Source organism: Pseudomonas sp. TH41 (assembly GCF_016650695.1).
GTDB lineage: Bacteria > Pseudomonadota > Gammaproteobacteria > Pseudomonadales > Pseudomonadaceae > Aquipseudomonas.
The window spans coordinates 1,191,297-1,306,639 of the sequence record NZ_JAEKFH010000003.1; the positions used below are offsets into that span (position 1 = coordinate 1,191,297).

Consider the following 115,343-nt stretch of genomic DNA (forward strand, 5'->3'; position numbering starts at 1 on the left):
GGCTCCAGCTCCAGCACGCCCAGCTCGGTGGCGATGCGCAGCCGTCCCAGCTCAGGAACCAGCAGCAGTTCACCGTCAGCGTTGAAGAACACACGCTCCATGGAGCGGTTGGCGCGGTAGCTATAGATGCTGATCCCCGCCGGTTTTTCCGCACCTGAATTGGCGGCCATGCTCACCAGCCCATCGATGAAATCGGTCGGCTCGCTCGGGATGTCCAACGGATTCCAACGCAGCCGATTGGGGGTGACTTCACCCAATGGACCACCGGCCAATTGCCGATCCAGTTTAACGAACGCCGGGTGATTGGCCGACGGCTGAATCCGATACAGCCAGGTGCGCCGCGCTTCGTTGCGAGGCATGGTGAACGCGGTGCCGGAGAACAATTCGGTGTAGAGGCCGTAGGGGGCTTTTTGCGGGGAGTTCTGGCCGACGGGCAGTGCACCAGGCAACGCTTCGCTGCTGAATTCGTTACCGAAGCCTGACTGATAAAGCAGCGCGGGCGCCGTTGAGTCGAGGGTCATGGAGCCTCCTGAACAGGGAGTAGGCAATGGCCTGTCGCTCGATTGCAGAGGACGTTGCACGCCTGGGTTATTTTTATCGTAATTCAATTACGCATAACGTAATTTGATTGGTATTGACCGTCAAGCTATAAAGACGCCCATTCATACCGGGATCACACCGCCTCCATGGAAAAACCTACCAGCGACAGCAACGGCAAACAGAAGGTGCGCTCGGCCGAAGTGGGCACCGACATCCTCAAGGCGTTGGCCGAGTTGTCGCCATCGACTTCGTTGTCGCGTCTGGCCGAGCACGTACAGATGCCGGCGAGCAAGGTTCACCGCTATTTGCAGGCGTTGATTGCCAGCGGTTTTGCCGAACAGAACACCGCTACCAACCATTACGGTCTGGGCCGCGAAGCCCTGCGCGTGGGGCTGGCCGCACTCAACAGTATGGACGTGTTGAAAGTCGCCGCCCTGCCCCTGGCCGAACTGCGCGACGAGTTGAACGAGACCTGCTTCCTCGCGGTGTGGGGCAACCAGGGGGCAACCGTGGTGCATATCGAACCGGCGGTGCGCGCCGTGACGGTGGTGACGCAATTGGGGTCGGTATTGCCGTTGCTCAGTTCATCCACAGGCCTGGTGTTCGGCGCGTTCTTGCCCAAGCGCGAAACCGTCGACCTGCGCGAACAGGAACTGCAAACCGGCGGCGTCCATGCCCTGGCAAGCGATCAAAGCTATGCGGCGTTGTGCGAACAGATCCGCGATCGCGGCCTGCATCATGTGCATGGCTTGCTGATGCCGGGGGTCGATGCCTTGTCGGCGCCGGTGTTCAACGCCGTCGGGCGCGTCGCAGCAGTCATGACGATTGTCGGTCCGACCTCGTTGTTTCATGCCGACGAAAACGGCCCGGCGGCGCAGCGGTTGCTGGCGGCGACACGGGCCGTGAGTTGGCGGATGGGCTATGAGCCGGCTGCCGTATCCGGTTAGTCAGGTTTATTCCAGCAGCGTCTGCTCGCTGGAGTCAGGCTCGGCCAACGCCTCCTTCATGAGTTCGGTGATCACCGCCAAATCTACGGTTTTCCCACCGCATGCCGAGACAACGCTCATGCAGGTATTTACATCGCCCAACCGCTTGGCAATCAACTTCTGCGCCTGGGAGAACCCCAGTTTTCCGATGCGCAGGGTGCCCAGTTCCAGCATGCAATCCAGAAAGCTGGAAAACGCTTTTTCGTTGTCACCTTCGTGGTAAGCCAGCCCCCCCTCAAAGACCGATTTCGCCATCACTACGGCGCTCAACCCGAGACCGATGGGTGGGAAGACGCATCCTATGACGGCGACTGCCGCCACCGCAGCGTCATAGGACAACTTGGCAACAATTTCGATAAGACTGCTGGTCTGGGCATCCACCCCGTTAATGATCTGACCGATCATTTCCCGATAACACAGTGAGAAGTCGAAAACCCGGCTATTGACCTGCAGCACTGGCGGTTCGACATCGCCGCTGCTGCGCATGACGTCTTCAACGTAAGTATTGATCACTCGCTGGTCAGTGAACCGGGCACGCTTGCAGTAATAATCGCCCAAGCCGCATCGTCTAATCGACTTCGAAAAATCAGCCAAGGGTCGGAACCATCGGCCATCCGGCGCATGCGGGGTATACAACAGATCCTGAGCGTCGCCGTTGTCCATTGTGCGGAAAACATAAACACCCTGAATCCTGCGGTGCTCAACATGAAACTGGTAAACACCGTCGCGCTTGGGTGAGTCGGGATAGTCTACTGTGATGGGATCAGTGGGCTCCGGCTCGCGCAACCGGTCGATGGCTTGTTCGATTCGATCGTACTGGTCGCGCTGGAGTGCACCGCTGAACCACTCGGCCAACGCGGCCCGGCGCATTTCATGCAGTTGAACGTTTACATAAACATCGCGTTTCAGTTCATAACCAGGCGCGTCTTTATCCAGATAGTCCGAGCGCAGCATAGCGATGTATTTTTCACCCGGACGAAGCGCTTTCGACCAGTTGGCGATGTAGTCATCCAGCAGGTTCGACATGGGCGGATGACCCGGTAACAGACGAATTCGCGGATAGATTCCGGGGTTATGCACCGGACCGCTTTCTTCGGTGATGTGATGCTCTTTAATGATGAGCTGAGTCAGCGTCATCGATTGCGAGTCGTCCAATTCCACCATGATCAGATCAGGATTGACCGACACCGCCTCCCCGTTGTCCGCCATCAGATCGTCCGCCATCTTTTTCACCAGATTGAAGGCAAACTTTTCGTAACTGATCAGTCCCGCTTCGTGGCCGGCCAGCCGGGTCAGCGCTTTGAGTTCGGTGTTCAACCGGGCGAAATATTTTCGGTGATAGGACGATGCGGAGCGATAACCGGCGGGCGTGACCGTTTCCAGCTCACCCCGCAGCCAGTCGATATCAAGCGACACCCCTTGTTGGAGCACACTGCCTCCCGATGCAGACCAGACACGGCGCTTGATATCGCGCCACTGGCTTGGCAACTCCAATACAAGCCGCATGTACGATTCGATGAATTCTCGCTCAGTGGCGTGACACTGTCGGCTCAGGTAGCTGCGCCCTGCAGGCGATCCCACCCATTCGGCCACACGCAGGTTCAATTGCCTGAAGGACGGAAATTCGTGCCATGACCTGCCTTCAGGCCCTTGCGGTACATACAGCACACAACGGCCGGCTTCGCCGTCCGGTCCGCAGTAAACAATCAGGTCATGGAAAGGTTTTTCCCAGCCGTCGAACGAGACTGCTGCCACTGAATAGCCTTCGGCTTGCTGCGAGGCCAGATCAACTATTTTCAGACTTTTATCATCAATGTGTTCCTGCAGTTTCGCGCTGAACGAACTCAAGTCTGTGCGACTGTCCAAACGATCCTGCAAGGCGCGAAGAACCTCTTCGCTGCTGTACTTCTCTTCAAATTTTACTGAGTACAACGAACGCAAGCTGGTGTCGCCCAGTAAGTCCAGAAGGTCTTTCCCGGTCACGCCGGATGGCAGCGTTTCACCTTCAAGGGTAATCTCCAGCGGAACACTCGCCGGGTCATACAGACCGTTCAACATGAACTCGGGAAGCGTCAGGCGATTGCATTGGACGACCTTCTGCTTGCCGACATAAAACGTATGTCGCGCACTGACGAAGACTTGCTGTGGATCGATGACTTCGCCGCTGAGAATCTTGACAAACTCCCTGGCATAAACACGGGCAAACTCTCTGAGCGACCTGACGTCCTGAAGCAATTCATCCACCGCTTGCTCATTTTTTGCCAATGCCTGTTCCGTGTCGAAGTAATACTGGCGATCTTCTTCACTGGCCCGCTGGAGCCAATCGGGTATCTGTTGTGGTTGTACAGCCATGAGTCGTTTCGATGGCCGTAGATGTTCTTCCCGGACCGTGTCGCCCATCGTATGGTTTAAAACTTTAATACTCATGCACTAATCCTTATGCACACTTTTCCACAAAAAAAGCCTGGCAACGCTGCCAACCATGGCGGTATTGCCGGACCGATAAATGTATCGGCGGTTACAGGCTCCGGTAAGACTCGACCACCGCACGGCCAAACAAATTAACTTGCTCCACGTCCAAACCGACAACTCGATAAACGGGGTCAAATGTCCACTGCTCGGAAAACACACCGGCATAATTTTCGTCGAAGGCAGGCCATTCATCAGCCTGCACTTTCTCCATGATTGCCCAGCTCAAACTTTCCGAGTAATCAACGACTTGCTCACCCTGATCATTGATCACCATCGAATTGAGGTAGGTATCATCCGCATTAATCATGTAGCCCGTACTTTGAAAAATCTTGTTGAGTTTCGCACTCACTTCTTCGAGCAAACCAGTTTTCATAAATAGCATCCTTTCAATAAATTATGAGTCGACCAACATACACTCAAAAGACAAATACCCTTTAACCGGGCCGACGCACAACTTATAAACACCTCAACACATGAAGTACACCCCACTACTTGTATGCATTCGTAAACAGGCCATCACCACTTCAAATAACTATCCCTAATATTTTCGCCTGAGCCACGGCCTGAGTTCTACGCGCCACCCCTAACTTCCCATTGATCCGTCGCGCATGGGTTTTTACTGTATGTAACGATATAAACAACTGATCGGCTATTTGTTGATTCGAGTTTCCCTCAGCCACTAATTTAAGGACTTCTATTTCCCTCTGGCTTAGCCGGTTTTGGACCGAGGCCATCGACTCTGGAAAGCTGGCCGATTCGCTACCTCCAATGGCCTCCGGCAACCGTGGCTGGCGCAACTGAAGATCGCGCAAGGTTTGTTGAAGGTTGCAGCGCTCGACCAAAACCAATCCTTCCTGCAACGACTGCCGGGCCATGGCAGCGTCGCCCGTCAGCCAGGCGACTTCTGCTGATACCAAGTGCAATTGCGCTTGCAGCCTTAACATCCCTCGCTGTCGTGCCCACTGCAACTGGCTTTCGAGCCGGGCCAAAGGCGTTTGCGCCTGCCCCAGATTCACCTCGGCCAGCACCTGCAGATATTCCAGGCCGGGAATCAGCTCCAGCGTCGCCGGTGGCGCTTGTCGTGCCTGAGGGCCGTGATAGTGGCGCAAGACGCGGGTCAGGGCTTCGTGTGCCAACTCCGGCCGCCCCTGTTGCAACCAGAAATGGCAACTCAGGTGCAACAGGACACTGCGATACACCGTGTCCGGAATTTGCCGTTGCTGCATGACCCGTTCGGCATCACGCAGAAGGACGAACGCTTGCGCATAGTCCAGGCGATTGGCAGCGAGTTGCGCCAGACCGAGAAACCCATACAGCGCTCGTTTGTCATGGTTGCGCAGGCAGGCCTGCAATCCGCTTTCGAAATACGCGGCAGACTCCGTATCCTGGCCCTGACACAGGTTCAAACGCCCCCGATGCAAGGCAATACGTCCCATCAGCGGTTCGGCCAGAGGTTGTTGCTGCGCGAGCAAGTCGTGCATGTTGGCCAGCAAACTCTCGGCCCGGCCGCAGGCACCTCGTTGCTCGAGCAATTGCGCGTGATCGAGCTCCAGCAGACACTCAAACACCAATGAGCCTTTTGCACGGGCCAGGCACAACGCTTCACGGTTAATCGCCTGTGCAACGTCGAGTTCGCCTCTGAGCAACGCTTGCTGGGTCAGACCGGACAGGCACATCAGCCGGGCCGTCCAGAGCTCGGGGCCGAGCTCGCTGAGCGCCTCCAGCAAGTGCGCCCGTGAGCCGTCCATACGCCCCTGCAAATGTAGCAACCACCCCTGATGTGCCTGCCAGCGCGCGATCAATTGCCGTTGAAGGAGCGCCGACGGCTGAGGGGTGAAACGCGACAAATGTTCGATGCATTCGCCTGCCTGCTCGAATCGCCCGGCAAACAACAGGGTTGCGGTGATCAACCCGACCAGTTGCGGCGAGCCGAGCATCAGGTCGGCGCCTTGCTGTTCGTGTAAACGCAACAGGAGCACCACGGTCTGCTCCTCGAACAGCTGCTCGAAACTGAAATGCTGCAGCAGACTGACCGCAACCTCGAACTCTTCGGCCAGCAAGGCCTGTTCAAACGCGGCTTTCCAGTCCAGTTCGGCTGCGAACCACTGGCAGGCGCGGCGGTGCCAGGAGCGTCCGGCGGGCCACTGCTCTTCGCGCATTAACTGTGAGAGTGGGGCGAAAACCTGCTGCCAGTCTGTCGAGTCTTGCCAGGGGTCAATGAAACAACCCAACGCCTGCAAGGCACTCAGACACTGAGCGCCCTCACCCGCGCCGAACAAGTGGTCGCACAGCCGGGCATTGAAGCGTGGCAAGTGCGCCAGTACCCGCCAGGCTTCCGCAAGTTCCGGGGTCAGGCTGGCGAACAGCTCATGCTCAAGGTAATCGTGCAGCGTGTCCGCTCGACCGCTGGGTTTGTCATTGCGTGACCAGTCGCACTTTTGCAGCAGCGCCATCCGCACGCCGGCGCACCAGCCACCACTGCGCTCGAAAATTCTGTTGGCTACTTTGCGCGCCTGCGCCGGTTCCAGGTGATGCAACAGGCGTTCAATCTCGTCTTGATTGAACGCCAGCGTGGAGCGCTCGCAGTCATACAGTTCGTCATCGAGTAACAATCGTGGCCAATTACATTGCGGCCGACGGCGACCACTCAGCCACCAGGTGACCATCGGACTGTTGACGGACAACAGTCGGTCAAGCAACAGATCCAGTTCCGGGTTGGGAAGACGGCAGTAGTCATCAAGCGCCAACCAGATCGGCGTCTGCAACCGAGCGAGGGACTCAAGCAAAGCCGCTTCGTCCGACGCGCCAAGGCCCAGTGCTTGCGCGAGCAGCTGTCGAAAATCGGCCGCACTCAGCGGCTCCCCGTTCAACGGCAGCCAACAGACCCGACACTGTTCGGGCGCCTGCAACAGGCATTCGATGAGTAGTGCACTCTTGCCGCTACCGGGCGGTGCGCAGAGCAATTTCACTCGCGCGGTCGATGCCAGCAACGGCTCGATCAACCGGTCGCGAGTCAGGTGATGGCAAGACAAACGGGGCAGGAGTCCAGGACGGTCCAGACATGGCGTCATGGCAAACATAGTGGTGCGCCTTTTTATAATTGTGGCGCCACCCTAGCCCTCTCTACACAGCTTGTTGAAGAAGTATTCAACAGACTGATCGACACCTATAAAAAAGGTGACCGTAAAGTCACCTTTTTCTGTAGGGCCTGTAGGAATGGTTACCTCACCCCTGTACTCCGTAGGGCTGCCGGCGTGTAGTCCCCTGCTTTGGCATCGATACCAAACTCGAAGCTGCGCTTCTCCTCGTTCTTCATCCCCAGTGCAATGTAGCGACCGGCGATCAGGTCATACAACGCTTCAACGGTATAGGCCGGAACCTGGTGATCGTAGTAGAACTGCGCGTGCCCTTCGGCGACACGCCAGAGTTGACCACGACCGTCGTAGTGATCGGCCAGCGCCACTTGCCAACTGTCTTCGTCGATATACATGTGCCGCTTGGCATACACGTGCCGCTCGTTGGGCTTGACCGTGGCGACGACCTCCCAGACCCGATGCAACTCGTAGCGGGTCAGGTCCTGATTGATGTGCCCGGCCTTGATCACATCGGTGTACTTGAGGTCAGGCGAGTCGAGTTTGTAGCTGTTATACGGGATGTACATCTCTTTCTTGCCGATCAGCTTCCAGTCGTAGCGATCCGGAGCGCCGGAAAACATGTCGAAGTTGTCGGTAGTGCGCAGCCCGTCGGACGAAGTGCCCACACCGTCATAGGCCACTTGTGGCGCTCGCCGCACGCGGCGCTGGCCGGCGTTGTAAATCCAGGCCTTGCGCGGTTCCTTGACCTGATCGAGGGTCTCATGCACCAGCAACACGTTGCCCGCGAGCCGCGCCGGCGCGGTCACTTCCTGCTTGAAATAGCTGAGGACGTTTTCATCACTGCCCGGTTTCAAATCACCGAGCAACGAGGGCACAGCGACCTCGTCCTTGAACCGGATCACGGTGAAATCGCCGTTGGACTGTGGCGTGGCCTGGGTGATGGTGCGACGCAAATTTCCACCGTGATAACGGGTAACGTGGTTCCAGATTACTTCGACGCCGTTCTTCGGAATCGGGAAGGCGTAGTAGCGATTGCCGGTGAAATTGGCCAAGCCATTGCCGTCGTTGATTGGCGTCACGTTCAGCGCGCTGCGCTTGGCCGATTCGTTGATCTCCGGCGGCACGGCCACGGTACGATGAGTCGGATAGACCGGAATCTTGTAGGTCTCGGGGTAGCGTTTGAACATCGCTATCTGGCCGTCGGAGAGCTTGTCCTTGTACTTGTCCACCGTCGCCGCCGTGATGGTAAACAGCGGTTTTTCATTGGCGAACGGATCAGCCAGGAAACCTTTGCTGTCCACCGCGCCGGCATTTTTCGGGAGGCCGCCGGTCCAGGCCGGGATCGAGCCGTCGGCGTTTCCAGCCTTTTCACCGCCCAACGGCGTGAGGCTGGTGCCGAGGGTGTTTGCTTCTTCCGGCGACACCGCCGCCATCACGTTGGCGGCCAACAGGCTCAGGGCCAGAACGCCGCATTGCAGAATCATCTTGCGCATTGAAATCATCCTTCTCAGCCAGATCAGAAGTTCACGCCAAAGCTCAGCGCCAGGAAGTCGCGATCTACCAGGGTGTTGTAGTCACCGCCGAAGAAATCGGTGTAACTCAAGCTCGCGGTGTAGGTGTTGCGGTAGTCGGCATCTACGCCGACGCTGATCGCCTTGGCGCCTTCGTTGAACAACCCGTTGGGGCCATAACCGGACACGTCGTGCGACCAGGACAGGTTGGGTTTGAAGTTGATCCCGGCGACGACGTTGTTGTAGTCGAGGATGGCGCGGGCGCGGTAACCCCAGGAGGTCGAGGTGACGAAACCGTCGGTGTCACCGCCAAAACCGTATTGGCCGTACACCGAGTCCCGGCCGTAGCGCAGCTTGCTGCGGGACTCCAGCCCACCGACCCGGACAACCGCTGCTTCGCCCACGAGTGTCAGGCGGTCGGCGCCCGCGACCTGATCAATGAAGTGCGTCAGGGTGCTCTGGACCTGCGTGATTTCCTTGCGACGGTAGCCTTTGTTGTCAGCGCCAGGCGTCGTCGCGATAGGCGACGCCGCACCGCCCGCGATCGGGTTGAGCATTGCCAGGGTCAGGTCGGTGCTGTTGATCTGTACCGGCGCGTTGGGCCGATAGCTGATCTCGCCGGTCCACGCGGTGCCGGTGGGCAAGGTGGTGGAGAAGCTCGCGCCATAGAGGCGAATGTCTTCCGGGTATTCGAGGTAATACTGGCCGCGACCGAGCATCACACTCTGCGCGAGGCCCGATCCGCTGCCGGGTGCGACACGGTTGGCGGCGGAGACGATCCCCGGAATACTCGCCAGCGTGCTTAGGCCGGCAGTGGTGGTGCCGACGTTTGGCGTGCGACTGTGGTAATTCATGAAGTACAGGCCGTACTCGGTGTCGTCACCGAGCCAGCGCAGCGCCGTCCCCCATTGCCCGGAATCGCGGGCATCGCGGTCCCCGCCACGGGGAACAATCACCCCTTCCTTGCCGACCTCAAAGCCCTGGCCAAACGCAGCGGCGATCGGTTGCAGCGGCGCAATGGCCGGGCTCGCCACGGTGTAACCCTTATCGCAACCGTCCGCCGCCACGTCGCTGCCGAAGAACGTGCCGCAGTTGTCGAGAACCGTCTGGTCCCACTCCAATTGATAGAACGCTTCCACTGTGAGCTTGTCGGTCAGCCCCTGTGAAGCGAACAGCATGTTCACTGGAATCAGGCCTTCCTTGATTTCCGCGCCAGGACGGCGGAACGCCGACACGTCGACCGGGTTGATGCTGTTGATCGAGTTGCCGATGAAGGTACTTTCGCCCCAGCTGACCACCTGTTTACCGGCGCGGACCGTGCCCGGCAGATCGGCGATGGAATAGTTGTGATAGACGAAGGCGTCGAGGATCTGCGCACCGGAGGACTTGGCACCTTCCTTGCGGCCATGGTCACTGATCTGTTTGAAAGGACGGTCTTCGTCCTGCAACTCGAAGTCATACCAGTACTTGCCACGGACGAACACGCCGGTGTCGCCGTACTTCAATTCAAGATCGTGAATGCCCTTGAAGATCTTCGAGAAGGTTTCGCCCTTTCCGAAGTTCTGTCGCCCGTCGTCACCGGTCGACGCCTGGCCGGTGCCGCCATTGACGATGCCGACCAGGGATTGATCGGCATCGCGCATGCCCCAGCTCGCGCCAACGGACAGCGAAGAATCAAACGTCCCCTCGATTTCCCCAATGTTGAATGAAACAGCCTGCGCCTGGGCACAGCAACCCAAGGCAACCGCAGCGGCCAGCGCTTGCGGTGTGAAGATGGCGCGCATTGTTGTTTTTGTCATGCGTCTTCCCCAGTGAGTGACAGAAGGCCCCACCCTACTGCCGCCCGTTGGGGGCGATAAGCGCACCAAGGAGGTATTCGTGGTGTCGCTCGAAAGGATGAATAGCCGTCAGCAATGGAGGATTGCGCGGGGTATGGATGGGTTGGATGGAGGAACATCAGCGCAGCGCATGAACTGAATTCAACTCGCACTTGTAGCAGCTGCCGCAGGCTGCGTTCGATGTAGGAGCGAGCTTGCTCGCGATGGACTTGAGAGCAACGCGTTTATTCAGGAAGAACGCGTTATCGTTAACGTCCTTCGCGAGCAAGCTCGCTCCTACATCGAACGCAGCCTGCGGCAGCTGCTACAGTGAATGTGCTTGATCTGAAAAATCAGGACTGTTGCCCAAACTGCAACACTGCATGTCAGGAATCGCTATTTTTCCTTGGGGTTCAAATGCTTATTCTTATCAGGCTTTCACGGCAAATAGCCTGAAGCACGAAGCAATGGCGCGTGATCCGCCCGTTCCGTTAGCGAGAGATTTCAGATGAATTGAAGATTTCGATTCATCACCCGGTGTACACAGACGTTGATTTGTAGCTCCTTGATTTAACGTCTTACTTTGGCCGCTGCGTTTGCAGCGGCCTTTTTTATGGGCGATGGTTTTGCAGGAAACGAGCCCCCCGCTGCTACCTACACACACTACAGAGAGTGCCTACAGGGTTCTGTAAGCACGCGAAGCGCTACATCGAATAAGGTTAATTACAAGCCAGCTATTTGTATTAGCACGCTGACTCAAACCTAATTCATTGTGAGCAATTCCTCATGAAACCTATTAATTACAACGACCATCGCGCCACTAAAAGTTTCAACAGTCGAGTGCGCTTTCTAATTTTTCACTACACAGCAGGTAACTTCTCCAGCTCGGTCAACGCACTGACCGGACCGAATGTCAGTGCCCACTATCTGGTTCCGGACATCACTGATCCGAGCTATGTCAAAGCAGGTTATACCGGGCAGGAAGTTTTCAATCTCGTCGACGAGACCCATCGCGCGTGGCATGCAGGCGTCAGCCAGTGGGGCAATCGCAGCAATCTGAACGACACGTCTATCGGCGTCGAAATCGTCAACCTTGCAACGTTCAGCCAAGGGGTTTTCAACTTTCCGCCGTATCAGCCAGAGCAAATTTGCGCGATTGAAGAATTGGCGCTGAACATCCTTGAACGCTACCCGGATATCAGCCCGACCCGTGTTCTGGGGCACTCCGATATTGCGGCAGGCCGCAAAAGTGACCCTGGTCCGAAATTCCCCTGGCATGCACTTCACCTGAAAGGTGTCGGCGCCTGGTTCGACGATGCCACCCGGGATACCTTTCTGCAGCAATACAACGAAACCGGTATTCCCACCCGAACCAAATTACTGACGTTGTTCAAGACTTACGGTTACGACGTTTCCGACGCATCAACCGAACAAGGCTTCACACAACTTGTTCGAGCATTTCAATTGCACTTTCGCCCGGACACTTACGACGGGATCATGGATGAGCAAACGGCTGCGCGTCTGGCGGCATTGGTTCACAAGTATTTTCCTTGATGACCGTTGCAAACCAGACTCAGGTCCTGATTTCAAAGAGCAGCAAGGTCGAGAACGCTGACCTTGCTGGTTTTTTTTAAAGCGAATACCGCTGCAAATTCCCCATCATTTCCTTCAGCGCCTCAATGTTGTCCTTCGGATGCGCCGCCCCCTCGAAATCACAAATCTGCTGCCAATGCGTCGCGACATCTTCCGGCGAGAATCCGACCCTTGGATCAAACCCGGCGCCCAGGCTGCGTTCCCAGCGTACTTTGCCCATCCAGCCGCCACCGACTTCGAACAGTCCTGACGTTTCCTGGCAGTTCTCGCTGGCGAGGTACACCACCAACGGGCTGACGAGCTCCGGTTTGAGTTGTTCGAAGACTTGCGGCGGGATCAGGCCTTCGGTCATGCGGGTGCCGCCGGTGGGGGCGATGGCGTTGACCAGGATGTTGTTCTTTCGGCCTTCGATGGCGAGGGTGCGGGTCAGGCCGTAGAGGCCAAGTTTGGCCATGCCATAGTTGGACTGGCCGAAGTTGCCGTAGATGCCCGAGGTCGAGGCGGTGAAGATCACGCGGCCATAGTTTTGCTCACGCATGTGCGGCCAGGCGGCGCGTGTCACTTTGTAGGCGCCTTCGACATGGACGCGGTAAACCAGGTCCCAGTCGTCGTCTTCCATTTTGTGGAAGGTCCTGTCCCGCAGGATCCCGGCATTGTTGACCACGACGTCGACACGGCCGAAGACGTCGAGGGCGTGCTGGACGATTTTGTCGCCGTCGGTGACGGAGTCGTGGTTGGCTTCGGCGATACCGCCCGCCTCGCGAATGTCAGCCACCACGCGATTTGCCGCCGAAGCGTTGGCGCCTTCGCCCTGCGCCGAACCGCCGAGATCGTTGACGATTACTTTCGCGCCCTGCCTGGCGAACAACAGCGCATGGGCCCGTCCCAGGCCTCCACCGGCACCCGTGATGATCACGACTTTATCTTCGAAGCGCACAGACTCATTCATTGGGGGGACTCCAGCAGGCCAAGGGGACAATGAGTCCGAGTGTCAGGCACGGCGCTGCGGGTCACAACGAACACGGGGGAGGCTGAATGGTGCTTGATAAGGCTAGGGGATGATGCTGTTTGAGATTGAGATTGAGGGTGGGGTTGGGATTGGGGTGATGGGGGAAAGATCGCAGCCTCGTTTCACTCGACAGCTCCTACAGAGTAAAACGAGGCTGCGATCTTTCAGGCCCGCCTCAGGAGCAGGCCATCTTAAGCGGCGCTGAAATCAACCGGTCGCGAAACTCCAGGTAATGCTCGAGCACCTGCCCCGGCGCCTCACTCTGCGGGTAATGGCCAATGCCGGGCAGCAGCACTGTGTCGGGGTTCGGGATCAGTTCCCGATAGCGCTCGACCATGTGTGCGCCGGAAATCGGATCAACCTCGCCATCGATCACCCGCAGCGCCACTTCACCGCGCTGCATGGCGGCGACCCAGCGATCACGTTGGGCACGTCGTTCAGGGATGTAGGCGATCAGTTTGTGCAAAATCCGGGGCCCGTGATTGCTGTCGACCAGGCTCCAGAAATCGTCCATCTCGCTTTCCGAGGGGCGACTGTCAGGACCAAAAACCTGCCGAAAACTCTTCACCAGAGCGTCACGTGAAAAGGCCCGGCCGATCATCCAGCCCAACGGGCTGAGTAAAAGCTTTTGCATCAGTATCGGGCGATGAGTTTCGGGAAACAGGCCGCCATTGAGGAACACGCAACTGGCGATATGAATACGCGCTTCGTAATGCCGGGCCAACAGCTCCTGCGCCACGCTGTCGCCATAATCGTGGGCCAGCACGTGCACCGGCTGTTCGACCTTCAAGTGTTCCAGCAGTGCCTGTTGCAGATCGGCTTGCTCCAGCAGCCTGTACTCGTGATTCACCGGTTTGGCGGAATCACCGAAGCCGAGCATGTCACACGCAATGACTCGATAGCGCTGCGTCAGCGGCTGCCAGAGGTAATGCCAGTCCCAACTGGCGGTCGGGAAGCCATGAATGAGCAACAGCGGCTCACCCTGCCCCGCCGTCCAGTAACGGATGGCCTGGCCACGGAATACGAACGTCTGGCCGCGTTTGCGCCAGACACACAGGGGGATCTCGGCGAGTGGCATTAGAGTTTATACCCTGGGTCTTGTTTATCGAGTTTGCGCAGTAGCGCTGGCCAGGCCAGTGCCCCTCCCATCCCTTGAGCACTTCGGGTGACGCCGGCAATCATCGCCTTGGCGCCCGCCAGAATCTGCGGTTCGATAGCGATCAGCTCGGCGCCACCGTTTTGCGCCAGCACCTGGATATCGCAGGCGCGCTGGAAGGTGAACATCATCAGGAACGTGTCCGCGATGGTGCCGCCACAGGTCAGCAGACCGTGGTTGTGCAGCATCAGGAAATTGTTTTCACCAAGGTCGGCTTGCAGTCGCGCCTTCTCTTCAGGGTTCAGCGCAACGCCTTCGTAGGCGTGATAAGCCAGGCTGGACAGAACAAACAACGACTGCTGGCTGATCGGCAAAACGCCTTGCTTCTGCGCCGACACCGCGACCCCGGCCGCCGTATGCGTGTGCAGCACACAGACGACATCGTGACGAACCTCGTGCACGGCGCTGTGAATCGTGTACCCCGCCGGATTGATCTCGTAGGGACTGTCCATCAGCTTGTTGCCGGCCTGATCGACCTTGACCAGACTGGACGCGGTAATCTCGTGAAACATCAACCCGAACGGGTTGATCAGAAAGTCTTCGGTGCCCGGCACCTTGGCCGAGATGTGCGTGAAAACCAGATCATCCCAGCCATGCAGGGCGACCAGCCGATAGCAGGCCGCCAGATCGACTCGGGTCTGCCACTCGGCGGCACTGACCTGGCCTTTGACACTGTCGGGGGATTGGACGGGGGTTACGCTCACGACAAGGACCTCCTGGTTCTTATTGTTTTACTGACGTAACAGCAGTCTAGTCAGACCCCGAGATTGTAGTAGTTGCATTGGCAGCCAGCTTGATGGCCGTGCGAGTCAGCAGGGCGCCGAGCGTGGATCCCTGTCAAAGTACCGCCGCCAGACATACCGCTACGAGCCATTTCAGGGGCGCCGTCCTACCCCTGACCCGCCCTGCCGGTCAGCCTCGCAGCGCGACCACCAGCTCTGCCAGCCAAGGTTCTGCGTCTGTTTCAGGCGTCACGCTTTCGCTGGCGTCCAGGCGCAGCATCGGCAGGACCTCGCGAATGCCCAGCTCGCCGAACAATTCACGCATCAACTCACCCCCGCCACAGAACGTGTCGCCATAACTGGCGTCGCCCAAGCCAATCACTGCGCCCGGCAAGCCACGCCAGGCAGCAGGCAACTGATCGCGAATCGTCGAATACAGCGGTTGCAAGTTGTCCGGCAACTCGCCCATGCCGGTGGTCGACGTCACCGCCAGCAAGGCTTCGGGGCCAAAAGCCAGAATATCGGCGAGACTCGCACGCGGGTTGTGCCAGGTTTCAAAGCCAGCGGTTTTCAAAATGTTCGCGGCGTGGCGGGCGACTTCTTCAGCCGTGCCGTACACCGAACCGGAAAGGATGGCGACTTTCATCAATCTGTTCCTGAAGCTGATTTAAAGGACGGGATATTAACAGCCGAAGCCAAAAAGCTGCGATCCGCTCTCATTTAGCGTTGATGGCCAGTACACACTGCCCAGTGTTCTTCTAGACTGCAGACCTTAATCAATCTGGAAAGGACTCTCCGATGATCAACGCCCAACTGCTGCAAATGGTAATCAACGACTCCAACGACGGCATCGTGATTGCCGAAAAGGAAGGCGAGCACGACAACATCCTGATTTACGTCAACCCGGCGTTCGAACGCCTGACCGGTTACACCCGCGATGAAATCCTCTACCAGGATTGCCGTTTTCTCCAGTCAGGAGACCGCGACCAGGAGGCACTCGCGCTAATTCGCGAGGCGTTGCGCAGCGGCGGCTCCTGCCGGGAAATCCTCAGAAATTACCGCAAGGACGGCACACCGTTCTGGAACGAGCTGTCCCTTTCGACTGTGAAAAACCCGGGCGATGGGCAGACGTACTGTGTCGGTGTGCAGAAAGACGTCACCGCTCAGGTCAAGGCACAGCAGCGAGTAGCGCAGCTGGAAGCGCAATTGGCAGAACTCCAGACTGAACTTGCCGCACTCAAAGCGACGAACGGTAAAAACAAAACCTCGAATTAATTGTCATTAACTACAATCACCGAAGACTTTGTAACTAAACCTTTCGAGCAAGCCATGCAACGTGACGCACTCCTGACCCAGGATGAGCTGGATTTTATCCAGAAGATGCAACACAACCCGCAGCTCAATGTGCGGGATGCAACGTCGAGCCTGCTGGTTAACGGTGGATCGCAGATCCGTGACTTGCTCACGCGCCTGGCGGCTCATGAGCAAGTGACCATCCAGGCCAACTTCGAAAATCAGCAAATGACGTTTCCCCTGCACCTGGTGGAAGACGAATTTCACGCCCTGCATTTACGCCTCGGCGTACCCAGCATCTATGAAGACGGTCCGTTGGTACGGCCTTGGCGGCTGGTACTCGAAGAGCCGGTAGCCCTGGAAAATGCCAGCGGCCAACCCGGCACGATGTGGGTGCATGAAGTGTCGTTCAAAGGGGTTTTGCTGGAAGTTCGCAACAAGACCAAACCGCCAAAACATTTCGCCTTGTGGTTCAGCCCGTCAGGCTATGAGCGGATCGCGTTGCGCGGCACGTTCGAGAAAGAAACCGAGAATGGCTTCTACGCCTACCAGTTGAGTCAGAGTGACACGGACGAAACCGAGCGCCTGCGCCAGTACATCCTGCAGCAACATCGGTTGACGCATCCCGCACTGCATCTCTGAGTCTCAAGTATCCAGATTACCGGCCAGGAACTGTTTCAGACGCTGGCGCATCATCACACCCTCGTTACCCAGACAACCAATCGACGACCCAGCCAGGCTCGCTTGCGCCAGATCAGCCGCATCGCCCGCCAGAAACAACTGGCAATCAAGGCCCAGCGCCAAGCGATTCAAACGCCGTGTCAGGTCAGGCGCCGGCGCATGGTTGGACAACAGCACCAGCGCCTGGGGCTTTATCCGCTCGCAGACGAGGGGCAACTCGTCGAATGGCTGACTGACAGCCAGCACCTGAATCGCTGAATCGACACCGCTCAGAAACAGCGCCGCCACCAGCACCTCGAATTCGTGGCACTGACCTGCCAACGCGCAGACAATCACTCGCCGAGGTTGCATGACACGCACGAGCAGCAGCCGTTGCAACACACGAGAACGCAGAAAACCATCCAGGAAAAGCCACTCGCTGGTCTGACCGAACGCTTCCTGGCGCCGCAGCAATTGCTTCCAGAGCGGAATCAGAATGTCCTGAAATACCACGGTCAGTGGGTAACTGGAAAAGATCTGTCCGTAGACTTGCTCCAGTTGAACCTCGTCAAACGCAATCACCGCCGCCTGAACCTGCTGTTGCCATTGGGCGTAGTCGGCGAGTACGAGTTCATTGGGAATGATCTGCGCCAGCGCCTTGAGCGGTTCGGTTTTGGCCAATATCTTGCCAATTTTGCTCACCGCGACACCGCGCTCTATCCAGCCAAGGATGCTGCGGACCTTTTCGATGTCGGCCATCGAATACAGACGATGCCCACTTTCGGTGCGCGTGGGCTGGATCAGGCCATAGCGACGCTCCCAAGCCCGGAGTGTGACGGGGTTGATTCCGGTCAGACGCGCCACCTCACGAATCGGAAACAGGTCTTCCTGCTCGAGGGGAAGACCGGGCAGCAAACCAGAGACAACGTCATTCAAGACAGGCATTAGGGTTGTCTACGTCCAGGGATCAATTGGATCCCATTCTACCTCTCATTCTCCCTGACCATTCAAGCCATTGATCAACGTTTGTTGACTGACACACCGTCATCGCGAGCAAGCTCGCTCCCACAGAGGATGTCTCACCCATAGGTAGTCGACTCCCGTCGCTGGTATAGTTTTGCTCTTACCGCGACGCGAGCCGTTCATGACCACATCTTCCGCTCCGATTCTCATCACCGGTGCCGGCCAGCGTGTCGGCCTGCACTGCGCGCAACGATTGCTGGAAGACGGCCATCCGGTGATTTTCAGTTACCGCAGCGAACGCCCTGGCGTACAAACCCTGCGCGATCTCGGGGCGACAGCGGTATTCGCGGACTTCGCGACCGAAGCCGGGATCTTCGCGTTCATCGGCGAACTGAAAACCCACACTGACAGCCTGCGGGCGATCGTTCACAACGCTTCCGAATGGCTGGCTGAAACGCCGGACACCGACGCTGCAGCCTTCACCCGCATGTTCAACGTGCATATGCTGGCGCCCTACCTGATCAACCTGCACTGCGCCGACTTGCTGCAACGCTCGAACCCGGCCGACATCGTGCACATCAGCGACGACGTGACCCGCAAGGGCAGCAGCCGGCACATCGGCTACTGCGCCAGCAAAGCCGGGCTCGACAGCCTGACCCTGTCCTTTGCCGCGAAATATGCGCCGACGATCAAGGTCAACGGTATCGCGCCAGCCCTGCTACTGTTCAAGCCTGACGACGACGACGCGTACCGCACCAAGGCGCTGGCGAAGTCCGCGCTGGGGATCGAACCCGGTAGCGAAGTGATCTACCAAAGCCTGCGTTATTTGCTCGACAACCCTTATGTCACCGGCACGACCCTGACGGTCAACGGCGGACGGCACGTCAAATAAGTTGCCCCCGCGAGGATGTTTCATGACGTTATCCCTGCCCCAGAACGCCCTGTCCCAGAGCTACCGCGAGATCCTCATCGGACTCGGTGAAAACCCGGACCGCGAAGGCCTGCAAGACACCCCCGTACGCGCGGCCAAGGCCATGCAGTATCTATGTCATGGTTACGAACAAAGTGTCGAAGAGATCGTCAACGGTGCGCTGTTCGCGTCCGACAACGATGAAATGGTCATCGTCGACAACATCGAGCTGTACTCGCTTTGCGAACATCACATGCTGCCCTTCATCGGCAAGGCGCATGTCGCTTATATTCCAACGGGCAAGGTGCTGGGCCTGTCGAAGATTGCACGACTGGTGGACATGTTCGCCCGCCGCCTGCAAATCCAGGAAAATCTCACCCGGCAAATCGCCGAAGCGGTGCAACAGGTGACCGGCGCGGCTGGCGTGGCGGTCGTTATCGAAGCCAAGCACATGTGCATGATGATGCGCGGTGTCGAGAAACAGAATTCAACCATGAACACCTCGGTGATGCTCGGCGCCTTCCGCGATTCGAGCAACACCCGCCAGGAGTTCCTGCAATTGATTGGACGGAGCAAGTAGCAATGCCACAACTTCAACCAGGAATGGCACGCATCCGGGTCAAGGACCTGTGCCTGCGCACCTTCATCGGGATCAACGAGGATGAAATTCTCAACAAGCAGGATGTGCGGATCAATCTGACCATTCTATACGCGGCCCAGGACGCGGTGCGTGACAACGACATCGATCACGCGCTGAATTACCGAACCATCACCAAGGCAATCATCGCCCACGTGGAGGGTAATCGCTTCGCGCTGCTCGAACGCCTGACCCAGGAGTTGCTGGACCTGGTCATGGCCAATGAGTCGGTGCTGTACGCCGAGGTCGAAGTCGACAAACCCCACGCCCTGCGCTTTGCCGAGTCGGTGTCGATCACCCTGGCCGCGAGCCGCTGACCGCGTCTGGCGCATTGTTCGCCAGGCTTTTATCATCACGCCAACGATTTAAAAGCACAGAGCCCGCCATGAACGATCAACAACGCCTGGAACTCGAAGCCGCCGCTTTTCGCCGGCTGGTCGCCCACCTGGACAGCCGCAAGGATGTACAGAATATCGACCTGATGAACCTCTCGGGTTTCTGCCGCAACTGCCTGTCCAAGTGGTACAAGGCCGCCGCCGACGAGCGCCAAATCGACGTCAGCCTCGATGACGCCCGTGAAGTCGTCTACGGCATGCCGTACGCCGAGTGGAAAGCCCAATATCAGCAAGAAGCCAGCGCCGAACAACATGCGGCGTTCGCCAAAGGAAAACCCAATGAGTGATTTGAACACCCTGCGCGCCAGCCTCAACAGTGGCGAACACGCTTTCGCCGACACCCTGGCCTTCATCGCCGCCGGTTACGACTACCAGCCTCAGGCGTTCAACAACGGCGGCGTGGAAAACGCCGCCGGGCAGAACGAAGGTTCGTGCAAGACATTGGGGTTGGCGCTGCTGGAAGGGCTGAGCGACGAAGAAGCGCTGTTGGCGTTCGGCGAGCATTATCGCTCGGTGGTGGCCACGCCAGAAGGCAGCGATCACGGCAACATCCGGGCGCTGATCACCCATGGATTGGCCGGCGTGAAGTTCACTCAACAGCCGCTGACTCGCCGCTGATTCAAGATCAACCTCTGTAGGAGCGAGCTTGCTCGCGAAAGACGTTAACGATAACGGGTTCTTTCTGAATAAACGCGTTGCTCTCAAGTCTTTCGCGAGCAAGCTCGCTCCTACAGTTGATTAGCGACACATCCCGACTTTTAAGATTGACCCGGCGACTTTATTTCGTTTGCCGGGCACCTCTGCTCACGGCTTAGATAAAAAGAAGCATCCCTTCTTCTGAGTCAGGCAATTATGAGCAGCGAAAACATCAGTCGGTCGATCAACATCGTGCACCCCGTCACGCTCAGCCACGGCAAAAATGCCGAGGTCTGGGACACCGATGGCAAACGCTACATCGACTTTGTCGGCGGCATCGGGGTGTTGAACCTCGGCCATTGCCACCCGCGCATCGTCGAAGCCATTCGCGAACAGGCCACCCGGCTGACCCACTACGCGTTCAATGCCGCCCCGCATGCCCCCTACCTCGAACTGATGGACCGTCTTACCGCGTTCATTCCGGTGGATTACCCGGTCAGCGGCATGCTCACCAACAGCGGCGCGGAAGCGGCTGAAAATGCGCTGAAAATCGTCCGTGGCGCAACCGGTCGCACCGCTGTCATCGCCTTTGACGGTGCCTTTCACGGCCGCACGCTCGCCACCCTCAATCTCAACGGCAAAGTCGCGCCCTACAAACAAAAAGTCGGGGTGCTGCCGGGGCAGGTGTACCACCTGCCCTTCCCCAGCAAAGACAACGGCGTGACCTGCGCCGAGGCGCTAAAGGCCATGGACCGACTGTTCAACGTCGAAATCGACGTCGATGACGTCGCCTGTTTTATTGTCGAACCGGTTCAGGGCGAAGCCGGCTTCCTGGCGATGGACGTGGCGTTCGCCCAGGCACTGCGAACGTTCTGCGATGAAAAAAACATTCTGTTGATCGCTGATGAAATCCAGTCCGGCTTCGGCCGCACCGGGCAGCGTTTTGCGTTTTCGCAACTGGGCATCGAGCCGGACCTGATCCTGCTGGGCAAAAGTATCGCCGGCGGCGTGCCGCTGGGCGCGGTTGTGGGGCGTAAATCCTTGCTCGACATCCTGCCCAAGGGCGGCCTGGGCGGTACTTATTCAGGCAATCCCATCGCGTGTGCCGCGGCGTTGGCGACCCTGGACGAAATGACTGACGCGAACCTGCACGCCTGGGGCGCGCAACAGGAAGAAGCGATTGTCAGTCGTTACGAAGCCTGGCGCGCCAGCAAGATTTCACCCTGTCTCGGGCGCCTGACCGGCGTCGGTGCAATGCGCGGCATTGAACTGACCAATGCCGACGGCACACCGGCCTCGGCGCAATTGACGCAACTGCTGGCGTTGGCCCGCGACGCCGGTTTGCTGCTGATGCCCAGCGGCAAGTCGCGCCACATCATTCGGCTCCTGGCACCGTTGACCACCGAAGCGGCAGTGTTGGAGGAAGGGCTGGATATTCTCGAGGCGTGCCTGGCAAAGCTTTCCTGAACAAGCAAACCGCGATCCGGGACTGACATAGCGAATTATGGTCGCTTGTCGTCCCAGAAATTGCTCCGCAATACTGGCCAAACACCGCAACGCATCATGTAGGAGCGAGCTTGCTCGCGATGGACGTTAACGATAGCGCGTATTTTCTGGATAAACGCGTCGCCCTACAGTCCATCGCGAGCAAGCTCGCTCCTACAGGTTCTACCAATTACCCACTTCATTTAGCGAGATCACTAACACCTACAAGCCTGAGGCAGTCATGTATCACGACAATATAATTTATAAAAAAAAGTCCAATGATCCTCAATTCCTGCTTGGCGTAGCCGTGGTGTTGTTCCTCGGCGCCTACCTGATGAACCTGGGTAACAGCGCCCTCAGTCATTTCCTGCAACCGCTGCTGGGCGATGCCCCGGACAGCCTGACCGCTCGCAACATTGCCATTGGCCTGTTAATCGCCGCACTGGGCACGCTGAACTTCCACATCCTCGGACGCTTGAAGTTCAAGGTGCAGACTACGGTGGTCTGGATCGAACTGCTGATCCTGTTTATGGCGTTCTTCGACACCTTCGACCTCTCCTACAGCTTCATCCTCGACAAAGTCGGTTTCCTGATCATCCAGGGTGCGGCAACCACCTTGTACATCTCCGCCGTGGCGATCGTGTTTGCCTTCGTGCTGGCGCTGATCGGTGCAGTGGCCAAGTTGTCGAATAACGGTCTGGCCAATGCCCTGGCCTCGTTCTACACCTCGTTCTTTCGCGGTGTGCCGCTGTTGATCCAGATCTACCTGATTTACCTGGGACTGCCGCAACTGGGCTATGTGGTCGACGCGGTGCCGGCCGGCATTCTCGCGCTGTCACTGTGCTACGGCGCCTACATGACCGAGATTTTCCGTGCCGGTATCCAGAGCATTCCGATCGGCCAGTGGGAAGCCTCGCGAGCCCTGAACATCAGCCCGTTCAAAACCCTGAGCCGGGTGATCATGCCGCAAGCCTTGCGGGTGATCATCCCGCCCACCGGCAATCAGTTCATTGCCATGCTCAAGGACAGTTCGCTGGTGTCGGTGATCGGCGTGTGGGAGCTGATGTACCTGGCCAAGACCCAGGGCCGCGCGGATTTTCGCCACCTGGAAATGCTGATCACTGCCGCGATGATTTACTGGGCCCTATCGTTCATCCTCGAACGGGTGCAGGCGCGAATCGAAAAACGGGTCAACCGATCCACTGCAAGGGGTTGATGCGTGATGACTCTAACCAATACGGCTGAACGATTCGACCTGGCTTCTGCTGCGCAGGTTAGCCCTTCGATGATTTCGATCACCGGCCTGAACAAGTGGTACGGCAATTTTCACGCCTTGCGCGATGTCGACCTGAACGTCGCCAGCGGCGAAATTCTGGTGGTGTGCGGACCGTCGGGTTCGGGAAAGTCGACGATGATTCGCTGCATCAACCACCTGGAAAATTTTCAGAAAGGCCACATCCAGGTCAACGGCATCACGCTGACCAGCGAAGCGGAAAGCGTCAGCGCCGTGCGCAGTGAAATCGGCATGGTGTTCCAGAGCTTCAACCTGTTTCCGCATTTGAGTGTGATGGACAACCTGACCCTGGCCCCACAACTGGTGCAAGGCGTGTCGGCCGCCGAGGCAAAAAAACGCGCGCAGGTTTATCTCGAACGCGTGCGAATCGCCGAGCATGCGCACAAGTACCCGTCGCAATTGTCCGGCGGCCAGCAGCAGCGTGTCGCGATTGCCCGAGCGCTGTGCATGAATCCCAAAGTGATGCTGTTCGACGAGCCGACCTCGGCGCTGGACCCGGAAATGGTCCATGAAGTGCTGGACGTCATGGGTGAGTTGGCCACCGACGGCATGACCATGATTTGCGTGACCCACGAGATGGGTTTTGCCAGCAAGGTTGCTGACCGCGTGCTGTTCATGGACCAGGGCCAGGTCATCGAACAAGCCACCCCAGCCGAGTTTTTCAACAACCCACAGACCGAACGTGCGCAGAAGTTCCTGTCGCAAATCATAGGTCACTGAAGACCGCTTTGCCCCCATAAAACAATAACGAGACATGGAGATGGACATGGTCAGAAGAAAAAGCGCAATCACCCTCGCCGCCGCAATGTCACTGTTGTTCGTCGGCGCCGCCAATGCCGGTGCAGTGCTGGACAAGATCCAGAGCAGCAAGACGATGACCGTCGCCACTTCGGCGACCTGGCCACCCCAGGGTTTCATCAATGACAAGAATGAAATCGACGGTTTCGATATCGACGTGTCCAAAGAGATCGCCAAGCGTCTTGGCGTCGAAGCCAAGTTCATTACACCCGACTGGGATGTGATTACCGCAGGCAAGTGGAACGGCCGCTGGGACGTATCCGTAGGTTCGATGACCGCGACCAAGAGTCGCGCGCGAATCCTCGATTTCCCCGGGACCTATTACTACGTTCCCTACGTCTTTGCCGTGCACAACAAATCTTCGGTCACTGACCATAAAGCGCTTAATGGCAAAACCATTGGCGTCGAAGGCGGCACCACGTCCGAGGACTATTTCAGCCAGGCGTTGGCGATTGAAACAACTGACGTTCCGCCGGTCGTTTATGACGTAAAGACCGAAAAAATGAAGACGTACTCCGGTTCCGTCGGACCGCTGGACGATCTGCGCCTGGGCGACGGTACGCGTCTGGATGCCATCCTCACTCAACGCAGCACGCTGGACGCCGCCGTCAAGAAGGGTTACCCGCTGCGGGCCGTCGATAACGCGGTGGTGTTCTACGAACCGCTGGCCGTTGCCACCGACAAGGGTGACCCGGAACTCAAGGCCAAGCTCGGTGAAATCATCGCGGCCATGCACAAGGACGGCACACTAACCAAACTGTCGGACAAATGGTACGGCGTCGACTACTCGACCATCAAGTAACCACAGAACCCTTGTAGGAGCGAGCTCGCTCGCGATGGACGTAAACGATGACGCGTTCTTTCTGAATGTACGCGTCGTCACGGAGTCCATCGCGAGCAAGCTCGCTCCTACAAAAAGGCGATTTTTCAAGGATCGACCATGTCCTTTCCCACCACCTGGTACTCCCAAACCTCGCTGCCCCGAGTAGCCAGGTCCGAATTGAACACCGATGAAACCTGCGATGTCTGCATCATCGGTGCTGGCATCGCTGGCCTCACTGCCGCTCTGGAACTGACCCGGCGCGGCAAACGCGCGATCATCCTTGAGGCCAATCAGGTGGCCTGGGGCGCGTCCGGCCGCAATGGCGGCGTGGTCTCGCCGGGCTGGGCCGAAGGGTCTGGGGCGATCCGCAAAAAACTGGGGCTGGAACAGGCCAAGGCGTTATTCCAGATGTCGGTGGAGGGTGTGGAGATTGTCCGCCGCAACATCACCGAACTGGCCCTGCCCGGTTGCGCACCTTGCGCCGGTACGATTCGTGTCAAACGCTACGACGATGGCGTCGGCGTGAAAAACCACATCGACACCCTGCGCCGCGATTTCGGCTATGAACTCAATTTTCTCGACACCGCCCAGGTCCGTGACCGGGCGCACACCTTGCGTTATTTCCAGGGTGTCGAAGACCCGAACGCCATGCATTTCCACCCACTCAATTATTGTCTGGGCCTGGCCCTGACCATTGAAGCGGTCGGGGGCAGGATTTTCGAGCATTCAAAAATGCTCGCCTGGCATCGCGAAGGCGCCGATAAAGTCGTCAAGACCGCTCACGGCAGTGTGCGTTGTCAGGACCTGGTGTTCTGCGCCGGTGGCTATGGCGGCCCGGAACTGAAAAAACTCAGCCGCGCCTACCTGCCCATCGCCACGTACGTGGTGTTGACCGAACACCTGGGCGACTCGATCAAAAGCGTCCTCGATTCCAGTGCCGCGTTCTCCGATGATCGCCGCGCTTCGGACTACTACCGCATCGTCGAGGGCGACCGCCTGCTCTGGGGCGGGCGCATCACCACCCGCAACGAGCAGAATGAAAAAGCCCTGGCAGCGATGCTCAAGGCCGACATGGTGTCGGTCTACCCACAACTGGCGTCGGTCAAAATCGAGCTGGCCTGGTCCGGCCTGATGGGCTACTCCACCAATAAAATGCCCAACCTGGGATTGCTCGAATCGGGTGTCTGGGCCTGCACTTCATTTGGCGGCCACGGCTTGAATACCGGTTCAATCGGCGGCCGGGTGATCGCCGAAGCCGTGTGCGGGGAAAGTACGCGGTATCAATTGTTCAAACCGTACTTGCTGGACTGGAACGGTGGACCGTTCGGACGGGTTGCCGCCAATGCCATTTATCAATCGTTGAAGGTGATGGACTTCGTCCAGGAGCGGTTGCGCGGTTGAACGTAACTGTAGAAGCGAGCTTGCTCCGGGCGGCGTTCCGACGAAAAACGCAAGGGCGACGCGTGCATTCAGAAAACCCGCGTCATCGTTGACGTCCATCGCGAGCAAGCTCGCTCCTACAGAGTTACAGAGTTGAACGCATTTGCTGTCGACACAAAAAAACCGGCCGAGGCCGGTTTTTTTATTTCAATGATCTCAGAACTTGGCGTTCTGCAGGTCGTCGAGGTAACGCTCGGCGTCCAGTGCGGCCATGCAGCCAGCGCCGGCCGAGGTGATCGCTTGACGGTAAACGTGGTCAGCCACGTCACCGGCCGCGAAGATGCCTTCGAGGTTGGTCGCGGTGGCATTGCCGTCACGGCCGCCCTGCACCACCAGATAGCCATCTTTCAACGTCAGCTGACCTTCGAACAACGACGTGTTCGGGGTGTGGCCGATGGCAATGAACACGCCGTCGACTGTCAGCTCGTCAAAGCTGCCGTCGTTGTTTTTCAGACGAGCGCCGGTCACGCCCATGTTGTCGCCCAGGACTTCGTCCAGCGTCGAGTTCAGCTTCAGGACGATCTTGCCTTCGGCAACCCGGGCATTGAGCTTGTCGATCAGGATTTTCTCGGCGCGGAAGGTTTCACGACGGTGAATCAGGGTCACTGTGCTGGCGATGTTGGCCAGATACAGCGCTTCTTCAACAGCGGTGTTACCGCCACCCACTACAGCCACTGGCTTGTTGCGATAGAAGAAACCGTCGCAGGTGGCACAGGCCGACACGCCTTTGCCCATGAACGCTTCTTCCGATGGCAGGCCCAGGTAACGAGCGCTGGCGCCGGTGGCGATGATCAAGGCGTCGCAGGTGTAAGTCGCGCTGTCGCCGATCAGGGTGTACGGCTTGGCAGCGAAGTCCACGGCATTGATGTGATCGAAAACGATCTCGGTTTCAAAGCGCTCGGCGTGCTCTTTCATACGCTCCATCAACGCCGGGCCAGTCAGGCCATGAACATCGCCCGGCCAGTTGTCGACTTCGGTGGTGGTGGTCAGTTGACCGCCGGCTTGCATGCCGGTGATCAGCAGCGGCTTGAGGTTGGCACGGGCGGCATAGACCGCAGCGCTGTAACCGGCAGGGCCGGAACCGAGAATAATCACTCGCGAATGACGAACTTCAGACATGACCTGCTCCTGTTGACCGGCCCTAAACACCGGGCGCGGAACGCCGGGTTGCCGGCGGGAATAAAAAAGGACCGTTGAAAGCACTTGGGGAAGGCTTGAACCCGACAGTCCTGTAAAAAGAATGGGTGCAGCGTATCGAGGGGGCGAAGATTAAGGAAATACGGATTAACAATCCAGCTCATAGGTGCTCTCTATCCCCTCGCCGTGAATATAAAGACGCCTTTGTTACAGTTAATGTCGATGCCGCTGCCGCGCTTTCACACCTCGGGTAAAGCCGGTAAGGTCGGCGCGTTTTCCCTTTGCTCGGAGCACGTTATGCCCGCCCCCGTTCTGTCCGGCCCGCAATACCTTCGCGAAGGCCTTAAACTGGTCCTGAGTCCTGGTCTGCGTTTGTTCGTGCTGTTACCGCTGGCAATCAACCTGGTGCTGTTCGTCGGATTGATCTATCTGGCCAGCCACCAATTCAGTTTGTGGGTCGATACGCTGATGCCCTCTCTGCCCGAATGGCTGAGCTTCCTCAGTTATGTCCTCTGGCCGCTGTTCGTGGTGCTGGTGGTGTTGATGGTGTTCTTCACCTTCACGATGCTCGCCAACGTCATTGCTGCACCGTTCAATGGTTTCCTTGCAGAGAAAGTCGAAGTGGTGGTGCGTGGCACCGACGACTTCCCGACCTTCAGTTGGGGCGAACTGATCGCCATGATTCCCCGCACCCTGGCCCGGGAGATGCGTAAACTCGGCTATTTCCTGCCACGCGCCATCGGCCTGTTCATCCTCTCGTTCATTCCGGTGGTGAACATCGTTGCCGCGCCGCTGTGGCTGCTGTTCGGGGTGTGGATGATGGCGATCCAGTACATCGACTACCCGGCGGATAACCACAAACTCGGCTGGAACGAGATGCTCGCGTGGCTGCGGCAGAAGCGCTGGCAGAGCATGAGTTTTGGCGGGATTGTTTACCTGGTACTGCTGATTCCCGTGGTCAACATTCTGATGATGCCGGCCGCCGTGGCCGGGGCGACGTTATTCTGGGTGCGCGAGCGCGGCGCAGAAGCCCTTGTGGTGGAGCGGCGCTGAAAGCGTGACGTGAGCCCCGGGAAAAGGAGAGCGTGGCGAAAAAAACATTGTCACAAATCCATCATCCCCCCGTCACAACGGCGACATGGCCTCAGCCGACACTGAGGTCATGACGACAACTCTGCATATCACCCTGATCACCGAAACCTTCCCACCGGAAATTAACGGCGTAGCCAATACCCTCGGCCGCTTGTGTGACGGTTTGCGCGCGCGCGGGCATCAGGTCGAGCTGGTGCGGCCACGTCAGGGTTGCGACCAGCAAACGGGTAGCGACGATGCGTTGTTGCTGTGCCGGGGCTGGCCGCTGCCGGGGTATCCGGGTTTGCAATGGGGTCAGTCGTCGATGCACAAGCTGCTGCGGCGCTGGAAGCGTCATCGCCCGGACGTGCTCTACATTGCCACCGAAGGACCGCTGGGACTGTCTGCGTTGCGTGCGGCACGGCGATTGGGGATTTCGGTGGTGAGCGGTTTCCACACCAACTTTCAGCAGTACTCCCGCCAGTATGGGCTGGGGCTGCTGACTCGCTTGCTGACCCACTACCTGCGTTGGTTTCACAATCGCTCGACGCTGACATTAGTGCCGAGCGTAAGCCAAAGAATGGAACTGGAGCGACGGCATTTCGAGCGTCTGGCGTTGCTGTCGCGCGGTGTCGACAGTCAATTGTTTCACCCGACCAAACGTCTTGCTTCCCTGCGTGAGAGTTGGGGCCTGGGTGATGACGACATTGCCGTGATCCACGTAGGACGTCTGGCCCCGGAGAAAAATCTTGGCTTGCTCCAGCGTTGCTTCAACACGCTGAAAGCCACTTATCCACAGCGAAAACTGAAATTGATAGTGGTCGGTGACGGTCCGCAACGACCGGCACTGGAGAAGGAACTGCCCGATGCGATTTTTTGCGGATCACAACGTGGCGAAACCTTGGCCAGCCACTATGCGTCAGGGGATGTGTTTCTGTTTCCGAGCATGACCGAAACCTTCGGCAATGTGGTGCTTGAGGCGCTGGCGTCGGGATTGGGCGTGGTGGCATACGATCAGGCAGCGGCGGCTCAGCATATTCGCCATGGCTACAATGGCGTGCTGGCAATGCCGGGGGATGAAGCGGCGTTCTGTGATGCCGCAACGTGGCTGCTGGAGCAGCGCGAAACCTTGCGTTGCGTCAGGCTCAATGCTCGACAGCATGCGAGCCGTCAGGGTTGGGCGGCGATTATCGAGCAGTTCGAGGGGCATTTGCGAGGGGCTTGTGTTGGGGAACAGGTGGTGCCGAATGCGTCGACCGTGCCCTGAAACTTTGGTGCTCTTGAGGCCGTCTTCGCGAGCAGGCTCGCTCCCACAGGTGACCGAGTTCTCTCAGAGAAATGCGTTCGAATGTGGGAGCGAGCTTGCTCGCGATAGGGTCAGCTCAGGCGCCGCTTAAACCAGCGTCATCAACGCCTCACGGCTGAACGGCAGGATGTCTTCCTCGCGACCGTCACGCACTTTTTGCGCCCAGTCAGGGTCCACCAGCAGCGCACGACCCACCGCCACCAGATCGAACTCATCGTTGTTCAAACGCTCCAGCAGTTTTTCCAGACTGGCCGGCTGCGCGACTTTGTCGGTGTTGACCATGAATTGCAGGAACTCGCCATCGAGACCCACGCTACCCACGGTGATGGTCGGCTTGCCAGTCAGTTTGCGCGTCCAGCCCGCCAGGTTCAGTTCGGAACCGTCGAACTCCGGCTCCCAGAAACGGCGTGTCGAGCAGTGGAAAATGTCCACGCCAGCGTCGGACAACGGCTTGAGGAACTCGCCCAACGCTTCCGGGGTTTGCACCAGGCGCGCGGTGTAGTCCTGCTGTTTCCACTGGGAGAAACGGAAGATGATCGGGAAGCCTTCACCGACCGCTGCACGCACGGCCTGAATCAATTCGATGGCGAAGCGCGACCGGTTGGCGAGGCTGCCGCCGTATTCGTCGGTGCGCTGGTTGCTACCTTCCCAGAAGAACTGATCGACCAGATAGCCGTGGGCACCGTGAATTTCCACACCGTCCATGCCAATGCTCTGGGCATCTTTCGCGGCCTGGGCGAACGCGGCGATAACGTCCTGAATATCTTGCCGGGTCATGCCGTGAACCACGACCTGACCGTCCTTCAGTTTTTCCGACGGGCCGTAACCCGGCACACTTGCATCCGGCTCGGTGCCGATACGACGTACGCTGCCGACATGCCACAGTTGCGGAACGATCTTGCCGCCTTCGGCGTGCACCGCATCGACGACTTTCTTCCAGCCGGCCAGTGCCGCTTCACCGTAGAAATGCGGCACGTTAGGGTAACCGTTAGAAGCCTTGTGCCCGACGGTGGTGCCTTCGGTAATGATCAAGCCAACGCCTGCGCCCGCGCGACGACGGTAGTACTCGATCACTTTGGAATTGGGTACGCCACCCGGCGAAAAGGAGCGGGTCATCGGCGCCATGACGACGCGGGTCGGCAATTCGAGGGTGCCGAGGTGGAACGGTTTGAACAGGGCTTTAACGGGCATGGGACGCTCCACGGGAGATGATTTTATGACGGCGATAATATGGAGAGCTGCCCGCCTTGAACAGCACTATTGATTGCGGTGATTAAGGTCTAAAAGATAAGGGGTACTGTAGGAGCGAGCTTGCTCGCGATGGTCGTCAACGATAACGCTGCCGGCCTGATACTCCGCGGCGTTCTCAAGTCCATCGCGAGCAAGCTCGCTCCTACAGGGGGGAGATATCAGCTCAGCGCTTTTTCGATCGCGTGGATCACTGTCGGATCATCCGGCGCCGTACGTGGCGAAAACCGCGCCAGCACACGCCCATCTTTACCCAGCAGGAATTTTTCGAAGTTCCAGGTAATGTCCCCCGGAAATTCCGCTCCCTCGCCCGCCAGCAGACGGTACAACTGATGACGATCATGACCGTTGACTTCCAGCTTGCTGGACAACGGGAAAGTCACGCCATAGTTGAGGCGGCAAAACTCCTGGATCTCTTGCTCGGTGCCCGGTTCCTGCCCGGCAAACTGGTTGCACGGCAGGCCGAGTACGCTGAAGCCCTGGCCCTTGAATTGCTGATAGAGGTTTTCCAGCGCTGCGTACTGTGGGGTCAAGCCACATTTGGAGGCGACGTTGACCACCAGCACGACTTGCCCCTTGAAGGGCGCCAGCGGTAGCTCCTGACCATCCAGGGCTGTCAATTTAAGGTCGTGAAAAGCACTCATGACGAACTCCAGATTCCCGTGTTCTTCTCGAAACAGCCTCTTGGCGGAGCCGCCAGGGACGGCCGCGGACTAAAAAAGGCGCCCTCGGGCGCCTCTCCAGTTCTCGAAAGCTTAGCGCAGAAAATCAGTGGTGATGGCCACCTTCGCCATGGACGTGACCATGAGCGATTTCTTCCTGGCTGGCATCACGGATGTCGATGATCTTGACCTGGAAATTCAGGCGCTGACCGGCCAACGGGTGGTTGCCGTCGACGGTGACATCGTCGCCGTCCAGATCGCGGATGGTGACGATCTGCATCTGGCCGTCCGGAGCGGAAGCGTGGAACTGCATGCCCACTTCCAGTTCGTCGACGCCTTCGAACATGCTGCGGCTCAGGGTGCTGACCAGTTCGGCAGCGTATTCGCCGTAAGCATCTTCAGGTTCAACGGCTACGGTCAGCTCATCGCCGACTGCTTTACCTTCCAGAGCCTTTTCCAGGCCCGGGATGATGTTACCTGCGCCTTGCAGGTAGACCAGCGGCGCGCCGCCGGCTGAGCTGTCGATGACCTCACCAGCGTCGTTGGTCAGGGTATAGTCGATGGAGACAGCCTTATTGGCGGCGATCAGCATGGGGCGAGACCTTTTGCATAAGAATTTAGAAAGACCAAGTTTAGCGAAGCCATCGCCCGAAAGCGAACACAACCCGGACAGACGGATCGCGGCGAAAGGGGCGACGGTCACAGGCTTTCATCAGGACGAGGACGGGCATTGGGTGGCCGAGCTATCCTGCGGCCATACCCAGCACCTGCGTCACCAACCACCCTGGCAATCGCGCGCCTGGGTCCTGGACTCCGCACAACGTATTGAAAAAATAGGCCAGCCCTTTGATTGCGGTTGGTGCGCACAAGGCTCGGTTAGCGATAACCTTGGCGACTGAATTTCGGTAGATCGTCAGATATAGATGATCACCATTGCCATGCACCTCCAGAGAATCCGCATGCAAACTTTTTTTATCGCCCCCACCGATTTTGGTGTGGGTCTGACCTCCATCAGCCTCGGGCTGGTGCGTACCCTTGAGCGGGCCGGGCTCAAAGTCGGTTTTTTCAAACCGATTGCCCAGCCGCATCCGGGCGATACCGGGCCGGAACGCTCCACCGAACTGGTGGCCCGCACCCACGGTTTGAAACCGCCTCAGCCGTTGGGCCTGGCGCATGTCGAGCGCATGCTCGGCGACGGCCAGCTCGACGAACTGCTCGAAGAAATCATCACGTTGTATCAGCAAGCCGCCATCGGCAAGGACGTACTGATCGTCGAAGGCATGGTCCCGACCCGCAGCGCCAGTTACGCCGCGCGGGTCAATCTGCATTTGGCCAAGAGCCTTGATGCCGACGTGATACTGGTCTCGGCGCCGGAAAATGAAGTGCTGACCGAACTCTCCGGCCGCGTGGAGTTGCAGGCGCAATTGTTCGGCGGTCCGAAAGACCCGAAAGTCCTGGGTGTGATCCTCAACAAGGTCAAGACCGACGAAAGCATGGACGCCTTCGCGTCACGCCTGAAGGAACACTCACCGTTGTTGCGCAGCGGCGATTTCCGTCTGTTGGGCTGCATCCCGTTCCAGCCGGAACTGAACGCGCCGCGCACCCGCGATGTGGCCGACCTGATGGGCGCGCAAATTCTCAATGCCGGTGATTATGAAACCCGGCGCATGAGCAAAATCATTATCTGCGCCCGCACCATGCGCAACACCGTGGAGCTGCTCAAGCCCGGCGTGCTGGTGGTAACGCCCGGTGATCGCGACGACATCATCCTTGCCGTCAGCCTCGCCGCCATGAACGGCGTGCCGTTGGCCGGCCTGTTGCTGACCAGCGACACCCTGCCCGACCCACGCATCATGGACCTCTGCCGTGGTGCGTTGCAGGCGGGGCTGCCGGTGTTGTCGGTGAGCACCGGCTCCTACGACACTGCCAACCAGTTGAACGGCCTGAACAAGGAAATCCCGATCGATGACCGCGAGCGCGCGGAGATCATCACCGACTTCGTCGCCAGCCATCTGGACGCCAACTGGCTGCACCAGCGCTGCGGCACGCCACGGGAAATGCGCCTGTCCCCCGCCGTGTTCCGCTACCAATTGATCCAGCGTGCCCAGGCCGCCAACAAGCGCATCGTGTTGCCCGAAGGCAGCGAGCCGTTGACCGTGCAAGCCGCAGCGATCTGTCAGGCACGCGGCATCGCCCGCTGCGTGTTGCTGGCGAAACCGGAAGACGTCGAAGCCGTGGCCCGTGCGCATGATATCGAGCTGCCGCCGGGGCTGGAAATCCTCGACCCGGACCTGATTCGCGAACGCTACGTCGAGCCGATGGTTGCACTGCGCAAGAGCAAAAGCCTCAACGCACCGATGGCCGAGCAGCAACTGGAAGACACCGTGGTGATCGGCACCATGATGCTCGCGCTGGATGAAGTCGACGGCCTCGTGTCCGGGGTCATTCACTCCACCGCCAACACCATCCGCCCGGCCCTGCAGCTTATTAAAACGGCGCCGGGCTGCACCTTGGTGTCGTCGGTGTTCTTCATGCTGTTTCCCGAAGAAGTGCTGGTCTACGGCGATTGCGTGATGAACCCGCACCCGAGCGCCAGCGAACTGGCCGAGATCGCTCTGCAAAGCGCTGATTCGGCAGCGGCCTTCGGCATCACGCCACGCGTGGCAATGATCAGCTATTCCAGCGGCGAATCGGCCAGCGGCGAGGAAGTCGAGAAAGTGCGCGAAGCGACCTTGCTCGCCCACGAACAGCAAAACTCGCTGCTGATCGACGGCCCCTTGCAGTACGACGCCGCCGCCAACGAAACCGTCGCACGGCAACTGGCGCCGAACAGTCAGGTTGCCGGTCGCGCCACGGTGTTCGTGTTCCCCGACCTGAACACCGGCAACACCACGCACAAAGCCGTGCAACGCAGCGCCGACTGCGTGAGTCTTGGCCCGATGCTGCAAGGCCTGCGCAAACCGGTGAATGACCTGCCGCGCGGCGCGCAAGTCGATGACATCGTGTACACCATCGCGTTGACCGCGATTCAAGCTGCCAACCGACCTTTGGATGTTTAAATGCTGGATTTTCTGCCTGCCGCCGTGCGTGGCGTGATTGCATCGTTGTTGTTGGCACTGAATACGATTTTGCTTTGCTCGTTTCTGTTCTGTGTGGCGATTTTCAAAGTGTTGCCCTTCGCCCTCACCCAGCGCTTCACGCGCTGGCTGATGGGCCATACCCATGAAGCCTGGATCAGCAACAACAAGGCCTGGATGAACCTGGTCTGCCGCACCCGCTGGCACCTCAGCGGCCTTGAGGGGCTGGATTATCAGCACTCGTACCTGATCACCAGCAACCACCAGAGCTGGGTCGACATCATGGTGCTGCAATACGTGCTGAACCGTCGCATCCAGCCGCTGAAGTTCTTTCTCAAGCAAGAGCTGATCTGGGTGCCGGTGATTGGCCTGGCCTGGTGGACGTTGGGCTTTCCATTCATGAAGCGCTATTCCAAGGCCTACCTGGAAAAACACCCGGAGAAGAAAGGCAAAGACCTGGAAACCACCCGCAAGACCTGCGACAAGTTCCGCAATAACCCGGTGGGTATTTTCAACTTCGTCGAAGGCACACGCTTTACAGAGAGTAAGCATGCGCAGCAGAAATCACCGTTCCGGTATCTGCTGAAACCCAAGGCCGGCGGCATTGCGTTTGTGCTGGATGCGATGGGGGAGCAGCTGGAGTCGATCGTTAACGTGACCATTCACTATCCGGGTGGGCGTCCTGGGTATTGGGATTTGTTGTGCGGGAATGTTGCGGATGTGGTGGTGCATTTTCAGGAGCTGAAGATTCCGCCGCAGTTCATCGGCAAGAATTACGACCAGGATGGGGAGTATCGGTTGCAGTTTCAGGGGTGGATCAATCAGCTTTGGGAAGACAAGGATGCGTTGCTGGGGCAGATGCATCGGGAGTATCCAGCGAAGTAATCAGGCGCCTGTTCCGGCCTCTTCGCGAGCAAGCCCGCTCCCACATTTGATCTTCGGTGAACACTGAACTTGTGGGAGCGGGCTTGCTCGCGAAGGCGTCCGACCAGACACAAAAAAACCCGCCGATGATCACTCATCGGCGGGTTTTTTATTGCCGGCTAACGCTTAGATCGCGCCACGCTGACGCAGCAGATCCAGCACTTGCTTCACGCTTTCTTCCAGCGACAGCGACTGGGTGTCGACCACGAGGTCGGCATTCAGCGGCACGTCGTATGCGAAGGATTCGCCCGGAATGTTATCGCCGCCAGCGGCGTACAAACCTTGCGGATCACGCTCGGCACAGACCATCGGCGAGGCCTGGACGTAGACCGTCAGCAGACGCTCCTTGCCGATCAGTTCCCTGGCCTGCTCACGACCTTCGGCACTCGGCGCAACGAAGGCAGCCAGGGTCAGCAAACCGGCTTCGTTGAACTGACGCGCAACGTGTGCCGCACGACGCCAGTTTTCAGTACGTCCGGCGCGATCCTGTGGCAGACCTTTGTTCAGGTCGTGACGCAGGTTCTGGCCATCGAGTACAAACACCGCACGGCCCAAGTCGAACAGCTTGCGTTCAACGGCATAGGCCAGCGTACTTTTGCCCGCGCCCGACAAGCCGCTGAACAACACGGTGGCCGGCTGCTGGCCGAAGCGCTGTGCGCGTTCTTCGGTGGCAACGTGCGCCAGTTTGCCGTGGTGCGTGCTGCTGCCATGCGCCAACGGCTGAGCGATGATCATGCCGGCGGCGACGGTGCCGTTGGTCAAGCGATCGATGACGATGAACGAACCGGTGGTGCGGTTGCTCGCGTAACCGTCCAGCGCGATAGCCGCGTCGAGGCTGACCTTGACCCGACCGATCTCGTTCAGTTGCAAGGAACTGGCCGGACCTTCTTCCAGGGTGTTCACGTCAACGCGGTTGACGATGCTGGTGATCGAACCCGGCACGTAAGTCGTGGCGCGTTTGATGTCGTATTTCTTGCCCGGCAGCATCGGTTCCTCGGCCATCCACACCAGCATGGCGTCGAAGGCGTCAGTCACTTGCGGCAGGTTGTCGGCGTGCACCAGCAAGTCGCCGCGCGAGATGTCGATCTCGTCTTCCATGGTCAGCGTCACCGCTTGACCTGGACCTGCGTGTTCCAGCTCACCTTCGAAGGTGACGATGGATTTCACGCGGCTGCTTTTACCCGACGGCAGCACAACGACTTCGTCGCCCTTGTGCACGATGCCGCTGGCCAGCGTACCGGCGAAGCCACGGAAGTTCAGGTTCGGACGGTTGACGTACTGCACCGGGAAACGCAGGTCGGTGTAGTTGCGGTCGTTGGCGATCTCGACGGTCTCGAGAATTTCCATCAGCGACTGGCCGGTGTACCACGGCGAGCGCTCGGACTTGTTCACCACGTTGTCGCCCTTCAGCGCCGACATTGGCACGAAGGCCATGGTGGTCGGCTTGAAGGCGATGCCTTCGGCGAACTTCAGGTAATCGGCCTTGATCGACTCGAACACTGTTTCGTCGAAGCCGTTGAGGTCCATCTTGTTGATGGCGACCACGATGTGCTTGATGCCCAGCAACGAGGCGATGAAGCTGTGGCGACGGGTCTGGGTCTGCACGCCGTAGCGGGCGTCGACGAGGATGATCGCCAGGTCACAGGTGGACGCACCGGTGGCCATGTTGCGGGTGTACTGCTCATGGCCGGGGGTGTCGGCGATGATGAATTTACGCTTGGCGGTAGAGAAATAGCGGTAAGCGACATCGATGGTGATGCCTTGCTCACGCTCGGCCTGCAGGCCGTCGACCAGCAACGCCAGGTCGATGTCTTCGCCGGTGGTGCCGACTTTTTTCGAGTCGCGGGTGATGGCTTCCAGGTGATCTTCGTAGATCATTTTGGAGTCGTGCAGCAGGCGCCCGATCAGGGTGCTCTTGCCGTCATCGACGTTGCCACAGGTCAGAAAGCGCAGCATTTCCTTGCGTTCGTGCTGGCCCAGGTAGGCGAGGATGTCCTCGCTGATCAAATCAGATACGTGCGACATGACAACCCCTTAGAAATAACCCTGACGTTTCTTTTCTTCCATCGAGCCTGCGCCATCGTGGTCGATGACCCGGCCCTGGCGTTCGGAAGTTCGCGTCAGGAGCATTTCCTGAATGATGTCGGTCAGGCTGGTGGCCTCGGACTCGACCGCACCGGTCAGCGGGTAGTCGCCGAGCGTACGGAAGCGGACCTTCTTCTTGACGATGCGTGCCTTGTCTTCATCGCTCAAGTGATTGAGCAGGCGTTCGTCGTCGATCATGATCCAGGTGCCATTCATCTCGATGACGTCGCGCTCGGCGGCGAAATACAGCGGCACAATCGGGATGCCTTCGAGGTAGATGTACTGCCAGATGTCCAGCTCAGTCCAGTTCGACAAAGGGAATACGCGGATCGATTCGCCCTTGTTGACGTTGCCGTTGTAGACGTTCCACAGCTCTGGACGCTGGTTCTTCGGGTCCCAGCGGTGCTTGGTGTCGCGGAAGGAATACACGCGCTCCTTGGCACGGGATTTCTCTTCGTCGCGACGGGCACCACCGAAAGCGGCATCGAAGCCGTACTTGTCGAGGGCCTGCTTGAGGCCTTCGGTTTTCATGATGTCAGTGTGCTTGGCGCTACCGTGGGTCAGCGGGTTGATGCCCTGCGCGACGCCATCCGGGTTGACGTGCACCAGCAGGTCCAGTCCAAGCTCTTCGACCATGCGGTCGCGGAACGTGTACATCTCCTTGAACTTCCACTGGGTGTCGACGTGCATCACCGGGAACGGCAGTTTGCCCGGGAAGAACGCCTTACGCGCAAGGTGCAGCATCACGGCGGAGTCTTTACCGACGGAGTACAGCATCACCGGGTTATCGAACTCGGCGGCGACCTCGCGGATGATGTGGATGCTTTCGGCCTCCAGCTGTTTCAGATGCGTCAGTTTGTCGACCATGGCTACTCACGAAAACGATCTTATGGACGGCCAGCGGGCCGTGTTCGAGCGAGGAATCCTAGCACAGCGACCTCTTCTAATCAGGCCACCAGCTAGATCGAAAGGGTATATGAATATACCCCCTCGTTTGGGCAACAGGCCCCTGTAGGAGCTGCCGCAGGCTGCGATCTTTTGACTTTGATTTTTTAAGATCAAGAGATCGCAGCCTGCGGCAGCTCCTACAGGGGTTGGAATCAGATCGGGTTCGGGCAATCGATGAAGATATGCTCGAGGGCGAAACGTCGCGCCAGGTAATCGCCCAAGGCCTGGATCCCGTAGCGCTCAGTGGCATGGTGACCGGCGGCGATGAAGCTGATGTCGTTTTCCCGGGCGCTGTGGAAGGTTTGCTCGGAGGCTTCACCGCTGAGGTACAGGTCAACGCCGGCCAGCACAGCCTGATCGATGTAACCCTGGCCCCCACCGGTGCACCAGCCGACCCGGCGAATCATCTTGCTGCCTTCGATCAGTAGGGGCTCGCGGCCCATGACTTCCTGCACGCGGCGGGCGAAATCCCGAGGCGTCATCGGTTCACTCAGCGAGCCGACCAGGCCAACGACCTTCAGATTGTCCGGATCAAGCGGGCCTTCGACGGTGATGTCCAACTGACGCGCCAACTGCACGTTATTGCCCACTTCCGGGTGCAGATCCAGCGGTAAGTGGTAAGACAGCAGGCTGATGTCATGCTTGAGCAGGGTTTTCAGTCGACGCTGCTTCATGCCGGTGATGCACGGGTTCTCGCCTTTCCAGAAATAGCCGTGATGCACCAGCACCAGATCGGCCTTGGCTTCCACCGCCGCGTCGAGCAAGGCCTGGCTGGCGGTCACGCCGCTGACGATGCGCATGACCTGGGGCCGGCCTTCGACCTGCAAACCATTGGGGCAATAATCGGCAATCTTTGCACTACTCAGGTAACGGTCGGCTTCTTCGACCAGGGTGCTCAGGGCGACGGCCATAAAAGACTCCTAAATATCCCGTTCAGAGGCGCACGCGGCCTCGTATAATGCGCGACATTATGGGCGGTCTCATACCGCCTGCAACCTTCCAGGACGTGCTTAATGCTCAAAGCGCTACGTTTTTCCGGCTGGCCGCTGTTGGCCGGCGTGCTTATCGCTCTGTTGATCATCCAGCGTTACCCGCAGTGGGTCGGGCTCCCGAGCCTCGACGTCAATCTGCAGCAAGCACCGCAAACCACCACAATGCAACAGGGCCCGGTGTCGTATGCCGATGCCGTGGTCATTGCCGCGCCGGCAGTGGTCAACCTGTACACCACCAAAGTCATCAACAAACCGAATCATCCGCTGTTTGAAGATCCGCAGTTCCGTCGCTTCTTCGGCGACAACTCGCCCAAGCAGAAACGCATGGAATCGAGTCTCGGTTCCGGCGTCATCATGAGCCCGGAAGGCTACATACTGACCAACAACCACGTGACCACCGGTGCCGACCAGATTGTCGTGGCGCTCAAGGATGGCCGCGAAACGCTGGCGCGGGTGATCGGCAGCGACCCGGAAACCGACCTCGCGGTGTTGAAGATAGACCTGAAAAGCCTGCCGTCGATCACGATCGGTCGTTCCGACAACATCCGCATCGGCGACGTGGCGCTGGCCATCGGCAACCCGTTCGGCGTCGGCCAGACCGTCACCATGGGCATCATCAGCGCCACCGGGCGCAATCAGCTGGGCCTGAACAACTACGAAGACTTTATCCAGACCGACGCCGCGATCAACCCCGGCAACTCCGGTGGTGCGCTGGTGGATGCCAACGGTAACCTGACGGGTATCAACACGGCGATTTTCTCCAAGTCGGGCGGTTCACAAGGCATCGGTTTCGCGATCCCGGTCAAACTGGCGATGGAAGTGATGAAGTCGATCATTGAGCACGGTCAGGTGATTCGTGGCTGGCTCGGTATCGAAGTGCAACCGCTGACTCAGGAACTGGCAGAGTCCTACGGCCTGTCCGGACGCCCGGGCATTGTGGTGGCGGGAATTTTCCGCGATGGTCCGGCGCAGAAGGCCGGCCTGCAACTGGGCGACGTGATACTCAGCATCGATGGCGAACCGGCCAATGATGGTCGGCGCTCGATGAACCAGGTCGCGCGGATCAAACCGACTGACAAGGTCGCGGTCCAGGTGATGCGCAACGGCAAGGAGCTCAAGCTCACCGCCGAAATCGGTTTGCGCCCGCCACCGGCACCGGCTAAAGAGAAAGAAGAAGAGTAAGCGCCCCAACACAAAACCACTGTGGGAGCGAGCTTGCTCGCGATGGTGTGTCAGTCGACATCAATGTAGCTGACACACCATCGCGAGCAGGCTCGCTCCCACAGGATTGGTGCTGGGTTTAGAGGTCGCCCAGGCCGTCGATCAGCGCCTGATTCTGCTCTGGCGTGCCCATCGAAATTCGCAGGAACTGGGCAATCCGCTCTTGCTTGAAGTGCCGAACGATCACACCCTGCTCGCGCAACTTCGCCGCCAGCCCTGCCGCATCGTGTTTCGGGTGACGGGCAAAAATGAAGTTCGCCGCGGACGGCAGCACCTCAAAACCCTTCGCCTCGAGCTGACCGACCACCTTGTCGCGACTCTCGATGACCAACCGGCAGGTCTTGTCGAAGTACTCGCGATCCTCGAACGCTGCCGCCGCGCCGACAATCGCCAGGCGATCCAGTGGATAGGAGTTGAAACTGTTCTTGATCCGCTCCAGCGCCTCGATCAGGTCCGGATGCCCCACCGCCAAACCAACCCGCAGGCCGGCCAGTGAACGGGACTTGGACAGGGTCTGGGTCACCAGCAGGTTCGGATAACGGTCCACCAGGCTAATCGCTGTCTCACCGCCGAAGTCGATGTAAGCCTCATCGACCACGACCACCGAATCCGGGCTGGCCTTGAGGATCTGCTCAACGGCGTCCAGCGCCAACAGGCAACCGGTCGGTGCGTTCGGGTTAGGAAAGATGATCCCGCCATTCGGCTTGGCGTAGTCCGCCGGGTTGATCTGGAACTGCTCGTCCAGCGGCACCGCGTCGAAGGTGATGCCGTACAACCCGCAGTAAACCGGGTAGAAGCTGTAGCTGATGTCCGGGAACAGCAGCGGTTTGTCGTGTTGCAGCAAACCGTGAAAGATGTGCGCCAGGACTTCATCGGAACCGTTGCCGAGAAACACTTGATTGCTCTGCACGCCGTAATACTTGGCGACCGCTTGCTTGAGCAAGTCGCTGTTCGGGTCCGGGTACAGACGCAGGTTGTCATTGAGTTCGGTCTGCATCGCCGCCAAGGCTTTAGGCGAGGGACCGTACGGATTTTCGTTGGTGTTGAGCTTCACCAGTTTGGTCAGCTTCGGCTGCTCACCCGGCACGTAAGGCACCAGATTCTTGACGAACGGGCTCCAGAATTTACTCATGCTCAGTTCCCCTTCTTGTCGTCAACGATGCGGTATTCGGCACTGCGCGCGTGAGCCGTCAGCGACTCGCCACGGGCCAGCACGGAAGCGGTCTTGCCCAGCTCGGATGCACCCTGCTCGGAGCAGAAGATGATCGACGAGCGTTTCTGGAAGTCGTACACACCCAGCGGCGAAGAAAACCGTGCGGTGCCAGACGTCGGCAACACGTGGTTCGGGCCGGCGCAGTAGTCGCCCAACGCTTCGGAGGTGTGACGGCCCATGAAGATCGCGCCAGCGTGGCGGATCTGCGGCAGCCAGGCTTGCGGATCGGCGACCGACAATTCCAGGTGCTCCGGCGCGATGCGGTTGGCGACCTCGATGGCTTGCTCCATGTCGCGGACTTTAATCAGCGCACCACGACCATTAATCGAGGTTTCGATGATTTCGGCGCGCTCCATGGTCGGCAGCAGTTTGGCGATGCTGGCGGCGACCTTGTCGAGGAATTCGGCGTCGGGACTCACCAGGATCGCCTGGGCATCTTCGTCGTGCTCGGCCTGAGAGAACAGGTCCATGGCGATCCAGTCCGGATCGGTCTGGCCGTCGCATACCACGAGGATTTCCGACGGGCCGGCAATCATGTCGATGCCGACCTGGCCAAATACATGACGCTTGGCGGTGGCGACATAGATGTTGCCCGGACCCACCACTTTGTCGACTTTCGGCACACTTTCGGTACCGTAAGCCAACGCAGCAACGGCTTGCGCACCACCGATGGTGAATACGCGATCGACGCCGGCGATGCAGGCTGCGGCCAGCACCAGTTCGTTGATTTCACCGCGCGGAGTCGGCACGACCATGACCACTTCCGTCACGCCAGCCACTTTGGCTGGAATCGCGTTCATCAATACCGAGGACGGGTACGACGCTTTGCCGCCCGGCACGTAAAGGCCGGCGCGATCCAGCGGCGTGACCTTCTGGCCCAGCACGGTGCCGTCGGCTTCGGTGTAGCTCCAGGAATCCTGCTTCTGTTTCTCGTGGTAGCTGCGGACTCGGGACGCGGCTTTTTCCAGCGCGTCACGCTGAGGCACGGTGATTCGGGTCAGGGCCAGTTCCAGGCGTTCGCGCGGCAGAATCAGCTCAGCCATCGAGGCGACCTGCAGGCCATCGAACTTCTGGGTGAATTCCACCAGCGCCGCATCGCCACGTTCGCGTACGGCTTTGATGATGTCCAGCACCCGCTGATTGACCGAGTCGTCAGACACACTTTCCCAGCTCAGCAGATGATCCAGATGATGCGCGAAATCCGGGTCAGCAGCGTTGAGTCGGCGAATTGCAGTCAGTGCGGTCATAGCGAGAGCCTCATAGGTTGGCAAAAACTCAGGTGCCCGAAGCTACCATTCGATCCGCTTGGGCACCTGAGAATTCTGGCTATGAGGCGGATAGACGGGCGCGACTTAACGTCGCGCAGGTGAATCAGCCGCGGTGTCGAGACTCCACTGCCTTGCGCAGGGTGTCGATCAACGCCTGGATACGGGCGTGCTGCATTTTCATCGAAGCTTTGTTCACGATCAGCCGGGAGCTGATGTCGGCAATGAAATCCTGGGGCTCCAGGCCATTGGCGCGCAAGGTATTGCCGGTGTCGACCACGTCGATGATCTTGTCGGCCAGACCGATCAACGGCGCCAGTTCCATCGAGCCGTAAAGCTTGATGATGTCGACCTGACGGCCCTGTTCGGCGTAGTAGCGCTTGGCAACGTTGACGAACTTGGTCGCCACCCGCAGGCGGCCCTTGGGCTCGACATCGCCGACACGACCCGCGGTCATCAGCTTGCAGAGTGCAATTCGCAGGTCCAGAGGCTCGTACAAGCCCTGACCACCGTATTCCATCAGCACATCTTTACCGGCGACGCCCAGGTCGGCGGCACCATGCTCGACGTAAGTCGGCACATCAGTGGCGCGCACGATCAGCAGGCGCACATCGGCCTGAGTCGTGGGGATGATCAGCTTGCGGCTCTTGTCCGGATTCTCGGTCGGCACAATACCCGCTTCAGCCAGAAGCGGCAGGGTGTCGTCAAGGATGCGGCCCTTGGACAGTGCGATGGTCAACATGGGAAACGTCAGTCCTTATCAAGGTACTCATGCCCGGTCGCAAACGGCGCCGGACACACATCGAGCCGGAAACCGGCTCGACTTCAACAATTCAACGGGCATGTCCTTATGCCCATGCAGCAGAAACTAGCCCGGTACGCGGCGGATCTTGGCGCCGAGCATCTGCAGTTTCTCTTCGATGCACTCGTAACCACGGTCGATGTGGTAGATGCGGTCGATCAGTGTGTCGCCTTCAGCAATCAGGGCCGAGATGACCAGGCTGGCCGAAGCACGCAGGTCGGTGGCCATGACTGGCGCGCCTTTGAGCTTTTCAGTACCGGTCACAATGGCGGTGTTGCCTTCGACCTGGATCTTGGCGCCCATGCGGTGCAGTTCGTAAACGTGCATGAAGCGGTTTTCGAAGATCGTCTCGATCACGGCACCGGTGCCTTCGGCAATGGCGTTGAGGGAGATGAACTGCGCCTGCATGTCGGTCGGGAACGCCGGGTACGGAGCCGTACGGATGTTCACGGCTTTTGGCCGCTTGCCGTGCATGTTCAGCTCGATCCAGTCCTCACCGCAGGTGATTTCGGCACCGGCTTCCTTGAGTTTTTCCAGAACGGCTTCAAGGATGGTCGGATCGGTGTCCTTGACCTTCACACGACCGCCGGTTACAGCTGCCGCCACCAGGTAGGTGCCGGTTTCGATGCGGTCAGGCATCACTTTGTAAGTGGTCGTGTGCAGGCGCTCGACGCCATCGATGGTGATGGTGTCGGTACCGGCACCGGTAATCTTGGCGCCCATGGCGATCAGGAAGTTCGCCAGGTCGATGACTTCAGGCTCGCGCGCGGCGTTAGCCAAAACGCTGCGGCCCTTGGCCAGAGCGGCGGCCATCATGATGTTTTCGGTACCGGTCACGCTGACGGTGTCGAAGAAGAAGTGCGCACCGCGCAAGCCGCCTTCCGGCGCCTTGGCCTTGATGTAGCCGCCTTCAACGTCGATGACCGCGCCCATGGCTTCGAGGCCACGGATGTGCAGGTCGACCGGACGCGAACCGATGGCGCAACCGCCAGGCAATGCGACTTCGGCTTCGCCGAAACGGGCAACCATCGGGCCCAATACCAGAATCGACGCACGCATGGTTTTAACCAGTTCGTACGGAGCGATCAGGGTCTTGATGGTGCGCGGATCGATTTCGACGCTGAGTTTCTCGTCGATCACCGGCTCGATGCCCATGCGACCGAACAGCTCGATCATGGTGGTGATGTCGTGCAGGTGCGGCAGGTTGGCAACGGTAACCGGGCCATCGCACAGCAAGGTGGCCGCCAGGATCGGCAGGGCAGAGTTCTTTGCCCCGGAGATGCGGATTTCGCCATCAAGACGAGCGCCACCGGTAATAATCAATTTATCCATAAGAATCTCGACGCCCTTGGGCTCAGGTGCGCTCGGCCCAGGCCGCGCTGCTGAAAAATTTCATAGTAACCGCATGGATGCTGCCATCGGTGATCCATGGGTTCAAATGGGCATAGACCTGCTGCTGACGCTTCACCGGGCTCAACGCCGCCAGTTCATCGCTAATCACGTTCAGCTGGAAGTTGCAGCCTTCGCCTTCAACTTCTACCTGCACTTGTGACAGAGAATTCGACAGCTTTCCTTCAAGGAAGCTCTTTACTTCGGTGGCCTGCATGCTCAACCTCAATCGGCGCCTTGTGCGCGCGGGTCGGACATCATACAAAAAAGCCCCGCGCCTGCGAACCCCGCGAAGCAGGACTCTGACGGGGGGCTTCTTTATAGATGCGGTTAGGGATGCGCCAACAGCTCGGTCAATTCGCTGACCTGAGCGATTTCACGCATGTCTTCTGGCATCCCACGGATGCTCCACGCCTTGCCGGCCTCTTGCGCATCTCGCATGAAGCACAGCAGCAGCGACAAGCCAACACTGCTGGACTTCAACACCGCCGAACAGTCGACGACCACTTCGCCAGCCTTGCTCGACTTGATCAGCGCCTGCCCTTGCTTGCGCAGGCCCGGGCCGGTGCGGTAATCCAGCATGCCGCTAAGACGCAGTTCGCCGGATTCGCTCATGCGAATGGCCGACACACTCATTGTGCTTGCTTCCCTGCGGCATCCGGGGCTTTTTCCTTGGCCTTGGCGACTTCCCCGGCCCAACCATTGATGGTCTTGTCCAGGTCGTTGCCATTGCGTTGCATCGCATCAGCGAACTGATCGCGGAACAGCTTGCCAATGTTGATGCCATTGATGATTACGTTGCGCAGCTTCCACTCGCCGTTGATCTTTTCGAGTGTGTAGGACACAGGATAGATCGCGCCGTTGGTGCCTTTGACCGTCATGCCAACGCTGGTACGGTCGCCGGACTCGTCCTTGGCAGGGTCAACAGTGATGCCCTGATTGTTGTACTCGAGCAAGGCATTGCCATAGAACTGGAACAGGCCCTTTTTGAAGTTTTCTTCAAAGGTCTTCATTTGCGCAGGCGTGGCTTTGTGCGAGTATTTGACCGTCATGATGCTTTTGGAAATGCCCTCGGCATCCACCACAGGTCCGACGATGGTGTTCAGCGCCGTATAAAAGTCTTGTGGATCCTGCTTGTACTTCTCTTTATTGGCCGACAGATCGGCGAGCATCCGAGTGGTGGTGTCCTGCACGATTTCGTGCGCGGAAGGTGCCGCCACGGCGTTAGCCATGACCGGCAGGACCGCGAGCAACACCAACAGGCCACGTCGCAAGGTAGAGATCATTCAAAAGCTCCTCATTTGGCGTCTTTGCTAACGGTATTGAGCAGGAATTTACCGATCAGGTCTTCGAGCACCAGCGACGACTGGGTGTCGTGGATGGTCCCACCATCCTTGAGCAAGGTTTCTTCCCCGCCCACGCTGAGACCGATGTACTTCTCGCCCAACAGGCCAGCAGTCAGGATAGATGCAGTGGAGTCCGTCGGCAGATTATCGACGCGTTTTTCCAGCTGCATGGTCACTCGACCGGTGAAACTGTCGCGGTCCAGATCGATCGCCGTCACCTTGCCGATGGTCACACCGGCCATGGTCACTTTAGCTCTGACCGTCAAACCGGCGATATTGTCGAAGTATGCATAAAGTTTATAGGTGTCGGTGGTAGGGCTCGGGGACAGGCCACTTACCCGCAACGCCAGCAACAGCAAAGCCAGGATGCCAGCCAGCAAGAAAAGGCCGACACCGATTTCCAGGGTGCGGTTTTGCATCAGAAATCTCCAAACATCAAGGCGGTCAAAATAAAGTCCAGGCCGAGTACAGCCAAAGAGGCATACACCACGGTCTTGGTAGTGGCACGACTGATCCCCTCGGAAGTGGGTTCGCAGTCATAGCCTTGGAATACGGCAATCCAGGTCACGACGAAGGCAAAAACGATGCTTTTGATGATGCCGTTGAGCACATCGTCAGTAAACGTCACGCTGTTTTGCATGTTCGACCAGTACGACCCTTCATAGACACCCAGCCAGTCGACGGCCACCCAGGAACCGCCCCAGATACCCACCACGCTGAAAATCATCGCCAACACCGGAAGGGAAATGAAGCCAGCCCACAGGCGCGGGGCAACGATGTACTTGAGCGGGTCTACACCAATCATTTCCAGACTGGACAACTGCTCGGTGGACTTCATGTTGCCAATTTCAGCGGTCAGCGCGGAACCCGCGCGTCCGGCAAACAGCAACGCGGTGACCACCGGGCCCAACTCTCGCAGCAGTGTCAGCGCGACCATCTGCCCCACCGCCTGCTCGGAACCGTAGCTGGACAGGATGTTGAACCCTTGCAGCGCCAGCACCATCCCGATGAACACCCCGGAGACCACGATGATCACCAGGGACATCACGCCGACCGAATGCAACTGTTTGACCAGCAGGCCAAAACCGCCGCCGATGCCACCCCGGCCGAACAAGGCATGAAACAGGAAAATCGCCGAGCGTCCGAACACCGCCATTACATCGATGCCGGCGTGGCCGAACCGGCGCACTCGTTCTATTAGTGAAATCTTGCGCATCAGCGCTTCCCCAGAAGATCTGCGCGGTAATCCGTCGCTGGAAAGTGATAAGCGACCGGACCGTCAGGGTCGCCTGTCATGAATTGACGGATACGCGGCTCCTCCGAGTTCATCAACTCGTCAGGCGTGCCCTGCCCCAACACCTGCCCGTCGCCCACCACATAAATGTAATCGGCAATGCTGGCGGTTTCGGCCAGGTCGTGGGAGACCACGATGCTGGTGATGCCCAACGCATCGTTGAGCAGGCGGATCAGGCGCACCAACACGCCCATGGCGATGGGATCCTGGCCCACAAAGGGCTCGTCATACATGAGAATTTGCGGATCGAGGGCAATCGCCCGCGCCAGCGCGACGCGACGCTTCATGCCACCGGACAGTTCGTCAGGCATCAGGTCGATGGCGCCACGCAGGCCCACGGCCTGTAATTTGAGCAGGACAATATCCCGGATCATTTCTTCCGGAAGCTCGGTATGAACGCGCAGCGGAAAGGCGACGTTCTCGAACACGTCGAGATCGGTAAACAGTGCGCCACTCTGAAACAACACACCCATGTGCTTACGCGCGTCGAACAGATCGCTGCGCGACAGTTTCGGCAGGTTTTGTCCGTTGACCCAGACTTCGCCCTTGGTCGGGCGCAACTGTGCGCCCATCAAACGCAACAGCGTGGTCTTGCCACACCCGGAAGGCCCCATGATGCCGGTGACCTTGCCGCGCGGAATACGGATATCGACGTTATTGAAAATGCTGCGCGCACCGCGCTTGAAGGTCAGTCCCTTCAGCTCGACCGCGTAGGCGTTATCGGCACTCATCTAAACTCCTTGCGATGCAGCCTCTCACTCGGACGCCTGACTTTCTGGCGAAAGCACATGCCTCCTGGGCGGGCCGAACTGGCGGCGAACTATATCACTGCACACGCCAAGCACCAAAGGCCCAAGCCGGGGCATATTCAGCAACATGAAAGTCAAAACGCTTCATTTAGAGGGATTCGGTAACCGGGAATGACATTGCGCGACGAACTTGCGTGAGGGATTCAATCATTACCGCTATAATCGCCGCCTTTTCATCAGGCTATACGATTTCTGACATGAGCCAATCCAGCGACCTGATTCAATCTGCCCAACGCACCATCCGCCTCGAACTGGAAGCCGTACAAGGCTTGCTACCCCATATCGACGCAGATTTCGTACGCGCTTGCGAGATGATTCTGGCCAGCAAAGGCCGAGTGGTGGTGGTCGGCATGGGCAAATCGGGGCACATCGGCAACAAGATCGCCGCGACCCTGGCCAGTACCGGCACCACGGCGTTCTTCGTGCATCCGGCCGAAGCCAGCCACGGCGACATGGGCATGATCACCCGCGACGACATCATCCTCGCACTGTCGAACTCCGGATCCACCAATGAAATCGTCACCCTGCTGCCGCTGATCAAGCGCCTGGGCATTCAATTGATCAGCATGACCGGCAATCCCGATTCGCCGCTGGCCAAGGCTGCCGAGGTCAACCTGAACGTTCACGTCGAGCACGAAGCTTGCCCGCTGAACCTCGCACCGACCTCGTCGACCACCGCTGCACTGGTCATGGGCGACGCTCTGGCCGTGGCGCTGCTGGAAGCCCGCGGCTTTACCGCGGAAGACTTCGCCTTCTCCCACCCTGGCGGTGCGCTTGGCCGACGCCTGTTGCTGAAAGTGGAAAACGTCATGCACGCCGGACAAGAGTTGCCGCAAGTTCAGCGTGGCACCCTGCTCAAGGACGCGCTGATGGAAATGACCCGCAAGGGCCTGGGCATGACCGTCGTCCTGGAAACCGACGGCAAACTCGCCGGGATCTTCACCGACGGCGATTTGCGTCGCACGCTGGACCGCAGCATCGACATCCACAGCGCAACGATTGACCAGGTCATGACCGCCCACGGCAAGACCGCCCGCGCCGAGATGCTCGCCGCAGAGGCCCTGAAAATCATGGAAGACCACAAAATCAACGCGCTGGTCGTGGTCGACAGCGAAGATCGGCCGGTCGGCGCCTTGAACATGCACGACTTGCTACGCGCAGGAGTAATGTAATGACCCCGGATCTTCTACAACGCGGCAAACACATTAAACTGGCGGTGTTCGACGTCGACGGCGTACTGACTGACGGGCGCCTGTACTTCCTTGAAGACGGCAGCGAATTCAAGACGTTCAACACCCTCGACGGCCAAGGCATCAAGATGTTGATGGCGGCGGGCGTGCAGACCGCTATCATTAGCGGTCGCAAGACCCCGGTGGTCGAACGACGAGCGAAGAACCTCGGCATCCCCCACGTGTATCAGGGTCGCGAAGACAAACTGGTGGTGCTCGACGAACTTCTGGCCCAACTCAACCTGAGCTATGAACAAGTCGCCTACCTCGGTGATGACCTGCCGGACCTGCCGGTCATTCGTCGCGTCGGCCTGGGCATGGCGGTGGCCAATGCCGCCACCTTTGTACGTGAACACGCCCATGGCATCACCCAGGCCCGTGGCGGCGAGGGTGCCGCTCGCGAATTCTGCGAATTGATCCTGCGCGCCCAGGGCCGCCTCGATGCGGCCAACGCTGCGTACCTGTGAGCCAACTATGCTGAGCAAGAAATTTCGCAACTTCCTGGTGTTCGGTTGCATCGCAGCGATCTTTGCAGCGGTCGGCTACTGGAACATCAGCCCGGAACGTTTCCTCGACAAGCCGGTGGCCAAGGTCGATGAAAGCGCGATCGACTATTACGCGACCAATGCCCACAGCGTGCAGTACATGCCGGACGGCCGGCTGCAATACGAAATGACGTCCGACAAGGTCGAACACCTGAAAGCGACCGAGGTCACGTTGCTGACCAACCCCGACGTGAACATGTTCCGTGGCACCGAGTTCCCGTGGCACGTCCAGAGCGAGCGCGGCGAAGTCAATCCCGACGGCACCCAGGTCGAACTGATTGATTCGGTGCGCATCACGCGTTTCGACGAGAAAAACCGCAAGACCCTGATTACCAGCACCCGCATGACAGTGTTCCCGCAACAGCAATATGCGCAGACCGAGCAACCCGTTAGAATCGACGGCGCTGGCGGTGTATCGACTGGCATCGGAATGAAAGCGTATTTGAAAGAAAGCAGGATACACCTGCTATCGAACGTAAGAGGACAGTATGAGGCTCGTTAAAACACTCCCTATTTTGCTCTGTCTGGGCGCAGCACTGGGAAGCGTGAGCGCCTGGGCTCTGCCGAACGATCAAGAGCAGCCTATCCGCATTCAGGCCGACGATGCCCAACTGGACGACAAGAATGGCGTTGCCACCTATAAAGGTGACGTGATCATTACTCAGGGCTCGATGAAAGTCACCGGCAACACCGTGACCATCACCCGCACGCCCACCGGCGACATCGACGTGGTGACTTCGGTGGGTAACCTCGCCTACTTCGAGCAACTGCAAACCCAGGGCGACACCAAGCCCGTTCAGGGTTGGGGAGTGACTATCCAGTACCACGCCTCGCAAAACCGCATCGTGCTGATCGATCGCGCCAAAGTCATCGATAAGGACAACAACGTCACCCAAGGCGAGAAAATCGTCTACGACACGGTCAAGAAACTTGCGAGCGCCGGTCGCGCCACAGGCAACAAGGTCACCGAATCGCGTCCGCGCATTGACATGGTGATCCAGCCCAAGCCGAAAACCGACCAGAAAAAGGCCAATTAATGGCAACTCTGAAAGCTCAGCATCTGGCCAAGAGCTACAAGAGCCGCCAGGTCGTGCGTGACGTCAGCCTGTCCATCGACAGCGGTCAGATCGTCGGCCTGCTGGGCCCCAACGGCGCCGGCAAGACCACCTGCTTCTACATGATCGTTGGCCTGGTACAGGCCGATCAGGGTCGCGTACTGATCGACGATCTGGACGTCAGCCACCAGCCTATGCACGGTCGCGCCAAGGCAGGTATCGGCTATCTTCCGCAAGAAGCGTCGATCTTCCGCAAACTCTCCGTTGCCGACAACATCACGGCCATCCTCGAGACCCGCAAGGAACTCGACAAAGCCGGTCGCCGCAAGGAGCTGGAAAGCCTGCTGCAGGAATTCCACATCAGCCACATCCGCGACAGCCTCGGCATGAGCCTGTCGGGTGGTGAACGCCGCCGCGTGGAAATTGCCCGCGCACTGGCCACCAACCCGAAATTTATCCTCCTCGACGAACCCTTCGCCGGCGTGGACCCGATTTCGGTGGGTGACATCAAGCAGATCATTTATCACCTCAAGGCCAAAGGCATTGGTGTGCTGATCACTGACCACAACGTCCGCGAAACCCTTGATATCTGCGAAACCGCCTACATCGTCAACGATGGCCAGCTGATCGCCGAAGGTGACTCCGCCACCATCCTGGCCAACGACCTGGTCAAGGAAGTGTATCTGGGCCATGAGTTCCGCCTGTAAGCACTGAGGTGTCTGGCTAGTCGGCAGAGCGCTTGTCGCGATAAAAAATCAATAGTTTTTTATTGTTACAGCGCTCTAGGCAAACGCTGCAGTTTCGGGCATATAATTTGCTTATGTTTGGCGCTCCGGCGCCCTGTAGTGGATGGCGCATGTGCGCCGGCGAATAAGGTGTTAAGCCCCTGCCATGAAACCATCGCTAGTCTTGAGAATGGGCCAGCAGCTGACGATGACACCGCAGCTGCAACAGGCCATCCGCCTGCTCCAATTGTCGACCCTGGACCTGCAACAGGAAATCCAGGAGGCCTTGGAGTCCAATCCGATGCTCGAACGCCAGGAAGAAGGCGACGACTTCGATAATGCCGACCCCTTGGCTGACAAAGCCGAACAGCAACCCAACGCCGATGTTTCGGAACCCTCCTACCAGGAAACCGCCCCGACGGTGGATAACCTCGAGGAAGGTGACTGGAACGAGCGCATCCCCAACGAACTTCCCGTCGACACCGCGTGGGAAGATGTCTACCAGACCAGCGCCAGCAGCCTGCCAAGCAACGATGACGACGAGTGGGATTTCACCACCCGCACATCGGCCGGCGAAAGCCTGCAAAGCCATTTGCTGTGGCAACTGAATCTGGCACCGATGTCCGACACCGATCGCCTGATTGGCGTCACCCTGATCGACTGCATCAACAATCAGGGCTACCTGGACGAAACGCTCGAGGAAATCCTCGAAGCCTTCGATCCGGAACTGGACATCGAACTGGACGAAATCGAAGCCGTCCTGCACCGCATCCAGCAATTCGAACCCGCCGGCATCGGCGCCCGCAACCTGGGTGAATGCCTGCTGCTGCAACTGCGCCAGTTGCCGGCCAAGACGCCTTGGCTGGCCGAGGCCAAGCGCCTGGTCACCGACTACATCGACTTGCTCGGCAGCCGCGACTACAGCCAGCTGATGCGCCGCATGAAGCTCAAGGAAGATGAACTGCGCCAGGTCATCGAGCTGGTTCAGAGCCTCAACCCGCGCCCAGGCTCTCAGATCGAGTCCAGTGAAGCCGAATACGTCGTTCCCGACGTGATCGTGCGCAAGGACAACGAGCGCTGGCTGGTGGAGCTGAACCAGGAGTCCGTGCCACGCTTGCGGGTCAATGCCCAATACGCCGGTTTCGTGCGCCGCGCCGACACCAGTGCCGACAACACCTTCATGCGCAATCAGTTGCAAGAGGCCCGCTGGTTTATCAAGAGCCTGCAGAGCCGCAACGAAACGCTGATGAAAGTTGCCACCCAGATCGTCGAGCATCAGCGCGGCTTCCTGGAGTACGGCGACGAAGCCATGAAACCGCTGGTCCTACATGACATCGCCGAAGCAGTGGGCATGCACGAATCGACGATTTCACGGGTAACCACGCAAAAGTTCATGCATACCCCACGGGGCATCTATGAACTGAAATACTTTTTTTCCAGCCACGTCAGCACTTCCGAAGGCGGTGAATGCTCGTCCACGGCGATCCGCGCGATCATCAAAAAACTGGTTGCCGCGGAAAATCAGAAAAAGCCGTTGAGTGACAGCAAGATCGCTGGTTTACTGGAGGCACAAGGCATTCAGGTGGCCCGCCGCACCGTCGCCAAGTACCGCGAATCCCTTGGGATCGCGCCTTCGAGCGAACGCAAGCGGTTGATGTAGGGCCACGCCACAGCGTTCCAGTGGCAGGCATTTCTGCCTGCCGCTTTATGCACTGGCAACGAAGGAGAAGCTGTATGCAAGTCAACATCAGTGGACACCAACTGGAAGTGACCGAACCTCTTCGCACCTACATCGGCGAAAAACTTGAACGACTGGAGCGACATTTCGACAAGATCACCAACGTGCAAGTCACGATGACGGTCGAAAAGCTGAAGCAGAAAATCGAAGCCACGCTGCATATTCCCGGCAATGAAGTGGTCGCAAACGCAGAACATACTGATATGTACGCGGCGATCGACGCATTGACCGACAAGCTGGACAAACAACTCAAAAAGCATAAGGAAAAGACCCAGAGCCTCCTCCAGGGCGCTACCGGTCGTTAACACTCCCAACCCATGATCCGACTTGAAAGCATCCTGACCCCCGGCCGTTCCCTCGTGAACGTGCCGGGCGGCAGTAAAAAGAAAGCCCTCGAGCAAATTGCCAACCTGATCGCCCGGGAAGTGCCGGATCTGGAGATGCAAGATGTCTTCGAGGCTCTCATTGCCCGTGAAAAACTCGGTTCCACCGGTTTTGGCAACGGCATTGCCATCCCCCACTGTCGCCTCAAGGGCTGCAACTCGCCCATCAGCGCCCTGATGCACCTTGATGCACCCATCGATTTCGACGCCATCGACGGCGCCCCGGTTGACCTGCTGTTCGTGCTGCTGGTCCCGCAAGCCGCCACCGATGCGCACCTGGAGCTACTGCGCCAGATCGCCAGCATGCTCGATCGCAAGGAAGTGCGCGAAAAACTGCGCAGCGCCCCGAGCAATGAAGCCTTGTATCAGGTTGTCCTGAACGAGCAAAACGGTCAGTAATCATGCGCTTGATCATTGTCAGCGGCCGTTCCGGCTCAGGTAAAAGCACCGCACTCGATGTCCTCGAGGACAGCGGTTACTACTGCATCGACAACCTGCCTGCCGGCCTGCTGCCGGAGTTGGCCGAGCGCGCGCTGATTCACACCGAACTGGCGCAACCGCTGGTTGCCGTATCCATCGATGCGCGTAACTTGCCAAGCCATCTCACGCGGTTTCCTGAGCTGCTGGAAGAAGTCCGCGCCCGGCATATCCAGTGTGATGTCTTGTACCTGGACGCCGACGAAGAAACCTTGCTCAAACGGTTCTCGGAAACCCGCCGTCGCCACCCACTGACCAGCGCCAATCGCTCGCTGGCCGAAGCGATCGACGACGAAGCCACCTTGCTCGGGCCGATCGCCGACCTTGCCGATCTCAAGGTAAACACCACCAACCTGAACCTGTATCAGCTGCGCGATACCATCAAGCTGCGCCTGCTGAACCAACCGGAACCCGGTACTGCGTTTTTGGTGGAGTCATTCGGGTTCAAGCGTGGCATGCCGGTAGACGCTGACCTGGTGTTCGACGTGCGTTGCCTGCCCAATCCCTACTGGAAGCCGGAGCTGCGCGCGCAGTCCGGGCTTGATCAAGCGGTTGCCGAGTACCTGGCAGCACAACCGGATGTCGAAGAGATGTTCCAGGACATTTCCACCTATCTGCTCAAGTGGTTGCCACGCTTTGCCGCCAGCAACCGCGCGTATGTCACCATTGCCATTGGCTGTACCGGCGGGCATCACCGGTCCGTCTACCTGACCGAGCGCCTGGGCCAGGTCCTGCAAAAAACCCTGAAGAACGTCCAGGTCCGCCACCGCGACCTCAGCTAAAGGATTCACACCGCGATGCCTGCTCTGGAAATTGAAATCATCAACAAGCTGGGCCTGCATGCCCGCGCTTCCGCAAAATTCGTGGGTGTGGCGGGCCAGTTCCCGTGCCAGATCAGAGCCGGACGTACGCCTGAATCCATGGTCGACGGGAAAAGCATCATGGCCATGATGATGCTGGCCGCGGGTAAAGGCACCAAAATCCATCTGAGCACAGAAGGCGAGCAGGAGAAGGAAGCGCTCGATGCGCTGGTGGTGTTGATCAACAACTTTTTCGACGAAGGCGAGTAATGATCAAAAGATCGCAGCTATGGGATCGTGTTCCTCTGTAGGAGCTGCCGCAGGCTGCGATCTTTTGATCTTTAAAAAAAGGCGCGCCACCCATTCGGATGGCACGCCTTTTTGTTTAACGGTCCGAATTCAACTACCCGCCACCGTCATCCGCTCGATCAACACCGAGCCAGTGCGAATGTTGCTGCGCAATTCCAGGTCATTACCCACCGCAACGATCTGCTTGAACATGTCGCGCATGTTGCCAGCAATGGTCACTTCCTGGACCGCGAACTGGATTTCGCCGTTCTCGACCCAGTAACCCGCCGCGCCACGGGAATAATCGCCGGTGACCATGTTCAGTCCCTGGCCCATCAGTTCGGTGACCAGCAAACCGCGCCCCATGCGACGCAGCAAGGCGGCCTGGTCTTCATCGCCATGGGTAACAAACAGGTTGTGTACGCCGCCAGCGTTTGCGGTGCTCGGCATGCCAAGTTTGCGACCGGAATAGGTGCCAAGGATGTAGGAGACCAACTCACCCTTTTCGACAAACGGCTTGGCGTAGGTCGCCAGACCATCGCCATCGAACGCCGAACTGCCCATGGCGCGCATCAAGTGTGGACGCTCATCGATGGTCAGCCATTCCGGAAACAGTTTCTGCCCCAGAGTACCCTCAAGGAACGACGATTTCCGATACAGACTGCCGCCAGAGATCGCCGAAAGGAAACTGCCAAACAAACCGCCGGCCAGTTCCGCCGAAAACAGCACCGGCACTTCACAGGTGGGCACCGGACGCGCGCCCAGACGGCTCGCCGCCCGTTGCGCGGCACGCTGGCCGATGCTCACCGGATCGGCCAACAAGTTGCCCTGACGGTTTACGTCATACCAGTAATCGCGCTGCATCTGCCCGTCGGCTTCAGCAATCATCACGCAGCTGAGGCTGTGACGGGTTGACGCGTAACCGCCGATAAAGCCGTGGCTATTGCCGTAAACGCGACAGCCCTGGTGGGTGCTGAGGGTGGTGCCATCGGCGTTCTTGATCCGGCTGTCAGTGGCAAACGCCGCCGCTTCACACGCCAGAGCCTGCTCGATGGCTTGTTCCGGGGTGATGTCCCATTGGTGGAACAGGTCGAAATCCTGTAGGTCCTTGGCCATCAATGCAGCATCTGCCAGGCCCGAAGCCTCATCTTCAGACGTGTGCTTGGCGATGGCCAGCGCGGCGGCGACGGTTTCGCGAATCGCCTCCGGGCCACTGGCCGACGTGCTGGCCGACCCTTTGCGCTGACCGACATACAAGGTGATGCCAAAGCCCTGATCACGGTTGAATTCGACGGTTTCGACTTCACGTTGACGCACCGAGGTCGACAGGCCCTGCTCCAGAGACACTGCTACTTCGCAGGCACTGGCACCCTGGCGTTTGGCTTCAGCGATGATTTGCTCGACTTGTTCTTGCAGTGCCGGCAACGCTTGTGGGCCGACGCTTTCAACTGCACTCATGCTGTTCTCCACTCAAATTCTGCTTTCGGTTAAGGTCATCGAGCGACCGGGCCGGACAAGCGGCCCCCGACTGGTTATCATGGCGGCGTTTCTTTGCGGACGGCCACCATGGTTGATTCTTACGACGACTCCCTCGATACGGGAGAAAAAAGCAAATCCCAGGTTAAACGCGAGCTACATGCTCTGGTTGACCTCGGCGAGCGCCTTACAACACTCAAGCCTGACTTGCTGGCAAAACTGCCGTTGACCGACGCTTTGCGCCGGGCCCTGGCCGATGCCTCCAAGCACACCGCGAATATCGCGCGTAAACGGCACCTCATGTTCATCGGCAAACTGATGCGCGATCAGGACACTGACGCCATTCTGACGTTGCTCGATCAACTCGATGCCTCCACCCGGCAGTACAACGAACGTTTCCACGGCCTGGAACGCTGGCGTGATCGCTTGATCGCAGGCGACGATGCCGTCCTGGAGAAGTTCGTTGTCGACTACCCGGAGGCCGATCGTCAGCAATTGCGCTCCCTGATCCGTCAGGCCCAGCACGAACTGGCGACCAACAAGCCACCGGCATCGAGCCGTAAAATCTTCAAGTACATCCGTGAGCTGGACGAGACTCAACGCGGTCTGCGTTAACGTCCCGCATCCCCTGTAGGAGCTGCCGCAGGCTGCGATCTTTTGATCCTGATTCTGATTTTGTAAAATCAAAAGTCAAAAGATCGCAGCCTGCGGCAGCTCCTACAGGGGATATCTTCACGATCCTGTGCCACCCACGGTGATCGCATCAATTTTCAGGGTTGGCTGGCCGACACCGACCGGCACCGATTGCCCATCCTTGCCACACGTCCCCACACCACTGTCCAGCGCCAGATCGTTACCGACCATCGACACCTTGCTCATGGCTTCCGGCCCGTTGCCGATCAACGTCGCGCCTTTGACCGGGGCTGTAATCTTGCCGTCTTCGATCAAATACGCCTCGCTGGTGGAGAACACAAACTTGCCGCTGGTAATGTCTACCTGACCGCCACCGAGGTTGGCGCAGTAGATGCCGCGTTTTACCGAGGCGATGATTTCCGCCGGATCACTTTCGCCCGCGAGCATGTAGGTGTTGGTCATGCGCGGCATCGGCAGGTGCGCATAGGATTCGCGACGACCGTTGCCGGTGCGGGCCACGCCCATCAGGCGCGCGTTGAGCTTGTCCTGCATGTAGCCTTTGAGCACGCCGTTTTCGATCAGCGTAGTGCACTCGGTCGGAGTGCCTTCGTCGTCGACGCTCAGCGAGCCACGGCGCCCGGCGAGGGTGCCGTCATCGACGATGGTGCAGAGCTTGGACGCAACCATCTCGCCCATCCGCCCGCTGTAGGCCGAACTGCCCTTGCGGTTGAAATCGCCTTCCAGACCGTGGCCAACCGCTTCGTGCAACAGTACGCCCGACCAGCCGGAACCTAACACCACCGGCAACGTACCGGCCGGCGCAGGAATGGCTTCAAGGTTGACCAGCGCCTGACGCAGCGCTTCACGGGCGTAGCCCATGGCGCGGTCGTCGCTGAGGAAATAGCGATAATCGGTACGACCGCCGCCGCCATGGCCACCGCGTTCACGGCGACCGTTCTGCTCGACGATCACGCTGACGTTGAAACGTACCAGCGGCCGTACATCGGCGGCCAGGCCACCATCGGTAGACGCCACAAGGATGCGCTCCCAGACGCCGGCCATGCTCACGGTGACTTGCTGGATACGCGGGTCAAGCGCTCGCGTCGCCACGTCGATACGCTTGAGCAGCTCGACTTTCTCGGCGCGCGTCATCACCTCCAGCGGGTTATCCGGCCCGTACAACTGCGCAACATCCTGAGTAGTGAACGCCTGCACGGTGCCGTTTTGCCCGGCCCGAGAGATCGAACGCGCCGCACGAGCCGCCGCACCGAGGGCTTCGAGAGTGATCGCATTGCTGTAGGCAAAACCGGTTTTCTCACCCGATTGCGCCCGCACGCCGACACCTTGGTCGAGGTTGAAACTGCCCTCCTTGACGATGCCGTCTTCCAGCGCCCAGGACTCGGAAATCTGCCCCTGGAAATACAGGTCGGCGGCATCAATGCCCGGGCCGGCCAGATCACCGAGCACACCTTGCAGGCTCTCGATCGTTACGCCGCCGGGCGCCAGGAGGTGTTCACTGACTGAGGACAACAACTCGCTCATATGCTTTACGCCTTAAATTCATCGTTCTGAGGCAGGTCGCTGTGCGCCCTGCGAGAAAAAGCGCCGGTGACTGGACACCGGCATCCGCGCCCTGATCGACGCCTGTTCGCTGCTATCGCGTTCGGCCAGCAGCACGGCCTCGCCTTGGTCCTGTTGCGCCAGCACGCGCCCCCACGGGTCAATGATCGCGGCATGACCATAGGTTTCTCGTGGCCCCGGATGCGTCCCACCCTGGGCGGCCGCGAGCACATAGCATTGGGTCTCGATGGCGCGCGCGCGAATCAGCACATCCCAATGCGCCGCGCCGGTCACCGCGGTAAAGGCCGACGGCGCGGTGATCAACTCCGCACCGGCAGCACGTAATTCGCTGTACAGCTCCGGGAAGCGCAGGTCGTAACACACCGTCAGGCCGACTCGGCCAACGGGAGTGTCCGCCACCACCACGCCACTGCCATAAGCATAGTCATCGGACTCGCGATAACGTCCACGATTGTCCGCCACGTCTACGTCGAACAAGTGCAGCTTATCGTAGCGCGCCACTGTCTCGCCCTGATCGTTCACCAACAACGAGCAGGCGTGCACTTTGGCCGTCGGTTGATCCACCGGCGGCAACGGCAATGTGCCGGCCACTATCCATAACTTGAGGTCGCGGGCGGTCTGTTTCAACCATGGCAGGATCGGACCTTCGCCCAACGCCTCGGCGCGGCCGATGTCGGCAATGTCGCGACGGCCCATGGCGGCGAAGTTTTCCGGCAGCACGGCAAGCACAGCGCCACCGGCCGCTGCCTGCTCGAGGAGCCGACGGGCCTGGGCCAGATTGGCCAGCACATCGCTCTGGCTGACCATTTGAATCACCGCTACAGACATGGCGCGTTCCTTAATGGATAGGGGTCCATGCTACTCCATAGCCCTTGGGAGTGCCTTTTCAAAAAAACCTGTGATTCTTTTGTAGGAGCGAGCTTGCTCGCGATGGTCGCGAACGATAACGCGTGCTTGCGGGACACACGCGGTGCTCTCCGGCCCATCGCGAGCAAGCTCGCTCCTACACGGCAATAGTCAAAAAGGCTTGTCGTAGGTGATTTTCGGCTCTTTCCACGGACCTTTGACGGTGTACTTCACGGTGGCGAAACGCGCCACACTGTCGCCGATCAGCTTATCGATCAAGAACAGTGCGCCGCCGATGGCCGGCGCACCGACGATCAGCGCGGCAAGCGGCAGGTTGTTGGTCACCGGCAAGGTCACCAGCAACTTGGCATCGATCTGATCGCCTACCAGGTTCAGGGTGCCGTTGAGCTCGACATTGCTCGAAGGGCCCGTCATCTGAATCGGCTCACGGGTCACGTAAACCCCGTTGGTCCCGACGAGCAGCCCTTTAACACGGTCATAACTCAGGCCTTTGCCAAACAGGTCAGAGAAATCCAGGCGCAGACGGCGACCGATGGAGTTGAAGTTGAGCAGGCCAAACACCCGCAACGCCTGAGCGCTGCCTTCGACTTCGACAAACTGGCCTTTATTCATCGATGCATCGAGCGTCCCGGAGAAACGCTTGCTGGCCAACCAGGCCGGCGATCCGGGCCAGCGACCGTCAACATCCATACGGAAACTTTCGCTGGTAACGCTCGGCGCAAACCCCCAGCCCTTCAGTACATCCGCGAGGTTCTTGCCGCTGATTCGACCCTTGTACCAACTGCTGGAGCTGCCAGGCACGCCTTCCCAGCCGCCACTGCCCTGCAAGAGAATGCCTTTGAGGCCCATGTCCAAATTATTGAGGGCAATACCCTTGGCGGTCGGACGAATCTTGAGCGACCAGGCGCCGACGAGGTCCTGCCCCTGAAACAGTTGATTGATGACGATATCCATCGCCGGGATCTTCGTCGGGTCCACTGTGGCCAATGGGTCCGGTGAGTTTTCATCGGCCAGGACCTTTGGGTCCGGTGCCGGCAAGCGCACGTATTGCAGATTGATCGTAATCGGCACGGCCTTCGCGTCGGGGAGGCCGACACTGCCCTTGGCCTGCTGGCTGTCGAGCTGCAACGTCCACGCGGCCGGTTTACGGGTCAACTGAACCGATGCCTGATCAAGCGTAGTGCCCAAAGCGGTGAGCTTGCCGACCTTGAGGTCCGCGCCACTGAGCAACTGCTTGGCGTTACCGCCCGGATCCTGACCGGCGTACTTGTCCACCAGGTCTTTCCACGGCCCGACATCCAGCTCCGACAGCACGCCGCGCACCCGCAAGCCTTTGCTGCCGGGCAGCACGGCACTTCCGCCGCCCAGGAACAACTCACCGCGACCGTCGGCGAAGTTGCCCGTCGGGGCGGCAAACGTGAAGTCTGCCAGTTCGCCGTAATTGACCCAGTAGCGCCGCTCCGGCCCTTGCAGGGTCATACGGAACGTCGTGTTGCGCCCTGCATTGGCCGACATGCCAAAGGGCGCTGGCAAATCGACCACCACCCCTTTGAGGTTGGAGCTGACCATCAACTGGCTGTCGGCGCCATCCAGGTTCAGCTGGAGCTGATACGGGATCAGCCCGGAGACTGGCAATGGTTGAGTGACGCTCAACCAGTCAGTGAGTTTCTTGACCTCAACCTGACCGGAGGCCGTGACACGGGTCTTGATGTTGCCCGCGCTGCCATCGGCGAAAATCTGTGCCGTGACGGGCTTATCGAAGGCGCGCGCGCTGATGTTCTGCCCGCTCAAGCCCTTGGCGCTGTCGAAACGGAAATCGCCCTTGAGCTGCGTCAGCTCCAGCGGTGGCTCGGCCAGCTTCAAACGCGCCTTGGCGGTCTTGAAGTCGACGAGAATCTTCGGCTGTTCGCCTTTGGCCAGTGGAATATCCAGTTTCAGCTTGCCTTGCAGATCGCCCTCGCCTTCCCACCCGGCAAATGTATCGGCAGTACCGATCGGCGCTTCCTGCAGAATTTTCAGGCCATCCCCCAAACCGCCAGCGAACGCGCCATCGAGGAACAGATGGCTACTCTGCCCGGCCGGAACATGGGGAATGTTGACGTAAATGTCGCGAACCTGGGTATCGAGCAACTGGCCTTTGCTGGCCAGAATCCGCACGCCACTGTCTTCAACAAACACGTCACCCGAGACTTTGCTGACATGCGGCCAGCCCGGTTGAAACGCCAGTTCGGCATCGTGAACCTTGAAGAACAGGCTGATGCTGCGGTCTGTATCTGCGGCGCCGTGGTTCAGCGAACCTTGGTACTGGAAGAACCCTTCGTCCACCGCACCTTTGAGAATCGCTGTACGCAACCATTCGTCCAATGCCGGGCTGAGAACGGCCGGAAGGTACTTGGCGGTGTAACGGCCGTCGCCGTCGACCATACCGACCCGCAGGTCCATGTAGTCTTCCTGGGTGTGATCGAAGTGCAGACGGATCAGGAAGTCGCCAGCAATCTTGCCCTCTTCGCCCAGCACCTTCAGGTACGGCGCGATCAGGGTGAAGCCTTCTTTATCGAGCTTCCAGGTCAACCGGGCATTGGCCTGAATGTATTGCCATGGCTTGGCGAAGATCGGGTCCAGATGGAGGACAAAGTCTTTGCTGTCCATGCGCAGCTCGCCCTTGCCAAGGTCACCACTGATGCTGCCGCTGACATTTCGGGCCGCCGGTGCACCGTGATAGGCATCGAAACCGACCCGATCCAGATTGGCGGCAAAGCTGAACTGGCTGTCATCGGAGGCATTGGGCCGGATGTCGATAAGGACATTGCGCAGTCCACCCGTCACTTTCAAGTGCTCGACTGCGGTGGCAACACCCGAGGGCAGCGGCCCCAAGGCATTCAATAGAGGCGTGAGCGGCGTGAGATCGAAGCGATCGGCTTGCAGATGCCAAAGCTCGTCTGTCTTGTCGGTGGCCAGGCTTTGTTTGAATTGCAGATGCGATTCCCAACGGGTATCGCCGAAGTTCATGGCCAACGAATCCAGCGTCACCAGCACCCCTTCGGAACTGCGCTGGAAATAACCGTTGAGCGCCAGGTTGTTGATCTGGATCGGCTTGCGCTCGTCGTAGGCACCCTTGAGCTGCGGCGCATTCAAGCGGATCGCGGCGCTTTGCACGGCACCCTTGCTCCAGTTCACCCAGAGCTCGCCACCGGCCTTGATCTCGGAAAAACGCCATTGCTGAGTGAGCCGCTCCGGCAACCATTTCGACCAGTCGCTTTGTGGCAGGCTCAGGTACGCATCGGCCTCGCCGTCCTTCCACTCGCTGGCGCGAATGCGGGTACGCAGACTCACCGCCACCGGTTGGCCGTCGGGCAGCGTCAACCGGGCATCGAGACGCTGACGGGTGGCGCCGGTTTTCAGGTTGAGCCCCACATACGTCAGGGTCAGTGGCGACTGATCCAACGGCTGCAAGGTAACCTGGCTATCGAGCACCGATAGCTGCTGAACCATCTGCAGGCCATTGAGCAGTTGTTCCGGGTTCAGCGGCTGATCCTGCTGCACCGGCAAACCTTCCAGCGCCCAATGACCCTCTTCGCCTTCCTTGAGGCTGATCTTCAGGCCGTTGAGCTCCAGGTGTGCAATGCGCACTTCGCGCGCCAGCAGGCTGGCCCAAAGATCCGGCACCGCGCGCACCTGATCCAGGCGCAGCGCATTGACGCCCTCACCGACCGTTACGTCGTGAGCCAGCAAAATCGGCGCGAAGCCACTCCAGTTACCTTCCAGCTTGCCGATTTGCAACGGCATGCCCAAGGCAGTGGCGGCCCCGGTCTCGACTTCTGCACGGTACTCGGCCACCAGCGGCGTCAGCTCTCGGCCGAGGCTGACGTACAACGCCATCAACACCAGTGCCAACGCGCAGAGGCCCAGACCCCAGCGGGTCAGTGCGGCCAGAATGCGTGTCAGACGTTCCATGTCAGGTGGCTCCCATGGCAAAAATGTTGCAAAAAGCTGAAGCCAGCCGTTTCAGTCGAGTTAAAACACAACGATTCAGAGCAGCACCACGTCGTACTGTTCCTGGGAATACATGGTTTCCACCTGGAACCGAATAGTGCGTCCGATAAAGCCTTCGAGCTCAGCGACGTTGCCGGATTCTTCATCGAGCAAACGGTCGACAACTTTCTGGTTCGCCAATACACGATAGCCTTCCGCCTGATAGGCGCGAGCCTCGCGGAGGATTTCTCGGAAAATCTCGTAGCAGACGGTTTCCGGCGTCTTCAGTTTGCCGCGGCCCTGGCAACAGCTGCAGGGTTCGCACAGCACTTGCTCAAGGCTTTCGCGGGTGCGCTTGCGGGTCATCTGCACCAGGCCCAACTCGGTAATGCCGATGATGTTGGTCTTGGCGTGATCGCGCTCCAGCTGCTTCTCGAGCGTACGCAGCACCTGGCGCTGATGTTCTTCATCTTCCATGTCGATGAAGTCGATGATGATGATCCCGCCCAGGTTACGCAGACGCAATTGTCGAGCGATGGCGGTCGCGGCTTCGAGGTTGGTCTTGAAGATAGTTTCTTCGAGGTTGCGATGACCGACGAACGCGCCCGTGTTGACATCAATGGTGCTCATGGCTTCTGCCGGATCGACCACCAGATACCCGCCGGACTTCAGTGGGACTTTACGCTCCAGGGCCTTCTGGATTTCGTCTTCGACGCCGTACAAATCAAAAATCGGGCGCTCGCCCGGATAGTGTTCAAGACGATCGGCAATTTCCGGCATCAATTCGGCGACGAACTGCGTGGTTTTCTGGAACGTTTCCCGGGAGTCGATCCGGATTTTCTCGATCTTCGGACTCACCAGGTCACGCAAGGTGCGCAGCGCCAGGCCGAGGTCCTCGTAGATCACGCTCGGCGCGCTGATGGTCAGGATCTGGGCGTTGATCTGGTCCCACAGACGGCGCAGGTAGCGGATGTCCATCAGGATCTCATCGGCTCCCGCACCCTCGGCGGCGGTACGCAGGATGAAACCGCCGGCTTCCTTGATGCCCTCTTGGGCCACGCAGTCGGTGACCACTCGCTTGAGGCGTTCACGCTCGGCCTCGTCTTCGATCTTCAGCGAAATGCCGACATGGGCGGTGCGCGGCATATACACCAGATACCGCGACGGAATCGACAGCTGAGTCGTCAGGCGCGCGCCTTTGGAGCCGATCGGGTCCTTGGTGACTTGCACCACCAGGCTTTGGCCTTCATGAACCAGTGCGCTGATGCTCTCTACCGCCGGGCCTTCGCGCAGGGAAATTTCCGAGGCATGAATAAAGGCGGCGCGGTCCAGGCCGATGTCGACGAACGCCGCCTGCATGCCGGGTAATACCCGCACGACCTTGCCTTTATAGATGTTGCCGACGATCCCGCGCTTTTGCGTGCGCTCGACATGGACCTCTTGCAGGACACCGTTTTCAACCACCGCCACGCGCGATTCCATCGGCGTGATGTTGATCAGGATCTCTTCACTCATGGCAGGGTCTCGTTCAGGCATATTCACGGTAATGGCCGCATCTGGTCAGTACGACGCTTAACGCGCGTTAAGGGTTTGCCAACAGGGTATGCCGAAATGGCCGAGCAGCTCGAAGGTTTCGCACAGCGGCAATCCCACCACCGCCGAATAGCTGCCATTGAGCCCGGCGACAAACACCGCGCCCAGTCCTTGAATGCCATAGCCGCCAGCCTTGTCTCGCGGTTCGCCGCTGGCCCAGTAGGCCGCTGCTTCCTCAGCGCTGATCTGGCGAAAACGCACCAGACTGCGCACCACCCGAGATTCGCAACGCTCACCGTCGAGCACCGCAATGGCCGTCAGGACTTCGTGTTCATGACCGGACAACATCATCAGCATGGCGCACGCGTCAGCTTCATCAACCGGTTTGCCGAGAATTTTTCCATTCAGCACCACCGCAGTGTCGGCGCCCATTACGCAAAAATCTGCAACGGACACGACCGTGCCGCGTCCGGCCTCGGCCTTGCCGCGCGCCAGGCGCTCGACATAGGCCGCAGGGGATTCTTGAGTCAAAGGGGTTTCATCGATGTCCGCGCTGATGACGGAGAACGGCACGCCGATCTGCGTGAGCAGTTCACGCCGACGCGGCGAGCCTGAGGCGAGGTACAGCTGTTTCATCAAGACATCTCCCTTGTCGAGGTGCGGGCAAATGCCTGACCGAATTAATTGATTTTGTAGCGTCGACGCAAACCACGCAAACCGTAACTAACCCAAGGCCAGAGCAACGCGCTGACCAGCGCAGGCAACACCAGCGCCAGTGTCGGCTGACGATTGCCCGTCAGGGCGCTCAACCAGAGTTGAGCAAGCTGCGCGAGGCCGAAAATCACCAGGATCACCAGGCTCTGTTGCCACATCGGGAACATGCGCAGGCGCTGTTGCAACGACAGCACCAGGAACGTAATGAGTGTCAGGATCAACGCGTTCTGCCCCAGCAGCGTGCCGTAGAGCACGTCTTCAGCCAGGCCCAGGCACCACGCGGTGACCATGCCGACTTTCTGTGGCAAGGTCAGCGCCCAGAACGCCAGCAGCAAGGCCAGCCATAGCGGGCGGAGGATTTCCATGAATTGCGGCAGCGGCGAAACGCTGAGCAGCAGGCCGACGGCAAACGTCAGCCAGACCATCCAGCCGTTTCGGGATGAAGTAGCACCCGGCATTATTCTCGTCCCCCAGTAGTAGCCGGCGCGGAGACAGGCGGTTTGGCAGCGGGCTTGGCGGCAGCGGGTTGTGCTGCCGGCGGCTTGGCCGACGCAGGTGGCTTGGTCGCGGCAGGTTTCGCAGCGCCATGAGTGGCCGCCGGCTTGGCCGGGGCGGTAACGGCAGGTGCAGCAGGTGCGGCTGCCGGAGCCGCTGGTGCCGGAGCGGCAGCCGGGACGAGGGCCGGTTTCGGCACGGTCGCCGGGATGACCGGCCCACCGCCGTGCTGGTCCAGCGCTTCCTGAGCCTGGGCGGCTTCGTTGGCACGCTCTTCGGCGGTGCGGCCATCGCTGAACACCAGCAGCAGGTAACGGCTGCGGTTAAGTGCGGCAGTCGGCACGGCGCGGACAATGGCAAACGGCTGACCGGAATCGTGGATCACTTCCTTGACCGTCGCCACCGGGTAACCCGCCGGGAAACGCTGACCCAAGCCAGAGCTGACCAGCAGATCGCCTTCCTTGATATCGGCAGTGTCGGCAACATGGCGCAGTTCGAGACGTTCCGGGTTGCCGGTGCCGCTGGCAATCGCCCGCAGACCGTTGCGGTTCACCTGCACCGGAATGCTGTGAGTGGTGTCGGTCAGCAGCAGTACGCGGGAGGTGTACGGCATCAACTCGACCACCTGCCCCATCAAGCCACGGGCATCGAGCACCGGCTGACCGAGGACCACGCCGTCGCGTTCACCTTTATTGATGATGATGCGATGGGTGAAGGGATTGGGGTCCATGCCGATCAATTCGGCCACTTCGACCTTTTCGTTGACCAGCGCGGAGGAATTGAGCAACTCGCGCAGCCGAACGTTCTGCTCGGTGAGGGCCGCCAGCTTTTGCATGCGTCCCTGCAATAGCAGGTTTTCGGTTTTGAGTTTTTCGTTTTCGGCAACGAGCTCGGTACGACTGCCAAATTGGCTGGCCACACCTTGCCATAGCCGCTGCGGCAGGTCGGTGATCCAGTAAGACTGCATCAGCACCAGCGACATCTGGCTACGCACTGGCTTGAGCAGTGTGAAGCGGGCATCGACCACCATCAGCGCGACCGATAGCACGACCAGCACTAATACGCGCACGCCCAATGAGGGGCCTTTGGTGAAAAGCGGTTTAATAAGCCGCTCCTCCCAGGCAAATGTGTTCTTTATTCATACGGCATCAAACCGGCCTGGATGCAGACTGACAGAAGATAAACGCCAACAGGCAGCACTGCAAAGTGCTGCCCGCGCGCTCAACAGCATAGGTGCACCGGGCGAGATCACTCGCTCGACAGCAGGTCCATGGTGTGTTTATCCATCATTTCCAATGCACGGCCACCGCCGCGAGCAACGCAGGTCAGCGGGTCTTCGGCAACGATGACCGGCAGACCGGTTTCCTGGGCCAGCAGCTTGTCGAGGTCGCGCAGCAAGGCGCCACCACCGGTCAGCACCAAACCACGCTCGGCGATATCGGAAGCCAGTTCCGGAGGCGATTGCTCCAGTGCACTTTTCACAGCCTGAACGATGGTGGCCAGGGACTCTTGCAGAGCTTCCAGCACTTCATTGGAGTTCAGGGTGAATGCGCGTGGAACGCCTTCAGCCAGGTTACGGCCACGCACGTCGACTTCGCGAACTTCGCCGCCCGGGTAGGCCGTACCGATTTCCTGTTTGATGCGCTCGGCGGTGGATTCGCCGATCAGGCTGCCGTAGTTACGACGCACGTAAGTGATGATCGCTTCGTCGAAACGGTCGCCGCCAACCCGTACGGATTCGGCGTAGACCACACCGTTCAGGGAGATCAGTGCGATTTCAGTGGTACCGCCACCGATATCGACAACCATCGAACCGCGCGCTTCTTCAACCGGCAGGCCGGCACCGATCGCAGCGGCCATTGGCTCTTCGATCAGGAACACTTCACGGGCACCGGCACCGAGGGCCGATTCACGGATGGCACGACGCTCAACCTGGGTGGATTTGCACGGAACGCAGATCAGCACGCGAGGGCTAGGCTGCAGGAAGCTGTTTTCGTGAACCTTGTTGATAAAGTACTGCAGCATCTTTTCGCAGACGCTGAAGTCGGCGATCACGCCGTCTTTCATCGGACGAATGGCAGCGATGTTGCCTGGCGTTCGGCCGAGCATGCGCTTGGCCTCGGTGCCGACAGCAACGACACTTTTCTGGTTACCGTGTGTCCGAATAGCCACAACGGAGGGCTCATTCAGGACGATACCGCGCTCGCGCACGTAAATAAGGGTGTTGGCAGTGCCCAGGTCAATGGAAAGATCGCTGGAAAACATGCCACGCAGTTTCTTGAACATGGGAAAGGGACCCTAGGCAACGCGTGGGTAAAAAAGTGCGGCAAACTCTAACAACGACAGGGATTTTGGGCAAGGCGCCAATATGTTAAATTGGCCGCTTTTCTGTGCACCAACCCCCACAATCGCGGCCTTATGACCGTAGAAATGCGGTAGTGTTCCGACAATCTAACACACGGACGCCGTCCGTTCTGTTTTCCACTGGAGATTCCCATGGCGCTTGAACGCTCCGACGTGGAAAAAATCGCTCATCTGGCCTGCCTTGGCCTCAATGATGCCGATCTTCCACACATCACTTCGGCCCTGAACAGCATTCTCGGGCTGGTCGACGAAATGCAGGCGGTCAATACCGACGGTATCGAACCGCTCGCCCACCCACTGGAAGCCAGCCAGCGCCTGCGTGCAGACGTCGTGACCGAGACCAATCATCGCGAGGCTTATCAGTCCATCGCGCCATCGGTCGAAAACGGCCTGTACCTGGTTCCGAAAGTCATCGACTAAAGGGAAAGAGCCTGCAATGCATCAATTGACTCTGGCCGAGATCGCTCGCGGACTCGCCGATAAAAAGTTTTCTTCCGAAGAGCTGACCAAGGTCCTGCTGGCGCGTATCGCCCAGCTCGATCCGCAGCTCAACAGCTTCATCAGCCTCACCGAAGACCTGGCGCTCCAGCAGGCGAAAGCCGCTGACGCACGCCGGGCCAATGGTGAGAGCGGCGCCCTGCTCGGCGCGCCGATCGCCCACAAAGACCTGTTCTGCACTCAGGGCATCCGCACCAGCTGCGGCTCGAAGATGCTCGACAACTTTAAAGCCCCGTACGACGCCACCGTGGTTGCCAAGCTGGCCGCAGCGGGCGCGGTAACGCTCGGCAAGACCAACATGGACGAATTCGCCATGGGTTCGGCCAACGAGTCGAGCTACTACGGCGCCGTGAAAAACCCGTGGAACCTCGAACACGTTCCGGGCGGTTCCTCCGGCGGCTCTGCGGCTGCCGTTGCCGCTCGTCTGTTGCCGGCGGCCACCGGCACCGACACGGGCGGTTCGATCCGTCAGCCCGCTGCACTGACCAACCTCACCGGCCTCAAACCGACGTACGGTCGTGTTTCGCGCTGGGGCATGATCGCTTATGCCTCCAGCCTCGATCAGGGCGGCCCGTTGGCTCGCACTGCCGAAGACTGCGCCATCCTGTTGCAAGGCATGGCCGGTTTCGACCCACAGGACTCCACCAGCATCGACGAGCCGGTGCCTGATTACAGCGCCAGCCTCAACGGTTCGTTGCAAGGCCTGCGCATCGGCGTGCCGAAGGAATACTTCAGCGCCGGTCTTGACTCGCGCATCGCCGAGCTGATCCACAACAGCGTCAAGGAGCTGGAAAAGCTCGGCGCCGTGGTCAAGGAAATCAGCCTGCCGAACATGCAGCACGCCATTCCTGCGTACTACGTGATCGCCCCGGCGGAAGCCTCGTCCAACCTGTCGCGTTTCGACGGCGTGCGTTTCGGCTACCGCTGCGAAGACCCGAAAAACCTGATCGACCTGTACAAACGTTCCCGTGGCGAAGGTTTCGGCCCGGAAGTACAGCGCCGGATCATGGTCGGTGCCTACGCGCTGTCGGCCGGTTACTACGACGCCTACTACCTGAAGGCGCAGAAGATCCGCCGCCTGATCAAGAACGACTTCATGGCTGCGTTTAATGAGGTCGACATCATCCTCGGCCCAACCACACCGAACCCGGCCTGGAAGCTCGGCGCCAAGAACAGCGACCCGGTCGCTGCGTACCTGGAAGACGTCTACACCATCACCGCCAACCTCGCGGGTCTGCCGGGCTTGTCCATGCCCGCCGGTTTCGTCGACGGACTGCCGGTTGGTGTACAGCTGCTTGCCCCGTATTTCCAGGAAGGTCGCCTGTTGAACGTTGCCCACCAGTATCAGCTCAATACTGACTGGCACACCCGCACCCCAACCGGCTTCTGAGGAGAAACACATGCAATGGGAAGTCGTGATCGGGCTGGAGATTCATACCCAGCTCACCACCCGGTCGAAAATCTTTTCCGGTAGTTCCACTACGTTCGGCTCCGAGCCGAACACCCAGGCCAGCCTGGTAGACCTGGGCATGCCCGGCGTACTACCGGTGCTGAACCAGGAAGCGGTGCGCATGGCGGTGATGTTCGGTCTCGCCATCGATGCCGAGATCGGCCAGCACAACGTGTTCGCCCGTAAAAACTATTTCTACCCGGACCTGCCGAAGGGCTACCAGATCAGCCAGATGGAATTGCCGATCGTCGGCAAGGGCCACCTGGACATCGCCCTGGAAGACGGCACGGTCAAACGCGTCGGCATCACCCGCGCGCACCTGGAAGAAGACGCCGGTAAAAGCCTGCACGAAGAATTCACCGGTGCCACCGGCATCGACCTGAACCGTGCCGGCACACCGTTGCTGGAAATCGTTTCCGAGCCGGACATGCGCAGCGCCAAGGAAGCCGTGGCTTACGTCAAGGCGGTCCACGCGCTGGTGCGCTACCTCGGCATCTGCGACGGCAACATGGCCGAAGGCTCGCTGCGTTGCGACTGCAACGTGTCGATCCGTCCAAAGGGCCAGGCCGAATTCGGCACGCGCTGCGAGATCAAGAACGTCAACTCGTTCCGGTTCATCGAGAAGGCGATCAACACCGAAGTACAGCGTCAGATCGAACTGATCGAAGACGGCGGCAAGGTGATCCAGCAGACCCGCCTGTACGATCCAAACAAGGACGAAACCCGGCCGATGCGCAGCAAAGAGGAAGCCAACGACTACCGTTACTTCCCGGATCCGGACCTGCTGCCAGTGGTCATCGAAGACTCGTTCCTCAACGACGTGCGCGCCACCCTGCCGGAATTGCCACCGCAGAAACGCGAGCGCTTCCAGGCGCAGTTCGGTCTGTCGGTCTACGACGCCAGCGTCCTGGCCACCAGCCGCGAGCAAGCCGATTACTTCGAGAAAGTCGTGAGCATCGGCGGCGACGCCAAACTGGCGGCCAACTGGGTAATGGTTGAGCTGGGAAGCCTGTTGAACAAGCAGGGCCTGGACATCGACCAATCGCCGGTCTCGGCCGAGCAACTGGGCGGCATGCTGCTGCGCATCACCGACAACACCATCTCCGGCAAGATCGCCAAAGTGGTGTTTGAAGCCATGGCCAACGGCGAAGGCAGCGCGGACGAGATCATCGACAAGCGCGGCCTGAAGCAAGTCACCGACACAGGCGCGATCTCGGCGGTGCTGGATGAAATGCTCGCGGCCAACGCGGAACAGGTTGAACAATACCGCGCGGCAGACGAAGCCAAACGCGGCAAGATGTTCGGCTTCTTCGTCGGCCAGGCCATGAAAGCCTCCAAAGGCAAGGCCAACCCGCAACAGGTTAACGAACTGCTGAAAAGCAAGCTCGAAGGCTGATGAGCATGGAGCCAGATTTAATGCCTGGCTCAAATCCTTGTAGGAGCGAGCTTGCTCGCGATGGAGTGTCAGCCGACATCAACTTAGCTGACACACCATCGCAAGCAAGCTTGCTCCTACAGTTGTTTCGGGGAACCCTACTATGAAGCGTCTACTTGGCGCCTGCGCCCTGCTCTCGCTGCTTGCCGGTTGTGCGAGTAACGAAACCGTCGATCCGCACGGCTATGACAAGACCGGCATGGCCTCGTATTACGGCGCCAAACACCAAGGCAAACGCACCGCCAGCGGCGAGCGTTTCGACAAAAATTCCCTGACCGCCGCCCATCGCCAGTTGCCATTCGGCACGCGGGTGAAGGTCACCAACCTTAATAACGACAAATCCTGCGTGGTCCGCATCAATGACCGTGGCCCGCACACTCGTGGCCGTCTGATCGATCTGTCCCATGAAGCCGCACAACGCCTGGGCATGCTGGGCAGCGGCACCGCACGGGTTCGTGTGCAAGCCCTCGACAACTGACCGCCGGAGCCCCGACTATTTTCGGACTTGCCGATATACCGCTGCTCAGCGTGATTGAATTGCTCTGCGGCTTGTTTCTACTGATCGCCGGCGCCGAGCTGATGGTGCGCGCCGCCGTGCGCCTGGCCGCGCGCCTGCATGTGCGGCCGCTGATCATCGGCCTGACGATTGTCGCCCTCGGCAGCAGCGCACCGCAAATGGCAGTCAGCCTGCAAGCCACCCTGGCGCAAAACGCCGACATCGCCGTCGGCAGTGTGATCGGCAGCAGCATTTTCAATATCCTTGTCACCCTCGGACTCTCGGCGCTGATCATTCCGCTACGGGTTTCACGGCAATTGGTGCGCCTGGATATACCGCTGATGATCGGCGCCAGCCTGCTGGTGTTCGTTCTGGCGTGGAATGAAGAACTGACCCGGACGGACGGCATGATTCTGCTGGCCGCCCTGGCGCTGTATCTGGGCTTGTTGCTGCGTCAGTCACGGCATTCGGCCCGCCCGCAATCCAGCCATCAGGACAGCCCCCAAGTGCCCTGGGTCAGCAGTCTGCTGATGATCATCGGCGGACTGGCGATGCTGATCTACGCCGGACACTTGTTGTTGGGCGCGGCGGTTTCGGTCGCCACCGACCTGGGACTATCGGAAAGGATCATCGGCCTGACCATCGTCGCCGTCAGCACCTCACTGCCGGAATTGGCCACCTCGTTGATCGCTGCATTGCGCGGTCAACGGGAAATCGCCGTGGGCAACGTGATCGGCAGCAACCTGTTCAATCTCTTGGGCGTGCTCGGCGTGACCGCGCTGATCGCACCGTCGCCGCTGTCGGTATCGCCCAACGCCCTGGATTTCGACCTGCCGGTGATGCTCGGTGTCGCGACGCTGTGCCTGCCGGTGTTCTATTCCGGATACCGGGTGACCCGCGCCGAAGGCCTGCTGTTTTTGGGGTTGTACCTGGCTTACGGTCTGCACGTGGTGTCGTTCACCACCGGCATGCCACTGGCCGGCAAGCTTGAACACCTGATGCTGTTTTTCGTGTTGCCGGCACTGGTGGCGTTTTTGCTGTTCACGTCGCTGCGCGCCTGGCATCACCAACACCACAAGAGGGAATTGCCATGACCGATAACAAAAAGCCCGGCGTTGAAGTGCGCCGCCAAGTGATGGGCGACGCCTTCGTCGACCGTGCACTGGGCAATGCCACCGAGTTCACCCAGCCGCTGCAGGACTTCGTCAATGAACACGCCTGGGGCGGCGTGTGGAATCGCGAGGGCTTGCCGCTGAAAACCCGCAGCCTGATCACCCTCGCCGCGCTGACTGCGCTGAAGTGCCCGCAAGAATTGAAAGGTCACGTGCGGGGTGCGCTAAACAATGGCTGCACCGTGGAAGAGATTCGCGAAGCGCTGCTGCATTGCGCGGTGTACGCCGGCGTACCGGCAGCGATCGATGCGTTTCGGGCGGCGCAGGAAGTGATTGATACTTACCAAAAGCCGGAGTAACCACCGAAATCTGTGCTGAACGTTCTGCCGTCATCGCGGGCAAGCCCGCTCCCACAGGGTCTTTGGTGTTAACACAATTTGAGCAACAAAGAAGATCACTGTGGGAGCGGGCTTGCCCGCGAAGAGGCCCAAAAGAACACCGCAAAATACCGGTCAGATCCACCCACCCCACTGCAACAAAAAGATCCCGAGGTTGGTGGTGACCGCCGCCATCAATGTGGTGATCACGATGATCGCGGCCGCCAGCTCATGATTGCCATTGGCCTGACGGGCCATGACAAAACTGGCTGCAGCGGTCGGGCTGCCGAAGTACAGAAACAGAATTCCCAGCTCCGCCCCACGAAAGCCCCACAGCCACGCCCCCAGAGTCGCCAGCACCGGCAGGCCGATCATCTTCACCAGGCTTGAGCTCAGCGCCATGTTGCCGCTTTTGCGCAACGCCGCCAGCGACAACGTGCCGCCGATACAGATCAGCGCCAACGGCAACGTGGTTTGCGCCAGATATTGGCCAGACGTTTCCAGCCAGCCCGGCAAGCCGATCTTGAAATACGCAAACGGCACCGCCGCAATCACACTGATGATCAACGGGTTGATCATCACACTTTTGAAAATGCTCCACGGATCGGACTTGATCACCGGGCTGTACACCGCCAGCACAATGGTCGACAGCGTGTTGTACAACAGGATCACCAGCGCGGCGAGAATCGCCCCGAGGGAAATCCCGTAATCGCCGTACATGCTCGCGGCCAGCGCGAGACCGATGACGCCGTTGTTACCGCGAAAGGCGCCTTGGGTGTAAATCCCCCTGTCTTCTCGCGGGCACTTCCAGATCGCCCAGCCCCAGGCGATGGCGAAACACACCAGGGTCGCGACCGAGAAATAGATCAGCAGTGCTGGTTGCAACGCGGCGTTCAGGTCGGCATGCAGGATGCCCAGAAACAGCAACGCCGGCATGGTGACGTTGAACACCAGGGCCGACGCCGTGTGGATGAAGTTGTCGTTGATCCAGTCGATGCGCTTGAGCAGCACCCCCAGAAACAGCATGGCGAACACCGGCGCGGTGATGTTCAGGGTTTCTAGGAAGATAGCCAGCATGCCGGGGGGAACCTTGGGTGAGCGTCATTAGGGGGCTAATGATAAGCCACCGGGGACTTCGGTGTCCGGGAGATCGCCTTCGCGAGCAAGCCCGCTCCCACATTGGATTTTCGCCGCGCACACATTTTGTGTTCGACGCCGATCCAAAGTGGGAGCGGGCTTGCTCGCGAAGCAGGCGACGCGGTCTTAAGTGATCGGCGCCGGGTTGAACAAGGTGATGTCGTTATGCAGCTTGTGCTGCTCGGCCCATGTCTGCTTCTTGCCGCTGGCCACGTCCAGGTAGTAGTGGAACAACTCCCACCCAAGATCCTCGATCGAAGCCCGCCCGGTCGCAATCCGCCCGGCATCAATGTCGATCAAATCCGGCCAGCGTTGCGCCAGCTCGGTTCGGGTCGACACCTTCACCACCGGCGCCATGGCCAAACCGTAAGGCGTGCCGCGCCCAGTGGTAAATACATGCAGGTTCATCCCTGCCGCCAACTGCAACGTCCCGCAGACAAAGTCACTGGCCGGGGTCGCGCAGAAAATCAGCCCTTTGCGCTTGAAGCGCTCGCCAGGGCCCAGCACGCCGTTGATGGCGCTGCTGCCGGATTTGACGATCGATCCCAGGGACTTCTCGACAATGTTCGACAACCCGCCCTTCTTGTTCCCCGGCGTGGTGTTGGCGCTGCGATCCGCTTCGCCTTTGGCCAGGTAGCGGTCGTACCAGTCCATTTCCCGCACCAGCTCCTGGGCGACTTCTTTGGTTTCCGCCCGGGAAGTCAGCAGATAGATCGCGTCGCGCACTTCGGTGACTTCGGAAAACATCACCGTCGCGCCAGCCCGCAGCAGCAGGTCCGAAGCGAAACCCAGCGCCGGGTTGGCAGTGATGCCGGAGAACGCATCGCTGCCACCGCACTGCATACCGAGGATCAGCTCGGAGGCCGGCACGGTTTCCCGACGACGTTGATCGAGTTTCTTCAAACGGGTTTCGGCCAACGCCATGATCTGCTCGATCATCTCGGTGAAACCATGACTCGAATCCTGCAAGCGATACAGCCACGGATCGCTCAAATCCACTGAACGGTCGTTCTCGTGCATCACCTGCCCGGCCTGCAATTTCTCGCAGCCCAGGCTGATCACCAACGCTTCGCCCCCCAGGTTCGGGTTGCGTGCCAGGTTGCGCACGGTACGGATCGGGATATAGGCATCGGTGGCGGTGATCGCCACGCCACAGCCGTAACTGTGGGTCAGCGCAACCACGTCATCGACGTTCGGGTACTTGGGCAGCAATTCATCCTTGATGCGCTTGACCGCATGATCGAGCACCCCCGTCACGCACTGAACCGTCGTGGTGATGCCAAGAATGTTGCGCGTGCCGACGGTGCCGTCGGCGTTGCGATACCCCTCGAACGTAAAGCCTTCCAGCGGTGCTTGCGCGACCGGCACTTCGGTGGACAGCGGCAAGCTGTCCAGCGGTGGCGCGGTGGGCATGCGCAATTGATCTTCCTTGACCCAACTGCCGCGCGGAATCGGCTGCAACGCGTAGCCAATGGTCTGGCCGTAACGGATCACCTGGCCACCCTCGGGAATGTCTTCCAGGGTGACCTTGTGGCTCTGTGGCACGAAGTCCACGGTGACCAGCCCGTCCGGAAACTCGGTGCCGGCCGGCACGCCTTGGTCATTGACCACGATCACGACGTTGTCCCGCTCGTGCAGGCGGATGTAGCGCGGCGAGTCGGAATGTTCAATCAACTGCATGACGCCGCTCCTCAGGAATGCGCTTGAGACAATTTGTTGTTTGTTTCAGGACCGCTGACAGGCGGCTCCTGAAGTACCACACGTTTGATCGGGCCGACGATCACCAGGTAGCTGAACACCGCGACCAGTGCGTTGCAACCGACAAACACCAACGCCCATTTGAACGAGCCAGTAGAGCTGATGATGTAGCCGATGACGATCGGGGTGGTGATCGAAGCGATATTGCCGAACATGTTGAACAGGCCACCACTCAAACCGGCAATCTGCTTCGGTGAAGTGTCCGAGACTACCGCCCAGCCCAGCGCACCCACGCCTTTACCGAAGAACGCCAGGGCCATGAAGCCGACGACCATCCATTCAACATCAACGTAGTTGCAGGCAACGATGGTGGTCGACAGTAACAAACCGCCGATGATCGGCGCCTTGCGGGCGAACGTCAGGGAGCGGCCCTTGCGCAGTAAATAGTCGGAAATGATCCCGCCGAGCACGCCGCCAATGAACCCGCAGATCGCCGGCAACGAAGCAATGAAACCCGCCTTGAGGATCGTCATGCCGCGCTCTTGCACCAGATAAACCGGGAACCAGGTCAGGAAAAAATAAGTGATGCCGTTGATGCAGTATTGGCCCAGGTACACGCCGAGCATCATGCGGTTGGTGAGCAACTGACGCACGTAATCCCACTTCGGGCCGTCGGCGCGCTTGCCGTTGCCATTACTTTTGTCCTGATCCATGTCCACCAGACCGCCGTTGTCGGCGATGTGCTTGAACTCGGCCTCGTTGATCATTGGGTGTTGGCGGGGACTGTGGATAACCTTCAGCCAGATCAGCGAGAACACAACACCGATGCCGCCCATGACGACGAACACATGCTGCCAGCCGAAGGTGTAGACGATCCAGCCCATCAGCGGTGCAAACAACACGGTCGCGAAGTATTGAGCCGAGTTGAAGATCGCCGACGCGGTACCGCGTTCAGCCGTCGGGAACCAGGCCGCCACAATGCGTGCGTTGCCAGGGAACGATGGCGCTTCGGCCAGGCCCACCAGGAAGCGCAGCATGAACAGCGCAACGATCGCCGTCGACATCCCAAACTCGCCGACATAACCCTGCAGCACGGTGAACAACGACCAGGTGAAAATGCTCAGCGCATACACTTTTTTCGAGCCAAAACGGTCCAGCAACCAGCCACCGGGAATTTGCCCGGCCACGTAGGCCCAACCGAACGCAGAGAAAATATAACCGAGGGTGACCGCGTCGATGCCGAGGTCTTTTTGCAGACTGGAGCCCGCAATCGCGATAGTGGCCCGGTCGGCGTAGTTGATCGTGGTCACCAGAAACAGCATGAGCAAAATCAAATAGCGGACGTGGGTCGGCTTGGTCGCTTGCATGGTAGATGTACTCCCACTGATTATTTTTATGCGGGTAATAACGGTGTTTTTTGTAGGAGCGAGCTTGCTCGCGATGGAGGTCAACGATGACGCGGGGCATCAGGTTTACCGCCGCGACCTCACGACCATCGCGAGCAAGCTCGCTCCTACAGGGAGATTGCGTTTACGAGCCGATGTAGCTGGTTTTCACCACGGTGTAGAACTCTTGCGCGTAGCGACCTTGCTCGCGGGATCCATAGGATGAACCTTTGCGCCCACCGAAGGGAACGTGGTAATCCACGCCCGCCGTCGGCAGATTGACCATCACCATCCCGGCCTGGGAGTGACGTTTGAAGTGGTTGGCGTACTTCAGCGACGTCGTGGCGATGCCCGCCGACAGACCGAATTCGGTGTCGTTGGCCATGGCCAGCGCGGCGTCGTAATCGGCGACGCGAACGACGTTGGCCACCGGGCCAAAAATCTCTTCGCGACTGATGCGCATCGCGGCTTCACTGTCGGCAAACAGCGTTGGCGCGAGGTAGTAGCCTTCGGTTTCGCAGGTCACCAAACCACCGCCGCTGACCAGTCGCGCACCTTCGGACTGGCCGATGTCGATGTACTTCAGGTCCTGTTCAAGCTGCGCCTGGGAAACCACTGGACCGATGTCGGTACCGGTTTTCAGAGCGTGACCGACCTTGATCGACTTCATGCGCTCAGCCATGGCGTCGACGAACCGGTCGTGGATGCCGGCGGTGACGATGAAGCGGCTCGATGCGGTGCAACGCTGACCGGTGGAATAGAACGCGCTCTGTACCGACAGCTCGACCGCTTGCTTGAGGTCGGCGTCGTCGAGAATGATCTGTGGGTTCTTACCACCCATTTCCAACTGAACCTTGGCCTGGCGCGAGACACAGCTAACGGCGATCTGACGACCCACACCGACGGAACCGGTGAAGCTGATGCCATCCACTTTCGGGCTCTGAACCAGTGCATCGCCAACCACTCGACCGCTGCCCATCACCAGGTTGAACACGCCGGCCGGGAAGCCTGCGCGGGAGATGATGTCGGCCAGCGCCCAGGCACAACCCGGAACCAGATCAGCCGGTTTCAGTACGACGCAATTGCCGTAGGCCAGGGCCGGGGCGATTTTCCACGCCGGGATTGCAATCGGGAAGTTCCACGGAGTGATCAGGCCAACAACGCCCAGCGCTTCGCGAGTCACTTCAACGTTCACACCCGGACGTACCGATGGCAGGTAGTCGCCGGACAGACGCAGGCATTCACCGGCGAAAAACTTGAAGATGTTACCGGCGCGAGTCACTTCGCCGATGGCTTCAGGCAGGGTTTTGCCCTCTTCCCGAGCCAGCAAGGTGCCGAGCTCTTCGCGGCGGGAGAGGATTTCAGTGCCGACTTTGTCCAGTGAATCGTGACGAGCCTGAATACCTGAAGTCGACCAGGCCGGGAACGCGGCGCGCGCGGCGTCGATGGCGGCATGGACCTGAGCCAGATCGGCTTTGGCGTATTCACCGATGGTATCGGTCAGCTCGGACGGGTTGATGTTGCTGCAATATTCACTGCCGGCAACCCATTCACCGTTGATGTAGTTATCGAAACGCTTTGCATCTGCCACGGGCTTTCCCCTAAAAAGAAGTCCTCACGCAAAAAGCCGCTGATTGCTCAGCGGCCCTGTTTAATCAGTGTTATTGCGCGCCTTGCTTGTCGATCAGCGCGGCGAGCATTTCGTACTCTTCGCCCGTCAGATCGGTCAGCGGTGCACGCACAGGGCCTGCGTCATAGCCAACAATTTTTGCCCCGGCCTTGACGATGCTCACCGCGTAGCCGGCTTTGCGGTTCCGGATGTCCAGGTACGGCAGGAAGAAGTCGTCGATAATCTTGCCGACGGTGGCGTGATCTTCGCGGGCAATGGCGTGGTAGAAATCCATCGCGGTTTTCGGGATGAAGTTGAACACCGCCGAGGAGTAAACCGGTACGCCCAACGCCTTGTAGGCAGCGGCGTAAACTTCGGCGGTCGGCAAACCACCCAGGTAGCTGAAGCGGTCACCGAGGCGGCGACGGATCGACACCATCAACTCGATATCGCCCAGGCCATCCTTGTAGCCGATCAGGTTCGGGCAGCGCTCGGCCAGACGTTCCAGCAAAGGAGCGGTCAGGCGGCAGACGTTACGGTTGTAAACCACGACGCCGATTTTTACCGATTTGCACACCGCTTCAACGTGGGCGGCAACGCCGTCCTGGCTGGCTTCAGTCAGGTAGTGCGGCAGCAGCAACAGGCCTTTGGCGCCCAGACGCTCGGCTTCCTGCGCGTATTCGATGGCTTGACGAGTAGAACCACCCACACCGGCCAGAATCGGCACGCTGGTTTCGCAGGTGTCGACGGCGGTCTTGATGATTTCCGAATATTCGCTGGCCGCCAGAGAGAAGAACTCACCGGTGCCGCCCGCGGCGAACAACGCCGTGGCGCCGTATGGGGCCAGCCATTCGAGACGCTTGATGTAGCCCGCGCGATGGAAATCGCCCTGAGCATTGAAGTCGGTCACCGGGAAGGACAACAGACCGGAAGAGAGGATGGACTTCAGTTCTTGTGGATTCATTATTCGAACACCCTGGGTAGCAACGTGTGTGAGAAATGCATTCAGCCTGCGGCCGAGTTGTAAGTCATCGTACAACTTAAAATACAACCGTCAACTGCATTTCATCGCTGGGGCGCAAATTTCATTTAGGGAGGGGGTAGAAAAGGCGGGCGTTTAAACTGGTAAACGCCTCGTAGAGGCTGTGCGGCTACAGTGATACGTTGTCGGAAGAGTGGAATTGGATTGAAGTGTTGCGCGAAGGCGGCTTGTCAGTCAATAGAGAACTTAAACTGGAAAACTAGCCGCGCTGCGCCTCGGCCTCTTCATGAGCATGACGCAACCGCTCACGGCTGTTGGTCAGGTGCAATCGCATCGCCGCCCGCGCTGCATCGGAGTCCTGGCGGGCAATCGCGTCGTAAATCTCTTCGTGTTCACGGCTCAGACGATTCATGTAGTGCTGCTGATCGTCATGGGCCAGGCGCGCCGAGTTGAGGCGGGTGCGCGGAATGATGCTGGTGCCCAGGTGGGTCATGATGTCGGTGAAGTAGCGGTTGCCGGTCGCCAGGGCAATTTGCAGGTGGAACTGGAAGTCCGAGGCCACGGCATCGCTGGCGTGGGAGGCGCTTTCATTCAGTGCATCCAGGGCGGCGCGCATCAACGCCAGCTGCTCGGCACTGCGACGTTGCGCCGCGAGGCCGGCGGACTCCACTTCGAGACTGATGCGCAGTTCGAGGATCGCCAACACATCACGCAGGGTCACCACGGTCGCCGGGTCGATCCGGAAACCGCTCGGGCTCGGGGTGTCGAGCACGAAAGTGCCGATGCCGTGGCGGGTTTCCACCTGCCCGGCCGCCTGCAAACGGGAAATCGCTTCGCGCACCACGGTGCGGCTGACGCCATGGGCATCCATGATCGCCGACTCGGTAGGCAATTTGTCGCCGCGCTTGAGGTGGCCGTCGCGGATCTGCTCGGACAGCACCGTCACCAGTTCCTGAGCGAGGCTGCGGCGCTTGCGAGGGAGGCGAGGTGCGTCGATCGGATTTTCCATGGTGAACGTCTTTCTCGAAAAAATCGGCTGAAACCGCATCATATCTCATGCGGGTTGTACGATCACCGTTGACCTACGCTGGGGCTCATGTGAACGCGGAAACCTTGTAGGAGCTGCCGCAGGCTGCGATCTTTTGACTTAGATTTTTAAGATCAAAAGATCGCAGCCTGCGGCAGCTCCTACAGGGATTGTGGTGATCAGGCGGTAACGGCTTGATCCACCAGGTGACCATTGTCGATACGAATGTGCCGCGGATGGAAGCGCTTCAGGCTGCTGCGATGCCCGACGCTGACGATGCTCAGCCCCGGCAATTCATCGATCAACGCCTGATACAGCGACGCTTCGTCCTCTTCATCCATCGCCGAGGTCGCCTCGTCCATGTACAGCCATTGCGGCGCATACAGCAGCGCCCGAGCGAAGGCCAGACGTTGCTGCTCACCCGGCGACAACATGCGCTGCCAGTGATTGGCTTCGTCGAGGCGGGCAACAAGGTGCGGCAGGCGGCACGCTTCCAGCACATGAACGTAGCGCTCGTGCGTATAGGTATCGCCGGTCTGTGGATAACTCAGCACTTCACGCAAGGTGCCAATCGGCAGGTACGGCTTTTGCGGCAGGAACAGGTACCGCGCCGCCGGCAAACGAATGCTGCCATGGCCAGCCGGCCACAAATGCCCCATCGCCCGCAGCAAGGTCGACTTGCCGCTGCCGGAACGGCCGCTGAGCATCACGCGCTCGCCCTCTTCCACCGTCATGTCCGCGCTGGTCAGCAGGTGACGACCATCGGCCAGGTCGAGGCCCAGGTTGTGTATTTTCAGGTCCGAGCCCTGATTCTGTACGTCGATGGCCGGGTGGCGCTCTTCGTTATCGGTCATGGCCTGATGAAAACTCAGCAGACGATCACAGGTGGCGCGCCAGGAGGCGAGGTCCTGGTACGCGCTGATAAACCAGCTGAAACTCTCCTGAACGTTGCCGAACGCCGAGCCGATTTGCATCAGCTCACCGAGTTCGATCTTGCCCGAGAGGTAGCGCGGCGCGGCGACAATGAACGGAAAGATGATGGCGGCCTGGGTGTAACCGGAGGTGAAGAACGTCAGACGCTTGGACACCTTCATGATGTCCCAGAAGTTGTGCCAGACCATGCCGAAACGGTTGCTCAAGCGACGATTTTCATTGGGCTCGCCGTTGTACAGGGCAATACTTTCAGCATTCTCGCGAACCCGGACCATGGAGAAACGCAGGTCGGCTTCGAAGCGTTGTTGTTGGTTGTTCAGGCCGATCAAACGACGACCGATCAAATGCGTCAACCAACTGCCGACCGCGGCATAGGCCACCACACACCAGAACATATAGCCGGGAATGGTAAAGCCGAGCACTTCAATGCTGCCCGACACACCCCACAGAATGATCGAAAACGACACCAGGCTGACCACGTTGCGAATCAAACCAACGCCCAGGCTCAAGGTGTTCGAGGTGAAATTGTTGAGGTCTTCGGAAATCCGCTGGTCCGGGTTATCGGTGTAACCGCCCTGCTCCAGCTGGTAGTAATTCTTGTCGCCGAGCCAGCGCACGAAATGTTTTTCGGTGAGCCAGGCCCGCCAGCGGATGGTCAGCATCTGGGTCAGGTAGAGCCGGTACACGGCCCCGACAATCGCCACCGCCGCAATCGCGCAGAAATACAGAATCAGCTGCCAGAACGCCGCTTCGTCCTTCTTTTGCAGGGCGTTGTAGAAATCCTTGTACCAGGTGTTGAACCACACCGAGATCCCCACGCTGATCAGCGACAGTGCAATCACCGCGATCAGCAGCGTCCAGGCCTTGACCTTCTCTTCACTGCGCCAGTAAGGCGTGATCATCGCCCAGACTTTGCGAAAAAACTGCCCGCGCACAGCATCGTTGACCGCGGAATATTCAGCGTTCTGATTCATGGTTCAGACTCGGTAAAGAAAAGAACACGCACGAACCGATCATAGATGATCGGTTCGGTTTATCGCGAGGAGCGGCCGGCATTCGTTCAGCACTGGTTCAGCGACGAACGGGGCGCTTCTGCAGTTTGCGCTGCAGCGTTCGGCGGTGCATGCCCAGGGCGCGGGCCGTGGCGGAGATGTTGCCTTCGTGTTCTGTCAGCACGCGCTGGATGTGTTCCCACTGCAAGCGGTCGACCGACATCGGGTTTTCCGGCACCAGGGTGTCAAGGTCGGCATGCTCGGACAGCAACGCGGCCAGCACGTCATCGGCGTCCGCCGGTTTGCACAGGTAGTTACAGGCGCCGCGTTTGATCGCCTCGACGGCGGTGGCAATGCTCGAATAGCCGGTGAGGATCACCACGCGCATTTCCGGGTCCAGCTCCAGCAGCTTGGGCAACAGCACCAGGCCGGAGTCGCCGTCCATTTTCAAGTCCAGCGCGGCGTAATCCGGCAGGTCAGCTTGAGCGATGGTCAGGCCTTCTTCGGCGGACCCGGCGGTGCTGACGCGAAAACCACGGCGGGCCATGGCACGGGCCATTACGCGGGTAAAGGTTGCGTCGTCGTCTACCAGCAGCAAATGCGGCAGATCTTCACCTTCGGCTTCGACTTGGATTTCGTCACTCATGTTCGTCTCCTCGGGCGACACGGGGCAGGCGCAGCTCGGTGAGCGTGCCACCTTCCTCATGACTGTAGAGTTTCACTGAGCCGCCGGCGCGTGTCACGCTGGCCTTGCTCAAAAACAGGCCCAGGCCGAAACCTTTGCCCTTGGTGGTAAAAAACGGTTTACCGATTTGTTCGGCGATGGCCAGCGGCACACCGGCGCCGTGGTCGCGAATGCTGATGGTCAAATCCTCGGCATTCCAGTCCAGCGTCACTTGCAGCCCTTCGGGGCACGCGTCGGCGGCGTTGTTCAGCAAATTCAGCAGCGCCTGGGTCAGGTCCGGCGGCGGCGCCATGCGCGGCACCGCGCCTTGGCCCAGTCGCTGGAAGCGGTAACTGGCTTCCGGGCGCATCAGGTGCCAGCGGTTCAGGGCTTCGTCGAGCCAGTCGGTGACGTCCTGCATCTCCACCGCCAGCCGGCGATTGGCCTCCGCCGCCCGAACAAGCTGTTGCAACGTCTCTTTGCAGAGTTTGACTTGATCCTGCAACACGCTCAGATCGTCCTGCAACAGCGGGTCGTGATGGTCCTGACGCATTTCCTTGAGCAACACGCTCATGGTCGCCAGCGGCGTGCCCAGTTCATGCGCGGCGCCCGCGGCCTGAGTCGCAACGGCCAGCAATTGCTGGTCGCGCAGGCCCTCTTCGCGACGGATGGCGCGCAGCTCTTCCTGGCGCCGCAGCTCTTCAGCCATGCGCGCGGCGAAAAAGGTGATGACCGCTGCGGCCAGGGCGAAACTCAGCCACATCCCATAAACCTGCAAGTTTTCCCGGGCAATCGGGAAGGTTTGCAGCGGATAGAAGCGCGCCAGCAACAAGGTGTACATCGTCAGCGCGATGCCCGACAGCACCACCGAATAACGCCATGGCAGCGTCACGGCAGCGATGGTCAGCGGCACCAGATAATAAGAGACAAAGGGGTTGGTCGAACCGCCGGAGAAATACAGCAAGGCACTGTGGATAAACAGGTCGCACGCCAGCTGCACCGCGTATTCGAGCTCGGTAACCGGCCATGAAGTGCGCAGGCGAATCGCCGTGAAGGTGCACAACAGCATCGAGCAAACGAGGGTCGCCGCCAGTTGAAACCAGGGCAGCGGCAGCAATTCGAGCCAGTAGGCCAGGCCAACGGAACCGGCTTGAGCTGCCAGCACCAACGTGCGGATGATCGTCAGCCGCCAGAGATTCTGGCGAGTGGCGGAAGTGATTTGAACGGCGGCGAGCATGAGCTCTCCTGATGAGCGCTCCAGGCGGATCGCACGGAGTATAACCAAGCACGGTGCCTGACAGGCGAAAGTGCGGCAAACGGCCACAGGTGTAAGTGGCTTGAAGGCCTATGTGGCGAGGGGATTTATCCCCGTTGGGTGGCGAAGCCGCCCCAAAACAGCAACCAAATTTGTCAGATTATTGCAGAGAACGTTTTACGACTGCTTCGCAGCCGAACGGGGATAAATCCCCTCGCCACAGGATCATCAGTGATTCATCTGTATAGAAGTTGTAACTGTGCGAACCGGATCATTGGAGCTAGAGTCTGATGGTTTCACGCAGGCTCGGACCTAACCCCTGCGCATCGTCCAAGGAGTTTTCATGCACACGTTCCGCCGCAGCGCCGCCCTGCTTGCCCTCAGTGTTGGCACCGTCGCCAGCCTCCCGGCCCTGGCCGCCGACGAGCTTCATTACAACCAGATTTCCCTGCGCGCCGAAGTCAGTCAGGAAGTGGCCCGCGACCTGATGATCGTGACCCTCTATACCGAAGAACAAAACACCGACCCGGCCAAACTCGCCGCCGACGTCAGCACCACCCTGAACAAAGCGCTGGCCCAGGCCAAACAAGTCAAAGACATCACCTTGCGTCAGGGCAGCCGCAACAGCTACCCGATCTACGACACCAAGGGCCAGAAAATCACCGGCTGGCGCGAACGTGCGGAACTGCGCCTGGAAAGCTCCGACTTCGCGGCCCTGTCGAAGCTGACCGGCGAACTGCTGACCGACCTGAAAATGGGCGGCATGGACTTCGCCATCGCCACGCCAACCCGCAATGCCAGTGAAGACGCCCTGCTCAAAGACGCGGTGACCGCCTTCAAGGCTCGCGCACAACTGGCGACCGACGCGTTGGGTGGCAAGGGCTACAAAATCGTCAACCTGAACCTCAACAGCAATGGTTATCCACAACCGTACATGCGCGGGCCAATGATGATGAAAGCGGCGAGCATGGATGCAGCACCGGTCACACCGGACGTCGAGCCGGGCACCAGCCAGGTCAGCATGACGGCGGACGGGTCGATTGAAGTGTTGATGCCTTGATTCGATAACCCGTGCACAGCGGCGATCACAATCGCCGCTTTTGTGCATTCTTGTAGGAGCTGCCGCAGGCTGCGATCTTTTGATCTTGATTTTTTAAAAGACAAGATCAAAAGATCGCAGCCTGCGGCAGCTCCTACAGGGAGAACAGCGCTGCCCAAATCCTCGGGGGACTCCATGGAAAGAATCACCGTCAGACCACTTCTGCTCGCCCTTGCTCTCGCCACCACCGCACCTTTCGCCCAAGCCGCTACCACCCTGGTCTACTGCTCCGAAGCCAGCCCCGCCGGCTTCGACCCCAGCCAATACACCAGCGGCACCGACTTCGACGCCTCGGCCGAAACCGTCTTCAACCGACTCACCCAATTCAAACGCGGCGGCACCGAAGTCGAGCCCGGCCTGGCCACCAGCTGGGATATTTCCAGCGACGGCCTCAGCTACACCTTCCACCTGCGCGAAGGCGTGAAATTCCACACCACCGATTACTTCACCCCGTCTCGCGACTTCAACGCCGACGACGTGCTGTTCACCTTCCAGCGCCTGCTCGACCCCGAGAATGCCTTCCGCAAGGCCTACCCCGCCGAGTCGCCGTACTTCACCGACATGGACCTGAACAAAACGATCAGGAGCGTCGACGCCATCGACGAGCACACCGTGCGCTTCAGCCTGAACACCATCGACGCCGCATTCGTGCAAAATCTCGCCATGAGCTTCGCCTCGGTGCAGTCCGCCGAGTACGGCGCACAGTTACTGAAAGAAGGCAAAGCCGCGGATATCAACCAGAAACCCGTCGGCACCGGTCCGTTTGTGTTCAAGCGTTATCAGAAGGACTCACAGATCCGCTATGCCGCCAACAAGGCCTACTGGAAACCCGAGGACGTGAAGATCGACAACCTGATCTTCTCGATCACCCCGGATGCCGCCGTCCGCCTGCAGAAGCTCAAGGCCGGCGAATGCCAGGTCAGCGGCTACCCGCGCCCGGCAGACATCGAGATCATGGAGAAAGACCCGAACCTGCGCGTGCTCAAGCAAGCCGGATTCAATCTCGGCTTCCTGGCCTACAACGTGACCCATCCTCCGCTGGACCAACTCAAGGTCCGCCAGGCCCTGGATATGGCCATCGACAAACCTGCGATCATCAAAGCCGTTTATCAGAGCGCTGGCCAACTCGCGCAAAACGCCCTGCCACCCGCGCAATGGTCGTATGACCCGAGCATCAAGGACGCGCCTCATGACCCGACCAAAGCAAAGGCGCTACTGAAAGAAGCGGGGGTTGCACCCGGTACCACTATTAACTTGTGGGCCATGACCGTGCAGCGCGCATCGAACCCCAACGCGCGCATGTCGGCGCAGATGATCCAGCAGGATTGGGAGAAGGTCGGGATCAAGGCCAACATCGTCAGTTATGAATGGGGCGAGTACATCAAACGCGCCAAGAACGGCGAACACGACGCGATGATCTACGGCTGGACCGGCGACAACGGTGATCCGGATAACTGGCTCGGCGTGCTCTACAGCTGCGCCGCGGTGAAAGGTAGCAACTACGCCAAGTGGTGCGACCCGACGTACGACAAACTGGTTCAGCAGGCCAAGGTCTCAACCGATCGTGAGCAACGGGTCAAACTCTATCAACAGGCGCAAAAAATCCTTAAACAACAGGTACCTATCACCCCGATTGCTAACTCGACGGTGTTCCAGCCTTTGCGCAAGGAAGTCACCGACTTCAAGATCAGCCCCTTCGGCCTCACTCCCTTCTATGGCGTAGGTATAAATAAGTAACACCGCGCTCCAACCGGGTGCGCCCATCGCCCCGGTTGCCCCTTCACTGTGCGCGGGTCGCACCGAAAAAAACCTGCGCAAACGGTCAAATGCGCATCAATTTATACAAATGCGACATTAAGGTACGTTCGTGCCACCGTTTAAGACTTGTGGTCGCTCTGGATCTTGCAATGGGTACGGCCCCTGCATAAGTATCCGCAGGTCGACTCACGAGGTCGTCCTCTAATTCCAAAAATGACAACAAATCATGAGGCCACCATGCTTAAACACGCGGTCATTCCGTTTTTAGTCGGCGCAAGCTTATTAGCTAGCGCACCTTTCGCCCATGCGGCGACTAACCTGGTGTTTTGCTCCGAAGGGAGCCCGGCCGGTTTTGATCCTGGTCAGTACACCACCGGAACCGACTTCGACGCCTCTGCAGAAACCATGTTTAACCGCCTGACCCAGTTCGAGCGCGGTGGCACCGCCGTGATTCCTGGCCTGGCGACGAGCTGGGACATTTCCCCGGATGGCCTGACGTACACCTTCCACTTGCGCGACGGCGTCAAGTTCCACACCACCCCGTACTTCAAGCCGACTCGTGAGTTCAACGCCGACGACGTGCTGTTCACCTTTAATCGCATGATTAACAAGGATGACCCGTTCCGCAAAGCGTACCCGACCGAATTCCCGTACTTCACCGACATGGGGATGGACACCAACATCACCAAGATCGATAAAGTCGACGACCACACCGTCAAGTTCACTCTGAAAGAAGTTGATGCTGCGTTCATCCAGAACATGGCCATGAGCTTCGCCTCCGTCCAGTCCGCCGAGTACGCTGCCCAGCTGCTCAAGGAAGGCAAAGCCGCCGACATCAACCAGAAGCCGGTCGGTACTGGCCCGTTCGTGTTCAAGAGCTACCAGAAAGACTCCAACATCCGCTACACCGGGAACAAGGACTACTGGAAGCCTGACGACGTCAAGATCGACAACCTGATCTTCGCCATCACCACCGACCCGTCGGTACGCATCCAGAAGCTGAAGAAGAACGAGTGCCAAATCACTCTGTTCCCACGTCCAGCCGACCTGAAGGCGCTGAAAGAAGACAAGACCCTGAAAGTGCCTGACCAGGCTGGTTTCAACCTGGGTTACATCGCCTACAACGTGATGGACAAGGTCAAGGGCAGCAACGAGCCAAACCCGCTGGCCCAACTGAAAGTGCGTCAGGCACTGGACATGGCCGTCAACAAACAGCAGATCATCGACTCGGTTTACCAGGGCGCGGGCCAGTTGGCCGTCAACGCTATGCCGCCAACCCAGTGGTCCTACGACACCACCATCAAGGATGCCAAGTACGATCCTGAGAAAGCCAAAGAGCTGCTCAAGGAAGCTGGCGTCAAGGAGGGTACCGAAATCGTTCTGTGGGCGATGCCGGTGCAGCGTCCGTACAACCCGAACGCCAAGTTGATGGCCGAAATGTTGCAGTCCGACTGGGCCAAGATCGGTCTCAAGGTCAAGATCGTCAGCTACGAATGGGGCGAGTACATCAAGCGCTCCAAAGGCGGCGAAAACCAGGCGATGCTGATTGGCTGGAGCGGCGACAATGGTGATCCGGACAACTGGCTGAACGTGCTGTTCGGCTGCGACTCGCTGCAAGGCAACAACTTCTCCAAGTGGTGCGACAAGAAGTTCGACGGCATCGTCAAGGAAGCCAAGCGCACGACCGATCAGGGCAAGCGCACCGAACTGTACAAGCAGGCGCAACACGTCCTCAAAGACGCCGTTCCAATGACACCTATCGCTCACTCGACGGTGTTCCAACCGATGCGCGACAACGTGCAGGACTTCAAGATCAGCCCATTTGGCTTGAACTCCTTCTACGGCGTCAGCCTCAGCAAGTAAGGTGTTGCAACGGCGACGTTTCTGACGTCGCCGTTGCTTTATCTACCGAGAAAGCAGGAATCCGCCTACATCCAAATCCACTGCGGACCACAGCAGTGGGTTAGGACGCGTCGCCTTTTCCTACGAGTCTTTAGGACTCTACGCATTTACTGCCGGACCCACGGCTCATACCGTCGGGATCTGACCAGTTCATGCGTGGGCTCTCGGTTTTGCTGCACGCGATGGTTTGAGATCAATGATGCCTCCTCGTCCACGGACGGGACGGCGGCGCATTGAAAAACACTTGGACACGAGAAAAGGGAGCGTCATGCGCCATACCTTGGTTTTATCCGCATTGCTGGGCACCGGCCTGCTGGCCGCCACTTCCATCAGCCAGGCCGCCAATAACAGCCTGGTGTTCTGCTCCGAAGGCAGCCCCGCTGGCTTCGATACCGCGCAGTACACGACCGCGACCGATAACGACGCCGCCGAGCCGTTGTACAACCGATTGGCAGAGTTTGAAAAAGGCGCCACCAACGTCGTACCAGGCCTGGCCACTCGCTGGGATATTTCCGAGGACGGTCTCAAGTACACCTTTCACCTGCGCGAAGGGGTGAAATTTCACACGACCAAATACTTCACGCCGACCCGTGATTTCAACGCCGATGACGTGCTGTTTACGTTTAATCGCATGCTGGATCCACAGCAACCTTTCCGTAAGGCTTATCCGACCGAGTTCCCGTATTTCAACGGGATGAGCCTGAACAAGAATATCGCCAAGGTCGAAAAGACCGGCGCCTTGACCGTGGTGATGACGCTCAACAGCGTGGACGCCGCGTTCATCCAGAACATCGCCATGAGCTTCGCCGCGATCCTGTCCGCCGAATACGCCGACAAACTGATGGCCGAGGGCAAGCCGAGCGACATCAACCAGAAGCCGATCGGCACTGGCCCGTTTGTGTTCAAGAGCTACCAGAAAGATTCCAACATCCGTTACACCGGCAACAAGCAGTACTGGGACCCGAGCCGGGTCAAGCTCGACAACCTGATTTTCGCCATCAACACCGACGCGTCGGTGCGTGTGCAAAAGCTTAAGGCTGGCGAGTGCCAGATCACGTTGCACCCTCGTCCTGCCGACGTGGCCGCGTTGAAAAACGACCCGACACTCAAGCTCATCGAGAAGCCGGGCTTCAACCTCGGTTACATCGCCTACAACGTGCGCCACAAACCTTTCGACCAGCTCGAAGTGCGCCAGGCGCTGGACATGGCGGTGAACAAGCAAGGCATTCTCAACGCCGTTTACCAGGGCGCGGGACAACTGGCGGTCAACGCCATGCCGCCAACCCAGTGGTCCTACGACGAGACCATTAAAGACGCCGCCTACAACCCGGAAAAAGCCAAGGCATTGCTCAAGGCTGCCGGCGTGAAGGAAGGCACCGAAATCACCCTCTGGGCCATGCCGGTCCAGCGTCCGTACAACCCCAACGCCAAGTTGATGGCCGAGATGCTCCAGGCTGACTGGGCGAAGATCGGCCTGAAGGTCAAGATCGTCAGTTACGAATGGGGCGAGTACATCAAGCGCACCAAGAATGGCGAACACGACATCAGCCTGATCGGCTGGACCGGTGACAATGGGGACCCGGACAACTGGCTCGGCACGCTCTACAGCTGTGACGCCATCGGCGGCAACAACTACTCCATGTGGTGTGATCCGGCTTACGACAAGCTGATCAAGCAGGCCAAAGTCGTCACCGACCGCGACCAACGCACCGCGCTCTACGAACAGGCGCAACAGTACCTCAAGCAGCAAGTGCCGATTACGCCAGTCGCCCACTCGACGGTTAACCAGCCGTTGAGCGCCAAAATCGACGGATTCAAGGTGAGTCCGTTCGGTCGCAACGTGTTCTCGGGTGTCAGCATAGAAAAATAACCGATTAGCCAGAAACGCCGGGGGCGGATTCCGCCCTCACGCAAGCGTATTGCCTTAATTCGCCAAATGGGCGCACAGCAAACGTTTGCCATGCCTTGAATGAGTTCTACACCCAATAGCCGGATCACAAAAAAAGACCGGCATAAAAAAAGAAATAAAGGAGCTTCACCCATGAAACTGAGCAGCACTGCGTTATTGGCTTTGGCCATCAGCAGCATCACCGCCACGGCTTACGCAGAAACCCAGAGCCAGGACTTCACCCCGGTGACGGTCAAGACCACAAGCTCACAAGCCGACGCAACCGGCTTTGTCGAAGGTCAATCGATCAGCGGCACCACGCGCAACTGGTACGCCAACGAACAACTGAAACGTGGTGGCAAATTCGCCTACAAGAAAGACGGCGTTTCGACCCCGACTGATCGCCGCATCAACTGGGATCAGGGCACGATCGTCAAGTACAACTCCGGTTTCACCGAAGGCACCGTAGGCTTCAGCACCGAAGTAGCGGCCTACAACGCTGTTGCTCTGGAACGTGATCGCAAAAGCCTGGCCTCCAACAACGGTGGCGCACCGGGCTCTCGTCCAGGCGCGGGCAACAACCGTACCCTGACCACAGAAGGCGGCGACGCTCAAGGTCAGTGGAGCAAGATGGGCCTGGCCAACGTCAAGGCGCGCATTTCCAACACCACGCTGACCGCCGGCCGCATGAACTTCAGCAGCCCGCAGGTCGACGTCATCGGCAACCGTGCACTGCCTTCGAGCTTCGAAGGGATCGCGATCCACAGCGAAGAGCTGAACAACCTGGCCTTTGACCTGGGGACCTTCGACCGCGTTTCGCCACGTACCGAAGAAAGCCTGAGCAAGTTCCGCTCCGAATACGGCAACCCCAGCGCTGAAACCGATCACGTGAACACCGCCGGTATCACCTATCAGCCGTTCGCCAGTCTGACCACCAGCCTCTGGGGCACCCAGGCTGAAGACCTGTGGAACCAGTACTACTTCGGCGCCACCCACGTATTGGGTGACAGCTCGGTACTGAGCCTGACCACCGGCCTGAACTACTACAAAACCGTCGATGAAGGTAAAAAGCTGCTGGGCGAAATCGACAACGACACCTACTCGCTGTCGTTCGGCCTGACACACCAGGCTCACAGCCTGACCTTCTCGTACCAGGAAGTGAACGGTAACGAGTACTTCGACTACCTGCACGAAACCAACGGCATCTACCTGGCCAACTCCCTGCTGTCGGACTTCAACGGCCCGAACGAGAAGTCCTTCCAGATCGCCTACGGCCTGAACATGGCTGAATACGGCGTGCCAGGCCTGAAGTTCAACATCTACCAAGCTCGCGGCTGGGGTATCGACGGTACTCACTACGCGGGTGGTGGCTACGACGGCGTGCAGTCGATGGACGGCGAAACCCACTACGAATACGGCATCGGTTCTTCGTACGCCATTCAGAGCGGCCCGCTCAAGGCCACGACTGTTCGCGCGACCTACACCGCTCACCGTGCCAGCGAAAACCAGGCTGACGGCAGCATCAACGAGTTCCGTCTCGTGACCACCATTCCGTTCAACATTCTGTAATGCACCTGCCCAACGGCTGACTCATACCGAGTCGGCCGTTCGGTTTTCTTCGCTCAACTGATTGCAGAGGGTTCTTGATGAAAATGCTTCCCCTACGTGCGGCCATCGCGGCCGCGTTGCTAAGTGTTGCTGTTGGCGTTTCGGCCAAACCCCTGGTGGTTTGCACCGAAAACAGTCCGGAAGGCTTCGACACCGCCCTGTACACGACTGCAGTCACAGCCGACGCAGCGGCTGAAACCATTTTCAATCGTCTGGCGGACTTCAAGCCTGGCACCACGGAAGTGATTCCGGCGCTGGCCGACTCCTGGGACATCAGCGAAGACGGTCTGACCTACACGTTCCACCTGCGCAAAGGCGTCAAGTTTCACACCACCGAATATTTCAAGCCGACCCGCGACATGAATGCCGACGACGTGCTCTGGAGCTTCCAGCGCCAGCTGGACCCGAACCACCCGTGGCACAAACAGTCGAGCGTGGGCTTCCCGTACTTTGAAAGCATGGGCTTCAAGGAACTGCTTAAAAACGTCGAAAAAGTTGACGACAACACCGTCAAGTTCACCCTGACCCGTCGCGAAGCGCCGTTCCTGGCCGACATCGCCATGGCGTTCGCTTCGATCTACTCCGCCGAGTATGCCGATCAGTTGCTCAAAGCCAACAAAATGGACGACCTGAACAACAAGCCGATCGGCACCGGCCCGTTCGTTTTCCAGCGCTACAACAAGGACGCACAGGTCCGTTTCAAGGCCAACGCGGATTACTTCCGTGGCAAGCCGCCGGCTGACGCGCTGATCCTGGCCATCGCCACCGACAACAACGTGCGCCTGCAAAAGCTCAAGGCCAACGAGTGCCAGATCGCGCTGTATCCGAAACCGGATGACATCCCGAGCATCAAGAAAGACACCAACCTCAAGGTTGATGAAATGAACGCGATGACCGTTTCGTACATCGCCATGAACACCTCGCACAAGTACATGAGTGATGTGCGGGTGCGCAAAGCCATCGACATCGCCTTCGACAAAGAAGCGGCTGTCAACGCGCTGTTTGGCAAGGGCAATGCCACTGTTGCGGTCAACCCGTACCCGGACACCTTGCTGGGCTATAACCATAAACTGACCAACCCGCCCCGCGACCTGGACAAGGCTCGCGCCCTGCTTAAGGAAGCCGGTGTGCCGGAAGGGACCGTATTCACCCTGTTCACCCGCAACGGTGGTGGTGCGACCAACCCGAATCCGATGCTCGCCGCGCAGATGATGCAAGCTGATCTGGCCAAGGTCGGCATCAAGCTCGACATCCGCGTCATGGAGTGGGGCGAAATGCTCAAACGCGCTAAAAATGGCGAGCACGACATGGTGGCCGCCGGATGGGCGGGCGATAACGGCGACCCGGATAACTTTCTGACGCCTATGCTCAGTTGCGAGGCCGCCAAAAACGGCGAAAACTACGCACGCTGGTGCAATGAGAAATTCCAGGCGCTACTCGATGAAGCACGGGCTAAAGTAAACCCGACGGAACGCGCAGCGCTCTATGAGCAAGCACAGGAGATCTTCAACAAGGACCAGCCATGGATCAGCATGGCGCACACCCGTATGTTTACTGCAATGCGCAAGAACGTAGAGGGCTATCACATTAGCCCGCTTACCACGAATAACTTCGCCACCACCCAGGTGAAGTAAATAAGAAAACTCCCGGTGTCCCTGACTCCAGGGACACCGGGCACGCCTAACCGGCTGATGAGGTACACCACAAGATGTTTAGTTTTATTGCCCGCCGATTGGGGTTATTGATCCCCACGTTCTTCGGCATCACCTTGCTGACTTTCGCGTTGATTCGCATGATTCCTGGCGACCCCGTGGAAGTAATGATGGGCGAACGTCGCGTCGACCCCGAAATGCATGCTCAGGCAATGGAACGCCTTGGTCTGAACAAACCGCTGTATGCCCAATACCTGGATTACATTGGCAAACTGGCCCACGGCGATCTCGGCGAGTCCCTGCGTACCCGTGAAAGCGTATGGACCGAATTCAAGTCCCTGTTCCCCGCCACCTTCGAGCTGTCCATGGCCGCCCTGCTGTTCGCTGGCGTCCTCGGGCTGCTGGCCGGGGTGATCGCGGCACTCAAGCGAGGGTCCCTGTTCGACCATGGGGTAATGGGCATCTCCCTCGCGGGATATTCGATGCCGATCTTCTGGTGGGGCCTGATTCTGATCATGTTCTTCTCGGTGACCCTGGGATGGACGCCGGTATCGGGGCAAAACGACCTGCTGATCGACATCGAGCGCCCGACAGGTTTCATGCTGATCGATACCTGGCTCAGCGATGAACCCGGTGCCCTGCTCGACTACCTGCACCACCTGATTCTGCCCGCCATCGTATTGGGCACCATTCCGCTGGCGGTGATCGCACGGATGACCCGCTCTTCGATGCTCGAAGTGCTGCGTGAAGACTACATCCGCACCGCCCGCGCCAAAGGCCTGTCGCCGGCACGCGTGGTATTCGTCCATGGCCTGCGCAATGCCCTGATCCCGGTGCTGACCGTGGTCGGCCTGCAAGTCGGCACCCTGTTGGCCGGTGCGGTCCTGACCGAAACCATCTTCTCTTGGCCGGGCATCGGCAAATGGCTGATCGAAGCCATTGGCGCGCGGGATTATCCCGTGGTGCAGAACGGCATCCTGCTAATTGCCTGCATTGTGATTCTGGTTAACTTCGTGGTGGATATCCTCTACGGCTTTGCCAACCCACGCATTCGTCACCAGCGCTGAGATCAAGACTAATGAGCACTCCAATCCCCTCAGTAGCAGTCGATCAAAGCCTGCTTTATCCATCGCCGTACAAAGAGTTCTGGCAAGCGTTCTCGAAGAACAAAGGTGCTGTTGCCGGCCTGATATTCATGATCATCGTGGTGTTTTGCGCACTGTTCGCGCCATGGGTTGCCCCGCACAACCCGAGCGAACAATTTCGCGAGTTCCTGCTGACGCCGCCGGCCTGGCTGGAAGGTGGGCAGATTCAGTTCCTGTTCGGCACCGATGAGCTGGGGCGTGACCTGCTGTCACGTCTGATCACCGGTTCACGCCTGTCGCTGTTGATCGGTATGTCGTCGGTGGTCATGTCGCTGATTCCCGGCATTCTGCTGGGTCTGTTCGCCGGGTTCTTCCCGCGCGTGCTCGGCCCGACCATCATGCGTCTGATGGACATCATGCTGGCCCTGCCGTCCTTGCTGCTGGCTGTGGCGATTGTCGCCATCCTCGGCCCTGGCCTGATCAACACCATTATCGCCATCGCCGTGGTTTCGTTGCCGTCCTATGTTCGTCTGACCCGCGCCGCGGTGATGGGCGAACTGAACCGCGACTACGTGACCGCTGCACGCCTGGCCGGTGCCGGTTTGCCACGCCTGATGTTCGTCACTGTGCTGCCCAACTGCATGGCGCCACTGATCGTTCAGGCGACCCTGAGCTTCTCTTCGGCGATCCTCGATGCCGCGGCACTGGGCTTCCTCGGCCTTGGCGTACAACCGCCAACCCCTGAGTGGGGCACCATGCTGGCTTCGGCTCGCGACTACATCGAACGCGCCTGGTGGGTAGTCAGTCTGCCAGGTTTGACCATTTTGCTCAGCGTGCTGGCAATCAACTTGATGGGCGACGGTCTGCGCGATGCGCTGGACCCGAAACTCAAGAACGCCGCCTGAGGAGATTCAAATGTCACTGTTAGAAATCAAGAATCTCAGCGTTCGCTTCGGCGACGCCAATGCTGTTCCGGTGGTCGACGGTCTCGACATTTCCGTCGACAAGGGCGAAGTCCTGGCCATCGTCGGCGAATCGGGTTCCGGCAAGTCCGTGACCATGATGGCGCTGATGGGCCTGATCGAGCACCCGGGGATCGTTACCGCCGACGCGCTGAATTTCGACGGTACGAACATGCTCAAGCTCAGCAACCGTCAGCGCCGAAAAATCGTCGGCAAAGACCTGGCCATGGTCTTCCAGGACCCGATGACCGCGCTGAACCCGAGCTACACCGTCGGTTTCCAGATCGAAGAAGTGCTGCGTTTGCACCTGAAGATGTCTGGCAAGCAAGCCCGCAAGCGCGCCATTGAACTGCTGGAAAAAGTGGAAATCCCGGGTGCCGCCAGCCGTATGGACGCCTACCCGCATCAACTGTCCGGCGGTATGAGCCAACGCGTTGCGATCGCCATGGCGATTGCCGGTGAACCGAAACTGCTGATCGCCGACGAACCGACCACGGCACTCGACGTGACGATTCAGGCGCAGATCATGGACCTGCTGCTGGCCTTGCAGAAAGAGCAGAACATGGGCCTGGTGCTGATCACTCACGACCTCGCGGTCGTGGCCGAAACCGCCCAACGTGTGTGCGTGATGTACGCCGGCCAAGCGGTCGAAGTCGGTCAAGTGCCACAGCTGTTCGACATTCCGGCACACCCATACAGCGAAGCGCTGCTCAAGGCGATTCCGGAACACAGCTTGGGCGCCTCGCGCCTGTCGACACTACCGGGCATCGTTCCCGGTCGTTATGACCGTCCGCAAGGCTGCCTGCTGTCGCCGCGCTGCCCGTATGTGCAGGACAACTGCCGCGCGCAACGTCCGAACCTTGACCCGAAAAGCAACAGCCTCGCCCGCTGCTTCTACCCGCTGAACCAGGAGGTGGCGTAATGGCCGTCGTACTTACCGCCCGCGACCTGACCCGTCACTACGAAGTGTCCCGTGGCCTGTTCAAGGGCCATGCGACCGTACGCGCCCTGAACGGTGTGTCGTTTGAACTGGAAGCCGGCAAGACCCTCGCGGTCGTCGGTGAATCGGGTTGCGGCAAATCCACCCTGGCCCGTGCCCTGACGCTGATCGAAGAACCGTCCTCCGGTTCCTTGAAAATCGCCGGGCAGGAAGTCACCGGTGCTGACAAGGCTCAACGCAAACAACTGCGCAAAGACGTGCAGATGGTGTTCCAGAGCCCGTATGCCTCGTTGAATCCACGGCAGAAGGTCGGTGATCAGCTGGCCGAGCCACTGCTGATCAACACCAACCTGAGCGCCTCGGAACGTCGCGAGAAAGTTCAGGCGATGATGAAGCAGGTGGGTTTGCGCCCTGAGCATTATCAACGCTATCCGCATATGTTCTCCGGCGGTCAACGCCAGCGGATCGCCCTCGCCCGGGCGATGATGCTGCAACCGAAAGTGCTGGTCGCGGACGAACCGACCTCGGCGCTGGACGTATCGATTCAGGCGCAGGTGCTGAACCTGTTCATGGACCTGCAACAAGAGTTCAACACGGCGTACGTGTTCATTTCCCACAACTTGGCGGTGGTGCAACACGTCGCCGATGATGTGATGGTGATGTACCTCGGTCGCCCGGTGGAAATGGGCCCGAAGAACGACATCTACGAACGCCCGCTGCACCCCTACACCCAGGCGTTGCTGTCGGCGACCCCGACCATTCACCCGGACCCGAACAAGCCGAAAATCAAGATCGTCGGCGAACTGCCCAACCCGCTGAACCCGCCGTCCGGCTGCGCCTTCCACAAGCGCTGCCCGTACGCCACCGAGCGCTGCAGCATCGAAGAGCCGGCCTTGCGCCTGCTCGACAGCCGCCAGGTAGCGTGCCACTACGCCGAGCAATTCCTCGACGGCGCGGCATAAAAAAATGTGGGAGCGAGCAGGCTCGCTTCCACATGTTTTCTATCAGCCCCTTCTGCAGGACTGCGCATCAGTCCGGCAGAAGGGGTTTTCTTTTGTCTGTCGTTTAAGCCCCTTCGTCATCGCTGTCCGGCTCGTCTGTGGTCGAGTCGTCATCGTCTTCGCTACCGCCCTGCCCTTTGTCCCCGCCCTCGGATTCAGACTTGGCGATCATCAGGGCCGTGTGCGTCACCTGCCCGCTCGAAGCGTGCTCCCCCTGATCCGGGCACTGCGCCCACGCCGCCGACATGCCAACGGACAGCATCACCAAAACCTTAAGCAACAGCACAATGCGTTGAAAAATGCTCATAGCCGATTCCATCCTTTCTTGGGTGAAGCATGGGGTGCCTGACTGGCGCTATGTGAAATCTAGTTCCGATTGCCTCGGTTCTCCAGATAGGACGCTAATGATGGGACGGAATGCCGTTGGAGGGGAGATTGGTTTTGAATAAGGGTTATGCCGAAAAGATCAAAAGATCGCAGCCTTCGGCAGCTCCTACAGAGATTGGCGTTTCCCTGTAGGAGCTGCCGAAGGCTGCGATCTTTTTTGATCCTGTTTTGCTAAGGTCATCGCCAAACATACAAACAAAAGGCACTGACATGGATCTGTCTCAAACATTGCTGCAACTTGAACAATGCCTCCTGTCACAAGAAACCCGGCGCGATCCCAAAGAAATATCAAATCTGATCGCCGACGACTTCATTGAGTTCAGTGCCAGCGGAAGCACTTGGACCAAAGCCGACCTTGTTGAGCAGTTGCCTCATCAGCCTTTCACCGAACGTACCATCAATGAATTCGCAGCCAAACAGTTGTCAGAACACACCGCGCTCGTGACCTACCACTGTCACACCATCTCCATCGGCCAGCACTCCCCCGCCAACAGCTTGCGCAGTTCAATCTGGCGTCATCAGGACGAGCAATGGCGGATGGTGTTCCATCAGGGAACATTTCTGCCCCTGCAGTGACTTGTAAGAGCGAGCTTGCTCGCGATGGACGTCAGGACGCCGCGTTTCTTCAGACACCGCTAGATATCGTTGTCGATTTTCGCGAGCGAGCTCGCTCCTACAAGGGCACAAAAAAGCCCCGCAGCTTTCGCAACGGGGCTTTTGGGTGTTCCAGCTCAGCGCTTAGTGATGCTCACGCGTCGCACGGAATTTCACGTCCGGCCAGCGTTCTTCCATCAACGCCAGGTTAACCCGGGTCGGGGCGAGGTAGGTCAGGTGACCGCCACCGTCGACCGCGAGGTTTTCCACGGCCTTGACCCGGAATTCCTCGAGCTTCTTCTTATCGTCGCAATCGATCCAGCGGGCGGAATAAACGGTGATCGGCTCGTACGAGCACTCGACCTTGTATTCCTCTTTCAAGCGGCTGGCGACCACGTCGAACTGCAGCACACCGACGGCGCCGAGGATGATGTCGTTGCTGCGCTCAGGGAAGAACACCTGGGTCGCGCCCTCTTCCGCGAGTTGCTGCAGGCCCTGGCGCAATTGCTTGGATTTCAGCGGGTCACGCAGGCGCACGCGGCGGAACAGTTCCGGGGCAAAGTGCGGGATGCCGGTGAAGCCCAGGACTTCGCCTTCGGTGAAGGTATCGCCAATCTGGATGGTGCCGTGGTTGTGCAGGCCGATGATGTCGCCGGCGAACGCTTCTTCCAGTTGCTCACGTTCGGAGGAGAAGAAGGTCAGCGCATCGCCGATCCGCACGTCTTTGCCGGTGCGCACGTGGCGCATTTTCATGCCTTTTTCGTACTTGCCGGAGCAGATCCGCATGAAGGCGATGCGGTCGCGGTGTTTCGGGTCCATGTTCGCCTGGATCTTGAACACGAAACCGGCGAATTTCTCTTCAACTGGCTCCACGGTGCGCTCATTGGCGACACGGGCCAGCGGTTTCGGCGCCCAGTTGACCACGGCGTCGAGCACGTGATCGACACCGAAGTTGCCCAGCGCGGTACCGAAGAATACCGGGGTCAGTTGGCCGTCGAGGAATTCCTGCTGATTGAATTCGTGACAGGCGCCCTGCACCAGTTCCAGCTGATCAACAAAGCGATCGTACTCGTCACCCAAATGCGCACGGGCTTCATCGGAGTCGAGTTTTTCGATGATTTTCACATCGGTGCGCTCGTGGCCGTGGCCAGCGGTGTACACGATGATGTAGTCGTCGGCGAGGTGATAAACGCCCTTGAAGTCGCGGTAGCAACCGATCGGCCAGGTAATCGGCGCCGCCTTGATCTTCAGGACCGCTTCGATTTCGTCGAGCAGTTCGATCGGGTCGCGGATATCACGGTCGAGTTTGTTGATAAAGCTGACGATCGGCGTGTCACGCAGACGGCAGACGTCCATCAGCGCGATGGTCCGTGGCTCTACACCCTTACCGCCGTCGAGGACCATCAAGGCCGAGTCCACCGCCGTCAGGGTGCGGTAAGTATCTTCGGAGAAGTCTTCGTGGCCCGGGGTGTCGAGCAGGTTGATCATGTGATCGCGATACGGGAACTGCATGACCGACGTGGTAATGGAAATACCCCGTTGTTTTTCCATTTCCATCCAGTCGGAGGTGGCATGGCGGTCAGACTTGCGAGATTTCACCGTGCCAGCAATCGCAATCGCCTTGCCCATCAGCAAGAGCTTCTCGGTGATGGTGGTTTTACCGGCATCGGGGTGGGAAATAATGGCGAAAGTGCGGCGTTTCGCGACTTCGGCGGCCTGTTTGGTCATGGGAAATCGCCTGGCAGGTGATTCAAAAAAGGGCGGCGAGTATAGCTTAAAAAGTGATCTACGGACCACCGTCCGTAGGCGCTGCTAAAGCACGCAACCTCTGTAGGAGCTGCCGAAGGCTGCGATCTTTTGATCTTGATCTTCGGTGGTTTTTAAAAAAACAAGATCAAAAGATCGCAGCCTTCGGCGCTCCTACAGGATTAAAAATGGAACCTTTTGAAAGGTGGAGGCGTCCACTCCCCTGTTACAGCCCTCGTGGCAGGGTATGAAAAACCTGCAAGTTAGCCTGACGAGGCTGCGCTTATGGCTCGATACGCCGTACGCCTTCCCTTTGTAGGAGCGAGCTTGCTCGCGATAGACGTCAACGATAACGCGTGCTGTCTGAATGATTGCGTTATCCGGACTTTTTTCGCGAGCAAGCTCGCTCCTACAGAGGAACGCATTCGGCGCATGAAGAGCTGCTTCTCGCGAACGTTGATTTCCCGGCAGCCAGCAATGGCCTGCCTCACGGGACTGCGTTCGCCGACAAAGAAAAAAGGAGTCCGCCTGTGGCTATTCGCTATGGCAAAGGGCTGATAGGAGGTGCGGTTGTCGTCGCCCTTCTGGCCCTGCTGGTCCACTGGATTGGCATCAACACGATCCAATATTACCGCGACGATTTGTTGTTTTACCTGCAAGCTCATCTGATTCTCGTCCTCGTTTCCATGCTGGCCGCCCTTGTTGTGGGCATCCCCGCCGGCATCTTCCTCAGCCGCCCGACCATGGTGGGCCGCGCTGAACGCTTCATGCAGATCTTCAACATCGGCAACACCGTGCCGCCTCTCGCCGTACTCGCCATCGCCCTGGGTATTCTGGGCATCGGCAGTGGCCCCGCGATCTTCGCCCTGTTCCTCGCCTCGTTGTTGCCGATCGTGCGCAACACCTATGAAGGCCTGAAAAACGTTCAAGGTTCGCTCAAGGAAGCGGCCGTCGGCATCGGCATGACGCCCACTCAAGTGTTGTGGCGAGTCGAAATGCCAAACGCGGTGCCGATCATCATGGGCGGCGTGCGCGTCGCCCTGGCGATCAACGTCGGTACCGCACCGCTGGCGTTCCTGATTGGCGCCAACAGCCTGGGCAGCCTGATTTTCCCCGGCATCGCCCTGAACAATCAGCCGCAACTGCTGCTCGGCGCGGCCTGCACCGCCCTGCTGGCCTTGCTGCTCGACGGCCTGGTGACACTCGCCAGCCGCCTCTGGCTCGAACGCGGCCTGCGCCCGTCTTAAGCCTCGGCAAAGGAATAATCATGAAGAAATCAAGCTTTTTACTAGGCTGCGTTCTGCTGCTCGCAGGATTTGCCCAAGCCGCTGAAAAACCAGTGATCCGCATCGGCGCCCGGGTGTTCACCGAACAAACCCTGCTGGCGGAAATCACCTCCCAATACCTGCGCACCAAGGGTTACGACACCCAGGTGACGGGCGGTCTGGGCAGCAACCTGGCCCGCAGCGCCCACGAAAGTGGCCAGTTGGACCTGATGTGGGAATACACCGGCGTGTCGCTGGTGGCTTACAACCACATCACTGAAAAACTCGACAGCGCTCAGTCCTACGCCAAGGTTAAAGAACTCGACGCGAAAAAAGGCCTGATCTGGCTCACCCCGTCGAAATTCAGCAACACCTACGCCCTCGCCCTGCCGGAAAACACCGCGAAGGCTTACCCGCAGATCAACACCATCAGCGAGCTGAACTCGGTGATGCAGGCTGAGGCGAAAACCAATCATCTGGTGGCGCTGGATACCGAGTTCGCCAACCGCTCCGATGGTCTGGATGGCATGGTCGACCTCTACGGCATGAACCTGACCCGCAACAACATCCGCCAGATGGACGCCGGGCTGGTCTACACCGCCCTGCGTAACGGCCAGGTGTTTGCCGGTCTGGTGTACACCACCGACGGCCGACTGAACGCGTTCAAGCTCAAGTTGCTGGAAGACGACAAGCACTACTTCCCGGACTACACCGCCGCGCCGGTGGTGCGTCAGGTTTACCTCGACGCCCATCCGAAACTCGCCGAAGAACTCAAGCCGCTGGCCGAACTGTTCGACGACGCCACCATGCGCCAGCTCAATGCGCGGGTCGATGTCGATCACGAAAGCCCTTCATCCGTTGCCGCAGATTTCCTGCGCCAGCACCCCATCAACTGAGGAGGAAAAGCCATGGAATTTTTGAACGCCTTTTCCCATCTCGACTGGCCGCTGGTGCTGCACCTGACCTGGCAACACATCACCCTGGTCGGCATTGCCGTGACACTGGCGATTCTGGTCGGTGTCCCGCTGGGCATCCTGATGACGCGTTTCCCGACGCTCGCCGGTCCTTTGCAGGCCAGCGCCACGGTGCTGCTGACCGTGCCGTCGATTGCGCTGTTCGGCCTGCTGCTGCCGTTCTACTCCAAGTTCGGCCAGGGCCTGGGCCCGATGCCGGCGATCACCGCGGTGTTTTTGTATTCGCTGCTACCGATCATGCGTAACACCTACCTCGCCCTGACCGGTGTCGAACCGGGCATTCGCGAAGCCGCACGCGGCATCGGCATGACCTTCGGCCAGCGCCTGCGCATGGTTGAACTGCCAATCGCCGTGCCGGTGATCCTCGCCGGCGTGCGCACCGCCGTGGTCATGAACATTGGTGTCATGACCATCGCTGCGACCATCGGCGCCGGTGGCCTCGGTGTACTCATTCTCGCTTCCATCAGCCGCAGCGACATGTCGATGCTGATCGTCGGCGCCGTGCTGGTCAGCCTCCTGGCCATCTTCGCCGACCTGCTTCTGCAATGGCTGCAACGCTCGCTGACTCCAAAAGGACTCCTGAAATGATCGAACTTCAAAACCTCAGCAAGACCTTCCAAAGCAACGGCAAAGATGTGAAAGCCGTGGACTCGGTAAGCCTGACCGTCAATGAAGGCGAGATCTGCGTGTTCCTTGGGCCATCGGGTTGCGGCAAAAGCACCACGCTGAAGATGATCAACCGCTTGATCAAGCCGACCTCGGGCAAAATCCTGATCAACGGCGAGGACACCACTGACCTCGACGCCGTCACCCTGCGTCGTAACATCGGTTATGTGATCCAGCAGATCGGTCTGTTCCCGAACATGACCATCGAGGAAAACATCACCATCGTTCCGCGCCTGCTGGGCTGGGACAAACAGAAATGCCACGACCGTGCCCGCGAGTTGATGAGCATGATCAAGCTCGAACCCAAGCAGTACCTGAATCGCTATCCGCGTGAGTTATCGGGCGGTCAGCAGCAGCGGATCGGTGTGATTCGTGCCTTGGCGGCAGATGCACCGCTGCTGTTGATGGACGAACCGTTCGGCGCGGTCGACCCGATCAACCGCGAGATGATCCAGAACGAGTTCTTCGAGATGCAGCGTGCGCTGAACAAGACCGTGATCATGGTCAGCCACGACATCGACGAGGCGATCAAACTGGGGGACAAGATTGCGATCTTCCGGGCGGGCAAACTGCTGCAGATCGACCACCCGGATACCTTGCTCGCGCACCCGGCGGATGACTTTGTCAGCAACTTCGTTGGTCAGGACAGCACGCTCAAGCGTCTGTTGCTGGTCAAAGCCGAGGACGCGGCGGACAACGCGCCGTCGGTGAGCCCTGAGACGCCGGTGGCCGAAGCCCTGGAGCTGATGGACGAACTGGACCGCCGTTATGTTGTGGTCACTTGCGCTGAAAACAAAGCACTGGGATACGTGCGTCGTCGCGACCTCCACCGTCAGACCGGCACTTGCGCGCAATACCTGCGCGAGTTCAACGCTACCGCGGCGTATGACGAGCATTTGCGCATTCTGCTGTCGCGTATGTACGAGTTCAATCGCTCGTGGTTGCCGGTGATGGATGCCGAGCGGGTGTTCCTGGGTGAAGTGACGCAGGAATCGATTGCCGAATACCTGAGTTCCGGCAAGTCCCGTGGCGGCAAGACCAGCATTGTTTCGCCAGCCGAGACTGCGGCCGCCTGATTGAAACTGTAGGAGCGAGCTTGCTCGCGATGGACCTGAGAGCGCCGCGCTTATTCAGAAAGCACGCGTTATCGTCAGCCTCCATCGCGAGCAAGCTCGCTCCTACAGGCACCTAAAATCCCTCTCCAACGGGAACATCACACTGTCATGCAGGTCGGTTACATCAGTAGCTGTCCGGGACCGCACGACGGATGCGTGCAAAAACGCGACATTTTTTGTTGATCTCAAGCCCCTCACGCCCTAAAGTTCGCGCCGAACGTCCATGCTGGAAACGATCCATCCGGCTCAAGTACTGACGACGAGACAGCAAGGCCAAGGGAAAGCACCGCTTCCCATGGCCTTTTTGCTTTCGGCGACATGCCTTGGGAAGTAGGCGAACCAAAGTGGGGATACGGAGGACGTTCATTTGCACCCATTGTTAATTTCAGTTTGCCAGTAGGAGTTCCCAGCATGTCGATCAACGTCGAAGACTATTTCGCGCGCGATACCTTCAACAAAATGAAGGCCTTCGCCGACAAACAAGAAACCCCGTTCGTGGTGATCGACACCGCGATGATCAGCCAGGCCTATGACGACCTGCGCGCCGGTTTCGAATTCGCCAAGGTCTACTACGCGGTCAAGGCCAACCCGGCCGTCGAAATCATCGACCTGCTCAAAGAAAAAGGCTCGAACTTCGACATCGCCTCGATCTACGAGCTCGACAAAGTAATGAACCAGGGCGTCGGCCCGGATCGCATCAGCTACGGCAACACCATCAAGAAATCCAAGGACATTCGCTACTTCTACGAGAAGGGCGTGCGTCTGTATGCCACCGACTCCGAAGCCGACCTGCGCAACATCGCCAAGGCTGCACCGGGTTCGAAAGTCTACGTGCGCATCCTCACCGAAGGCTCGACCACCGCTGACTGGCCTTTGTCGCGCAAATTCGGCTGCCAGACCGACATGGCCATGGACCTGCTGATCCTCGCCCGCGACCTGGGCCTGGTGCCTTACGGCATCTCGTTCCACGTCGGTTCGCAGCAGCGCGACATCAGCGTTTGGGACGCGGCGATTGCCAAGGTCAAAGTGATCTTCGAACGCCTGAAAGAAGAAGACGGCATCCACCTGAAGCTGATCAACATGGGCGGCGGCTTCCCGGCCAACTACATCACCCGCACCAACAGCCTGGAAACCTACGCGGAAGAAATCATCCGTTTCCTCAAGGAAGACTTCGGTGATGACCTGCCGGAAATCATCCTCGAGCCAGGCCGTTCGTTGATCGCCAACGCCGGCATCCTGGTCAGCGAAGTGGTGTTGGTCGCGCGTAAATCCCGTACCGCCGTCGAGCGATGGGTGTACACGGATGTGGGCAAATTCTCCGGCCTGATCGAAACCATGGATGAAGCCATCAAGTTCCCGATCTGGACCGAGAAGAAAGGCGAGATGGAAGAAGTCGTCATCGCCGGCCCAACCTGCGACAGCGCCGACATCATGTACGAAAACTACAAGTACGGCCTGCCGCTGAACCTGGCGATTGGTGATCGTTTGTACTGGCTGTCGACCGGTGCGTACACCACCAGTTATAGCGCGGTTGAGTTCAACGGCTTCCCGCCGCTGAAATCGTTCTACGTGTAAACGCTACACGCGCAATGCAAAAAGCCCATGACATGTCATGGGCTTTTTTGTGCCTGAGGTCCACGTCCTGCTCTTTGTAGGAGCGAGCTTGCTCGCGAAGAACGTTAACGATAACGCGTTTTTCCTGAACAAACGCGTTGCCCTCAAGTTCTTCGCGAGCAAGCTCGCTCCTACAGGGGGGTGTGCTCAAGTTCGGCGGTGCGTTGGGAATATTCAGTCGCCAAGGCGCGAATCTGCGGGTTCGGCGCGTCTAGCAGCGCCTCACTCGCCACCCGCAGGAAATTCAGATTCCCACCGGCCAGTGCCTTGCGCAACCAGTCCAGCGCCTCGTCGATTTTCCCCTCGCCAGCCAGCACCGCGGCATAGCTGAACTGCCCCCGAAAATCCCCACCGACCGCCGAGCGCCGATACCAGTCGCGCGCAGCCTGTGGATCCGCCGGGCAAAACTGGCCTTCTTCCAGATAACGCCCCAGCAGGTTCATCGACTTCGCGTGGCCCAGTTCTGCGGCGCGGCGATAGAGGTTCAGCGCTTGCGGCTGATTCTCGCTCCCTCCGCGACCGGTCGCCAGCAGGTTGGCGCAGTTGTACATCGCCCAATCCAGACCGGCGTCGGCGGCGATTTGATAATGCCGTGCGGCGACCGAAGCATTGGCAGCGCAGCCCCACCCATGTTCATGACAACGACCGAGCATGTTGCGCGCCATCAGATGCCCGCCGTGGGCGGCAATTTCAAACCAACGCATGGCCAGTGGCTGATCCTGTTCGATACCCTGCCCGTCCAGCAGGATCTGCCCGAGCAAGGCCTGAGCATCGAGCACGCCTTCCCGAGCAGCGATCAGTATTGCCTGAGCCGCCCGCGCGGGACTTTCGTCGAGCATGGCTTTGAGACGATCGCCATCGAGGACTTCCTCACGGCGTAGTTGATAACTCATACCTCGACCCAGCGGCGCAACAGGTTGTGATAGGTGCCCGTGAGGCGGATCAGTGAAGGATGGTCGGGCATGTCCTGTGTCAGCTGTTGAATCGCCCCATCCATCTCGAACAGCAACGCGCGCTGGCTGTCTTCACGCACCAGGCTTTGAGTCCAGAAGAACGAGGCATATCGAGTGCCGCGCGTCACGGCATTGACCTTGTGCAGACTGGTGCCGGGATACAAGACCATATCGCCGGCGGGCAGCTTCACCTGTTGGGTGCTGAAGGTGTCCTGGATTTCCAGTTCGCCACCGTCGTAGTCCTCAGGCTCGCTGAAGAACAGGGTCGCCGACAGGTCAGTGCGGACCCGCTCGATGCTGCCCTTGGGCTGACGCACAGCATTATCAATATGGAAATCGAAACTGCCACCCGCCGTGTAACAGTTCAGCAACGGAGGAAAGACTTTGTGCGGTAATGCGGCGGACATGAACAGTGGGTTTTTCCACAGCCGCTCAAGCATCGCCGCGCCCACTTCCTTGGCCAGTGGATGACCTTCAGGCAGCTGTAAATTGTGCTTGGCTTTGGCCGACTGAAAGCCGGCGGTGATCTTGCCATCCGCCCAATCGGCCTGCTCCAGGGCCTCACGAATGCGCTGCACTTCTTCTTTTGCGAACACGCCGGGGATGTGCAGCAGCATGGGAAGGACACCTGGAAGCAAAGGGGCGCCAATGGTATTGATTCTTATTGCCTGTGTAAAACCCTGTGACGAATGAATCATCAAAAACCGTAAGGCTAAATTGTAAAGAATGTAAATTCAGTGCAAATAGCAAAGTTTCGCAATTGATACAAATACGTGTTTACCCTATATTCCGCGGCCTCAAATCCTTGGGGAGGGGAATTCAAATGTCACGCCAACAACCACAATTACCTGTCAGCTCACCGCGCTTGCTTGCCTCTGCGATTGGCATGGCGATCACCGCCGGTTCGGCAGGCCAAATGGTTTTCGCGGCCGAAAAGACCGACGAAAAAGCACCGGGCAATGCCATTTCCCTGGACGCTACCAGCGTTGTTGGCGAGCAAGCCGATACCTCCTACAAGACCGACATCTCGGCTTCCAAGAAGTACACCGCGCCGCTGCGCGAAACGCCAAAAACCGTCACTGTGATCCCGCAACAAGTGATCCGCGACACCGGCGCCACTAGTCTGGTTGATGCACTGCGCACCACCCCGGGTATCACCTTCGGGGCTGGCGAAGGCGGCAACCCGGCGGGCGATCGTCCGATCATTCGCGGCTTCAACGCTGAAAGTGATGTGTTCGTCGACGGCATGCGTGATCCAGCGTCGCAAAGCCGCGAGATCTTCGACGTCGAATCGATCGAAGTCAGCAAAGGCCCGGGGTCGGCCTACACCGGCGCCGGGTCTACCGGTGGCAGCCTGAACCTCATCAGCAAAACCGCCAAACTGGGTAACTTCTACAACGGCGGCTTCACGTGGGGTTCGGATCAGACCAAGCGCACCACCCTCGATCTAAACCAGCAGATGACCGACACTTCGGCTTTCCGTCTGAACCTGATGAAGCACGAAGCTAACGTCGCTGGCCGTGACGCCGTGGACGTCAGCCGTTGGGGCGTGGCGCCCACCTTCGCCTTCGGCCTGGGCACCGACACCCGCCTGACCGTCGGCTACTACCACGTCGAAACCGATGACATGCCGGACTACGGCATCCCGCTGACCCTGAACCCCGCCCGCAGCAAGTACAACGTCGATAAACCTGTGGATGTCAACCGGGATAACTTCTACGGTCTGACCGGTCGCGACTTTCGCCAGACCTCAAACGACAGCGGCACCATCAAGATCGAACACGATCTGAATGACGACCTGACCGTTTCCAACAGTTTCCGCATGTCCCGTTCGACCCTCGACTACATTGTCACCAACCCGGACGACAGCAAGGGTAACGTCGCCCTTGGCAGCGTGTATCGCGGCGCGAAAAGCCGTAACTCAACGTCCAGCGGCTGGGTCAACCAGACCGACCTGAACGCCAAGTTCAACACCGGAGGCATCGAGCACAGCCTGGTCACCGGCCTTGAGTTTTCCTATCAAGACACCCACAACCGCCCGTACATCCTGACCTCGACCGCCAGCGGCACCCGGTGCAACACCGCCCTATTCACCTCCGGCGACTGCACCAGTCTGCAAAACCCGACGCCTGGGGATAACTGGATCGGCTCGATCACCGACAGCGCCGCGTTCACCGACACCGACACTAAAACCGCTGCGGCCTATGTGTTCGACACGCTGAAGTTCAACGAGCAATGGTCGCTGAACCTGGGCCTGCGTTACGACAACTACCAGGTCACATCCAGCGGTCACGCTAACGCCAGCGGCACAACGCCAGCGAACGACTTCTCCCGTGAGAACACCAGCGACCTGGTCAACTACCAGATCGGCGTGGTCTACAACCCGTTGCCTAACGGCAGTGTCTACGCGGCCTACTCCACTTCCAGCAACCCGTCCGGTGAAACCAGCGGCAACGGCGGCCTGGAGCTGGCGGCGAACAACAGCGATCTGGACCCGGAAAAGAACCGCAACTACGAGATCGGTACCAAGTGGGACTTCTTCGGTGACGACCTGTCGCTGACCGCCGCACTGTTCCGCACCGAGAAAACCAACGCACGTATCAACGATCCGGATGGCGCCACTACTCAAGTGCTGGATGGCGAGCAGCGCGTGAACGGTCTGGAACTGTCCTACTCCGGTAAGCTGACCCATAACTGGAGAGTCTTCGGCGGCTACACCTACATGGAAAGCGAAGTGGTCAAAACCACCCTCGCCGTCGATGAAGGCAACCACATGCCGAGCACCCCACGGAACAACTTCACCTTGTGGTCGACTTATGACCTGGTGCCGGACAAGTTCACCGTCGGCGCGGGTGCCACGTTCGTCGATTCGCAGTTCGGCAACGTCGCCAACTCGGTGGAGATCCCGTCCTACTGGCGTTACGACGCAATGGCCAGCTACGCCCTGACCAAGAACGTCGACCTGCAACTCAACGTGCAGAACCTGACCGACAAGCGTTACTTCGACCAGGTGTTCCAGACGCACTACGCCCATGTGGCAGCGGGTCGTACCGCCCTGCTGAGCGCCAACTTCCACTTCTGATTGCCAGTCACACCGCAATCCCTGTAGGAGCGAGCTTGCTCGCGATGGTCGTCAACGATGACGCGGAAAGCCTGATACTCCGTGTGGTTCTCTAGTTTTTCGCGAGCAAGCTCGCTCCTACAACAGCAAGGCCCCGTTCATCTCCATGAACGGGGCTTTTGTGCGTAAAAAAGAATGTTTCTCGACAACCCACGGCATAATGCGCGCCGTGATGACTATTTACGAACGGACAAGGCGAGTGACGTGTTGAAGAAAACCCTGTTCCAGTTGCACTGGTTTTTTGGCATCAGCGCCGGGCTGGTCCTGGCCTTGATGGGCATCACCGGGGCGACGGTATCGTTTCAGGATGAAATCCTGAGCGTTCTGAACCCTTCGGTATTGCAGGTCGAGAAGCAGGTGGCCGGCGTCCTTCCGCCCGCCGAACTGGTCGAACGCATCGAAGCGGCATCCGGCAAAAAAGTCTCGATGCTGAGTGTCGAGACCGACAGCGGCGCTGCAGCCAAGGTGTTCTTCACGCCGCCGCCGGGCGAGCGTCGTGGGCAGATGCGTTACTTCAATCCGTACACGGCCGAGTTCATGGGCGACGCCACCGGCCAGGACTTTTTCGGCCTGATGCTGCAACTGCACCGCTTCCTCGCCATGGGCGATACCGGTCGGCAGATCACCGGCGCCTGCACGCTGATTCTGCTGTTCTTCTGCCTGTCCGGCCTGTACCTGCGCTGGCCGCGTCAGTGGAACAGCTGGCGCGCCTGGCTGACCGTCGACTGGAAGAAAAAGGGCCGCAGCTTTAACTGGGATTTGCACTCCGTGGCCGGCACCTGGTGCCTGGTTTTTTACCTGCTGGCGGCAGTGACCGGGTTGTCCTGGTCCTATGAATGGTTCAACAAGGGCCTGACCCATTTGCTCTCCGACGCACCGCAAAACGAGCGTGTTCGGGGCGGTCGCGGTCCTGCGCCAAGTGGTCCCGCACCGACTGCCGATTACGCGGCGATGTGGAGCAGCATCTACAGCGCTGCCGGTCCGGCGCTCAGCGCCTACAACATCCGCATGCCGCCCGTGGCCGGCCAACCCGCCACGGTGTTCTATCTATTGAACTCGTCGCCTCACGACCGTGCGCTGAACCAGATCACCCTCGACCCGGTCACCGGTATCGTCAAACGGCATGACCGTTACAGCGACAAAAGCTTCAAGGCACAACTGCTGACCAGCCTCTATGCACTGCATGTGGGCAGTTACTTCGGCATCGTCGGACGGATCATCTTGACGATCAGCGCGCTAACGATGCCGCTGTTTTTCATCACCGGCTGGCTGCTGTACCTCGATCGTCGTCGCAAGAAAAAACACATCAAGGACGCCCGCAAAGGTCTCACGCAATCGGGCAGCGATGCACCGGCGTGGCTGATCGGCTTCGCCAGCCAGAGCGGTTTTGCCGAGCAACTGGCGTGGCAGACGGCCGGGCAATTGCAGGCGGCCGGGTGGCCGGTGAAGGTTCAGCCGCTGGCGACGGTCAGCGAGCAGGATCTGTGTGACTCCAGCAATGCGCTGTTCGTGGTCAGTACCTTTGGCGACGGCGAAGCGCCGGACAGCGCCCGAAGGTTCGAACGCAACGTGCTGAACCAGGCGTTGAGCCTCGACCGCCTGAACTATGCGGTGCTTGGCCTCGGTGATCGCCAGTATCAACACTTCTGCGGTTTCGCCCGACGTTTGCACACCTGGTTGGGCGAACACGGTGGCAAGACCTTGTTTGCCCCGGTGGAAGTCGACGGCGGCGACCCTTACGCCTTGCGTCACTGGCAGCAGCAACTGGGTCTACTGACCGGACAGGCGCCTGTGGACACCTGGCAAGCACCCAGCTACGACAACTGGACACTGACCCACCGCGAATGGCTCAACCCTGACAGCGCGGGTTCGGCGGTGTATTTGCTGGGCCTCACCGCCCCCACCACCAGCAGCTGGCTGGCGGGTGATCTGGTGGAAGTCTTGCCGCGCAATAGTCCTGGGGCGATGGAGCATTTCCTCGATGGCCTGGGCATTGACGGTCGGGCCACTGTGGTTATCGAGGGACTGACGCAACCGCTGGCGCAAGCCCTCGCCAGTCGGCAA

105 protein-coding genes (2 of these 105 cut by a window edge) are annotated in these 115,343 nt (G+C 59.1%); 55 read left to right on the forward strand and 50 right to left on the reverse strand.

The window, feature by feature from the left end:
* Positions 1–521: the beginning of a homogentisate 1,2-dioxygenase gene (gene hmgA / locus JFU37_RS08195; protein WP_201114828.1), read on the reverse strand. The gene continues 784 nt to the left of window position 1, outside the view; the window shows 521 of its 1,305 coding nt (coding positions 1–521); its start codon is at positions 519–521; the stop codon falls past the left edge of the window.
* Between the two features lie 165 nt (positions 522–686).
* On the opposite strand from hmgA, the gene JFU37_RS08200 reads away from it, so the two are divergent.
* Positions 687–1,487 (forward strand): IclR family transcriptional regulator, encoded by an 801-nt coding sequence (locus JFU37_RS08200; RefSeq protein ID WP_201114829.1) that lies wholly within the window; start codon positions 687–689, stop codon positions 1,485–1,487.
* A gap of 6 nt (positions 1,488–1,493) precedes the next feature.
* On the opposite strand, the gene JFU37_RS08205 is transcribed toward JFU37_RS08200, so the two are convergent.
* The 5 genes from JFU37_RS08205 to JFU37_RS08225 all read right to left on the reverse strand — a co-directional run bounded on the left by JFU37_RS08205 (position 1,494) and on the right by JFU37_RS08225 (position 10,403).
* Positions 1,494–3,878 carry a dermonecrotic toxin domain-containing protein gene (locus tag JFU37_RS08205; protein WP_242485720.1) on the reverse strand — a complete coding sequence of 795 codons (2,385 nt, stop codon included), beginning with the start codon at positions 3,876–3,878 and terminating at the stop codon, positions 1,494–1,496.
* A gap of 166 nt (positions 3,879–4,044) precedes the next feature.
* Entirely contained in the window at positions 4,045–4,371 is a 327-nt protein-coding gene (locus tag JFU37_RS08210; protein ID WP_201114830.1) for a hypothetical protein, read from the reverse strand.
* Between the two features lie 151 nt (positions 4,372–4,522).
* Positions 4,523–7,078 carry a LuxR C-terminal-related transcriptional regulator gene (locus JFU37_RS08215; protein ID WP_201114831.1) on the reverse strand — a complete coding sequence of 852 codons (2,556 nt, stop codon included), beginning with the start codon at positions 7,076–7,078 and terminating at the stop codon, positions 4,523–4,525.
* A 140-nt stretch (positions 7,079–7,218) separates the two neighbouring features.
* On the reverse strand, positions 7,219–8,586 hold the full coding sequence (locus tag JFU37_RS08220) for a DUF1329 domain-containing protein (protein WP_201114832.1): 1,368 nt from the start codon (positions 8,584–8,586) through the stop codon (positions 7,219–7,221).
* A gap of 23 nt (positions 8,587–8,609) precedes the next feature.
* The gene (locus JFU37_RS08225) at positions 8,610–10,403 is read right to left on the reverse strand and encodes a DUF1302 domain-containing protein (RefSeq protein WP_201114833.1); all 1,794 of its coding nucleotides are present in this window, start codon (positions 10,401–10,403) and stop codon (positions 8,610–8,612) included.
* Positions 10,404–11,207: 804 nt separating this feature from the next.
* On the opposite strand from JFU37_RS08225, the gene JFU37_RS08230 reads away from it, so the two are divergent.
* Positions 11,208–11,975, forward strand: coding sequence for an N-acetylmuramoyl-L-alanine amidase (locus JFU37_RS08230; protein ID WP_201114834.1), 768 nt, complete (start codon positions 11,208–11,210; stop codon positions 11,973–11,975).
* A 76-nt stretch (positions 11,976–12,051) separates the two neighbouring features.
* Here the strand turns inward: JFU37_RS08230 and JFU37_RS08235 are convergent, their stop codons facing one another.
* The 4 genes from JFU37_RS08235 to JFU37_RS08250 all read right to left on the reverse strand — a co-directional run bounded on the left by JFU37_RS08235 (position 12,052) and on the right by JFU37_RS08250 (position 15,547).
* The gene (locus JFU37_RS08235; protein ID WP_201114835.1) at positions 12,052–12,963 is read right to left on the reverse strand and encodes an SDR family oxidoreductase; all 912 of its coding nucleotides are present in this window, start codon (positions 12,961–12,963) and stop codon (positions 12,052–12,054) included.
* A 235-nt stretch (positions 12,964–13,198) separates the two neighbouring features.
* Positions 13,199–14,101, reverse strand: coding sequence for an alpha/beta fold hydrolase (locus JFU37_RS08240; RefSeq protein ID WP_201114836.1), 903 nt, complete (start codon positions 14,099–14,101; stop codon positions 13,199–13,201).
* A complete protein-coding gene (locus JFU37_RS08245; RefSeq protein ID WP_201114837.1) occupies positions 14,101–14,883 on the reverse strand; it encodes a class II aldolase/adducin family protein in 783 nt (260 codons plus the stop codon). The genes JFU37_RS08240 and JFU37_RS08245 overlap by 1 nt, the downstream gene beginning before the upstream one ends.
* A 208-nt stretch (positions 14,884–15,091) precedes the next feature.
* Complete coding sequence (locus tag JFU37_RS08250; RefSeq protein WP_201114838.1) at positions 15,092–15,547, reverse strand: flavodoxin; 456 nt, start codon at positions 15,545–15,547, stop codon at positions 15,092–15,094.
* A gap of 152 nt (positions 15,548–15,699) precedes the next feature.
* Here JFU37_RS08250 and JFU37_RS08255 point away from each other — a divergent pair, with 152 nt between their 5' ends.
* Both JFU37_RS08255 and JFU37_RS08260 read left to right on the forward strand, forming a co-directional pair.
* Positions 15,700–16,176: a PAS domain-containing protein gene (locus JFU37_RS08255; RefSeq protein WP_201114839.1), complete on the forward strand. Its 477-nt coding sequence runs from the start codon at positions 15,700–15,702 to the stop codon at positions 16,174–16,176.
* A gap of 54 nt (positions 16,177–16,230) precedes the next feature.
* Positions 16,231–16,836, forward strand: coding sequence for a hypothetical protein (locus JFU37_RS08260; protein ID WP_201114840.1), 606 nt, complete (start codon positions 16,231–16,233; stop codon positions 16,834–16,836).
* A 3-nt stretch (positions 16,837–16,839) separates the two neighbouring features.
* Here JFU37_RS08260 and JFU37_RS08265 read toward each other — a convergent pair whose 3' ends face one another.
* Positions 16,840–17,799 carry a MerR family transcriptional regulator gene (locus tag JFU37_RS08265; protein WP_201114841.1) on the reverse strand — a complete coding sequence of 320 codons (960 nt, stop codon included), beginning with the start codon at positions 17,797–17,799 and terminating at the stop codon, positions 16,840–16,842.
* Positions 17,800–17,998: 199 nt separating this feature from the next.
* Between JFU37_RS08265 and folM the strand changes: the two genes are divergently transcribed.
* The 10 genes from folM (at position 17,999) to JFU37_RS08315 (ending at position 26,196) form a co-directional block, all read left to right on the forward strand.
* Entirely contained in the window at positions 17,999–18,709 is a 711-nt protein-coding gene (gene folM, locus JFU37_RS08270; protein ID WP_201114842.1) for a dihydromonapterin reductase, read from the forward strand.
* A gap of 22 nt (positions 18,710–18,731) precedes the next feature.
* Positions 18,732–19,307: a GTP cyclohydrolase I FolE gene (gene folE / locus JFU37_RS08275; RefSeq protein ID WP_201114843.1), complete on the forward strand. Its 576-nt coding sequence runs from the start codon at positions 18,732–18,734 to the stop codon at positions 19,305–19,307.
* 2 nt (positions 19,308–19,309) lie between these two features.
* On the forward strand, positions 19,310–19,681 hold the full coding sequence (gene folX, locus JFU37_RS08280) for a dihydroneopterin triphosphate 2'-epimerase (RefSeq protein WP_201114844.1): 372 nt from the start codon (positions 19,310–19,312) through the stop codon (positions 19,679–19,681).
* A gap of 68 nt (positions 19,682–19,749) precedes the next feature.
* Entirely contained in the window at positions 19,750–20,046 is a 297-nt protein-coding gene (locus JFU37_RS08285) for a DUF1244 domain-containing protein (protein ID WP_150710189.1), read from the forward strand.
* A complete protein-coding gene (locus JFU37_RS08290) occupies positions 20,039–20,377 on the forward strand; it encodes a HopJ type III effector protein (RefSeq protein ID WP_201114845.1) in 339 nt (112 codons plus the stop codon). Before JFU37_RS08285 ends, JFU37_RS08290 begins: the two co-directional genes overlap by 8 nt.
* Before the next feature lie 234 nt (positions 20,378–20,611).
* Complete coding sequence (locus JFU37_RS08295) at positions 20,612–21,862, forward strand: 2-aminoadipate transaminase (protein WP_201114846.1); 1,251 nt, start codon at positions 20,612–20,614, stop codon at positions 21,860–21,862.
* A gap of 259 nt (positions 21,863–22,121) precedes the next feature.
* Positions 22,122–23,096 (forward strand): amino acid ABC transporter permease, encoded by a 975-nt coding sequence (locus JFU37_RS08300; protein ID WP_201114847.1) that lies wholly within the window; start codon positions 22,122–22,124, stop codon positions 23,094–23,096.
* Between the two features lie 69 nt (positions 23,097–23,165).
* A complete protein-coding gene (locus JFU37_RS08305; RefSeq protein WP_201116458.1) occupies positions 23,166–23,894 on the forward strand; it encodes an amino acid ABC transporter ATP-binding protein in 729 nt (242 codons plus the stop codon).
* A 46-nt stretch (positions 23,895–23,940) separates the two neighbouring features.
* Complete coding sequence (locus JFU37_RS08310; RefSeq protein ID WP_201114848.1) at positions 23,941–24,774, forward strand: transporter substrate-binding domain-containing protein; 834 nt, start codon at positions 23,941–23,943, stop codon at positions 24,772–24,774.
* A 138-nt stretch (positions 24,775–24,912) separates the two neighbouring features.
* Positions 24,913–26,196, forward strand: coding sequence for an NAD(P)/FAD-dependent oxidoreductase (locus tag JFU37_RS08315; protein WP_201114849.1), 1,284 nt, complete (start codon positions 24,913–24,915; stop codon positions 26,194–26,196).
* Positions 26,197–26,391: 195 nt separating this feature from the next.
* Here the strand turns inward: JFU37_RS08315 and trxB are convergent, their stop codons facing one another.
* The gene (gene trxB / locus JFU37_RS08320) at positions 26,392–27,354 is read right to left on the reverse strand and encodes a thioredoxin-disulfide reductase (protein WP_201114850.1); all 963 of its coding nucleotides are present in this window, start codon (positions 27,352–27,354) and stop codon (positions 26,392–26,394) included.
* 315 nt (positions 27,355–27,669) lie between these two features.
* Between trxB and cysZ the strand changes: the two genes are divergently transcribed.
* Positions 27,670–28,425 carry a sulfate transporter CysZ gene (gene cysZ, locus JFU37_RS08325; RefSeq protein ID WP_201114851.1) on the forward strand — a complete coding sequence of 252 codons (756 nt, stop codon included), beginning with the start codon at positions 27,670–27,672 and terminating at the stop codon, positions 28,423–28,425.
* Between the two features lie 85 nt (positions 28,426–28,510).
* Positions 28,511–29,710, forward strand: coding sequence for a glycosyltransferase family 4 protein (locus JFU37_RS08330; protein WP_201114852.1), 1,200 nt, complete (start codon positions 28,511–28,513; stop codon positions 29,708–29,710).
* A 126-nt stretch (positions 29,711–29,836) separates the two neighbouring features.
* Here the strand turns inward: JFU37_RS08330 and JFU37_RS08335 are convergent, their stop codons facing one another.
* From JFU37_RS08335 to JFU37_RS08345, 3 genes are all read right to left on the reverse strand, one after another.
* On the reverse strand, positions 29,837–30,940 hold the full coding sequence (locus JFU37_RS08335; RefSeq protein ID WP_201114853.1) for an NADH:flavin oxidoreductase: 1,104 nt from the start codon (positions 30,938–30,940) through the stop codon (positions 29,837–29,839).
* A 218-nt stretch (positions 30,941–31,158) separates the two neighbouring features.
* Positions 31,159–31,641 carry a glutathione peroxidase gene (locus tag JFU37_RS08340; RefSeq protein ID WP_201114854.1) on the reverse strand — a complete coding sequence of 161 codons (483 nt, stop codon included), beginning with the start codon at positions 31,639–31,641 and terminating at the stop codon, positions 31,159–31,161.
* A 124-nt stretch (positions 31,642–31,765) separates the two neighbouring features.
* Positions 31,766–32,251, reverse strand: coding sequence for an FKBP-type peptidyl-prolyl cis-trans isomerase (locus JFU37_RS08345; RefSeq protein ID WP_007901600.1), 486 nt, complete (start codon positions 32,249–32,251; stop codon positions 31,766–31,768).
* Between JFU37_RS08345 and JFU37_RS08350 the strand changes: the two genes are divergently transcribed.
* From JFU37_RS08350 to JFU37_RS08360, 3 genes are read left to right on the forward strand one after another with little or no spacing between them, the layout of a single operon-like run.
* Complete coding sequence (locus JFU37_RS08350) at positions 32,220–32,558, forward strand: DUF3565 domain-containing protein (protein WP_201114855.1); 339 nt, start codon at positions 32,220–32,222, stop codon at positions 32,556–32,558. The genes JFU37_RS08345 and JFU37_RS08350 overlap by 32 nt on opposite strands.
* A 60-nt stretch (positions 32,559–32,618) precedes the next feature.
* On the forward strand, positions 32,619–34,718 hold the full coding sequence (pta, locus tag JFU37_RS08355) for a phosphate acetyltransferase (RefSeq protein ID WP_201114856.1): 2,100 nt from the start codon (positions 32,619–32,621) through the stop codon (positions 34,716–34,718).
* Entirely contained in the window at positions 34,719–35,621 is a 903-nt protein-coding gene (locus tag JFU37_RS08360) for an acyltransferase (RefSeq protein ID WP_201114857.1), read from the forward strand. It abuts the gene before it with no gap.
* 165 nt (positions 35,622–35,786) lie between these two features.
* On the opposite strand, the gene cysN is transcribed toward JFU37_RS08360, so the two are convergent.
* The 3 genes from cysN to JFU37_RS08375 all read right to left on the reverse strand — a co-directional run bounded on the left by cysN (position 35,787) and on the right by JFU37_RS08375 (position 39,604).
* The gene (gene cysN / locus JFU37_RS08365; protein WP_201114858.1) at positions 35,787–37,685 is read right to left on the reverse strand and encodes a sulfate adenylyltransferase subunit CysN; all 1,899 of its coding nucleotides are present in this window, start codon (positions 37,683–37,685) and stop codon (positions 35,787–35,789) included.
* Between the two features lie 9 nt (positions 37,686–37,694).
* Entirely contained in the window at positions 37,695–38,612 is a 918-nt protein-coding gene (gene cysD, locus JFU37_RS08370) for a sulfate adenylyltransferase subunit CysD (RefSeq protein ID WP_201114859.1), read from the reverse strand.
* A 233-nt stretch (positions 38,613–38,845) separates the two neighbouring features.
* Positions 38,846–39,604, reverse strand: a complete 759-nt coding sequence (locus tag JFU37_RS08375; protein WP_201114860.1) for a Nif3-like dinuclear metal center hexameric protein — start codon at positions 39,602–39,604, stop codon at positions 38,846–38,848.
* A gap of 102 nt (positions 39,605–39,706) precedes the next feature.
* Here JFU37_RS08375 and algW point away from each other — a divergent pair, with 102 nt between their 5' ends.
* The gene (algW, locus tag JFU37_RS08380; protein WP_201114861.1) at positions 39,707–40,867 is read left to right on the forward strand and encodes a Do family serine endopeptidase AlgW; all 1,161 of its coding nucleotides are present in this window, start codon (positions 39,707–39,709) and stop codon (positions 40,865–40,867) included.
* A gap of 118 nt (positions 40,868–40,985) precedes the next feature.
* Here algW and hisC read toward each other — a convergent pair whose 3' ends face one another.
* The 10 genes from hisC to JFU37_RS08430 all read right to left on the reverse strand — a co-directional run bounded on the left by hisC (position 40,986) and on the right by JFU37_RS08430 (position 48,946).
* Positions 40,986–42,038 carry a histidinol-phosphate transaminase gene (gene hisC, locus JFU37_RS08385; protein WP_201114862.1) on the reverse strand — a complete coding sequence of 351 codons (1,053 nt, stop codon included), beginning with the start codon at positions 42,036–42,038 and terminating at the stop codon, positions 40,986–40,988.
* A 2-nt stretch (positions 42,039–42,040) separates the two neighbouring features.
* Positions 42,041–43,366, reverse strand: coding sequence for a histidinol dehydrogenase (hisD, locus tag JFU37_RS08390; RefSeq protein ID WP_201114863.1), 1,326 nt, complete (start codon positions 43,364–43,366; stop codon positions 42,041–42,043).
* Between the two features lie 124 nt (positions 43,367–43,490).
* Positions 43,491–44,126 (reverse strand): ATP phosphoribosyltransferase, encoded by a 636-nt coding sequence (gene hisG / locus JFU37_RS08395; RefSeq protein ID WP_007901570.1) that lies wholly within the window; start codon positions 44,124–44,126, stop codon positions 43,491–43,493.
* Positions 44,127–44,252: 126 nt separating this feature from the next.
* Positions 44,253–45,518, reverse strand: a complete 1,266-nt coding sequence (gene murA / locus JFU37_RS08400) for a UDP-N-acetylglucosamine 1-carboxyvinyltransferase (protein ID WP_201114864.1) — start codon at positions 45,516–45,518, stop codon at positions 44,253–44,255.
* Between the two features lie 22 nt (positions 45,519–45,540).
* Entirely contained in the window at positions 45,541–45,792 is a 252-nt protein-coding gene (locus JFU37_RS08405; protein WP_201114865.1) for a BolA family protein, read from the reverse strand.
* Between the two features lie 113 nt (positions 45,793–45,905).
* A complete protein-coding gene (locus JFU37_RS08410) occupies positions 45,906–46,211 on the reverse strand; it encodes an STAS domain-containing protein (protein ID WP_201114866.1) in 306 nt (101 codons plus the stop codon).
* Positions 46,208–46,861: an MlaC/ttg2D family ABC transporter substrate-binding protein gene (locus tag JFU37_RS08415; RefSeq protein WP_201114867.1), complete on the reverse strand. Its 654-nt coding sequence runs from the start codon at positions 46,859–46,861 to the stop codon at positions 46,208–46,210. The genes JFU37_RS08410 and JFU37_RS08415 overlap by 4 nt, the downstream gene beginning before the upstream one ends.
* Positions 46,862–46,872: 11 nt before the next feature.
* Positions 46,873–47,340, reverse strand: a complete 468-nt coding sequence (gene mlaD, locus JFU37_RS08420) for an outer membrane lipid asymmetry maintenance protein MlaD (RefSeq protein WP_201114868.1) — start codon at positions 47,338–47,340, stop codon at positions 46,873–46,875.
* Complete coding sequence (mlaE, locus tag JFU37_RS08425; RefSeq protein WP_201114869.1) at positions 47,340–48,137, reverse strand: lipid asymmetry maintenance ABC transporter permease subunit MlaE; 798 nt, start codon at positions 48,135–48,137, stop codon at positions 47,340–47,342. Before mlaE ends, mlaD begins: the two co-directional genes overlap by 1 nt.
* Complete coding sequence (locus tag JFU37_RS08430) at positions 48,137–48,946, reverse strand: ATP-binding cassette domain-containing protein (protein ID WP_201114870.1); 810 nt, start codon at positions 48,944–48,946, stop codon at positions 48,137–48,139. Before JFU37_RS08430 ends, mlaE begins: the two co-directional genes overlap by 1 nt.
* A gap of 275 nt (positions 48,947–49,221) precedes the next feature.
* Between JFU37_RS08430 and JFU37_RS08435 the strand changes: the two genes are divergently transcribed.
* The 10 genes from JFU37_RS08435 to JFU37_RS08480 all read left to right on the forward strand — a co-directional run bounded on the left by JFU37_RS08435 (position 49,222) and on the right by JFU37_RS08480 (position 56,246).
* Positions 49,222–50,196 (forward strand): KpsF/GutQ family sugar-phosphate isomerase, encoded by a 975-nt coding sequence (locus JFU37_RS08435; RefSeq protein ID WP_201114871.1) that lies wholly within the window; start codon positions 49,222–49,224, stop codon positions 50,194–50,196.
* Positions 50,196–50,720 carry a KdsC family phosphatase gene (locus JFU37_RS08440; protein ID WP_201114872.1) on the forward strand — a complete coding sequence of 175 codons (525 nt, stop codon included), beginning with the start codon at positions 50,196–50,198 and terminating at the stop codon, positions 50,718–50,720. The genes JFU37_RS08435 and JFU37_RS08440 overlap by 1 nt, the downstream gene beginning before the upstream one ends.
* Positions 50,721–50,727: 7 nt before the next feature.
* Positions 50,728–51,300 carry an LPS export ABC transporter periplasmic protein LptC gene (gene lptC, locus JFU37_RS08445; RefSeq protein ID WP_201114873.1) on the forward strand — a complete coding sequence of 191 codons (573 nt, stop codon included), beginning with the start codon at positions 50,728–50,730 and terminating at the stop codon, positions 51,298–51,300.
* Positions 51,287–51,835, forward strand: coding sequence for a lipopolysaccharide transport periplasmic protein LptA (lptA, locus tag JFU37_RS08450; protein ID WP_201114874.1), 549 nt, complete (start codon positions 51,287–51,289; stop codon positions 51,833–51,835). The genes lptC and lptA overlap by 14 nt, the downstream gene beginning before the upstream one ends.
* Complete coding sequence (gene lptB, locus JFU37_RS08455) at positions 51,835–52,560, forward strand: LPS export ABC transporter ATP-binding protein (protein WP_201114875.1); 726 nt, start codon at positions 51,835–51,837, stop codon at positions 52,558–52,560. The genes lptA and lptB overlap by 1 nt, the downstream gene beginning before the upstream one ends.
* A gap of 184 nt (positions 52,561–52,744) precedes the next feature.
* Positions 52,745–54,238 carry an RNA polymerase factor sigma-54 gene (locus JFU37_RS08460; protein ID WP_201114876.1) on the forward strand — a complete coding sequence of 498 codons (1,494 nt, stop codon included), beginning with the start codon at positions 52,745–52,747 and terminating at the stop codon, positions 54,236–54,238.
* A 74-nt stretch (positions 54,239–54,312) separates the two neighbouring features.
* Positions 54,313–54,621 carry a ribosome hibernation-promoting factor, HPF/YfiA family gene (hpf, locus tag JFU37_RS08465; RefSeq protein ID WP_007941242.1) on the forward strand — a complete coding sequence of 103 codons (309 nt, stop codon included), beginning with the start codon at positions 54,313–54,315 and terminating at the stop codon, positions 54,619–54,621.
* 12 nt (positions 54,622–54,633) lie between these two features.
* Positions 54,634–55,098, forward strand: coding sequence for a PTS IIA-like nitrogen regulatory protein PtsN (gene ptsN, locus JFU37_RS08470; RefSeq protein WP_201114877.1), 465 nt, complete (start codon positions 54,634–54,636; stop codon positions 55,096–55,098).
* A 2-nt stretch (positions 55,099–55,100) separates the two neighbouring features.
* Positions 55,101–55,958, forward strand: coding sequence for an RNase adapter RapZ (rapZ, locus tag JFU37_RS08475; protein WP_201114878.1), 858 nt, complete (start codon positions 55,101–55,103; stop codon positions 55,956–55,958).
* A 15-nt stretch (positions 55,959–55,973) separates the two neighbouring features.
* Positions 55,974–56,246, forward strand: coding sequence for an HPr family phosphocarrier protein (locus JFU37_RS08480; protein WP_201114879.1), 273 nt, complete (start codon positions 55,974–55,976; stop codon positions 56,244–56,246).
* A 129-nt stretch (positions 56,247–56,375) separates the two neighbouring features.
* On the opposite strand, the gene pmbA is transcribed toward JFU37_RS08480, so the two are convergent.
* Positions 56,376–57,722: a metalloprotease PmbA gene (gene pmbA, locus JFU37_RS08485; protein ID WP_149418147.1), complete on the reverse strand. Its 1,347-nt coding sequence runs from the start codon at positions 57,720–57,722 to the stop codon at positions 56,376–56,378.
* Positions 57,723–57,830: 108 nt separating this feature from the next.
* Here pmbA and yjgA point away from each other — a divergent pair, with 108 nt between their 5' ends.
* On the forward strand, positions 57,831–58,355 hold the full coding sequence (gene yjgA / locus JFU37_RS08490; RefSeq protein ID WP_201114880.1) for a ribosome biogenesis factor YjgA: 525 nt from the start codon (positions 57,831–57,833) through the stop codon (positions 58,353–58,355).
* A 117-nt stretch (positions 58,356–58,472) separates the two neighbouring features.
* Here the strand turns inward: yjgA and tldD are convergent, their stop codons facing one another.
* The 8 genes from tldD to mreB all read right to left on the reverse strand — a co-directional run bounded on the left by tldD (position 58,473) and on the right by mreB (position 69,821).
* A complete protein-coding gene (gene tldD, locus JFU37_RS08495) occupies positions 58,473–59,915 on the reverse strand; it encodes a metalloprotease TldD (RefSeq protein ID WP_033058018.1) in 1,443 nt (480 codons plus the stop codon).
* Between the two features lie 18 nt (positions 59,916–59,933).
* Positions 59,934–60,782: a carbon-nitrogen hydrolase family protein gene (locus tag JFU37_RS08500; RefSeq protein WP_201114881.1), complete on the reverse strand. Its 849-nt coding sequence runs from the start codon at positions 60,780–60,782 to the stop codon at positions 59,934–59,936.
* 189 nt (positions 60,783–60,971) lie between these two features.
* Positions 60,972–64,775 (reverse strand): YhdP family protein, encoded by a 3,804-nt coding sequence (locus tag JFU37_RS08505; protein WP_201114882.1) that lies wholly within the window; start codon positions 64,773–64,775, stop codon positions 60,972–60,974.
* A gap of 75 nt (positions 64,776–64,850) precedes the next feature.
* Positions 64,851–66,308 (reverse strand): ribonuclease G, encoded by a 1,458-nt coding sequence (gene rng, locus JFU37_RS08510; RefSeq protein WP_201114883.1) that lies wholly within the window; start codon positions 66,306–66,308, stop codon positions 64,851–64,853.
* Positions 66,309–66,365: 57 nt separating this feature from the next.
* A complete protein-coding gene (locus JFU37_RS08515; protein ID WP_201114884.1) occupies positions 66,366–66,962 on the reverse strand; it encodes a Maf family protein in 597 nt (198 codons plus the stop codon).
* A gap of 44 nt (positions 66,963–67,006) precedes the next feature.
* A complete protein-coding gene (gene mreD, locus JFU37_RS08520; protein WP_201114885.1) occupies positions 67,007–67,498 on the reverse strand; it encodes a rod shape-determining protein MreD in 492 nt (163 codons plus the stop codon).
* On the reverse strand, positions 67,498–68,640 hold the full coding sequence (gene mreC / locus JFU37_RS08525; RefSeq protein WP_201116459.1) for a rod shape-determining protein MreC: 1,143 nt from the start codon (positions 68,638–68,640) through the stop codon (positions 67,498–67,500). The genes mreD and mreC overlap by 1 nt, the downstream gene beginning before the upstream one ends.
* A 143-nt stretch (positions 68,641–68,783) precedes the next feature.
* Entirely contained in the window at positions 68,784–69,821 is a 1,038-nt protein-coding gene (mreB, locus tag JFU37_RS08530) for a rod shape-determining protein MreB (protein ID WP_002555108.1), read from the reverse strand.
* A gap of 210 nt (positions 69,822–70,031) precedes the next feature.
* Between mreB and gatC the strand changes: the two genes are divergently transcribed.
* From gatC to JFU37_RS08560, 6 genes are all read left to right on the forward strand, one after another.
* On the forward strand, positions 70,032–70,319 hold the full coding sequence (gatC, locus tag JFU37_RS08535; RefSeq protein WP_201114886.1) for an Asp-tRNA(Asn)/Glu-tRNA(Gln) amidotransferase subunit GatC: 288 nt from the start codon (positions 70,032–70,034) through the stop codon (positions 70,317–70,319).
* A 16-nt stretch (positions 70,320–70,335) separates the two neighbouring features.
* Positions 70,336–71,787 carry an Asp-tRNA(Asn)/Glu-tRNA(Gln) amidotransferase subunit GatA gene (gatA, locus tag JFU37_RS08540; RefSeq protein ID WP_201114887.1) on the forward strand — a complete coding sequence of 484 codons (1,452 nt, stop codon included), beginning with the start codon at positions 70,336–70,338 and terminating at the stop codon, positions 71,785–71,787.
* Positions 71,788–71,797: 10 nt separating this feature from the next.
* Positions 71,798–73,243, forward strand: a complete 1,446-nt coding sequence (gene gatB / locus JFU37_RS08545; protein ID WP_201114888.1) for an Asp-tRNA(Asn)/Glu-tRNA(Gln) amidotransferase subunit GatB — start codon at positions 71,798–71,800, stop codon at positions 73,241–73,243.
* Between the two features lie 142 nt (positions 73,244–73,385).
* Complete coding sequence (locus tag JFU37_RS08550) at positions 73,386–73,760, forward strand: septal ring lytic transglycosylase RlpA family protein (RefSeq protein WP_201114889.1); 375 nt, start codon at positions 73,386–73,388, stop codon at positions 73,758–73,760.
* Between the two features lie 50 nt (positions 73,761–73,810).
* Complete coding sequence (locus tag JFU37_RS08555; protein ID WP_201114890.1) at positions 73,811–74,872, forward strand: calcium/sodium antiporter; 1,062 nt, start codon at positions 73,811–73,813, stop codon at positions 74,870–74,872.
* A complete protein-coding gene (locus tag JFU37_RS08560) occupies positions 74,869–75,249 on the forward strand; it encodes a carboxymuconolactone decarboxylase family protein (RefSeq protein ID WP_095129461.1) in 381 nt (126 codons plus the stop codon). The genes JFU37_RS08555 and JFU37_RS08560 overlap by 4 nt, the downstream gene beginning before the upstream one ends.
* A 153-nt stretch (positions 75,250–75,402) precedes the next feature.
* Here JFU37_RS08560 and JFU37_RS08565 read toward each other — a convergent pair whose 3' ends face one another.
* The 9 genes from JFU37_RS08565 to JFU37_RS08605 all read right to left on the reverse strand — a co-directional run bounded on the left by JFU37_RS08565 (position 75,403) and on the right by JFU37_RS08605 (position 86,931).
* Positions 75,403–76,344: an AEC family transporter gene (locus JFU37_RS08565; protein WP_201114891.1), complete on the reverse strand. Its 942-nt coding sequence runs from the start codon at positions 76,342–76,344 to the stop codon at positions 75,403–75,405.
* Positions 76,345–76,530: 186 nt separating this feature from the next.
* Positions 76,531–78,084, reverse strand: coding sequence for a galactarate dehydratase (garD, locus tag JFU37_RS08570; protein WP_201114892.1), 1,554 nt, complete (start codon positions 78,082–78,084; stop codon positions 76,531–76,533).
* Positions 78,085–78,095: 11 nt separating this feature from the next.
* Positions 78,096–79,469, reverse strand: coding sequence for an MFS transporter (locus tag JFU37_RS08575; protein WP_201114893.1), 1,374 nt, complete (start codon positions 79,467–79,469; stop codon positions 78,096–78,098).
* Between the two features lie 163 nt (positions 79,470–79,632).
* On the reverse strand, positions 79,633–81,078 hold the full coding sequence (locus tag JFU37_RS08580) for an aldehyde dehydrogenase family protein (protein ID WP_201114894.1): 1,446 nt from the start codon (positions 81,076–81,078) through the stop codon (positions 79,633–79,635).
* Positions 81,079–81,148: 70 nt separating this feature from the next.
* Positions 81,149–82,060, reverse strand: coding sequence for a 5-dehydro-4-deoxyglucarate dehydratase (gene kdgD / locus JFU37_RS08585; protein WP_033058046.1), 912 nt, complete (start codon positions 82,058–82,060; stop codon positions 81,149–81,151).
* Positions 82,061–82,337: 277 nt separating this feature from the next.
* Entirely contained in the window at positions 82,338–83,087 is a 750-nt protein-coding gene (locus JFU37_RS08590; protein WP_201114895.1) for a FadR/GntR family transcriptional regulator, read from the reverse strand.
* A gap of 197 nt (positions 83,088–83,284) precedes the next feature.
* Complete coding sequence (locus JFU37_RS08595) at positions 83,285–85,012, reverse strand: ABC transporter ATP-binding protein/permease (RefSeq protein WP_201114896.1); 1,728 nt, start codon at positions 85,010–85,012, stop codon at positions 83,285–83,287.
* A gap of 97 nt (positions 85,013–85,109) precedes the next feature.
* A complete protein-coding gene (locus JFU37_RS08600; RefSeq protein ID WP_201114897.1) occupies positions 85,110–85,676 on the reverse strand; it encodes a response regulator transcription factor in 567 nt (188 codons plus the stop codon).
* A complete protein-coding gene (locus JFU37_RS08605) occupies positions 85,669–86,931 on the reverse strand; it encodes an ATP-binding protein (protein ID WP_201114898.1) in 1,263 nt (420 codons plus the stop codon). The genes JFU37_RS08600 and JFU37_RS08605 overlap by 8 nt, the downstream gene beginning before the upstream one ends.
* A gap of 361 nt (positions 86,932–87,292) precedes the next feature.
* Here JFU37_RS08605 and JFU37_RS08610 point away from each other — a divergent pair, with 361 nt between their 5' ends.
* The 10 genes from JFU37_RS08610 (at position 87,293) to JFU37_RS08655 (ending at position 100,805) form a co-directional block, all read left to right on the forward strand.
* Positions 87,293–88,009: an SIMPL domain-containing protein gene (locus JFU37_RS08610; protein ID WP_201114899.1), complete on the forward strand. Its 717-nt coding sequence runs from the start codon at positions 87,293–87,295 to the stop codon at positions 88,007–88,009.
* Positions 88,010–88,183: 174 nt separating this feature from the next.
* Entirely contained in the window at positions 88,184–89,785 is a 1,602-nt protein-coding gene (locus tag JFU37_RS08615; protein ID WP_201114900.1) for an ABC transporter substrate-binding protein, read from the forward strand.
* Between the two features lie 258 nt (positions 89,786–90,043).
* On the forward strand, positions 90,044–91,669 hold the full coding sequence (locus JFU37_RS08620) for an ABC transporter substrate-binding protein (protein WP_201114901.1): 1,626 nt from the start codon (positions 90,044–90,046) through the stop codon (positions 91,667–91,669).
* Positions 91,670–91,976: 307 nt separating this feature from the next.
* A complete protein-coding gene (locus JFU37_RS08625) occupies positions 91,977–93,578 on the forward strand; it encodes an ABC transporter substrate-binding protein (protein WP_201114902.1) in 1,602 nt (533 codons plus the stop codon).
* Positions 93,579–93,749: 171 nt separating this feature from the next.
* Positions 93,750–95,165 (forward strand): OprD family porin, encoded by a 1,416-nt coding sequence (locus tag JFU37_RS08630; protein ID WP_201114903.1) that lies wholly within the window; start codon positions 93,750–93,752, stop codon positions 95,163–95,165.
* 77 nt (positions 95,166–95,242) lie between these two features.
* Positions 95,243–96,838, forward strand: a complete 1,596-nt coding sequence (locus JFU37_RS08635; RefSeq protein ID WP_201114904.1) for an ABC transporter substrate-binding protein — start codon at positions 95,243–95,245, stop codon at positions 96,836–96,838.
* A gap of 74 nt (positions 96,839–96,912) precedes the next feature.
* Complete coding sequence (locus JFU37_RS08640) at positions 96,913–97,923, forward strand: ABC transporter permease subunit (protein ID WP_201114905.1); 1,011 nt, start codon at positions 96,913–96,915, stop codon at positions 97,921–97,923.
* An 11-nt stretch (positions 97,924–97,934) separates the two neighbouring features.
* Positions 97,935–98,846 carry an ABC transporter permease subunit gene (locus JFU37_RS08645; protein ID WP_201114906.1) on the forward strand — a complete coding sequence of 304 codons (912 nt, stop codon included), beginning with the start codon at positions 97,935–97,937 and terminating at the stop codon, positions 98,844–98,846.
* A gap of 10 nt (positions 98,847–98,856) precedes the next feature.
* Complete coding sequence (locus JFU37_RS08650; protein ID WP_201114907.1) at positions 98,857–99,825, forward strand: ABC transporter ATP-binding protein; 969 nt, start codon at positions 98,857–98,859, stop codon at positions 99,823–99,825.
* Complete coding sequence (locus JFU37_RS08655) at positions 99,825–100,805, forward strand: peptide ABC transporter ATP-binding protein (protein WP_201114908.1); 981 nt, start codon at positions 99,825–99,827, stop codon at positions 100,803–100,805. Before JFU37_RS08650 ends, JFU37_RS08655 begins: the two co-directional genes overlap by 1 nt.
* 103 nt (positions 100,806–100,908) lie before the next feature.
* Here the strand turns inward: JFU37_RS08655 and JFU37_RS08660 are convergent, their stop codons facing one another.
* Complete coding sequence (locus JFU37_RS08660; protein WP_201114909.1) at positions 100,909–101,151, reverse strand: hypothetical protein; 243 nt, start codon at positions 101,149–101,151, stop codon at positions 100,909–100,911.
* Between the two features lie 290 nt (positions 101,152–101,441).
* Here JFU37_RS08660 and JFU37_RS08665 point away from each other — a divergent pair, with 290 nt between their 5' ends.
* On the forward strand, positions 101,442–101,807 hold the full coding sequence (locus tag JFU37_RS08665; RefSeq protein ID WP_201114910.1) for a nuclear transport factor 2 family protein: 366 nt from the start codon (positions 101,442–101,444) through the stop codon (positions 101,805–101,807).
* A 162-nt stretch (positions 101,808–101,969) separates the two neighbouring features.
* On the opposite strand, the gene JFU37_RS08670 is transcribed toward JFU37_RS08665, so the two are convergent.
* Positions 101,970–103,553, reverse strand: coding sequence for a peptide chain release factor 3 (locus tag JFU37_RS08670; RefSeq protein WP_007942808.1), 1,584 nt, complete (start codon positions 103,551–103,553; stop codon positions 101,970–101,972).
* 548 nt (positions 103,554–104,101) lie between these two features.
* Here JFU37_RS08670 and JFU37_RS08675 point away from each other — a divergent pair.
* The 5 genes from JFU37_RS08675 to JFU37_RS08695 all read left to right on the forward strand — a co-directional run bounded on the left by JFU37_RS08675 (position 104,102) and on the right by JFU37_RS08695 (position 109,166).
* Positions 104,102–104,818 (forward strand): ABC transporter permease subunit, encoded by a 717-nt coding sequence (locus tag JFU37_RS08675; RefSeq protein WP_201114911.1) that lies wholly within the window; start codon positions 104,102–104,104, stop codon positions 104,816–104,818.
* Between the two features lie 20 nt (positions 104,819–104,838).
* Positions 104,839–105,732, forward strand: coding sequence for a glycine betaine ABC transporter substrate-binding protein (locus tag JFU37_RS08680; protein WP_201114912.1), 894 nt, complete (start codon positions 104,839–104,841; stop codon positions 105,730–105,732).
* Positions 105,733–105,744: 12 nt separating this feature from the next.
* On the forward strand, positions 105,745–106,398 hold the full coding sequence (locus JFU37_RS08685; protein WP_130203926.1) for an ABC transporter permease: 654 nt from the start codon (positions 105,745–105,747) through the stop codon (positions 106,396–106,398).
* Complete coding sequence (locus tag JFU37_RS08690; protein WP_201114913.1) at positions 106,395–107,552, forward strand: osmoprotectant ABC transporter ATP-binding protein OsmV; 1,158 nt, start codon at positions 106,395–106,397, stop codon at positions 107,550–107,552. The genes JFU37_RS08685 and JFU37_RS08690 overlap by 4 nt, the downstream gene beginning before the upstream one ends.
* A gap of 450 nt (positions 107,553–108,002) precedes the next feature.
* Positions 108,003–109,166, forward strand: coding sequence for a type III PLP-dependent enzyme (locus JFU37_RS08695; RefSeq protein WP_027924486.1), 1,164 nt, complete (start codon positions 108,003–108,005; stop codon positions 109,164–109,166).
* Positions 109,167–109,336: 170 nt separating this feature from the next.
* Here the strand turns inward: JFU37_RS08695 and JFU37_RS08700 are convergent, their stop codons facing one another.
* Together JFU37_RS08700 and JFU37_RS08705 are read right to left on the reverse strand one after the other, a co-directional pair.
* The gene (locus JFU37_RS08700) at positions 109,337–110,098 is read right to left on the reverse strand and encodes a tetratricopeptide repeat protein (RefSeq protein WP_201114914.1); all 762 of its coding nucleotides are present in this window, start codon (positions 110,096–110,098) and stop codon (positions 109,337–109,339) included.
* Positions 110,095–110,775 carry a Fe2+-dependent dioxygenase gene (locus tag JFU37_RS08705; protein ID WP_201114915.1) on the reverse strand — a complete coding sequence of 227 codons (681 nt, stop codon included), beginning with the start codon at positions 110,773–110,775 and terminating at the stop codon, positions 110,095–110,097. Before JFU37_RS08705 ends, JFU37_RS08700 begins: the two co-directional genes overlap by 4 nt.
* A gap of 206 nt (positions 110,776–110,981) precedes the next feature.
* On the opposite strand from JFU37_RS08705, the gene JFU37_RS08710 reads away from it, so the two are divergent.
* Positions 110,982–113,240, forward strand: a complete 2,259-nt coding sequence (locus JFU37_RS08710) for a TonB-dependent receptor (RefSeq protein WP_201114916.1) — start codon at positions 110,982–110,984, stop codon at positions 113,238–113,240.
* A gap of 243 nt (positions 113,241–113,483) precedes the next feature.
* On the forward strand, positions 113,484–115,343 hold the 5' portion of the coding sequence (locus tag JFU37_RS08715) for a PepSY domain-containing protein (RefSeq protein WP_201114917.1). It continues 669 nt past the right edge of the window; 1,860 of the gene's 2,529 nt are visible here — the first part of the coding sequence; its start codon is at positions 113,484–113,486; its stop codon lies off the right edge, out of view.

Coding starts and splice junctions, on each gene's coding strand:
- JFU37_RS08200 (WP_201114829.1), top strand. CDS start 687: ATGGAAAAACCTACCAGCGACAGCAACGGCAAACAGAAGGTGCGCTCG.
- JFU37_RS08205 (WP_242485720.1), bottom strand. CDS start 3,878: ATGGCTGTACAACCACAACAGATACCCGATTGGCTCCAGCGGGCCAGT.
- JFU37_RS08210 (WP_201114830.1), bottom strand. CDS start 4,371: ATGAAAACTGGTTTGCTCGAAGAAGTGAGTGCGAAACTCAACAAGATT.
- JFU37_RS08215 (WP_201114831.1), bottom strand. CDS start 7,078: ATGTTTGCCATGACGCCATGTCTGGACCGTCCTGGACTCCTGCCCCGT.
- JFU37_RS08220 (WP_201114832.1), bottom strand. CDS start 8,586: ATGCGCAAGATGATTCTGCAATGCGGCGTTCTGGCCCTGAGCCTGTTG.
- JFU37_RS08225 (WP_201114833.1), bottom strand. CDS start 10,403: ATGACAAAAACAACAATGCGCGCCATCTTCACACCGCAAGCGCTGGCC.
- JFU37_RS08230 (WP_201114834.1), top strand. CDS start 11,208: ATGAAACCTATTAATTACAACGACCATCGCGCCACTAAAAGTTTCAAC.
- JFU37_RS08235 (WP_201114835.1), bottom strand. CDS start 12,963: ATGAATGAGTCTGTGCGCTTCGAAGATAAAGTCGTGATCATCACGGGT.
- JFU37_RS08240 (WP_201114836.1), bottom strand. CDS start 14,101: ATGCCACTCGCCGAGATCCCCCTGTGTGTCTGGCGCAAACGCGGCCAG.
- JFU37_RS08250 (WP_201114838.1), bottom strand. CDS start 15,547: ATGAAAGTCGCCATCCTTTCCGGTTCGGTGTACGGCACGGCTGAAGAA.
- JFU37_RS08255 (WP_201114839.1), top strand. CDS start 15,700: ATGATCAACGCCCAACTGCTGCAAATGGTAATCAACGACTCCAACGAC.
- JFU37_RS08260 (WP_201114840.1), top strand. CDS start 16,231: ATGCAACGTGACGCACTCCTGACCCAGGATGAGCTGGATTTTATCCAG.
- JFU37_RS08265 (WP_201114841.1), bottom strand. CDS start 17,799: ATGCCTGTCTTGAATGACGTTGTCTCTGGTTTGCTGCCCGGTCTTCCC.
- folM (WP_201114842.1), top strand. CDS start 17,999: ATGACCACATCTTCCGCTCCGATTCTCATCACCGGTGCCGGCCAGCGT.
- folE (WP_201114843.1), top strand. CDS start 18,732: ATGACGTTATCCCTGCCCCAGAACGCCCTGTCCCAGAGCTACCGCGAG.
- folX (WP_201114844.1), top strand. CDS start 19,310: ATGCCACAACTTCAACCAGGAATGGCACGCATCCGGGTCAAGGACCTG.
- JFU37_RS08285 (WP_150710189.1), top strand. CDS start 19,750: ATGAACGATCAACAACGCCTGGAACTCGAAGCCGCCGCTTTTCGCCGG.
- JFU37_RS08290 (WP_201114845.1), top strand. CDS start 20,039: ATGAGTGATTTGAACACCCTGCGCGCCAGCCTCAACAGTGGCGAACAC.
- JFU37_RS08295 (WP_201114846.1), top strand. CDS start 20,612: ATGAGCAGCGAAAACATCAGTCGGTCGATCAACATCGTGCACCCCGTC.
- JFU37_RS08300 (WP_201114847.1), top strand. CDS start 22,122: ATGTATCACGACAATATAATTTATAAAAAAAAGTCCAATGATCCTCAA.
- JFU37_RS08305 (WP_201116458.1), top strand. CDS start 23,166: ATGATTTCGATCACCGGCCTGAACAAGTGGTACGGCAATTTTCACGCC.
- JFU37_RS08310 (WP_201114848.1), top strand. CDS start 23,941: ATGGTCAGAAGAAAAAGCGCAATCACCCTCGCCGCCGCAATGTCACTG.
- JFU37_RS08315 (WP_201114849.1), top strand. CDS start 24,913: ATGTCCTTTCCCACCACCTGGTACTCCCAAACCTCGCTGCCCCGAGTA.
- trxB (WP_201114850.1), bottom strand. CDS start 27,354: ATGTCTGAAGTTCGTCATTCGCGAGTGATTATTCTCGGTTCCGGCCCT.
- cysZ (WP_201114851.1), top strand. CDS start 27,670: ATGCCCGCCCCCGTTCTGTCCGGCCCGCAATACCTTCGCGAAGGCCTT.
- JFU37_RS08330 (WP_201114852.1), top strand. CDS start 28,511: ATGGCCTCAGCCGACACTGAGGTCATGACGACAACTCTGCATATCACC.
- JFU37_RS08335 (WP_201114853.1), bottom strand. CDS start 30,940: ATGCCCGTTAAAGCCCTGTTCAAACCGTTCCACCTCGGCACCCTCGAA.
- JFU37_RS08340 (WP_201114854.1), bottom strand. CDS start 31,641: ATGAGTGCTTTTCACGACCTTAAATTGACAGCCCTGGATGGTCAGGAG.
- JFU37_RS08350 (WP_201114855.1), top strand. CDS start 32,220: ATGGAGACAGCCTTATTGGCGGCGATCAGCATGGGGCGAGACCTTTTG.
- JFU37_RS08345 (WP_007901600.1), bottom strand. CDS start 32,251: ATGCTGATCGCCGCCAATAAGGCTGTCTCCATCGACTATACCCTGACC.
- pta (WP_201114856.1), top strand. CDS start 32,619: ATGCAAACTTTTTTTATCGCCCCCACCGATTTTGGTGTGGGTCTGACC.
- JFU37_RS08360 (WP_201114857.1), top strand. CDS start 34,719: ATGCTGGATTTTCTGCCTGCCGCCGTGCGTGGCGTGATTGCATCGTTG.
- cysN (WP_201114858.1), bottom strand. CDS start 37,685: ATGTCGCACGTATCTGATTTGATCAGCGAGGACATCCTCGCCTACCTG.
- cysD (WP_201114859.1), bottom strand. CDS start 38,612: ATGGTCGACAAACTGACGCATCTGAAACAGCTGGAGGCCGAAAGCATC.
- JFU37_RS08375 (WP_201114860.1), bottom strand. CDS start 39,604: ATGGCCGTCGCCCTGAGCACCCTGGTCGAAGAAGCCGACCGTTACCTG.
- algW (WP_201114861.1), top strand. CDS start 39,707: ATGCTCAAAGCGCTACGTTTTTCCGGCTGGCCGCTGTTGGCCGGCGTG.
- hisC (WP_201114862.1), bottom strand. CDS start 42,038: ATGAGTAAATTCTGGAGCCCGTTCGTCAAGAATCTGGTGCCTTACGTG.
- hisD (WP_201114863.1), bottom strand. CDS start 43,366: ATGACCGCACTGACTGCAATTCGCCGACTCAACGCTGCTGACCCGGAT.
- hisG (WP_007901570.1), bottom strand. CDS start 44,126: ATGTTGACCATCGCACTGTCCAAGGGCCGCATCCTTGACGACACCCTG.
- murA (WP_201114864.1), bottom strand. CDS start 45,518: ATGGATAAATTGATTATTACCGGTGGCGCTCGTCTTGATGGCGAAATC.
- JFU37_RS08405 (WP_201114865.1), bottom strand. CDS start 45,792: ATGCAGGCCACCGAAGTAAAGAGCTTCCTTGAAGGAAAGCTGTCGAAT.
- JFU37_RS08410 (WP_201114866.1), bottom strand. CDS start 46,211: ATGAGTGTGTCGGCCATTCGCATGAGCGAATCCGGCGAACTGCGTCTT.
- JFU37_RS08415 (WP_201114867.1), bottom strand. CDS start 46,861: ATGATCTCTACCTTGCGACGTGGCCTGTTGGTGTTGCTCGCGGTCCTG.
- mlaD (WP_201114868.1), bottom strand. CDS start 47,340: ATGCAAAACCGCACCCTGGAAATCGGTGTCGGCCTTTTCTTGCTGGCT.
- mlaE (WP_201114869.1), bottom strand. CDS start 48,137: ATGCGCAAGATTTCACTAATAGAACGAGTGCGCCGGTTCGGCCACGCC.
- JFU37_RS08430 (WP_201114870.1), bottom strand. CDS start 48,946: ATGAGTGCCGATAACGCCTACGCGGTCGAGCTGAAGGGACTGACCTTC.
- JFU37_RS08435 (WP_201114871.1), top strand. CDS start 49,222: ATGAGCCAATCCAGCGACCTGATTCAATCTGCCCAACGCACCATCCGC.
- JFU37_RS08440 (WP_201114872.1), top strand. CDS start 50,196: ATGACCCCGGATCTTCTACAACGCGGCAAACACATTAAACTGGCGGTG.
- lptC (WP_201114873.1), top strand. CDS start 50,728: ATGCTGAGCAAGAAATTTCGCAACTTCCTGGTGTTCGGTTGCATCGCA.
- lptA (WP_201114874.1), top strand. CDS start 51,287: ATGAGGCTCGTTAAAACACTCCCTATTTTGCTCTGTCTGGGCGCAGCA.
- lptB (WP_201114875.1), top strand. CDS start 51,835: ATGGCAACTCTGAAAGCTCAGCATCTGGCCAAGAGCTACAAGAGCCGC.
- JFU37_RS08460 (WP_201114876.1), top strand. CDS start 52,745: ATGAAACCATCGCTAGTCTTGAGAATGGGCCAGCAGCTGACGATGACA.
- hpf (WP_007941242.1), top strand. CDS start 54,313: ATGCAAGTCAACATCAGTGGACACCAACTGGAAGTGACCGAACCTCTT.
- ptsN (WP_201114877.1), top strand. CDS start 54,634: ATGATCCGACTTGAAAGCATCCTGACCCCCGGCCGTTCCCTCGTGAAC.
- rapZ (WP_201114878.1), top strand. CDS start 55,101: ATGCGCTTGATCATTGTCAGCGGCCGTTCCGGCTCAGGTAAAAGCACC.
- JFU37_RS08480 (WP_201114879.1), top strand. CDS start 55,974: ATGCCTGCTCTGGAAATTGAAATCATCAACAAGCTGGGCCTGCATGCC.
- pmbA (WP_149418147.1), bottom strand. CDS start 57,722: ATGAGTGCAGTTGAAAGCGTCGGCCCACAAGCGTTGCCGGCACTGCAA.
- yjgA (WP_201114880.1), top strand. CDS start 57,831: ATGGTTGATTCTTACGACGACTCCCTCGATACGGGAGAAAAAAGCAAA.
- tldD (WP_033058018.1), bottom strand. CDS start 59,915: ATGAGCGAGTTGTTGTCCTCAGTCAGTGAACACCTCCTGGCGCCCGGC.
- JFU37_RS08500 (WP_201114881.1), bottom strand. CDS start 60,782: ATGTCTGTAGCGGTGATTCAAATGGTCAGCCAGAGCGATGTGCTGGCC.
- JFU37_RS08505 (WP_201114882.1), bottom strand. CDS start 64,775: ATGGAACGTCTGACACGCATTCTGGCCGCACTGACCCGCTGGGGTCTG.
- rng (WP_201114883.1), bottom strand. CDS start 66,308: ATGAGTGAAGAGATCCTGATCAACATCACGCCGATGGAATCGCGCGTG.
- JFU37_RS08515 (WP_201114884.1), bottom strand. CDS start 66,962: ATGAAACAGCTGTACCTCGCCTCAGGCTCGCCGCGTCGGCGTGAACTG.
- mreD (WP_201114885.1), bottom strand. CDS start 67,498: ATGCCGGGTGCTACTTCATCCCGAAACGGCTGGATGGTCTGGCTGACG.
- mreB (WP_002555108.1), bottom strand. CDS start 69,821: ATGTTCAAGAAACTGCGTGGCATGTTTTCCAGCGATCTTTCCATTGAC.
- gatC (WP_201114886.1), top strand. CDS start 70,032: ATGGCGCTTGAACGCTCCGACGTGGAAAAAATCGCTCATCTGGCCTGC.
- gatA (WP_201114887.1), top strand. CDS start 70,336: ATGCATCAATTGACTCTGGCCGAGATCGCTCGCGGACTCGCCGATAAA.
- gatB (WP_201114888.1), top strand. CDS start 71,798: ATGCAATGGGAAGTCGTGATCGGGCTGGAGATTCATACCCAGCTCACC.
- JFU37_RS08550 (WP_201114889.1), top strand. CDS start 73,386: ATGAAGCGTCTACTTGGCGCCTGCGCCCTGCTCTCGCTGCTTGCCGGT.
- JFU37_RS08560 (WP_095129461.1), top strand. CDS start 74,869: ATGACCGATAACAAAAAGCCCGGCGTTGAAGTGCGCCGCCAAGTGATG.
- JFU37_RS08565 (WP_201114891.1), bottom strand. CDS start 76,344: ATGCTGGCTATCTTCCTAGAAACCCTGAACATCACCGCGCCGGTGTTC.
- garD (WP_201114892.1), bottom strand. CDS start 78,084: ATGCAGTTGATTGAACATTCCGACTCGCCGCGCTACATCCGCCTGCAC.
- JFU37_RS08575 (WP_201114893.1), bottom strand. CDS start 79,469: ATGCAAGCGACCAAGCCGACCCACGTCCGCTATTTGATTTTGCTCATG.
- kdgD (WP_033058046.1), bottom strand. CDS start 82,060: ATGAATCCACAAGAACTGAAGTCCATCCTCTCTTCCGGTCTGTTGTCC.
- JFU37_RS08590 (WP_201114895.1), bottom strand. CDS start 83,087: ATGGAAAATCCGATCGACGCACCTCGCCTCCCTCGCAAGCGCCGCAGC.
- JFU37_RS08595 (WP_201114896.1), bottom strand. CDS start 85,012: ATGAATCAGAACGCTGAATATTCCGCGGTCAACGATGCTGTGCGCGGG.
- JFU37_RS08600 (WP_201114897.1), bottom strand. CDS start 85,676: ATGAGTGACGAAATCCAAGTCGAAGCCGAAGGTGAAGATCTGCCGCAT.
- JFU37_RS08605 (WP_201114898.1), bottom strand. CDS start 86,931: ATGCTCGCCGCCGTTCAAATCACTTCCGCCACTCGCCAGAATCTCTGG.
- JFU37_RS08610 (WP_201114899.1), top strand. CDS start 87,293: ATGCACACGTTCCGCCGCAGCGCCGCCCTGCTTGCCCTCAGTGTTGGC.
- JFU37_RS08615 (WP_201114900.1), top strand. CDS start 88,184: ATGGAAAGAATCACCGTCAGACCACTTCTGCTCGCCCTTGCTCTCGCC.
- JFU37_RS08620 (WP_201114901.1), top strand. CDS start 90,044: ATGCTTAAACACGCGGTCATTCCGTTTTTAGTCGGCGCAAGCTTATTA.
- JFU37_RS08625 (WP_201114902.1), top strand. CDS start 91,977: ATGCGCCATACCTTGGTTTTATCCGCATTGCTGGGCACCGGCCTGCTG.
- JFU37_RS08630 (WP_201114903.1), top strand. CDS start 93,750: ATGAAACTGAGCAGCACTGCGTTATTGGCTTTGGCCATCAGCAGCATC.
- JFU37_RS08635 (WP_201114904.1), top strand. CDS start 95,243: ATGAAAATGCTTCCCCTACGTGCGGCCATCGCGGCCGCGTTGCTAAGT.
- JFU37_RS08640 (WP_201114905.1), top strand. CDS start 96,913: ATGTTTAGTTTTATTGCCCGCCGATTGGGGTTATTGATCCCCACGTTC.
- JFU37_RS08645 (WP_201114906.1), top strand. CDS start 97,935: ATGAGCACTCCAATCCCCTCAGTAGCAGTCGATCAAAGCCTGCTTTAT.
- JFU37_RS08650 (WP_201114907.1), top strand. CDS start 98,857: ATGTCACTGTTAGAAATCAAGAATCTCAGCGTTCGCTTCGGCGACGCC.
- JFU37_RS08655 (WP_201114908.1), top strand. CDS start 99,825: ATGGCCGTCGTACTTACCGCCCGCGACCTGACCCGTCACTACGAAGTG.
- JFU37_RS08660 (WP_201114909.1), bottom strand. CDS start 101,151: ATGAGCATTTTTCAACGCATTGTGCTGTTGCTTAAGGTTTTGGTGATG.
- JFU37_RS08665 (WP_201114910.1), top strand. CDS start 101,442: ATGGATCTGTCTCAAACATTGCTGCAACTTGAACAATGCCTCCTGTCA.
- JFU37_RS08670 (WP_007942808.1), bottom strand. CDS start 103,553: ATGACCAAACAGGCCGCCGAAGTCGCGAAACGCCGCACTTTCGCCATT.
- JFU37_RS08680 (WP_201114912.1), top strand. CDS start 104,839: ATGAAGAAATCAAGCTTTTTACTAGGCTGCGTTCTGCTGCTCGCAGGA.
- JFU37_RS08685 (WP_130203926.1), top strand. CDS start 105,745: ATGGAATTTTTGAACGCCTTTTCCCATCTCGACTGGCCGCTGGTGCTG.
- JFU37_RS08690 (WP_201114913.1), top strand. CDS start 106,395: ATGATCGAACTTCAAAACCTCAGCAAGACCTTCCAAAGCAACGGCAAA.
- JFU37_RS08695 (WP_027924486.1), top strand. CDS start 108,003: ATGTCGATCAACGTCGAAGACTATTTCGCGCGCGATACCTTCAACAAA.
- JFU37_RS08700 (WP_201114914.1), bottom strand. CDS start 110,098: ATGAGTTATCAACTACGCCGTGAGGAAGTCCTCGATGGCGATCGTCTC.
- JFU37_RS08705 (WP_201114915.1), bottom strand. CDS start 110,775: ATGCTGCTGCACATCCCCGGCGTGTTCGCAAAAGAAGAAGTGCAGCGC.
- JFU37_RS08710 (WP_201114916.1), top strand. CDS start 110,982: ATGTCACGCCAACAACCACAATTACCTGTCAGCTCACCGCGCTTGCTT.